Source organism: Amycolatopsis orientalis DSM 43388 (assembly GCF_000411975.1).
GTDB classification, from domain to species: domain Bacteria; phylum Actinomycetota; class Actinomycetes; order Mycobacteriales; family Pseudonocardiaceae; genus Amycolatopsis; species Amycolatopsis orientalis_D.
The window spans coordinates 1-87,578 of sequence record NZ_ASXG01000145.1; the positions used below are offsets into that span (position 1 = coordinate 1).

An 87,578-nucleotide genomic window follows, 5' to 3' on the forward strand; every position below is an offset into this window, starting at 1 on the left:
GCCAGCTCGGCGGGCGTCGGGTCGTCGAACGCGCCCGCCGCTACGGACCCCAGATTCACATGCACGCCGGCGACCCGCTCTGGCGCTACTTCGCCGAGCGCGCCGGCCACTGCCGAACCCCAGTCACCGCCCTGCGCGCCGTAGCGTTCGTAGCCGAGCGAGACCATCAACGCATCCCAGGCGCGCGCGGTGCGAGTGACGCCCCACCCGGTCGTCTGCGGCTTGTCGCTCCAGCCGTAGCCGGGCAACGACGGCGCGACGACGTGGAACGCGTCCGCCGGGTCGCCGCCGTGCGCGCGCGGATCGGTCAGCGGGCTGATGATCTCCAGGAATTCGAGCACCGAACCCGGCCACCCGTGCGTGAGCACGAGCGGGAACGCGTCCGGCTCCGGCGAGCGGATGTGCAGGAAATGGATGCCCAGTCCGTCGATCGTGTCGCGGTACTGCGGGAACGCGTTCAGCCGCTCGGCGAACCCGAAGTCGTAGTCCTCCGCCCAGGCACGACACAGCTCTCGCGCATACGCCAGCGGCACCCCCTGGGACCAGTCGGCCACCGGCTCGCGCTCGGGCCACCGGGTCCGTCGCAGCCGTTCCCGCAGGTCCGCGATCTCCGCTTCGGTGACGCTGACCTCGAACGGCTCGGCGGCCACGACAAGGCTCCTTACGGGTTCTTCTCGGCGAGTACCGTGTAACACGTGAAAGTGGCTATGAGTGTCACGGTAGAGTCGCTTCAGGAGACACGTCAAATGATTCATGCGGGTCACACCGCCTCGGCGGTCCAGACGGCGGTCGACCTGGCCAATACCCTGCGGCCGATCAAGGGCGAGGACGCACTCGAGACCGTGGAACAGCTCCGGGACTTCCTCGTCGGCCGTCCCGCGGGCACGGACTTCTGCCAGCTCACCCGGGCTGACCTGGCAGAAGTCCGTGCGTTGCGCGAGACCGTGCGTGCAGTGCTGGAACGGGCGGCTGCGGACCCGACCGAAGCCGCGGCCCTGCTCAACGACGGTCTGCGGCGTAGCCGCGCCACCCCGGTGCTGCGCCACGAGGACGACCGCTGGTGGACCGAGGTGACGTCCGACACCGACCGCTGCGCGGCGCGCCTCGCCGCGACCACGCTCAGCGCACTGGCTTCCGTGATCGCCACGCTCGGTCCCGCTCGTCTAGGCGTGTGCGCCGGATCGACCTGCCGAGCTACTTTCGTGGACCTCTCGCGCAACGGCTCGAAGCAGTACTGCACCCGAACCTGCGCGCACCGGGCCAGCGTCGCGGCCTACCGGAGCAGGCGCGGCTCGCGTTGATCGCCGGCCGGGCTTCGAGGCGAGGCGACCCCGCCTCGATGCGCCACAGCGCAGGCACATAGCGTGAACCCGTGGCCGAAGACGGTGGGGGAAAGCGAATTCTGGGCGCCCATTGGGCGTTCGCCGCGTTCTTTTTCGGAGTAGCCGGCTACTACCTCGTCACCCTGCTCACCGCGGCCGCGTTCAACCGGCACGTCGGCGACAACGACCCGGTCGAGGCGTACGCGGGACCGCTCCTGCTGCTGGCCTTCCTGCCGAACCTGGTCCTCGGCCTCGGCCCGGCGATCTCGTCGCTGCGGTACGGCTCCGGCCTGGAACGCGACTTCGGCCTCCGCGTGCGAGGGCGCGACCTGCGCATCGGCCTCGCCTGCGGTCTGCTCGCGCTCGTCGCGGGCTTCGTGCTGAACGTCGCCGAAATAGCGGTCTTCGGCGGGGACGAGGTGTCCGACAGCCCGCTCACCGACCTGCCGGACGTGTCCGGCGGCCGTCCGGTCTGGCTGGTCGCGACCGCGCTGGTGCTGGTGGTCGCCGTCCCGCTCACCGAGGAACTGCTGCTGCGCGGGGCGCTGTGGAACGCCCTGCTGCACTACAAGATCCCGCCGTGGGTGGTGCTCGTGCTCACCTCGATGCTGTTCGCGCTGCTGCACGGCGAGACCACGCGCACGATCGCGCTGTTCGGCCAGGGTCTCGTCCTCGGGCTGGCGCGGCATTATTCGGGCCGGACCTCGGCGAGCGTGCTCGCGCACGCGGCCAACAACCTGCCGCCCGCCGTCCTGCTGTTCACCGGGCACTGAGCGCGGCGGAAAAGCCGGAAACCGGTGACCAGCCGAGTACTGTGCGAAACCATTCCGGCCGCTAGGCTCGACCGGTGAGCAGAGCGAGCACGGGGAGGCGGGCGTGACCGCATCACAGCCCGGCGAACCCATCTCCCGTGCGCTCACCCCGGAGGACTTCGTGGCCGAACCGAGGCCGTTCCCGGCGCATCGCTGGGGATTCGGGGCGTTCCTGCTGGTCGAGGCTGTGCTGCTGGCGTCGGCCGCGTTCATCGGCGCGCTGTCCGGTCCGACGGCTGCGGGCCGGCCGCTGCCGATCAGCACGGTACTGCTCGGCACGATGCTGCCCACCATGATCGCCGCCGGAGCCGCGGTGCTGATCACCCTCGTGCGCGGCAACGGTCCCAAGCTCGACCTGCGGCTCGCGTGGCGCTGGGCGGACGTCTGGACCGGGCTCAAATTCGGCCTGCTCGGCCTGGTGCTCACGTCGCTGAGCGCCTACGTGTGGACCCAGCTGGTCGGCAGCGCGAACGCGACGTCGGCGATCAGCGCGCTGGTCGACGACCGCAAAATGTCCGTGCCCGCCGCCGCGGTGATGTTCGGCTACCTGTGGCTGCTCGGGCCGATCTGCGAGGAGATCATCTACCGCGGCCTGCTCTGGGGAGCGGTGGAACGGCTGCAGTGGCGCAGCGAACGCTTCGGCCGGGTCGCCGCGTTCCTGCTGTCCACCGCGGTCTTCGCGGCCAGCCACCTGGAACCGCTGCGCACCACGCTGCTGCTGGTGATCTCCATCCCGATCGGGCTGGCGAGGCTGTCCACCGGCAGGCTGGCCGGCAGCATCGTCGCGCACGCGGTCAACAACTTCCTGCCGGCGGTCGCGATCCTGCTCGGTTCGCTCGGCCTCGCGTCCTTCTGACGCTGGTCACGCACGTCTAACCGGGGCCTTGTGCGGGCGCGGCGACGGGCATCTGGCAGAATGTTTGCTTGCCCGCTTCCGCCGGACCCTCTCGCCGTGTGGAAGCTCCTGACCTCCGGGCGTCGCAAGCCTGTCCCCACGGGCTCGGCGCACGCCCCGCACCACACAGCACTGAGGAGTACCCACACCCGTGGCCGTCAAGATCAAGCTGCAGCGCCTCGGCAAGATCCGTGCGCCGTACTACCGCATCATCATCGCCGACGCGCGCACCCGCCGGGACGGCAAGGCCATCGAGACGATCGGCAAGTACCACCCGAAGGAAGAGCCGAGCCTCATCGAGGTCGACACCGAGCGGGCGCAGTACTGGCTGGGCGTCGGCGCGCAGCCGACCGAGCCGGTCCAGCGCATCCTCGAGATCACCGGCGACTGGCAGAAGTTCAAGGGCCTGCCGGGCGCCGAGGGCACCCTGAAGGTGGCCGAGCCGAAGCCGTCCAAGCAGGACCTGTTCAACGCGGCGCTGGCCGCGGCCGGCGAGGAGCCCTCCACCGAGGCCGTCACGCCGAAGAAGAAGTCGGCCCCGAAGAAGGCCGAGGCCGAGAAGGCTGAAGCGGCTGAGGGCGAGAAGTCCGAGTGAGCTTCCTCGCCGACTCCCTCGAGCACCTGGTGCGCGGGATCGTCGACAACCCGGACGAGGTCCGGGTCGAGCTGCTGACCACGCGTCGTGGCCGCACGCTCGAGGTGCACGTCCACCCCGACGACCTCGGCAAGGTGATCGGCCGGGGCGGGCGCACCGCGACCGCTCTGCGCACCGTGATGGGCGGCATCGGCGGCCGCGGCGTCCGCGTGGACGTCGTCGACACCGACCGCTGACCCGGAATCTCGGAAACGGTCAGGTATGGACGTCGTAGTCGGCCGTATCGCGAAGGCGCACGGCATCCGCGGCGAGCTCGCGGTCGACGTGCGCACGGATTCGCCGCAGGAGCGGTTCGCGATCGGTGCGGTCGTCACGACGAAGCTGCGCGACGGCAGCACGAGAGAACTCACCATCGCAGCCGCCCGCGAACACAGCGGGCGGCTGCTGGTGCGTTTCGAGGAAGTGCTCACGCGCGACGTCGCGGAAACCCTGCGCGGCGCGCTGCTGCTGGCGGACACCGGCGCGCTGCCGCCCACGGACGACCCGGACGAGTTCTACGACCACGAGCTGGCCGGCCTGCGCGCCGAACTGGCCGACGGGACCGTTGTGGGCAAGGTCGTCGAGGTCGTCCACTCGCCGGCCGGGGAATTGCTCGAACTCGATCACGACGGACGCTCGGTGCTGGTGCCTTTCGTCCGCGCCATCGTCCCGGTGGTGGACGTCGCCGGGGGCCGGGTCGTGCTCGATCCGCCCGAAGGCCTCCTCGACGCTGATTGAGGGGGAGTTCGTGAAGTTCTGGACGAAGGCCGTTTTCGCAGCCGTTCTGGCCACCGCTTTCGCCGCGCCGCCCGCGCGGGCCGCTTCGCCGGTGTACGGCGACTTCTCGCTGATGTTCCAGCGCAGCGCCGGCCAGTACGCGCCGCCGGGGGAGAAGGCGTTCCAGTGGGCCTGGTCGCCGCAGTCGGCCACCGAATCGCAGATCACCTGGGGCGACCCGGTCACGTGGCCGCCGGCGACCGCCGAGCACTTCGTCCGCTCGGGCGACTGGGTGCTGATCGACGGCTGGGACGGCAACGGCACGTACTACTCGGAGCGCGTCACCGAAGAATTCGCCTGCGACGGCGCGAAGTGCACGCCGATCCCGTCCGACGGCGGCCGCCAGCACTATGTGCGCTGGACCGTGCCGTCCACCGACTACCGGCTCATCGCGCGCGGCACGATCACCGAGAAGAGCTCGGGCAAGGTCGTCCGCTTCGAGCACCTGCAGACGTGGGGCGCGCCGGCTCCGTGCTCAAACGCCCGCTTCGGGGCGCGCACGTGCATCACGCAGACCGAGACGTGGTCGGACGACAACGGGCTGCCCGCCGGGTCGCCGATCCGCCAGACCCTGCACCGCAGCATGAAAATCGCGAAGGGACTCGGCATGGCCTTCGCGATCGACCAGGACGTCCCGAACCCGTGGCACGCCGAGGCCACCGAGTACTGGAACTGGTAACCGCTTGCGCATCGACGTCGTCACCATTTTCCCCGAGTACCTCGACCCGCTGCGTGCCGCGCTGCTGGGCCGGGCGATCGACCGCGGCCTGATCGAGGTCGGCGTGCACGACCTGCGCGACTGGACCCACGACGTGCACCGCGCGGTCGACGACGCGCCGTACGGTGGCGGCCCCGGCATGGTGATGAAGCCGCAGATCTGGGGCCCCGCCCTGGACGACGTGTGCGGCGACGGGACCCGGCTCGTGGTCCCGACCCCGGCGGGCAAGCCGTTCACCCAGGAGCTGGCGCACGCCTACGCCGAGGAAAAGCACCTGGTGTTCGCGTGCGGCCGCTACGAGGGCATCGACCAGCGGGTCGTCGACGACGCGGCCCGCCGGATGCCGGTCGACGAGGTCTCCATCGGCGACTACGTGCTGGTCGGCGGCGAGGCCGCGGTGCTGGTGATCGTCGAGGCCGTGGTCCGGCTGCTGCCGGGCGTGCTCGGCAACGCGCGGTCGGCGGCCGAGGACTCGTTCTCCGACGGCCTGCTCGAAGGCCCCAGCTACACCCGCCCGGAAGTATGGCGCGACCTGGCGGTGCCGGAGGTGCTGCGCTCGGGCAACCACGCGCTGATCGACCGCTGGCGGCGCGACCAGGCGCTGGAACGCACCGCACGGCGGCGGCCCGATCTGCTGGCCCGGCTGCCCGAGGGGAGCCTGGACAAGCGGGACCGCGAGGTGCTCGAAAGGCTGGACGACCAGCCCGGATAGGCCCCGTGCGAGGTCTCCGGGGGCCTCTGCCATAATGAATCAGTTGGCGTGACGCGTAGTGGTTGACAACTGCTCGTGGCGGCTGTCGAAGCCGCGAGGCCAACCGTGAATGCCATCAGCCCTGGGTTAGTCACAGTGACTCTGACTGTGCGCTCAAGCTGTACGTAAGCCACACGAATACGAGGACGGACCACCGATGAACACCCTGGACGCGCTGGACGCGCAGTCACTGCGTTCCGACATCCCGGACTTCCGCCCCGGCGACACGCTCAAGGTGCACGTCCGCGTCATCGAGGGCAACCGCGAGCGCAACCAGGTCTTCCAGGGCGTCGTGATCCGCCGGCAGGGCGGCGGCATCCGGGAGACCTTCACCGTGCGCAAGGTTTCGTTCGGCGTCGGCGTCGAGCGCACCTTCCCGGTGCACTCGCCGAACCTGTCGCAGGTCGAGGTCTTCAAGCGCGGCGACGTGCGCCGGGCGAAGCTGTACTACCTGCGCGAGCTGCGCGGCAAGAAGGCGAAGATCAAGGAGCGCCGCGAGAACCGCGAGACCACCTCCGCCTCCTGAGTGACGAGTCGGCTACCGGTAGCCTGGCGACGTGGTCGAACCTGTGTCGCGGAACGCCGATGAGGACGGCCCCGAACGCCCGGAGGAGGACCAGGAACGGTCCGGCGGGCGTCGGGGGTCGCACCGGCGAGGCAAGTCCTCGAAAAAGCGGTCGTTCTGGAAGGAACTGCCGATCCTGATCGTGATCGCCCTGGTGCTCACGATCCTGATCCAGGCGTTCCTCGCCAAGGTCTACATGATCCCCTCGGGATCCATGGAGGCCACGCTGCACGGCTGCCCCGGCTGCACCGGCGACCGGATCCTGGTCGACCGCGTCACCTACGACTTCACCGACCCCTCCCCGGGGGACGTGATCGTGTTCAAGGGCCCGCCCGCGTGGACCGAGAACGAGATCGCACCGCAGGAGTCGAGCAACATCGTCGTCCGCGCGCTGCGCGGCCTCGGCTCGCTGGTCGGCTTCGCGCCGCCGGACGAGCGCGACTTCGTCAAGCGCGTCATCGCCACCGGCGGCCAGACCGTCCAGTGCTGCGACGACCGCAACCGGGTGATCGTCGACGGCAAGGCCCTCGACGAGCCCTACATCCACTGGGAAGACAAGAACCACCCCGTCCAGGAGTCGTTCGCCCCGGTGAAGGTCCCGCAGGGCGCGCTCTGGGTGATGGGCGACAACCGCAACAACTCCGCCGACTCGCGCTATCAGGGCGGCGGCGGTCCCAACGGTGCGGTGCCCGTCGACGACGTCATCGGCAAGGCCCGCATCATCGTGCTGCCGCCGAGCCGCTGGGGCGGGATTTCGGACCACAACCCGCAGCAGAACGCCCAGCCGGTCGCGCTCGGCGCGCCCGCGTGGCAGCAAGGGCTGCCGCTGGGCATCGGTTTCGCCACCGCGGTGCCGACGCTTTTCGTCGGACGCCGGTTGAAGGCAGGCCTCCGCAAGGCGGCCGGCCGGAGACGGTAAGCGGTGCGTCCCGTCGTCCGCGACTCCCGGGTGGTGTTTCGGTGACTCTCCCTCCTCCCCGCACTCCGGCAGAACGGCTGCGCCCGCCGCGTGCCGTGGTCCGCGGCGAGCTGTTCTGGGGTCTGCAAGGCGCACTCGAACGACGCGGCCTCGGCCCCGTAGCCGGTGTCGACGAGGCCGGTGCCGGTGCCTGCGCTGGCCCGCTGGTGGTGGCGTCTTGCGTGCTCCGTCCCGGCGACGGCGCGCGCCTGCCCGAACTGACCGATTCGAAAATGCTCACCGCGAAGGCCCGGGAGCGCGTTTACGATCGCGTCCTGCAACGCGCGCTCGACTACTCGGTGATCGTCATTCCTTCCGAGCAGGTGGACTTGCTCGGCATCCGGGTGATGAACCTCGAGGGCATGCGCCGCGCGGTCGCCGGTCTGCGCACCCATCCCGGCTACGTCCTCACCGACGGCTTCCCGGTCCCGGGAATTCCCGCGCCGAATGTCGCGGTGATCAAGGGAGACCGCAGCGTCGCGAGCATCGCGGCGGCGTCGGTGCTGGCGAAGGTGACGAGGGACCGGATCATGGCCGGCCTGCACGAAGAGTTGCCGGCGTACGGCTTCGACGTGCACAAGGGCTACAGCACGTCGGACCATCTGGCTGCGCTGAGTGAGCACGGCCCGAGCCCGGCGCACCGCTGGTCCTACACGAATGTCGCCACGGTCGCCCTCGCCCATGGACTCACTGCCCCGCATCCGGTCGTGCTCACCTACGCTGCACTGGAGAATGCCCTCGAAAAAGCGGGCGGGCCGGTCCGTGCCCCGGGCCGCTCGGTGGGTAAGAATGAACGCTCCGCCGCCGGAGCAGGACGAACGCGAGGAGGGGCGCGGATTTCATGAGCGCAGAGGATCTCGAGAAGTACGAGACCGAGATGGAGCTCTCGCTGTACCGCGAGTACCGCGACATAGTGGGCCAGTTCTCGTACGTGGTGGAGACCGAGCGGCGGTTCTACCTGGCCAACGCGGTGGACGTCCAGGTCCGCGACGGCGGGGGCGAGGTGTACTTCGAGGTGCGCATGTCGGACGCCTGGGTGTGGGACATGTACCGTCCCGCCCGGTTCGTGAAGCACGTCCGGGTCATCACCTTCAAGGACGTCAACGTCGAAGAACTGGACAAACCCGACCTGCGGCTCCCCGAGGACGGCCCGTTCTCCGGCTGATCCCGCTTTTCGCCACGAGGCCACCCGGCATCTGCCCGGGTGGCCTTCGTCGTTCCCGGCCCCCGCACACCGCACCGACAATCCGCCGGGGTTTCTACCGCTCGACCCTGCGCTGATCCACAACCCCCGGGTTATCCACAGTTGTGCGGAATTCCCCTGGCGCGGCTGTTGATCACGCTGCGATCGTGGCAGCACACGCACCGTGATCGGCGGTGCTCACGCTTGTCCGAGGGGGACACCATGAACGACGGCCCGCACCCCGGCGCGCAGTGGCGCCGGACGTTCGGCCGCTGGGGCGAGGACCTCGCCGCCCGGCATCTGCAGGCCGCCGGCATGGTCCTGCTCAGCCGGAACTGGCACTGCCGCGAAGGCGAACTGGACCTGGTCCTGTCCGAAGGCGACCGGGTGATCTTCTGCGAGGTCAAAACCCGCTCCAGCACCGAATACGGCACCCCGGCGGAGTCGGTCACGCCGGAGAAGATCGACCGGGTGCACCGAGCCGCCATGCGCTGGCTCAAGGAACATCGAGTCGGCTGGTGCCGGGTCCGGTACGACGTCGTGACCGTTTACGCTCCCGCCGGCGAAGAGCCCGTCGTGCGGCACCTGGTCGGAGCTTTCTGATGCCGCACGCCAAAACCTGGTCCGTCGCGCTGCTCGGCATCGAAGGCCGGGTAGTCGAAATCGAAGCCGACCTCGGCGGCGGCCTGAGCCGCGTCACCCTGGTCGGCCTTCCCGACGCCGGCCTCCGCGAGGCGAAAGACCGAGTCCGCTCCGCCGTCCGCAACTCCGGCCAGTCCTGGCCCGACGGCAAAATCACGCTGGCCCTGTCACCTGCCAACCTGCCGAAAATGGGCTCGGGCTACGACCTGGGCATCGCCGCCGCGGTGCTGGCCGCCATCGGTGCCGTCCCAGCCCGGAAACTGCTGCACACCATCCTCTTGGGAGAACTGGCCCTGGACGGCCGAATCCGCCCCGTGCGCGGCGTGCTCCCCGGCCTGCTCGCAGCCAAAGCCGCGGGTCACGAACGCGCCGTAGTCCCGACTGAGTCGTTAGTGGAAGCCGCCCTGGTCGACGGTCTGGAAGTCTCCGGCGTAACCCGCCTAGCCGAACTGATCGCCTGGCTCAAAGACGAAGGCGAACTAGCCGCTCCCGCCGCCCCCACATCGGCCGCTCCCACGGCAGTCCCCGACTTGGCCGACGTCGTAGGCCAGCCAGAAGCCCGATGGGCCCTGGAAGTCGCCGCGGCGGGCGGCCACCACCTCCTGCTCACCGGCCCGCCCGGCGTCGGCAAAAGCATGCTCGCCAGACGCCTCCCCGGCCTGCTCCCGGATCTTTCCCCCGAGGAGTCCTTGGAAGTAACCGCGATCCACTCCGTGGACGGCTCCCTGTCCAAGTCGTCGCCCTTGGTGACGGTCCCGCCGTTCGTCGCCCCACACCACTCGATCAGCCCACCGGCTCTCATCGGCGGCGGCACCGGCTTGGCGGCCCCCGGTGCGATCAGCCGAGCCCATCGAGGGGTCCTGTTTTTAGACGAGGCCTGCGAATTCGGAAACCAACGTCTCGACTCGCTCCGCACTGTCCTGGAAGAAGGGGAAGTCCGCATCGCCCGCGCGAAAGGCGTCGTTCGCTATCCCGCGCAGTTCCAACTAGTCCTGGCCACGAACCCATGCCCCTGCGCACCGCCCCGAGAAACCGACTGCACCTGCTCCGTAACCACCCGCCGCCGCTACCTGTCACGACTATCCGGCCCGCTCCTGGACCGCGTCGACCTGCGCGTCCGGTTGCGCCCCCTCACCGCGATCTCCGCCCACCAATCGACCACCCCGGAACCGTCGTCAGCCGTCCGAGCCCGAGTACTGGCCGCCCGCGACCGCGCCAAACACCGCTGGCACAAACACGGCTGGCAGTCCAACACCGAAGTCCCGGGCCCAGTCCTACGCCGAGATTTCGCGTTGCCGCCGCCCGCCACCGCAGTCCTGGACCGAGCCCTGGACCGAGGCTTGCTGACCGCCCGCGGCGCCGACCGGTGCCTGCGCATCGCCTGGACCTTGGCCGACCTGGCCGCTCTGCCCCAACCCGACACCGACCACGTCACCGCGGCCCTGGACTTCCGAGAGCGCAAAACCGGCTGACCCGCCTCGCAGGCGGTACCGCCCGCCACTCGGCGAGACTGGTTCGCGCCCCGGTTGGCATTAGCTCGCTGGGACCGGGTGCCGGGTCCGCCGTCCGCCACCGCGTGGCACCGAACCCCTCAGCTGCGACGGATCCGCGGATCTGGCGGGCGTCAGCTTGCTGGGCTGGGGCGCTGGGTTTGCCCCCGGGGGCGACTGTCCGCCGCAGCGTGGTGTCGAATCCTCTCGGCGGGGACGGGTCCGCGGACCTGGCGGGCGTCAGCTTGCTGGGCTGGGGCACCGGGTTCGCCCTCCCCCAGACGGCCGTTCGCCACCGCGTGGTGCCGACTCCCCTCCGCGGGGACGGGTCAGCGGCTCGCTGGGCTGAGGCGTTGGGTTTGCCCTCTGCGGGCGGGCGTCCGCCGCAGCGCGGTGCCGAATCCCGTCGGCGAGGAGGGGGCCGTGCATTCGGCGGGCACCAGCTCGCTGGGTCGGGGCACAGGGTTCACCCTCCGCGGGCGACTGTCCGCCGCAGCGTGGCGTCGAATCCTCTCGGCGGTGAGGGGGCGGCGTATCTGGCGGGCGTCAGCTTGCTGGGCTGGGGCGTTGGGTTTGCGCTCCGCGGGCGACTGTCCTCCGCAGCGTGGTGCCGAATCCCCTCGGCAGTGAGGGGTCCGCGCATTTGGCGGGCATCAGCTCGCTGGGCCGGTGCACCGGGTTCGCCCGCCCGGACGTTGTTCGCCGTGGCCCGGAGCCAAGCTTCGGCCCGGCGGCTTGTCGCTCGAGGCCAGCGGCTCTGCCGCTTGTCCGCTCAGCCGTGGCGGATGGCCTCGGCGCGCGACCGAGTGCTGCCCCGGCGCAGCACGCGGTTCTGGTGCCGTGCTGAGCCGCGCCGCGGTGGATGTTCGCGGCGAACGCTCCGAAACCACCCCGATCCCCCGACGAGATGTCCCATCCGGACCGGCAAACCCGCCGTCCGGAATCCGCACTGAAAGGAAAGCACGATGTCGAACCGAGCCATCCCATCCTCGTCCCCGCGCACCCGGCACCGCAGGCCGAAGACGCCGCAGCACAAGATCGTCCGGCATCTGCAGCCGGTCCGGCACCGGGAGATCCGGCCCGAACACGACCCGGTCCGGGTCCGAGAACGGTTGGCGCTGCACCGGCACCTCGCCGTCGTCCGCTCCGAGAATCCCGGCGGCCGAAGAGGTGCGGCGTGAGCGTCGCAGTTGAGGACCAGACCGCGGCGACCGATTCCGAACGGCTCGCCCGCGCATACCTGCTCGGCGTCGCGGAACCACCGGCACCGCATCTGCTGGAGTTCGTCGGCCAACACGGCCCGGTCGTGGCAGCCGAGCGGGTGCGGGCCGGGGACTGTCCGGAAAAAGTTCTCCGCGAAACAGCCGCCCGCCGGGAATCCACGGTCGCGGAACAAGATCTGGAGGCAGCCGCCAAGGTCGGTGCCCGGCTCGTGGTTCCCGAAGACCACGAATGGCCGGCGTGGCCATTGCTGTCTCTAGCGGTAGCAACCGGAAACGGCGTGAAGCACGTGGCCGCTCCGCTCGGACTCTGGGTGCGCGGCGACGCGAGCCTGGCCGAAGCCGCCGACCGTGCGGTGGCGATCGTCGGCGCGCGGATGGCTACGGACTACGGCGTGCACAACGCCCTCGAGTTCGGCCATGCGTTGGCAAGCCGACAAGTACCGGTGTTCTCCGGTGCTGCCTTGGGCATCGACGCCGCCGCTCATCGCGGTGCGCTCAGCGGCGGCGGAGTCACGGTCGCGCTGCTCGGCTGCGCGGTCGACCATGCCTATCCGTCTGGAAACAGCGACTTGTTGAACCGCATCGTCGCCGCGGGCGGGGCGATCGTCAGCGAGTACGCACCGAAGACCCCGCCCGCACGCCATCGATTTCTGGTGCGCAACCGCCTTATCGCAGGTCTTACCGACGGCACAGTCGTTGTGGAGGCCGGAATCCGTAGTGGCGCACGCAATACCGCCACCATCGCGGGCGCGCTCGGCAAGGTCGTGATGGCAGTGCCGGGATCAGTGCATTCGGGCAGTTCAGCCGGTTGCCACGCGCTGATCCGGGACTGCAAGGCCACGTTGGTGACCTCGGTCGACGAGGTGCTCGAAACGGTGGGCCGGTTCGGCACCGCAGCTCCTGCCGCCGAACCGAGCCGGCGTCCGACGGACAGACTCGGTCCGGAGGCGTCGCGGGTCTACGACGCACTGCTCCCACGGGCCGGACGGGCTCCGGAGGAGGTCGCGGAAAGCGCTGGCGTGCCCGTTTCCCGAGTTCGCGCCTTGTTGCCCGCACTGGAAATCGACGGCTTCGCGGTGCGCGGAGAGACGGGCTGGCGACAGATAGTCCGAACGGCGAACCGATGATGGGCGTGGCGATGCTTGACCAACGGCGATGGTTCGCGCAGCGTAATCGCCATGCCGTCAGCGAGTGCGCGCAAGGACGCGGTTCCGCGTCCGGGTGGACACCGGAAACGCCCGCCACGACCCGATCTTCGGGCTCTTCGCGCCGAATTGCCGGAGTCAGCCGAGTCGGTGGTGGCCGATTACGAACGGCATCTGTCGCTGGAGCGTGGGCTGTCGCCGCACACTGTGCGCGCGTACGTCGGCGATGTGGTTTCGCTGTTGGCGTTCCTGACCGTGGGGGAGGGCGACCGTCCCGCGCGGCCCTTTGAGGACTTGGATGTCACGCAGCTGCGCGCGTGGCTCGCGGGGCAGCGCTCGGACGGCGCCGGGCGCACCACCCTCGCGCGCCGCGCCGCGGCCGCGCGCACCTTCACGGCTTGGGCGCACCGCACCGGTGTGCTGAAGTCGGATCCCGGCGGCCGGCTCGCCGCGCCGCGCACGCACCGGACCTTGCCCGGTGTGCTCCGCGCCGAGCAGGCCGACGCGCTCATGGACGCCTCCGCGAAAGGGGCAGCCGAACGGGATCCGATTGCTCTGCGTGACCGCGCGTTGGTCGAATTGCTGTATGCAACCGGCATTCGGGTGTCGGAGTTGTGCGGTCTGGACGTCGGCAGCGTGGACTTTTCCCGCCGGGTGGTTTCGGTGGTAGGCAAGGGCGACAAGGAGCGGACAGTCCCGTTCGGCGTCCCGGCGGCCGAGGCGCTGACCGCGTGGCTGGAGGACGGACGGCCCGCCCTTGCTGGGGAAACGCCGCCGAAGGCGCTTTTCCTGGGCGTCCGCGGCAAGCGCCTCGACCCGCGCGCGGCGCGCCGCGTGGTGCACGAAGCGGTGGCCGCGGTGCCGGGCGCAACGGACATGGGGCCGCACGGGCTAAGGCATTCCGCCGCGACGCATCTGCTCGAAGGAGGTGCCGATCTCAGGAGCGTTCAGGAACTGCTTGGTCACGCTACGCTGGTCACGACCCAGCTCTACACTCATGTGACCGTCGATCGGCTGAAGGCGATCCATGACCGAGCACACCCGCGGGCCTGAAGAGGCCGGCGGCGGCTCGGCCGGGGACGGCAGGGCCGAACCGTCGGCGCACGCGCATCCGCACGAGCACGGAGACCACACTGAGCAGCACGCCGAGAACGACCGTGCAATGACTTCCACGTCGCAGGTCACGGAAGCCGGGGCGGAGCGCCCCGGCGTGCAGGACGCCGTCAGCGGGGACGGTCGTCCTGGTCAGGATGTCGACGCGGGGATTCAGGCGCTGTGGCAGCAGTTCGCCGACAAACCGGACCAGACGTCGCGCGACCGGCTGGTGCTGCACTACGCCCCGCTGGTGAAGTACGTCGCGGGCCGGGTCGGCACCGGTCTGCCGACGCACGTAGACGTCGGCGACCTTGTGCAGTCAGGCATTTTCGGCTTGGTCGACGCGATCGAGAAATTCGACCCGGATCGCGGCCTGCGCTTCGAGACGTACGCGATGCAACGCATCCGGGGCGCGATCCTCGACGACCTGCGCTCCCAGGACTGGGTCCCGCGCGCGGTGCGCAGCAAGGCGAAGGAAACCGCTCGCGCACTGGAACGCCTCGGCGCCCGCCTGCACCGCACCCCGACCGACGCCGAACTCGCCGGCGAAATGGGCATCAGCCTCGACGACCTGCGCGACTTCTACGGGCAGCTCCGCCTGACCAGCGTGGTGGCACTGGAAGACCTGGTCGCCGCGGGCAAAGACGCCGGCTCGCTGGTCGACACCCTCCCCGACGACGGCGCCGTCGACCCGGTGGCCGTCCTGGTGGACCAGGACAACCGCCGCCAGCTCGCCGAAGCCATCGCGCAGCTGACCGACCGCGACAAGATCGTCGTCAGCCTCTACTACTTCGAAAGCCTGACCCTGGCGGAGATCGGCAAAGTCCTGGGCGTCACGGAATCCCGCGTGAGCCAGCTGCACACCCGCGCGGTGATGCGGCTGCGCGCCAAGCTGATGGAACAGCCCAGCGGCTGACTCCCCGACCGGAATCGCCCGCACGGCGATGGTCTGGCTGCGGGGTCTCGCGAGGTGTTTGGCTGCTAGTCGGATGGCCGCACGGCTGTGGTCGATGCGCCCGGCTAGCTCCACTCGCGACGGTCTGGCTGCCTGATCGCCCGAGAAGGCTTAGCCGCTAGCCGGATGGTCCGGCGGCTGTGGTCGATGTGCCTGCGAGCTGGGGCGATGGTCCGGCTGCCGGAGGCTTAGTCGTTGGGCGGGTGGTTGGGCAGCTGCGGTCGATGTGGCTGCCAGCTGGGGCGACGGTCTGGTTGCCGGACTTCCCGCGGAGCCTCCGCTGCTCTGAGCGGATGGCCGGAGGGGCGTGGTCGATGTGACCGACCAGTTCCGCACGCGACGGGCTCACTGCGGGCCAGAGGTGGGCGCGGTGGGTGGCGAAGTGATTTGGGCTATCGGCCTCCTAAGGGTTGTCGTCTGCGGACCGCGGTTGTCGCCACACTCCTTCCTCAGGTCGGGTCTTGCGGCGGCGCGGTGTTGGTGCCAAGCCCGGCTGCCTCGGCGTTTCCTCTGATCACCCCGTTTCGGGGACTGGATTTCGGCGAGCGACTCCTGGACATCACGGGCCTTCGGCCCAGGGCTTGAGGCGCACTCGGCTGGGAGCGCCGACCAGGGCCAGCGGGTCGATGTATTCCGTGCCGCGGCGGGCTCCCCAGTGCAGGCAGGTGGCGGTCGGGCAGCCGGGGTGGCCTGGGACGGCGGTACCCAGCGGCTGGCCGCGATAGATCTGGTCTCCGGCGGCGACGTTCGGGGTGATGGGGAGGTAGGTGGTGTGGAGGCCGCCGTCGTGGTCTACGGCGACTACTCCCTGGCCTGCCACTTGACCGGCGAAGACCACTACTCCCATGTCCGCGGCCAGAACCTGTTGTCCGGCGGCGGCTTCCAGGTCCACGCCTCGATGGCCTGGACCGAACGGTGTCGCGGGCGGTTCGAAGTTGCGGGTGACGTGGGGGCGGGGCGTCAGCGGCCAGGCGAGGCGGCCCGGTTCGTCCGAGGTGGACTGCGCGGCGTCGGCTCGAGAGCCGACCAGGGCTGCCGAGGTGGCGGACAAGGTCAAGACCGTCGCCAGGATTAGCCACGTTCGGGTGGTGTTCTTGCGGCTGCGCGGGCTGGACAGCGGGAGTTCACTGCCGGTCCCGGCCAAACGCAGCGGTGGGTGGCCCCAGCTGAAATCGCACGGTAGTGAGATCCGGAGCCGCGGCAAGAGGGTTGTGGCCGGTCGAGCGTGCGGTGGGCGGAGGAGCCTGCGGGAGACAAAGAGGGTGGACGAGGTCGCGCGGGCCCAGGCACGGCAGAGTGCGGTGCGAATTCTGGGTGGTCTGGCGGGCGTTCTGCGGTGACGGCCGCCCCGGGGGAGCGGGTGCGCCGAGATGGGCGGGGTGGTGTCGCCTGTGCTCAGGAGGGTGGCGGCCGCAGTCGGGTGCTGGGCGAGCAGCGCGGCCGTCGCCTGGAACACCGGATGCGGTTCCGGCACCAGTGGGAGCGCCGATGCCGCCAGTCGCGATGGATTCGGCGAGGGAGTGGACTGGCTGCTCGCCTCTCTGTCCGGGCGCGGGACAGGCGAGGGTGCTGAGCGAACCGCGCTCGGCGTCGAGGGCGAACGTGGCGACGAGGTCGCGCCGGAGTCGGCAGGGCGGCCCGCAGGGGGCGAGTGTGGCGAGGAGGTAGTGCTGGAGTCGGCAGAGAGGGCAGCGGCAGCGTCGGTGACAGCGCGAACGTCGGCGACAGCGGCAGCAGTGGCGACGTCGGTGGAAGCAGGGGCAGCGGAAAAAGCTCGCTTAGCGGTCATGTCCCCATCCTCAGCCACCGGCCGACGGAAACCGGCTGTTCAGCGGGGGTTGTCCACAGGCGGGCACAGTTGTGGACAACTCCGGGCGGGGCGAAGGCTGCCCGCAGGGGCGGGCCTGGTGGCAGGGGGTAGAATCAATTCCGCAGCCCACTCGCTGGGCTGACTTCGCGTGCACGTGCGCGCGTCCCCGGACGGGCCGCTTCTGGCGGGAACCCGGACGGAGGGGCGCACGGTGTCCGGCGGTCCCTGGGGTTGCGCACTACCGAACCCGCGGGTCCGGGCATCGGCTACGGCACCAGGGCCCACGACCTCCCGGTCGGGGGCGACTAACCGGAACAGCGCCTCCGCCGGCGGATCGAAGACCGACAGCGGGAGCGCGCGATTACAGAGAAGGTGTGATTCCGGCAATGGCCGTCGTCACCATGAAGCAGCTGCTCGACAGCGGCGTGCACTTCGGGCACCAGACCCGTCGGTGGAACCCGAAGATGAAGCGCTACATCTTCACCGAGCGCAACGGCATCTACATCATCGACCTGCAGCAGACGCTGACCTACATCGACCGTGCGTACGAGTTCATCAAGGAAACCGTCGCGCACGGCGGCACCATCATGTTCGTCGGCACCAAGAAGCAGGCTCAGGAAGCCATCGCCAACGAGGCCGCGCGCGTGGGCATGCCCTACGTGAACCAGCGCTGGCTCGGCGGCATGCTGACCAACTTCCAGACCGTCCACAAGCGCCTTCTCCGCCTGAAGGAGCTCGAGGCCCAGGAGCAGACCGGCGGTTTCTCCGGCCTGACCAAGCGCGAGATCCTCACGCTGACCCGCGAGAAGGACAAGCTCGAGAAGACCCTGGGCGGCATCCGGGACATGGCCAAGGTGCCGTCCGCGGTGTGGATCGTCGACACCAAAAAGGAGCACATCGCCGTCGGCGAGGCTCGCAAGCTCAACATCCCGGTCGTCGCGATCCTCGACACCAACTGCGACCCGGACGAGGTCGACTACCCGATCCCGGGCAACGACGACGCGATCCGTTCCGCCGCGCTGCTGACGAAGGTCGTCGCCGAGGCCGCCGCGGCCGGGCTGATGGCCCGTTCCGGCCGCAACGGCGCCTCGGCCGACGCGAAGCCGGAGACCGGTGCTTCGGACGAGCCGCTGGCCGAGTGGGAGAAGGAGCTCCTCGCGGGCTCGGAGACCGCCGCCGCCGACGCGACCGAGGCCGCCGCCGCGACCGAGACCGCGGAAGCCACCGGCGAGCAGGCTCCGGCCAACTCCTGATCCACCCCGTCCGGGCGGTCCGCGCAGGGCCGCCCGGACGGCGCTCACCGCACACGTACCTGAAACGGACGGATTCAACACGATGGCGAACTACACCGCCGCTGACGTGAAGCGCCTGCGCGAGATGACCGGCGCGGGCATGATGGACTGCAAGAAGGCCCTCGAGGAGAACGACGGCGACTTCGAGAAGGCCGTCGAGTTCCTGCGCATCAAGGGCGCCAAGGACGTCGGCAAGCGCGCCGAGCGCGCCACCGCCGAGGGCCTGGTCGCCGGCGACGGCGGCGTCATGATCGAGCTCGACTCCGAGACCGACTTCGTCGCCAAGAACGACGAGTTCCAGCAGCTCGCGGCGAAGATCGTCGAGACCGCGAAGACCCTGAAGACCAGCGACGTCGAGGCGCTGAAGGCCGCCGACCTGGACGGCAAGCCGGTCAACGAGGTCGTGCAGGAGCTCTCGGCCCGCATCGGCGAGAAGCTCGAGCTGCGCCGCGTGGTGTCGTTCGAGGGCCAGACCGCGATCTACCTGCACCGCCGCGGCTCCGACCTCCCGCCGGCCGTCGGCGTGCTGGTCGAGTTCACCGGCGACGACACCGAGGCCGCCCGCGGCGCCGCCATGCAGGTCGCCGCGCTGCGCGCGAAGTACCTGACCCGCGACGAGGTGCCGGCCGAGATCGTCGAGAACGAGCGCCGCATCGCCGAGCAGACCGCCCGCGAGGAAGGCAAGCCCGAGCAGGCGCTGCCGAAGATCATCGAGGGCAAGGTCAACGCGTACTACAAGGACAACGTGCTGCTCGAGCAGCCGTCGGTCAAGGACAACAAGAAGACCGTCAAGGCCCTGCTCGACGAGGCCGGCGTGACCCTGACCCGGTTCGCCCGGTTCGAGGTCGGCCAGGCCTGAGCGAGGCACTGGGACTAGGTTCTGGCACTGTGCCCCGTCTCCGCGCGTCGGGGACGGGGCACAGTCGGGTCTACCGAGGGGCAGGAGGCGACAGACATGGGTGAGGACCGGGTCGAGGGCGGATACCGCCGGGTGCTGCTGAAACTGGGCGGCGAGATGTTCGGCGGCGGCGCCGTCGGAGTCGATCCCGACGTCGTGCACTCCGTCGCCCAGCAGATCGCCGACGTCGCGCGCACCGGGGTGCAGATCGCGGTGGTGATCGGCGGCGGCAACTATTTCCGCGGCGCGGAACTGTCCCAGCGCGGCATGGACCGTGACCGCGCCGACTACATGGCGATGCTCGGCACCGTGATGAACTGCCTCGCGCTGCAGGACTTCCTCGAAAAGGAAGGCCTCCCGACGCGCGTGCAGACCGCCATCACGATGGGCCAGGTCGCCGAGCCCTACATCCCGCGCCGCGCGGAACGGCACCTCGAGAAGGGCCGCGTCGTCATCTTCGGCGCCGGCGTCGGCATGCCGTACTTCTCGACCGACACCGCCGCCGCGCAGCGCGCGCTCGAACTCGGCTGCGAAGCCGTCCTGATGGCCAAGGCTGTGGACGGCGTCTACACCGCGGACCCGAAGACCGACCCGGACGCGAAGATGTTCACCGAGATCAGCCACCGCGAGGTGCTCGAGCGCGGCCTCAAGGTCGCCGACGCCACCGCGTTCAGCCTCTGCATGGACAACAAGATGCCGATCATCGTGTTCAACCTGCTCACCGAGGGCAACATCGCCCGCGCGGTGGGCGGTGAGAGGATCGGCACGCTGGTCTCGACCCCCGCCGACGAGGCGTCCGCCTAGACCTGCTGGGATCAAGCTCAGGTCCGACAACACAACACCGGGAGTAGCCGTGATCGACGAGACCCTCCTCGACGCCGAGGAGAAGATGGAAAAAGCGGTGTCCGTCGCGAAGGAAGACCTCACGTCGGTGCGCACCGGGCGGGCCCACCCGTCGATGTTCTCCCGCATCGTCGTCGAGTACTACGGTGCGCCGACGCCGCTGAACCAGCTGGCCAGTGTCAACGTGCCGGAGGCCCGGATGGCGTTGATCAAGCCTTACGACCAGTCGCAGCTGAACGCCATCGAGAAGGCGATCCGCGAGTCCGACCTCGGGGTCAACCCGAGCAACGACGGCAACGTCATCCGCATCGTCATCCCGCAGCTCACCGAGGAGCGGCGCAAGGAGATGGTGAAGGTCGCGAAGGGCAAGGGCGAGGACGCCCGCGTCTCGATCCGCAGCGTCCGCCGCAAGGCGAAGGAAGAACTCGACCGCATCGCCAAGGACGGCGAAGCCGGCGAGGACGAGGTCGCGCGCGCCGAGAAGGAGCTGCAGAACCTCACCGACACCTACGTGCACCAGGTCGACGAGCTGGTGAAACACAAGGAAGCCGAGCTGCTCGAGGTCTGATGAGCCAGGTGAGCGAGGAACGCGACGAGCGGGTGAGCGACACCCCGCCACCGGGCCCGGCCGCCGAGCCGGACCCGGTTTCGCGGCTGGAACCGGCTCCGGAACCCCCTGCCGTGCAGCGGAAAGCGGAAACCGTGGCGGACGCGCGTGCGGAATCCGGCGCTGCGTCGGGGAAGCAGGCGGAAACCGGGAGCGGATCGGCGAAGGGCGTTCCCGCGGGCGGACCGAACGAGGGCGCGAACGGCGTTCCCGCGGGCAGGCCGGACCAGGGCGGGAAAGCCTCGCGCGAGCCGGGCAAGGGCGCGAAGGGCGTTCCCGCGGCCGGACCGGGCAAGGGCGCGAAGAGTGTTCCCGGCGTCGGATCGGGCAAGGGTGCGAAGGGCGAAGGCGACCCCGCGAACGGTGGCACGGCCGAATCGGAGAAGGGGGCGTCCCGGGCCGGGCGCAACCTTCCCGCGGCGATCGGCGTCGGGCTGCTGCTCGGGGCCGCGATCATCGTTTCGCTGCTCACCGTCCGGTTCCTCTTCATCGGGGTCATCGCCGCCGCGATCGCGGTCGGCACGTTCGAGTTCTCCGGCGTGCTGCGCCGGGTCGCGGACACCAAGGTCGCGCTGATCCCGGTGCTGGTCGGCGGGCAGGCGATGATCTGGCTGGCCTGGCCGTTCGGCCGGGAAGGCGCGCTCACCGCGTTCGTGCTCACCGTCCTCGCCTGCCTGCTGTGGCGATTGCCCGGCGGCGCGAAGGGCTACGTGCGCGACGTCAGCGCCTCCGTTTTCGCCGCCGCGTACCTGCCGTTGTTCGGTGCGTTCGCGGCCATGCTCGTGCCGCCGCACGACGGTGTCGGGCGGGTGCTCACCTTCCTGATCGCCGTGGTCGCCTCCGACACCGGCGGCTACATCGCCGGGGTGCTCGGCGGCAAACACCCGATGGCGCCCACGATCAGCCCGAAGAAGTCCTGGGAGGGCTTCGCCGGTTCGATGATCGCGGGCATCGCCGCCGGCGTGCTCACCATCAGCCTCATGCTGGACGGCCACGCCTGGCAGGGCGCGATTTTCGGCGCGGCCATCGTGCTCACCGCGACGCTCGGCGACCTCGTCGAATCGCTCATCAAACGCGACCTCGGCATCAAGGACATGGGCACGTTGCTGCCCGGCCACGGCGGCATCATGGACCGCCTCGACTCGCTGCTGCCCTCGGCCGTCGTGTCCTGGCTGCTGCTGTCGGCCTTCGTCCCGGCCTGAGTTCTCAGTCGTCGTACGGGTCGTCGACCTCGGCGCGGCCCACGTCTTCCAGCACCCGCGAGTGGTCGATCACCGCGAACACCGCGCCGTCCGGATCGGCGAGGATCGCGGTGCGGCCGAACGGGGTGTCGTACGGCTCGATCACCACCGAACCGCCCAGCATCAGCGCCTCGCCCGCCGCCGCGTCCGCGCCGCGCGCGGGGTCGATCTCGAAGTAGACGAGCCAGTGCGGGGGAGTGTCCCGGCGGTATTCGGGGCCCATCACGTAGCGGTACAGCACCGCCGTGTGCTCGATCGAATATTCCGCGTAGTCGACGCTTTCGCCGTCCCCGACCTGACGGCTCGAGTAGTTGAACAGCTTGGTGTAGAAGTGGTCCGCGGCCACGCCGTCGTGCGTGTTGAGGTCCGCGCCGCTGAACGTGTTGGGCACTCCGCTCGCGAACTGCCAGTCCGGCGGGGCTTCCCAGAACACCACCGGGGCGCCGCACGCGTCGATCGCGTGCAGGATGCTGCCGCGCTCGGGAATCGCGACCGGCCCGAGCGTCACCTGGCCGCCCAGGTGCTCCACCCACTCGGCCGCGCTCGCCGTGTGCGGCACCGCGAGCTGCAGCGTCCAGCCGGGGGCGCTGCGGGCCCCGGCTTGGTACAGACCACCGGCGGCCACCCCGTCGGCCGAGGCGATGGAGTACCGCCCGGTCGGCGACGCGGGATCGCGCCGGGTCTCGTAGTCCCAGCCGAAAAGGCGGGAGTAGAAGTCTTGCGTGCGAGCTTCGTCGTGGCACGCCACCTCGACCCAGCAGGGCAAACCTGCGGGGATCGTGCGGGAGCCTGGCCAGCCGGTCGACATTGCGTTTCTCCTCCCCGACGAGGGAGAAGTCTATTCGGCGGAGCGGGGTTCTACGCTCTGAGCGGGAAAGCTGCCGTGCCCGTCGGCGCCCCGGACCGGAGAGGAGTGCCGTGCGCTGGTTGTTCCGCGGTCCGGCGGCGTCCGAAGAAGTCGTCCCCAGCCCGAACATCTGGTACTACCAGCCGGTCTACGCCGTGGAGAACCAGGCGCAGGACGTCGACGGCGAGATCTGGCGCGTGCTGCGCGAAGAGCGCGACTGGACCGGCCTGGATGTCCTCGATCTCGGCTGCGGCGACGGATACCACCTGCCGCTCTTCGCCGAGGACGCGCACTCGGTGCTCGGAATCGAACCGCACCCGCCGCTCGCGCGGGACGCGGAGCGGCGGGTGCGGGATCTGGAGAACGTGCGGGTTCGCGTGGGGCGAGCACAGCGGCTGCCGGTGGACGACGCCAGTGTGGACATCGTGCACGCGCGCACCGCGTACTTCTTCGGGCCTGGCTGCGAACCTGGGTTGCGCGAAGCGGAACGGGTGCTGCGGCCCGGAGGATCGATCATGATCGTCGACCTCGACGTGACCAGCGAGCCGTACGGCGGGTGGATGCGGGCAGATCTGCCGCGCTACGACCCGCCTGCGGTGGAACGCTTCTTCGCCGCGCAAGGCTTCAGCTGCCGGCGCGTACGCACGCGTTGGCGCTTCGCGGACTTCGCCGCGGCGGAATCAGTGTTGAAGATCGAGTTCAGTGCGAAGGTCGCGCAGCGGGCGATCGCTGACACGCGCCGCCTGAACCCGGGATCGGGCGAGGTGACGCTGCCGGTGGGCTATCGCGTGCATTGCCGCGTCAAGCCCACCGGCCTCGTCCTGCCCGGTCACTCGGCCGCCTCGCCCGGCTCGTCGGACTCCTCGACCTCGCCGAGGATCGAGTAGATCGACCGGCGTGCCTCGTTGAGCACGTCCACCGCGCGCGCCTGCTGGTTCTCGCTGCCGGCGCGCATCACCTGCACGACCGCCGCGGCGAGCGTCGCGCCTGCCTTGCGCAGGTCGTGCTCGACCGGTTCGACGTCGTCGGTGAAGTGCTCCCACGGCGGGGTGCCGGTCTGCTGTTCGGCAGTCGTGCGCCCCTCGTCGGTGAGCTCGAAGAGCTTCTTTCCGCTCTCGTCGCGGCTCACCACCAGGCCCTCGTCGGCCAGCATCTGCAGGGTCGGGTAGATCGAGCCGGGGCTGGGCCTCCAGAGCCCGCCGCTGCGCTCGCTGATCTCCCGGATGATCTCGTACCCGTGCCGCGGCTGTTCCGCGAGCAGGACGAGGATCGCCGCCCGCACGTCGCCGCGCCGGCCGCGCCGGGAGCCCCGGCGTCCGCCCGGACCGTGGCCGCGTCGTCCGCGTCCGCCGGGCCCGAAGGCGAATTCGCCGAATTCCCGGCCCCACGGGCCCAAGGAGGACCGTCCGCGCTGGTCGTGTTCTCCGTGTTCGTGATGTCCGCCGGGGAACGAGCGTCCGCCGGGGAAGGGGTGTCGTCGTCGGTTCATGGTCTTGGGTTCCTTTCTCGAACTGTTGCGACACGTTCACGATATATCGGAAACGGTCGGTTGGCAACCGTGCCGACAGTCCCCCCGGCATCCCGGGACCTGGACGACCGGGGAGGACGGCGGTCGGCGATACTCGAAGCACTAGCGAAAACACCCGAACGACCTGGGAGACCCGACCTCCGATGCTGGACCGTGCGGTCATCGACGCCCTGTTCCCCGCGGATCTGCCCGAGCCTGAGCACTGGGAACAGCGCTATCCGGCCCGTCAGCTGCCCGACGGCGCGAAGGTGACCCGGTTCGGCCCGTCGCCGACCGGCTTCGTGCACATCGGCGGCATCTACGTCGCGACGATCGACCAGGACGTCGCGCGCCGCTCCGGGGGCCGCTACCTGGTGCGCGTCGAGGACACCGACCAGTCGCGCGAGGTCGAAGGGGCGCTGGAGCAGTTCGAGCGCGGCTTCGCGTACTTCGGGCTGCAGGCCGATGAGGACGCGGTGCGCGGCGGCGACTACGGCCCGTACCGGCAGTCCGAGCGCGAGCAGATCTACCTCACCTACGTACGCCACCTTCTGCGCGAAGGCCGCGCGTACATCGACTTCGCGACGAAGGACGAGCTGGCGTCCATCACCGCGCGGCAGCAGGCCACGAAGCTCCCGACGGGCTACTACGGTTCGTGGGCGATCTGGCGCGACGCCGACCCGGCCGACGTGCAGGCGAAGCTCGACGCGGGCGAGCCGTGGGTGGTCCGCTTCCGCGCGCCCGACGACACCGGGCAGCGCGTGCGTTTCACCGACGCGATCCGCGGCACCATCGAGGCCGAGGCCAACCGCAACGACGTGGTGATCCTCAAGAGCTCCGACCAGAGCCCGCGGCTGCCGACCTACCACTTCGCGCACGCGGTCGACGACCACCTGATGCGGGTGAACCTGGTGATCCGCGGCGACGAGTGGATCTCGTCGGTGCCGACGCACCAGCAGCTGTTCGAGGCGCTCGGGTTCGAGCCGATCCAGTACGCGCACATCGCGCCGCTGATGAAGCAGGAGGGCGGCAGCAAGCGGAAGCTGTCCAAGCGCAAGGACCCGGAAGCCTCCGTCGACTTCTACCTCGAAGCCGGCTACCCGGTCCCGGCGGTGTTGTACTACCTGCGCGGCCTGGCGAACGGACGGCTCGCCGAGATGCCGCTGCCCGAAGCGCTCGACGCGCCGATCAACCTCGACGAGTGCGGTGTCGCCGGTCCGCTCGTGGACCTCGTGAAGCTGGACGACCTCGCCGCCGACTACGTCGCGACGCTGTCCGGCGAGGAGATCCTCGCGGCGGTGCTGGAGTGGGCGCAGCGGTTCGACCCGGAGCTCAAGGCGGTCTTGGAGTCTTCGCGGGAGCTGGCGTTGCGCGCGCTGGCCGTGGAGCGCGAGGGCGTCGAGAACCCGCGCAAGGACCTGAAGAAGTGGAGCGAGTTCCGCGCTGTCTACGGGTTCTTCTTCCCGCAGCTGCACCAGGCGGCGACTGGTCCCGACGACGAGCGGATCGCGGCGCTCGGCGTTCCGGCGGACGTCGTGCGCGCGGTGGCGTCGGACTTCGTGTCGGCCTACCAGCAGCTCGACGACGGCCAGGAGTGGTTCCAGCAGATCCGCGACGTCGCGGCGAAGCACGGGTTCGCCAAGAACGCCAAGGAATACAAGAAGGACCCGGACGCGTACCCCGGTTCGATCCGCGAGGCGTCGCAGATCATCCGGATCGCGATCACCGGGTCGACCCGCAGCCCGGACCTGCACTCGATCACGCAGGCGCTGGGGGCGGAGGAAACGTTGCGGCGCTTCGGCAATCTGGTCGGCTGAGCCGGCGACGGCCCGCACCGGATCCGGTGCGGGCCGTTTTCACGGCCGGTTCAGATAGGTCAGCACCGCCAGCACGCGCCGGTTGCCGGTCTCGTCGTCGGTGATGCCCAGCTTGCCGAACAGCGATGTCGTGTACTTGCTGATCGCGCTTTCGCTCAGGAACAGCCGTCCGGCGATCGCCGCGTTGGACAGGCCTTCCGCCATCAGCTCCAGCACCGAACGCTCGCGCTCGGTCAGCGAGCCGAGCCGCTGGTCCGGCGACCCGCTCGTGAGCAGCTTCGAGATCACCGCCGGGTCCATCGCCGTGCCGCCCGCCGCGACGCGTTCGAGCGCGTCGATGAACTGCTCGGCCTCGAAAACGCTGTCCTTCAACAGATATCCGACGCCGCTGGCTCCCTCGGCCAGCAGCTCGCGGGCGTAGAGCTGTTCGACGTGCTGCGACAGGATCAGCACCGGCAGTCCGGGCGTCTCGCGGCGCGCGGCGAGGACGGCACGCAGGCCCTCGTCCGTTTGCGTCGGCGGCATCCGGACATCGACCACGGCGACGTCCGGCCGGTGTTCCCGCAGCACGGCGACGGTCTCCGGGCCGGTCGTCGCGGTCGCCACCACCTCGTGGCCGTATGCCTGCAGGAGCCGGACCAATCCGTCCCGCAGCAGGTAGAGGTCTTCGGCTACGACGATGCGCATGGCACCATCATCCACGCCCGGGTCGGCCCGCCTTCCGGGCTGGTGAGTTCCAGGGTGCCGTCGAAGACCGCGAGGCGGCGGCGCAGTCCGGCGAGCCCGCCGTCCGGACGGATCCCGGCCCCGCCGCTGCCGTCGTCCTCGACCTCGGCGCACAGCCGATCTCCTTGCCACCGCAGGGAAATCCGCACGTGTGCCGCGCGAGCGTGCTTCACCGCGTTGGCGAGCAACTCGGCGATCCCGAAGTACAGCGCGGATTCGATCGGCGGATCGAGCGGATGCGGAAGATCGGCTTCGACGGTCACGTCCACCGGCATGTCCATCGCCATCGCGCGGACCGCGTCGACGAGCCCGCGTTCGTTCAGCACGGGCGGGCTGATGCCGCGGACCAGTTCGCGCAATTCGGTGAGCGAGGTGGCCGCGCCGGCCCGGGCGTCGCGCAGCAATTCCTTGGCCTGCTCGGGATTCGTCTCCATCAGCTTCTCCGCGGTCGCCAGCGCGAGGCCGAGCGCGACCAGCCGGGCTTGCGCGCCGTCGTGCAGATCCCGTTCGATGCGGCGGATTTCCGCGGCCTGCGCGATGGTCGTGTCCGCGCGCAGGGCGGTCAGCGTGTCGACGCGGTCCGCCAGTTCCATCGCCGTGGACGCGCCCAGGAACCGCGTGGCCACCGGGCGGACGCTCCGCCACGCGTACGGCGAGGTCGCGATCGTCACCAGCAGACCGGCCAGGTACCCGCTGGGGAGGCTCGTCAGAGCCAGGAAGGCCACACCGAAGCCGAGCAGCGGCACGCTCGCGACCAGGCCGAACGAGAACGGCGCGAGGACGACGAACCGCAGGTCGCGCCAGGTCGCCGGGTCGTGGCGCCAGTTCTTGAGCCGCTGTTCGCGCCGGGCCTCTTCCTGGGTGCGCGAGTAGGAGTGGCCGTTCCACCAGTAGCCGGTCGAGAGCTGGGTGACCGGCGGCAGCTCGCGGTACCCGGGCGGGAGCACGGTTCCGGTCCATCGGGCGACCAGCGCGCGGGTCATCCGGCACACCGGCCGCGCCAGCAGCAGCGTCCCGATCGCCGCCCAGGCGAACGGCGCGATCCACGACCACGGGCTGCCGCCCCAGAACTGCCACAGGGCCACCGCGGCCGCCCATACGGCCGGGATCAGCAGGGCCACGCCCGCCGCCTGCGCGGAGCGGCCGAATCCCCTCCAGCAACCGCGCACCCAGGACCATAGCTGTCGCATCGTTTCTTCCCCCTGTCCATCCGGCTTCGCGGTCCACTGTGCACCACGAATCGCCGGATTCCCGCCTCCGCGGGACAGGAGTGGGTCTGGCCCCACCCCCTCGTGCGGCCAGGCCCATACCGGGTCCGGCCGCGGCTTCCTAGCGTTGCTGGCACAACGGGAAACCACAAGGGAGAACACTGATGCAGACCATCGAACGCGGCGCCGCCCGGGACCGGCTCGGCTTGGCCAAGGGATTCGTCGCGGCTTACGGAGTGGTGAGCGCGGTCGTCTTCGGAGCGATCGCGGCTCGGGCCCTCACCGGCGGAGAGGTGTCCAGCTTCATGTGGATCCGGTCGGGGGTCGTGGTCGCCAGCGCCGTGGTCTCGTGGTGGCTGCTTTCGGCCGCGGCGAGGGGATCGCGTGCGGCTTACCTGCGGATGCGGCTGATCGCGATCGTCGCGCCGGTCGCGATCGTCGGCGTCGACCTGATCCCCGGCGTGTGCCCGCTCTGGTTCCTGCTGGCGCAGACCGGCTGCGCGATCGTGCTGGCGGGCGCGGCGGTTCCGCTCGCGCGGCTGCGGGCTACGTTCCCGAAGTGAACCTCGGGACCAGCCGGATCCGGGTGTCGAGGTTCCGTTCGACCGCCGAACGGCTCGACAGCAGGGGGAACGAGCCGCCGGACGCCCACAGGTCGTGCAGGTCGCGGTAGTGCGGGCTGCGCGGGTCGCCGGACTGGCCGGGCGCGTTGATCGCCCGCGAGGCGTCCCACTCGCCGACGTCGAGCGCCATCTTGAAGGTCGCGCCGATGATCTGCTGGTAGGTGAGCGGATGGAAGAACGACGGGTGGACGGTCTGGTAGTCGCCGCCGACCGGAGTCGGGCCGACGTCCGGCCCGCCTGCCGGGTGCCCGAACTCCTGGTACTGCAGCGAACCCCAGCGCCATTTCGCCGGGTCGCTGCCGAGTTTTCCGGCGACGTCCCGGAAAGCGAGCGGGAGGGTGCCGAGGATCAGCTTGTCGCGCTTGGCCGCGCCGCCGGGGCCGAACCACGCGTCCGGGTCGGCGAAGGACGCGAGCACGAGGCTGAAGTCCGGGTTGATGGTGCGGGAAAGAACGTCCGCGGCGGCTCGCGGGAGCATCGTGTGCGCCCAGCCGCCGTGGAGGTACTTCAGCAGCCACGGTTCGTACAGCGCGGCGGGGGCGGAATCGACCGACGCGACGCCGTCGAAGCCCCGCAGCAGGTCGAGCGCTTTCGCGGTGTCCGGGTCAGCCGAGGAAAGGTTCCGCAGGAACGGGACGAGACGCGTGGCGAGCAAGGACTTTTCGTCGCGCTGGATGGCGAGCGAATCGGCGTCGACTTGATCAGCTCGTCGATCCGCTCCTTGCGGTAGGGCAGCTGCCATTCGTAGTTGGACACCACCGGGAAGCCGGGCGGCAGGTTGTAGTCGTTGGCGGAGGCGAAGAATCCGGACGGCGGGTTGTGCTGCCACGGGAGTTCGGAGTTGGCGTGGAAGCCGTTCCATTCGTAGCGGCCGTCGCCGGGTACGGGCAGCAGGCCGTCGTATCCGGCCCCGGTGCGGCGCGGGGTCAGCGCGCCGGGGACGTAGCCGAGGTCGCCGTGGACGTCGGCGTAGACGAGGTTCGACCCGGGCGCGCCCCACGTGCGCATTCCGGCGGTGAACTCGGCGAAATCGCGGGCCCGCTGGTAGTTGAGGCTGCCGAGATAGGCCGCGCTGCCGGGTTCGGTCCACACGGTCCGCACGGCGAACGCCCGGTGCGCTGCTTCGTCGACCTTCACGATCGGGCCGTGCCGGGTGAAGGACAGCTCGCGGGTGACCGGCGGCTGGCCGAGGACCGGGATGGTCTCGGCGACCTTGGCGATCGGTTCCCAGCCGCCGCGGTAGCGGTACCGGCTGCGGTCGGCGGGGTCGAGGTCGTAGACGTAGAGGTCGGTCTGGTCGACCGGCAGGTTCGTGAGGCCGAAGGCGACGGAATCGTTGTGGCCGATGGCGATGCCCGGGTTCCACGGCTCGCCGGCGCCGGTGAGGTCCAGGCCGGGCGCGGAAAGCTGGGCGACATAGCGGCCGGACGGCAACGCGTCGGCGCCGCGGTGCGGGTCGTTGGCGAGGATCGGCCGTCCGGTGGCGGTGCGGTCCGGGCCGATCGCCCACGAGTTGCTGCCGCTGGTGGCGTCGGCGAGGTCCTTCGGCCCGGCGACGCCCTTCGGGAACGTGACGGCCGCGGTCGCCTTGTCATACACGGAAAGCACGTCGCCGGGGACTGAGCAAGGGTCGAGGCCTTCGGGCACCGCGGCCTCGTGGTCGGGATGCAGGCCGCGGAGGTACTTGCTCGCGTTCGGCCCGGCCTGGCACACCATCTGGGCGCGGGCGACCTCCCACATGAGGTTCTCGCCGATCGCGTGCGTGCGGATGCGGACGACGTCCTCGGGCCGCCACCTCGACGGCTGGTAGGCCAGCCGGCCGAACTCCGGCGGGACTGCCTCGGGGTGCCGGGCGAGCCAGTCGACGTAGGAGTTGATCCCCTCGGCGAACCGGGTGGCGGCGAGTTTCGCTTCGGGACCGTAAGCGGCCCATTCCTTGCGCAGGTCGCCGCGGTAGAGGAACAGCCGGGCGGCGCGGTCCTGGTCCACATAGGACTCACCGAGGACCTCGCTGAGCAAACCGAGCCCGCGGCGGCGCCAGGTGTCGAGCTGGAAGAGCCGGTGGCGCGCGACGGTGAATCCCTGTGCGTAGAACAGATCCGCGGTGTTGGCGGCGTAGATGTGCGGGACGCCCCATTTGTCGACGAGCACGTCGACCGGACGGGAGAGGCCGTCGAGCGCGATGGCGGGGCTCGCGGACGCGGCCGGGGCGGTGCCGAGCAGCGTCAGAACGAGTATCAGGACGGCAGCTTTGGACCGCATTTCCCACCCCCGGCAGCAGCGTTGACCCCGCGCACGCTAATCGCGGCGGGCGCGGGGACCCACCCCTGAACAGGACGGATAGGGGGAACCGGACGGCCGGTGGGCGTCAGTCCCGCGAGACGCTGCCGATTGCTTCGTCCAGAATGGACAGTCCGAGGTCGATTTCGCTCTCCGCGGCGGTCAGCGGCGGAGCGATCCGGAACACCCCGCCCATCCCGGGCAGTTGCACGATGTTCATGTGCAGCCCGAGTTCGAGGCATCGTTGCGTCACGCGGGCGCCGAGCTTGTCCGCGTCCGGGCCGTCGCCGCTCAGTTCCAGCCCGGCGAGCAGTCCCCGGCCGCGGATGTCGCCGACTGCTTCGTGTCGCGCCGCGATTTCCTCCAGGCCGGTGCGCAGCCGGGTGCCGAGTCGGCGGGCGCGTTCGTCGAGGCGGTCGCGGAGCAGCACGTCGAGCACGGTGTTTCCGACGGCTGCCGGGAGCGGGTCCGACACGTGCGTGGTGAAGAAAAGATACCCGCGTTCATGGGCTTCCTGCTCGATTTCCGCACTGGTCAGCACCGCGGCGAGCGGCAGTCCGGCGCCGAGCGTCTTGGACACCGTGAGGAGGTCCGGGACGACGCCCTCGTGCTCGAAGGCGTACCAGGTTCCGGTGCGGCACAAGCCCGTCTGCGCTTCGTCGAGGATCAGCAGCATGCCGCGTTCCCGGCATTTCCGTTGCAGCGCCGGGAAATACCCTGGCGGCGGCACGAGGATTCCGCCGGAGCTGAGGATCGGCTCCACCAGGCACGCGGCGAGGCTGCCGACCGACTGCGCGTCGATCAGGTCGAAGGCCAGGTCCAGCTGCCGCGGCCAGTCCGGCCCGCTGGGCACGGGGATCGCGAAGTTGCCCGGCGCGCCCGGGCCGTAGCCGGTGCGGCCCGCGCTGTAGGTGGCGCTCGCCGCGGCCTGGGTCATCCCGTGCCAGGACCGGGCGAACGAGACGACCTCGTGCTTGCCGGTCACCAGCTTGGCCATCCGCAGCGCGGCCTCGTTGGACTCGGCGCCGGTGGTGAGCAGCAGCGCCTTCTCCAGCGGATCCGGCAGCGTTTCGGCCAGCCGCCGGGCGAGGTCGACCACCGGACGGCTCAGCATCCCGCTGAACAGGTGGTCGAGCTTCGCGGCCTGCGTCCGGACGGTCTCGACGATCTCCGGATGCGCGTGCCCGAGGATCGCGCTCATCTGCCCGGACGTGAAGTCGAGGATCCGCCGCCCGTCCTCGGTGAAGACGAAGCTGCCCTCGGCGCGGTCGATGATCTCGCCGGTGAACGAGCCGGGGCCGGCATAGCGGACGAGATGCTGGTCGACGTCGGACCAGAAGGTGTCGGTGGCCATGGCTTCGACGGTAAGGCCGTTCCGAGCGCCGCGTCCATCTCACAGTTTCCGCTTGCCTGTGCGATCGAGTCGAACAACGATGAGGTCATGCTGAATCCGTGGCGGCTACGGCTGCTGAGCCGGCTGGCCGTGCTCGGCACGGTGCGTGCGGTGGCGCAGGACGTGAATCTCAGCGCGTCGACGGTGTCGCATCAGCTCGCGCTGCTGGAGACCGAGACCCGCACCCGGCTGCTGGAACGCACCGGCCGCCGCGTCCGGCTGACGCCCGCCGGGGAGAAACTGGCCCGGCAGGCGCGCGCGATCCTCGACCATCTCGACGCGGTGGAGGCCGAACTGCGCGGCGACGAACCGGCCGGGCTGGTGCGGATCGGCGCGTTCCAGAGCGCGATCCACACCTTCGCGGTGCCCGCCGCGACCCGGCTCGCCCGGGCTTATCCGCGGCTGGAAACCGAGCTGGCGGAACGGGAACCGCACGAAAGCGTCCCGGCGCTCCGGGCGGGCGACAGCGACGTCATCATCACCACCACCGACTTCGCCGACCTGCCGCTCGGTCCTGACCTCGAGATCATCCGGCTGGCGACCGACCCGATCGTGCTGGTCACCGCGCTCGAGCGGCCGGAGCGGCCGGGGCCCGCGGTGCTGGCGGACTACGCGAGCGAACCGTGGGCGCTCGACATTCCCCAGTCGTACATGGCGAATCTGACGCTGCGGCTGTGCCGGGAGTCGGGGTTCGAGCCGCGGGTGGTGTGCCGGTTCAGCAACTACCTGATGACGCTGCAGCACGTCGAGGCCGGGCTGTCGATCGCGTTGCTGCCGGGGCTGGCGGTGGACCCGCGATACCGGGTCGCGACTAAGGCGTTGGCGACGCCGGTGACGCGCACGATCGTCGCGGTCACCCGGCGAGGTTCGCCGCGGCGGGCGGCGGTGAATGCGGTGCTCGATGCATTGCGGCAGCCGGTCAGACTTCCCGCGATGGTGGAACAGGCTGGTCGCTGACGGCGGCTGAGCCCGGCAGGGGCGCGGTCGGGGACACCCCTGCCGGGACGAATCACTCGCTGTGCCGGGAGCGGCGGCGCAAGAGGAACGCGCCGCCCGCGGCTGCCACGGCCGCGCCGCCGATGGAGAGCGCGATGGCCGGGTTCCCGTCCGCGCCGGTGTTCGGGGCGGGGACGGCATAGCCGCCGCCCGCGCCAGTCTTGTCGTAAGCCGAGCCGGGGAGCTTGTCGCCGTAGCGCTTCTGGAGCTCGGCGCGGTAGGCCGCCAAGGTGACCCGGGTGCCCGCCGGAACGCCGGAGACCGCGCCGTCGAGGACGGTCACCGTGTCGCCGTTGACCGAGTACCAGGCGTTGACCTGGGGTTCGTGCAGCAGGTAACCGCCGTGGGCGGCCGCCGCGTGGACCTGCTCGTCGTTGCCGGAAGCGACGTTGATGACCTGCCATCCGGCCTTGCTCGGCTGCGCCCACACCGTTGCGGCCCGGCCGTCGGCGAGGTGGGCCGGAGACGCGACGTAGGCCAGGGTGGCCGGGACGTCGGATTCGCCGTTGATGAAGGCCGCGGTCGGTTCGTAGACCGGGATCTGGGTGGTGGCGTCAGCCGCGGCCCGGGTGGCGTGCGCGGCCGCCGGCACCGCGCCGGGGAACTTCGTATGCGCGAGACGGGCGGCGGTGTCTGGGCTGGCGAGCAGGCCGGAGATCGCGGCGGTGTCCGACGGGGACGGCCCGGTCGGCGACTCGGCGGCGGACGCCGGGTTCGCGGCGAACACGGCGGCGGCGATGGCTCCGGAGGCGACAGTCGCGCGGAGGACGGTTCGCAGCATGAGTCAGCCCACCATTCCGTAGACAGTGTGGGTCCAGGCGAATTGGTTGTTCGAGACGTAAGCGCTGTAGTTCATGGAGTTGTAGCGGTTGTTCGAGGGCCACGGGTCGCCGTATTCGACGATGCTGCTGCCGTTCGAGTCGTCGTAGCCGTAGAGGACGTGCATGTGGCCGCCGCCGGAGGTCCAGCCGATCCGGGTGCCGATGGGCTGCCCGGCGTCGATCTGGTTCTTGATGCCGGAGAAGGAGAGCCGGTAGCCGTTGGAATTGTAGGTGCCGACGCTGCGGAACCCGAGGTAGCGGAAAACCGTTTGCTGGTCGCTGAGGTAGCCCTGGTTGTTGGCGCAGTCGCTGCCGGATTCGTTGTGCGCGATCTGGCAGAACCGGGTCTGGGTCAGCGAATAGCCCCAGTACGCGGCGATGGTGTTGCCGCTGGCGTCCCAGCACCAGTTGTCTTTCTGCTGGGCCTGCATCGAAATGTCGGTTTCGCCGGCGTCCGCGGCGGCGGGAACGGCGAGCGCGGCCGACGCGGCGACCGCGACCGCCGCTATTCCGCGCAGAAGCGAAGAAGGCACTTTCACGGGACCCTCCAATGGGGAAGCCCGGCCGGGCCGGGGAATTCCCGGACCGGTGGGGAAGGGGAGCGATGCGCCGGGAACGCTACGCGCGCGAAGTTTGCGGCGACTACCGACTAACGGCGGTATTCCGTCGCCGAAGCGCCGCGGCGGATATTTCTACGCCGGTCGATTATTTCCGCGTCCGATGTCGACGATAAGGGAATTCATCCCGGAAAGCATCCGGCAATCCGACTTTCGTAGGGTGTTTTTCCGTTGAATCGCGCCCGTCGTTCGGTGGCGGCCGTTCCGGCGACCCGGCGGCCGGATCGCGCCAGCGCCGGCCGCTGACCCGGTTCGCCCGCCGCGTCCGAGGGGGAGGAGCGTCCGGGTCCGGGGGTATGAGACACTTGATCGGTCATGACTGCCCTCCCTCTTGTTTTCGACGCGCCCAAGCGCGGCCTGCCGCCGCGCCATCTCGCCGACCTCACGATGGCCGAGCGAGCCGAGGCGGTCGTCGCGCTGGGGGAGAAGGCGTTCCGCGCCAAGCAGTTGTCGAACCACTACTTCTCGCGGCTCACCGTCGACCCGGCGGAGATGACCGACATCCCGGCCGCCTCGCGCGAAAAGCTCGTGTCCGACCTGATGCCGCCGCTGCTCACCGAGGTGCGCGCGCTGGCCGCGGACGGCGGCGCGACCCGCAAGACCCTGTGGCGCGCGCACGACGGGACGCTGCTGGAAAGCGTGCTCATGCGCTACCCGGACCGCGCGACGCTGTGCATCTCCAGCCAGGCCGGCTGCGGCATGGCGTGCCCGTTCTGCGCGACCGGCCAGGGCGGCCTCGACCGCAACCTCTCGACCGCGGAAATCGTGGACCAGGTCCGCGACGCCGCCGCGGTCATGCGAGACGGCTCAATGCCCGGCGGCCCGGGACGGCTGTCGAACATCGTTTTTATGGGCATGGGCGAACCGCTGGCGAACTACAAGCGTGTGGTGGCGGCGGTGCGGCGGATCACTGATCCGGCTCCGGGTGGTCTGGGTATCGGTCAGCGTTCGGTGACGGTGTCGACGGTGGGGTTGGCTCCGGCGATCCGGAAGCTGGCGGATGAGCGGATGCAGGTGCGGTTGGCGGTGTCGCTGCACACGCCGGACGACGAGCTGCGGGACACGCTGGTGCCGGTGAACAACCGGTGGTCGGTGGACGAGGTTCTTTCCGCTGCCCGGTATTACGCGGATACGTCGGGTCGTCGGGTGTCGATCGAGTACGCGTTGATCCGGGATATCAATGATCAGCCGTGGCGGGCGGAGTTGCTGGCGAAGCGGCTGCGGAAGCATCTGGGGCAGTTGGTGCACGTGAACGTGATTCCGTTGAACCCGACGCCGGGCAGCAAGTGGGATGCGTCGCCGAAGCCGGTGGAGCGGGAATTCGTCCGGCTGGTCAACGCGGGCGGGGTCGCCTGCACGGTCCGCGACACGCGCGGTCAGGACATCGCGGCGGCCTGCGGGCAGCTCGCCGCCGAAGGTTGAGCGAACAGTTCAGAGTGGAGTAGTTGTCTTGTTGTGTGCGCCGAGCCTGCTCGATCCGGCGGCTGAGGAACTGAAGCTGGCTGACGTCAACGGCCGCCAGACCGCGGTGGACGTGGCCCGGACCGCCCGCACCCTGCTGGGCGACCGGTTCGACTCGGGAAGCTTCATGTACGTCCTGATGCGCGCCTTCGAGGTCGACTACCACGCGGCCCGCGAGGCCTCCCGGTGGCACGAATTCCACGGAGGCGCGGCGGCGCTGTCGGACGACGCGCTGGAGAAGCTTCTCGCGCCTTGGCTCACCGCGCGCTGAATTGACGGCCTTCGGCAGGTCTGCGGAAATTGCCTGGATGATACTTCTGGCAAGTAGTTGATCGTCGAAGAGAGCATCGACGGCCTGGTCAGAACGTCAGTGTCGCGGCGCGTGCTGAGCCGCTACCTCGGCGATATGCTTGGATCGAACGCCCAAAGCGGTGCTAGAAGGTGTCGGACGCTTGCCTGGAGGGGGATTGCGTCGTGACCGAGGAAGAATGTGCCCGTCTGCTATTCGCGCTGGAACAGCGTTTGCAACGTCTCGGGCTCGGATTCGCCGTAGCTCAAGAGCGTGTCATCGCGGCCGAGGGGCGATCTCTGGCTCCTGAGGAACTTGCGCAAGGACCGGATTTTGACACCCGTTCGAGGTCAAGCGGTTCTGTGTCTGGTCGGTCTACCGGTGCCGCAGCGTCGCTGTGGGACTTGGCCGAGCCTGTTCCCGCCGCCGGCAAGGAACGGTTGAAGAGCGGAGATGTCGTTGTAGCTCCGCTTGATGTCCGCTCTCGGCTCGCGTTGCTGCTCGATCTTGTCGAGGTTGCCACTGCTGGCACGGTCGCAATGGAAGAAGCTGTAGTTGAGGAGTTCTCTGTGGTTTCGGCGGATGGACGGTTGACGTTCGAAGATCCGCCGGAAGCGGAACTGCGCGGCCAAGCAGTCGAGCCTTGGGCGCTCACTGTGGATGCTGTCGGCGTGCAGGCCCGACAGCGTGCCGCAGACGTCGTCGCATTAGTGGATGAATTGCGGCAGTTGGCCGGGGTGCCGCGACGGGAGTGGCTTAGTCCTTATGGTCGCGATGATTCCTCATACGCCTGGTCGACGGGTGAGAAATGACGAGCCAAGGGGAAGCGCCGGACGACGACACCGCGCGGCAGTTGCTCGACCGGCTCGAAGCGGAGCTCCCGTCAGCGCTTCCGTCCGCGCTGCAATTTGGCGGTACCGATCCGACGCCCGGAAACGACTTGTACGAAGCATTTCTTTTCTCCCTCGTGCTACGTGCCGCCCGGGGAGAGGGCTGCGAGGTCACGTACCGTCAACGATCCGGGCGTCCACCGACGACATTCAGATTGCGTCGCAGCCCCGGACGTCTGCCAAGTGGTGACTTCACTTATGCGGTGCTGAGTCTGCCTGGTGGTTCCAAGAGCCCGCTCGAGGTCCACACAGGCGTCGCGGTGATCGGCAAGAGCAAGGTGGCTCACGAAGCAGATGTACTGGTGCTTCCCGAAGGCATCGCGTCGAGGTGTCGCATGTTGGGCATCGATCCCCGCAGTCACCAAGCGGTCCTGGTGGTGGAGGGAAAGTACTACAGTTCACCGCTGTCTCTCGGAATGGGTCGGCAGTTTCTCGGGCTGGACGTCGATCTATCGGCTGACTACACGATCATGGCGGCGACTGTCGTCAGTCAGTCGGTTTCGCATCTTTTGCAGGGCCGGAAACGGCACTATGAGTTCGGAGTACTTCCGGGCCGGAAGGCGGAACACGATCTTAAGGAGCGTTTCGCCATCGCGCTTCGCGGCTATCGCAATCGTCGGTGAGACCACGAAGGCCGAACGGTGCACTGGGTGACTTGGCTTGCCGGTCTCGCTTCTACCGAAGGCTAAAGAACGCCTGCTGGACCGGAAGCCGAGCGCTGGCAGGATGCAGGCTCTGGAGCTTTCCGCGATCTGTCCGTGCGGGTGTACCCGACTGCGGCGAGTCGACCAGGAACTGCGGAGCCCGTATCGGTGTGTAGATGTGTGTAGATGTGTTACGCTCTACTATGACTATCGGGCTGTGGTGGGAGGAAGCTGGTGGTGAGCACATCCGCACCCGATCAGCTCGATATCCCGGTGCCAGCGACATCGAGCCGTCTTGGACCCTGGAGGCAGCAGCCGATCCGCATCGCATTACCCGTGATCCGGATCCGAAGAGTCATTGGGGAGACATCCGCGTGATCGGCTATTCGCCCGCCGCAGGGTTCGTGATCACGGTGATCGTGGATCGCGTGGATCATTCGGGCATCAATGCCTGGAAGACCAGCGGTGCTGACCTGCGCGCGTATCGGGCAGCGCTGGGAGGAAAGGACGATGCCTCATGACTGAGCCCATGAGCCGCGACCAGGTGCTGGCCGGAATCCGGGAAGAGATCGCCGAGCAGGAAGCGGCGGCGGGGCAGGAAACCGATCCGGTCAAGCGCGAGCGCATGCTGCGCCACGCACGGTCCCGACAGGACCACGCCGAGGAAGAAGCAGAAGCTGTCGCTGCTGACATCGCCGAGAACGAGCAATCCGCGCTGTCTCTGCGAGTACCCGCATCGCTCGCGGCTGCGCTGAAGGCTCGCGCCGCGGCCGAGCACATTCCCACCTCTGCTTTGGTGCGGCGGATCCTCACCCAAGCGGTGCAGCGACCGGATGCGCCGGTGCTCACCGTCGAACAAGTCGAGCAGATCGCCCGACGGGTCTATCGCGAATCTGTCTGAGATTGGCGGATCATCGCGCCGGGCCCGTTCGATCGGTGGCTCCAGCCGGGGTTCCGGCCCATCAGCCGCAGCAACCGGTCCTGCCGAGACCCCGACTCGCGGCCCTGTCCCGGTGCGGCGAAGAACCGATGTGTCGTCTCGGCGGCGATCGGGGACTCCGCCAACCCGGCGTAGATCGTTTCGAGGTCGTCGCTGATCCACGCGACCAGGTCTGGGTCGAGACGGTCGTCGACGCCCGAAGCCCGGGCGAGGTCCCAGGCGTGCATGGCGGAATCCGTAGCCCGCACGGCCAGCGCTTGGCGTCCGGTGACCTTGCCGAGCGGGTAGTCGAGCACCTCGTCCAGTGCGCCGGGGCGGCCGAAGGCGGCGGCGACCAGCTGCACTGACGCGAGGTACGCGGTGAGCGGGTCGTCGCCCAAAGCGTCGGCGTCGCGCATGCGCAGGAATTCCTCACGGGTGCCGCCGGCCAGGAGGTCGACGTAGTTGAGGTTGCCTCGCACCATGTGGTTCACGAGCTGGCGCACGTTCCATTCCGCGCACGGGGTCGGGGCGGTCCACTGGTCGGCGCGGACGGACCTCAGGCGCTGGTCGAATTCGGTGCTGGCGGCAAGGAATCGGCCGAGAATCATGTCCGCCAGTCTGGAACCGCCACGACGCTCGCGCTGGCGCAAATCCGACGTGGCGTTACCTCGCGGCTGCGATGAATTCGGTCAAGGCGGCCACGACCGCGTCCGGTTGCTCGTCCGGGATGAAGTGTCCGGCATCAGGGATGACGACGCCGGTCGCGCGGCCGGCCCAGGCGCCAAGGGAAGCCGCCATGTCGGGGATCGAGCCGTGGGAGCTGGAGATTCCCAGTACGGGGACGGTCAGGTGCTGGCGTTCTAGCGCCGCTCGGTTCCGGCGCGCTGATTCCGCGGCGTCCCGGTAGTAGGCCAGAGACGCCCGGAGCCCGCCCTCGGCGGCGAGCGCGGCGGCGTAATGGTCGGTATCGGCGCGGTCGAACGGGGTCAGGGATTTGGCGTTCAGGAACCAGTCGACGTAGTCGCGTTCGCGGCCGGTGAGCAGGGTTTCGGGAAGGTCGGCCACGAGGTGGAACGCGAAGTGCCACGTCTTCCACGCTCGCTCGGGGTCCGTGGGGACCGACTCGGGGAGGGTGATCCCGGGGATGCCCGCGTCCAGCAGGGCGACGCCGTGCAGGCGGTCTTCGTGTTGCAGAGCCAGCGAGAACGCCACCCAGGCTCCGATGTCGTGTGCGGCGAGCCAGTACTTCGGCACGCCGAGCGCGGTCACCGCGGCCTGGACGCGCGAGGCGACGGTGTGCGTGTCGTAGCTGTCGTGCGGGCGCTCGGAGTGGCCTTGCCCGGGCAGGTCGATCGCGAGCACGCGGAAGCGCTCGGCGAGGCCCGGCATCGCTTTGCGCCAGGCCCACCAGGTCTGCGGGAATCCGGCGAGCAGCACGAGGGCGGGACCGGCCGGCTGACCGCCTTCCACGGCATGGATCCCGTCGACCCAGCGGTGGGCGAATCCGGGCAGGTCGGGCAGCGGCAGGTCGGGGAGCGGGTTCATGGCTCGAGCCTAACTCATCTTGAACCGAACAGTTCAAGATGAGTTAGGCTCGGCACGACGAAGGAGGCGCGAGATGGCCGGGAAGAAGCAGTTCGACATGGACGTCGTGCTCGACGCGGCGATGGTCCAGTTCTGGCGAGCGGGGTACGCCGACACCTCTCTCGACGACCTCTCCAAGGCGACCGGATTGAACCGCAGTTCCATCTACGCCTCGCTCGGCGACAAGGACGCGCTGTACCTGTGCTGCCTGGACCGTTACGCCGCACGCTATGGGGGCAAGTACGACGAGGCGTTGGCGAAGGCGGCCGAGGACCCGCTGCGGGCGGTACGGGAGTTCTTCGAAGTCACCCTCAACCGCATAGCCGACCCCGACGTGCCGGACGGATGCCTCGTCGCCCAGACCGCGATGGCCATTCCGGTGCTGAGCCCGGAGATCGCGCGGCGCGCTACCGAAGCGCTGGGTCGTCAGCACGCCCGGCTGCGGACTGCCTTGCGAGCCGCGAAGCTGCCGGACGCCGACGATTTCGCGGTGCACCTCGCGGCGGTCAATCAATCGTTGGCGGTGATGAGCCGGGCTGGGACGAGTCCGGAGCAGCTCCACGCGATTGTCGACGTCAGTCTGGCTGCGCTTTCGCGATCTCACAGAGCGACGCCCGCAACGGAGAGCTCCCGCTGATCGGGTCGCTCGGGCCTTGCGACAGCACGAGATTGAGGTTCGCGCTGTCTTCGCCGAACGGCGGATAACCCGGCTGGCCGAGTTCGTCCGCGGGCTGCCACCAGCCGTGCTGGCCGCACACGACATCCGGCCGCAGGTTGACGTTGAACTTCGCCTTCGCGCGGACGCTTCCCAACGGCGTCTCCAGCCGTACCCACTCCCCGGCGCCGACCCCGCGGGCCGCGGCGGTTTCGGGATGGAGTTCGACGGTCGGCTCGGGCGCGGATTTGCGCAGGCTGGTGATTTCCCGATGCTGGGTTTCGCAGAAGAACAGCGATTTCGCGCAGGTGAGGATCAACGGGTACCGCGTCGCCAGATCCGGCCGGGAAAGCGGGCTGATCGACGGCTCGGTGAAGGTCGGCAGCGGCGGGTATCCGTGTTCCCGCAACGATTCCGAGTACAACTCGACGAGACCCGACGCGGTGCGGAAACCGCGTTGTTCGTACTTGCGGTACTCCGTTTCCAGTGGCAGCCGGATTCCCTCCGGTGCGGCGCGCAGCTGGTCGAGAGTGAGGCCGCTGGGTTCGAGCTGGTATTGCCAGGCCGACTCGACGTCTCCGTGGAAGAACTGATGGCCGAGACCGAGTGCGACGGCGAAGTCGAAGATGATCCGCAGGTCCGATCGCGCCTCGCCGCGGGCGGCGACCAGTGGCTGTCGCAATTGGACAGTCGACTGCGCGGCCTGGCTGGTCTCGAAGCCGACCCGAAGTGCCTCGGCTTCCCATGCGCTGGTCGCGGGCAGCACGAGGTCTGCCTGTTCCGCTGTCGGGTTGAGGAACAAATCAGTATGGACAAAGAAGTCCAGCGCGCGGAGAGCGGCTCGGCCTCGCGCGCTGTCGCCGTGTGCCATGGCCAGGTTGCCGCCGAAGTTGACCAGCGCTCGGGCACGGTAGGGCACGCCGTCCAGTGCCGCGCGGTAGAAATCCTCGCCGGTGACGAACTCGAATCTCGCCGGGCCGAGCGGACGCTCCTGTACGCCGATGGCCTTCGCGCGCTGCTCGGGCGCCAGCAGCTCCCGGCCGTCGATCGGGTTGGTCGGCACGGGCGTGAACAGCACATTCCCGCCCGGCGTGTCGATGCATCCGGTGAGCGCGTACAGCTGGCCGATGGCGCGCACAGTCTGGGTCGCGTTGCTTTGCTGCTCCAATCCGCTCCAGGTGTAGAACGCGACCGGACGTTGCTCCCAGAGCAGCCGGGCCGTGGCGACGATCTGTTCCGCGGGCACGCCGGTGATCTCTTGCGCGACCTCGGGACGGTACTTCGCGCACTCCTCGAGGATGAGGTCCCACACTCGCCGAGACGCGCCGACCGGCTTCCGCGCGTTCGTCCACCGTTCGACGAATTCCTTGTCGTACCAACCGTTGTCGATCATCACGTGGGTGAGCGACAACGCCAGCGCCGCGTCCGTGCCCGGGCGCACGCGAAGCCACTGGTCGGCCTTGCTGGCCAGCCCGGCGCGCCGCGGATCGACTACGACGAGCTTGGCCCCGCGGCGCAGTGCGGCGGTCGTCGCGGTGGCGTGCGCGAGCCGCGAGACCGACGGGTTGTAGCCCCAGTAGAGGACGCATTGCGCGTTATCCAGGTCGGGCAGGTAAGCGCCCGGGACCGGCTCACCCCAGGTGTAGAGCGTGGCCAGGCGACGGCCCCAGCCGCACAGCTCCATGTAGCTGAGGAAGTTGGGGCTGCCGAAGGCGCGCCGCAGCCGGGTCAGCCATTCGACGGTGTCCGACATCGCCGACGTCGAAGGCGAAGAGCTGCTGAACACCACCGCTTCCGGGCCGGACTCCTCGGCGATCGCGGTCAGCCGGGACGCGATGGTCGCCAGCGCTTCGTCCCAGCCGATGCGCTCCCAGCCCGGGTCGGCCGCGTCTTTCGGGGCGGTGCGGCGGAGAGGATGCAGCAGCCGGTCCGGATGCGCGACGATCTCCGGCGCGGCCTTGCCTTTCACGCAGATCGCGTCGCCGGTCGGATGGCCGGGCAGCGGACGGAGCGCGAGCAGCCGCCCGTCCTCGACCGTCGCGGTGGCTCCGCACCTCGACACGCACAGCGGGCAGAACGTCGGCACCTCGGTCGCCATCGCGCACCTCCGGTCTCTGCCTGAGGAATCGGGAACGGCTCGTCCGGCGTAACAACCGGAGTTTCCCCGGCGACCCTTCAGGCGTGAACAATGCCGCGCCGGTGCGGTTGTCCGAGTTGGTCGCCACCCTGTCGCTGGTGGCCGATCTCGGCATGGGCCGCCCGATGGAACGCGTGCTGCGGCAGACCGTGATCGCCCTGAGGCTGGCCGACGCGGCGGGCGCCGACGACAGCGTGCGCGCGGCGGCTTACTACACGTCGTTGCTGACCTGGGTGGGCTGCGCCGCCGACACCAGCGAGCTGGCCGCGTTGTTCGGTGACGAGACCGAGCTGTACGCCGACAGCCACGACGGCGACCTCGCCGGGGTCGCGATGGCGATGTTCGTCCTGCGCCACCTCGGCCGCGGCAGCCCGCGACTCCGCCGCGCCACGCTCGCCGGCCGGTTCCTCGCGACAGCGGGCCGGTCGGTGCAACAGGTCATGCAGGCGCACTGCCAAAGCGCGAGCGAACTGGCCGGACGGCTCGACCTCGGTGCGGACGTCTGCCGTCCGCTGCTGCAATCCTTCGAGCGGTGGGACGGCCGCGGCGTCCCCGGCGAGGCCGGCGGTGCGGACCTCGACCCGGCGATCCGGCTGGTGCAACTCGCCGACAACGTCGAGGCTTTCCTCGACACGGCGGGTGTCGACGGCGCGGTCGCCGTCGCCCGGGAACGCCGCGGCACCCAGTTCGATCCGGCGCTGGTCGACTGCTTCCTGGAGCACCGCGGCGACATCCTGGCCGGCCTGGACCGGATCCAGGCGTGGGACGAGGTCATCGCCCTCGACCCGCGGCTCGGCGCGCGGCTGGCCGAGGACGAACTTGATCGCGCATTGCAGGCGTTCGCCGACTTCGCCGATCTCAAATCCCCGCCGCGGCTGGGGCATTCCCGCGGGGTCGCCGCACTCGCCGCGGAGGGCGCGACCCGGCTCGGCCTCCCGGCTCCGGACGTCCGGCTGGTCCGGCGCGCCGGCTGGGCGCACGACATCGGGATGATCGGCGTTCCGAGCGCGATCTGGAACGCGACCCGGCCGTGGTCGCTCGCGCAGGCCGAACGCGCCCGGACGCATCCGTACCTGACCGAACGGATGCTCGCCGGAATGCCCGGCCTCGCCGCGGTCGCCCGCTGCGCGGCCCACCACCACGAACGCCTCGACGGTTCCGGTTACCCGCACGGCCTTTCCGGCGACGCCCTGCCGATGACGTCCCGGGTTCTCGCTGCCGCCGACGTCTACCACGCACTTGGCGAACCACGTCCGCACCGCGCGCCGCTCGCTCCCGCCGCGGCCGCGCGGGTGCTCACCGCCGAAGCGCGCTCCGGACGCCTCGATCCCGACGCGGTGAGCGCGGTTCTGGCAGCAGCGGGTCGAGGGGTTCGCCGTACGTCGGGCGGGTTGACCGCTCGGGAGGTCGAGGTTCTGCTGCAGCTGGCCCGAGGGTTGTCGAATCCGGAGATCGCCGCCGCGCTCACGGTGTCGCGCAAGACGGTTTCGACGCATCTGGAGCACATCTACGCGAAACTCGGGGTGACGACCCGGACACAGGCCGCGCTGGTCGCGATGCGCCGAGGGCTGACCGGGTGAAAGGATCGGGCAGTTGCCCGATCCCCGGCGGGGCTCAGCGCCGTAAACCTGAAGCATGACAACACCACTCAAGGCCTCCCGGATCTCCCGCGCGGGTGCCTTCATCGAAGCATTGAGCAGGCAGGACTTCGCCCGGATGTCGTCCGCAATGGACAGTGAGGTGCGGCTGACCGCCTTGCTGCCGCCGGGATTGCGCGAATTCCACGGGCCGGGCGAGGTCATCGCCGCGTTCACCCACTGGTTCGGCGAGGTCGACGACTTCGAACTCGCCGAGGGGGAGGTGGACCGGGTCGGTCCGCGGCTGCACTTGCGCTGGCGAGCGCGAGTGCGCGCGGAACGGCTCGGCGAGGGGTGGTTCACGGTGGAGCAGCAGGCGTACGCGGACGACGACGCGGACGGGCGGCTCTCGCGGATGGTGCTGCTGTGTTCGGGTTATTGCCCGGAGGAGGGGGTGCGCTGAGGATCAATTCTCGTGAGTGTTCATCGCGGTGCTGAATCAGGATGAACACTCACGAGACCACCTGGCCGGTCAGCCAGCGAGGATCGAGGTCTCCCAAGCGAATCCGTCCGGGTCCGTGATCCGCCCGGCGTCTCCGCCGAGGGCCAGCAGGTGCGAGCCCGAACCCTCCTGGGGCACTCCGGCGTCCTTGGCCAGCGCCTTCCGGCCGTACAGCGCCAGCTTGATCGGGCTCGTCTCGAATTCCACGTACTTGCGCCCGTAGCTCTTGCCGACGGCGAGCCCGTGCGAGACGTAAAACTGCTTGGTCGCCGCCACATCCGACGCGCCCAGCAGCAGCACCATCTGGTCGTACTCGCGGACTCCCGCGCCGGAGTCCTTCTTCGTGGAAGTCGCGACCTTCCAGATCGCACCGTCCGGGGCCCGCACCACCCCGCCGAAACCCCAGAACGACTTAGCCGCCGGTTTCAGCGAAGCAGCGCCCGCGGCGAGGGCGGCGTCCAGGTAAGCAACGGCGTTGGCGGGCTGGGAAACGGTGAGCGACAAGGTGAATCCGCGGAAACCGGTGCTCGGCGCGGTGGCCTGCCGGAAGCGGAGCCGGTCGCCCAGGTCGAACGCGGCACGGTAGAAGCGCTCGGCGGCGGCGACATCGGGAACGTCCAGGGTGACGAAGTCGAAGGAAGTCATGCCGTAAACGCTAAGTCCGGCAGCGCCCCCGAGGCTTCTTGATTCCTGATCGCTTACCGGGCCTGGCGCCCGGACAGCCACGCCTCGCGCCGGCGCGGTGACGCGCGGGAAAGCCAGGCGTCCTCGACGACCTCGGCCAGCTCCTGCCGGGTCAGCCGGCCGAGATGGGCGGCGCGGACCAGCACCGACGGGTGGCCGTCGAAGTGCGGCGTGGTGAAAAACGGGCTGTCCGGGTCCTGGACCAGCGCCTGCTTGTCCGATTCGGACGGCACCCAGAACACGATCACGTCCGGGTACCGCTGCCCGGTCTCCGGGTCGAACGCGTCCGGCCGCGGCGTCCGGAAGAACACGAACGATTTGCCGCCGACCTGGTAGACGGGGTTCTCGCGCGAGCCGCGCACCACCGTGACGTGGGGCATCCCCAGCGCCAGTTCGTGCACGTCCTCGACCCGAGCCCGCATGACCTGAACGATACGACTCGAATCGCGCCGCGTCAGGTATGAACAGGGCATGGTCACGCTGGATCGGCTCGTCAACGTCCTCGGCGGATACGGCGCGCGGTTGTGCTGCTGTCCCGTCGCGCGCGAGGCGGCGTTGCGGGACGTGGTGGTGGACGACCCCGCCGATCCGCGCGGGTTGCGGGGCGACGTCTATCTCGCGGTCGGCGTCGACTCGGTGCTGGAAGCCATCGAACGGGCCGCCGCGGCGCGCGCCTCGGTCGTGTTGGTGCGCGGTGCGAACCCGCCGGGGCCGGAGGCGGTGGCCAAGGCGGAGGACGGCCAGGTCGCGGTGCTGCTCGTGGACCCGGAAGTGTCGTGGGGGCAGCTCGCGGGCGTGGTCTACGGCTTGGTGCTCGAAGGACGCGAGACGGAATCCGGACGCGGACCGACCGACTTGTTCGCACTCGCCGACAGCCTGGCCGACGCGCTCGGCAGCGCGGTCATCATCGAGGACCAGCTGTCGCGAGTGCTCGCGTACTCCAGCCGTCAGCAGGGCGCGGACCGCGTGCGACTGGAGACGATCCTCGGGCGGCGAGTGCCGGACGAGGTGCGCGAGCTGTTCGAGCGCCGCGGCGTCTTCGCGCATCTCGCCGGTTCGGACGAGCCGTTGTTCGTCGAGCCCGCTCCCGAGCACGGGCTCACCGGGCGCATGGTCGTCGCGGTCCGGGCCGGGCGCGAGACGCTCGGGTCGATCTGGGTGGAGTGCGAGGAGCCGCTGTCGGACGTCCGGCGCACTGTCCTGCACGACAGCTCCCGCACGGTCGGGCTGCATTTGCTGCGGTCGCGCGCGAGCGCCGACCTGGAACGGCAGGTCGAGTCCGACCTGGTGATCCGCCTGCTGGAAGGAACTCCGGACGCGGCGGCCGTGCTGAGCAGGCTCGGCTTGCCGCCCGGCCGGTTCCGCGTGGTCGCGCTCCAGGCGCACATCGCCGACGAACGGCACGCCGCGCTGCTGCTCGCGTTCGAGCGCGCGACCACGGGGTTCGGCTGGTCGCGGCCGGGCCGGAGCACGCTGTTCAGCAACACCGTCTACACCGTCCTGCCCGGCGAGGACGTCGATACCGCCCGTGCGTGGGTCGACGGGATCCGCGACGCGTTGCCCGCGCAGGTCACAGTCGCGGCCGGGATCGGAGCACCCGCTTCCACCGCGGAATTGCCCGCCAGCAGGCGGGAATCCGACGAATGCCTGGCGCTGCACGACGTCCGCCCGAAGCCGGGCGCACCCGTCGCGTACGACGAATCCTGGGACGACATCCTGATCCTCCGCCTGCGTGCCGCGGCGGCCGCGGGACGAGCCCCGGCGCGCGGTCCCATCGCCGACCTGGCCAGGCACGACGCGGCCAACTCGACCAGTTATGTCGCGACCCTGCGCGCGTGGCTCGAAACCCAAGGCGATCTCACCGAAGCCGCCGAGCGGCTCGGCGTGCACCCCAACACCATCCGCTACCGGCTGCGGAAGATGGCCGACGTGACGCCGTTGCGGCTCGACCTGCCCGCGAAACGGCTGGCGATGATCATCGAGCTGGCCGTCGCCGATCCGCAGGCTTGACCGTTCCGGACAAACCGGCCCGCGCTGATTGGCCGAACTCGACAAAGACCATCCGCCGGATCCGGGTCATCCTGGCCGCATCAGCACAACCAGCGGCACGGAAGCGGCGGAGGAACACATGGGCGATCTCGACCGGAAAGGCGCCGCGCCGCGTTCGGCGATCGTGGTCGGCGCGGGCATCGTCGGCCTGTCCACCGCCTGGTTCCTGCAGGAACGCGGCGTGCGGGTGACCGTCGTCGACCGCGAGGGCATCGCGGCGGGCTCGTCCTGGGGCAACGCCGGCTGGCTGTCGCCCGGGCTGTCGATCCCGCTCAACGAACCGGCCGTTCTCCGCTACGGCCTGCGCACCCTGCTCGACCGGCAGGCCCCGCTGCACGTTCCGGCTGCTCCGGACCCGCGGCTGTGGCGGTTCCTCGCCCGCTTCGCGGCCAACTGCACCCATCGGTCCTGGAACCGGGCCGTGCGAGCGAACCTGCCGTTCAACGAGCAATGCCTCGAAGCGTTCGACATCCTGACCGCGAACGGTGTGGACGCGCCGACCATCGACGCGCCCATCACCGCCCTGTTCGAGACCTCGGCGAAGGCGCAAACGCTGGTCAAGGAGCTGGACCGGCTCGGCGACGCCGGGCAGAAGGTGTCCTGGACCCAGCTCGCCGGACCGGAACTGCGCGAGCACTTCCCGCAGGTCACCGACCGGATCGGGGCCGGAATCCGGATCGACGGCCAGCGGTACGTCGACCCGGGCAGGTTCGTCGAATCGCTCGCCCGCGCGGTGGTCGGCCGCGGCGGCACGATCCGGCACCGGTTCGAGGTCGCCGCGATCCGCGGGCACGAGTACGCCTACACCGTGCTGTCGGCGAACGGCCAGACCGTCAACGCCAACGTCGTCGTGCTCGCCACCGGCGCCTGGCTCGGACAGCTGGCGCACCAGTGGGGCGTCCGCGTTCCGGTGCGCGCCGGCCGCGGCTACTCCTTCACCGTGCCGACCGACGAGCCGGTGCCGAGCCCGATGTACCTGCCGGACATCCGGGTCGCGTGCACGCCGTACCAAGGCGGGCTGCGGGTGGCCGGGACGATGGAGTTCCGCAAGCCGGACGACCCGCTGTACCCGGCGCGCGTCGACGCGATCATCGCCTCGGCCCGGCCGCTGCTCAGGGGCCTGCGCTGGGAGCAGCGCACCGACGACTGGGTCGGCTCGCGCCCGGTCAGCGCCGACGGGCGGCCGGTGATCGGCCAGACCGGCGCGCCCGGGATGTACGTCGCGGGCGGGCACGGCATGTGGGGCCTGTCCCACGGCGCGATCACCGGGAAGCTGCTCGCCGAGCAGATCGCCACCGGCAGGCAGCCGGAAGCGCTGCGGCCGTTCGACCCGCTGCGGTGACCCGCGGATGTCCGCCGAGCCCGTGGAGCAGCCGCTGACCGGGGACGAGCACGCCGAACTGCTCTTCCTCCGCGCGGAGAACGCCTTGCTGCGCACCGAAAGGGACATCCTGGTGAAAGCAGCGGGCTGGTTCGCCGCCGACGCCGGCGTGCTCGGCCGCCGCACCGAGCCCGAGCCCCGCTGACCGCCGCGGGACTCCTCGAAAGTCCGTGGGGGCTGGACGCCTCCTGCTTGCCCGGCCCCCACGGACGTCCTCCGAAAGGCACCTCTCATGTCGACGACCTCTTCGCGTCCCTGGCTGACCCCCGACGCGCACGCCCGCCTCGCCGCGGAACTCGCCGCCCTGCAACGCGAACCCGACCTGGACGGGGACGACCAGTTCGAGCGCAGGCAGCACCGGCAGGCGCGGATCCGGCAGCTGCGGGACCTGCTGCGGAACGCGGTGGTCGGCGAGGACCCGCCGGACGACGGGATCGCCGAGCCCGGGATGGTCCTGACCGTCCGCTACGACGACGGCGGGGTCGAGACCTTCCTGCTCGCCGCGCGCGACGAGGAAGGCGGCGGGCTCGAGGTCTATTCGCCGGACTCTCCGCTCGGACGGGCGCTGCACGGCGCGAAGCCGGGGGAGCAGCGGGAATACGAGGTGCCCAGCGGTGCACTCGTGCGCGTCACCCTGGTCGAGGCGCATCCCTACGGGCGTTATCGAGGCGACGGCTGAGGCCCGGTTTTCGCTTACCCTGGCAAGGTGACCGACGAAGAGCTCATCATCGAGTTCGCCCTCACCCGGCTGGACAACCCGAGCCTCGACCTCGAGGAGGTCGCGGCGCTCCTCGTCCGCCGCGTCGGACCGGACCGCATGCTCGACTTCGCCGCGCGCAACCTCGAGACACGCGGCGAACTGCGCGGAGCGATGTTCGAATCGGCGGTCGAACACGTCTTGCGCGTCGTCCTGACGCTGCGCGGCCCGGCTGACTGAGCTGTGGCCTGCGCGGGCAAGCCCGGCGATTGGCTGGAGTTGAGGACAAAACCGGAGGCGGAAGGTCGGCAAAGACGCTGATGGCCGCCTCCGCGCTGGGTATCGCCGGGATCGCCGCGCGCATCCGGAAGGGCGGCAAGCTCTGAGGCATCGAACTGGTGCCGAGGTCGCAAGCACGTAGTGCCCAACGCGCGCGTTCGCCCGCTCGCTGCTGGACCTGAAGCGGGACGCGGATGACCGCATCCGGACGGAACTCGGCGCGGCGGCATCGAAATCCGCGGCGCAGCCGCTGCCGGAAGACCGCGATCGGCGTGTCCGTGCGGACAGCTGGTCGAGGCGAGCGTTCCGGTGCCGCCGATGTTCCGCGGAAGATGGTCGACGAACGCTCGTGTTTCCGGACCGGGATTTCTCTCCGGTCACCGTCGCGGTGAAGCAACGGGAGAACCCCCGAGTCCTTTTCGGACTGTCCGCGCTCGCGCGTCGCCGCTGGTCACCGCCCCGGGGAAAGAAAATCGTACCCTTTTCCCCGTTCGCTCGTTCCGCTCCGGTCGATTCCATTGTGGACAATTTCCGCCCGCGCGGGCGCGGTTCCTGGGACGAATTGGCGAACTGGGAAATGGTTGCCCGGGTGCGGTAGCCGTCACATTACGGCGGGTGCCCGGCGAAAACCCTCCGAAGGATCACTCCTCCGGGTGGAGCACGGCGCAATCCGCCATCGGGGCCTCGGTTCCGGTAGCTCAGCGTGAGAAACCCTCGGTGAAGCGGCCGTGTTACATCACTCTTTAGTGGTGAAATTGCGATAATTGTGGTCACGGGAACCGGCTGGCGGGCGCGCTCCGCGACGGATCTTGCTTTGCGTTTCCCGGGCGTCTTGATAATGTCGCGGCCTGCCCGGGACCGGCAGTTGTGCTCGGTCACGCGTGGATTCGGGGATCCGTGCGCCGGCTTCATTCTTGATGTTCGGAAGGACAATTCATGCGTTCTGCCCTGCTGCGCGGACGGACCGTAGCGGTCGCCGTTCCCGCGCTGGCTCTGCTCGCCACCGCCGTCGCCCCGTCGGCGCTCGCCGCCGAGGCCCCCGCCGGGTCGGCCTACGGCGCGTCCGCCTCGGTCTCGCTGCTGCCCGGCGTGCTCGGCGACAAGGGGATCACGGTCGACACCGGCAAGATCGCGCCCTCCTCGACCGAGGGCCCGGAGTCCGCTGAGGTGGTGAACGTTCCGCTGAAGGGCCTGGTCACGGCGAAGGCGATCAGCAGCTCGGCGAAGCAGGACGGCAGCAACGGCCCGGTCGACGCCAAGGCCCTGATCGTCGACGCCGCGCTCCCGGTGCTCGCCCCGCTCGCCGGCGCCACCCCCAAGGCCCGCGTGATCAGCTCCGAGTGCAAGTCCACGCCGGACGGCATCACCGCCTCGTCCGAGCTGGTCGGCCTCGACCTCGGCAAGATCGGCAAGCTCCCGGTCTCGACCAAGCCGAACCAGAAGCTCGGCATCGACGGCGTGCTGCAGGTGATCGTCAACGAGCAGATCAAGCACTCCGACGGCAGCCTCACCGTGAACGCGCTGCACATCAAGCTCCTCGGCGGCGACGCCACCGGCGCGCTCGGCAAGGGCGACATCGTGCTCGCCTCGGCCACCTGCGCCAAGGTCGCGGGCAACCCGACCACTCCGCCGACCACCCAGCCGAGCGAGCCGGGCAAGCCGAGCGCGACCCCGCCCGCCCAGGGTCCCGGCCAGGTCAAGGTCGTGCCGGTCGGCGCTCCGGAGACCGGCGACGGCACGCTGGCCGCGGTGACCGCCAAGTGACGCGTTCCCGGTTCGGGCTTTTCGCGCTCCTGCTGGCTTTCGTCGCGAACTTCGCCCTGCTGGGCTGCGGTTCGGCGGACACCCCGCCCGCCGCGGCCCCGGCGAGTTCCGCGGCGGCGGCCCAGGAGGTCGCGGACCCGGTCTCGCTCGACGTTCCCAGCATCGACGCGCATTCGTCGCTGGTGCCGCTCGGCCTCAACGACGACAAGACCGTGCAGGTGCCGCCGGTGGACCAGCCGCTGCAGGCGGGCTGGTATCACTTCGGCCCCAAACCGGGCCAGATCGGGCCGGCGGTCGTCCTCGGCCACATCGACGGCAACCACCAGAAGGGTATTTTCTGGCGGCTGCACGAGATGAAGAAGGGCGACAAGGTCGTCATCGGGCGCAAGGACGGGTCGAAGGCCACGTTCACGGTGACCAAGGTCGACCAGATCGCGAAGAAGACGTTCCCCACCGAAGCCGTGTACGGCAACACGTCCGATTCGCAGATCCGGCTGATCACCTGCGGCGGCGCGTTCGACCCGGAGAAGAAGAGCTATCTCGACAATATCATCGTGTACGGCACGCTCGACAGCTGAGCGGTGCCGGCCGGTACCGGGGCCTCGTCGTTTCGCGCTCGGGCGAAGCGGCGGGGCCCCTCCGTCATTCCCCGGCGAGTTCGTCGGTCGCGGCGCGGCCCGCTTCGGCGGTGCGGCGCAGGAAACCGGCGATCAGCATGAGTTCCTCTTCGGTGTACCCGGCGCACAGATCGTCCATCGCCGAGTTCATCCCGCTGTACACGCGAAACACTTCCTGCGTGCGGCCCGGCACCGCGCGCACGGTGACCGCGCGCCGGTCGGCAGCGTCGGGATCCCGTTCGCGCACAATCCATCCGCCGCGCTGCAGCCGGTCGAGGATGCCGGTCACGGTCGCCGGATGCAGGCCCGCCCGGCGGGCGAGCGCGCTCGGGCTGAGCGGTCCGGCGGAGGAAATCAGTTCGAGGCAGTCGAGATCGACGTCCTTGAGTTTCAGCCGTCCGCCGACCTGGTGGTTCAGCAGCGACAGCTGATTGCGCAGTTCCCGCAGAGACTCCTTGAGGGCCACTGTGGTGCGCCGCCTGCGCCGCGCCGTCTCCGTTCCGGATGCTCCGGACGCCATCTGCTCCGCCCTCCCGTTTCTCGCGGGTCAGCGTAGCCGGGTCAGGCAGCGGCGAGCAGCGCTTCCCCGGCCGGGGTCAGCACGGCGGGCACCGGGCGCCCGACCGGTCCCGGTTCCTTCGCGCGCAGCAGGCCGGCGTGCGCCAGCGCGTGCGCGGTGAACTGGTCGCTGCACGGCAGGCCGTCGACGAACAGATCCGGCTCGCAGCTGCAGGTCAGCCGTCCGCGGCCGGCGGCGACGGCACGCAGCATCGAGATCCCGCGGCGGGTGACGGTGGTGTCCATGGCTGCCTCCTCGAAACTCGCTCTCACCGATACGTCGAACGAGCCACGCGGATTTCGACCTAACCTGGCGGGGAAACAGACCGGAAAAACGCGGGAGCCCCCATGCTGATCGACGACCTGCACACCGTCCTGCCGGACGACCGGATCGTGCGGGATCCCGACGTGCTGCGCAGCTATGCGCACGACGAAGCGGAGTGGGCTCCGTACGGCGAACCGGTGGCCCTGGTCCGCCCGCGCACTGCCGACGAGGTGCAGGCGACCGTGCGGCAATGCATCAAACACGGCACGCCGATCGTGCCGCGCGGCGCGGGGACCGGGCTGTCCGGCGGGGCGAACGCGCTGTCCGGCTGCGTTGTGCTGGCGACCGACCGGATGACCGCGATCAAGGAGATCGACCCGGTGGAACGGCTCGCCGTGGTCGAACCCGGCGTGGTCAACGACGATCTGCGCGCGGCCTGCGCGGAACACGGGCTGTGGTACCCGCCGGACCCGGCCAGCTCGCCATGGTCGACGATCGGCGGCAACGTCGCGACCAACGCGGGCGGCGTGTGCTGCGTGAAGTACGGCGTGACCCGCGATTACGTGCTCGGGCTGCAGATCGTGACCGGGACCGGTGAACTCGTCCGGCTCGGCCGCCGCACCGCGAAGGGCGTGGCCGGATACGACCTCGCCGGGCTGATGGTCGGGTCGGAGGGAACGCTCGGCGTCATCACCGAAATCACCGTGCGGCTGCGGGCGAAGCGAGCTCCGGAGGCGACCGTCGCCGGGTACTTCGACTCGACGGTCGCGGCGGGGGAGGCGGCAGCGGCGATCCGCGCGGCCGGGATCGTGCCCTCGGCGCTCGAACTCGTGGACCGGCATTGCCTGGCCGCGGTGGACGCGTGGAAGAACATGGGCTTGTCCGCCGACGCGAACGTGGTGCTGCTCGGCCGCAGCGACGTGCCGGGCGGGCACGAGGCCGCGGTCATGGTGGAGTGCTTCGAGAAGGCGGGCGCGACCTGGGCCGCGCAGTCGACCGACGAGGCGGAGGCGGACGCGTTGTTCGCCGCCCGGCGGCTGGCGTACCCGGCGCTCGAACGGCTCGGCCCGGTGCTCACCGAGGACGTCTGCGTGCCGACGCATTTGGTGCCGGACATGCTCGCCCGGATCGATGCGGCGGCGCAGCGGCACAATACGCAAATCGCCAATATCGCGCATATCGGCGACGGGAATCTGCATCCGCTGCTGATTACGCCGTCCGGGGACGACGACGCGCAGCGCCGCGCGCAGGCCGCGTTCGACGACATCGTCGCCGACGCGCTCGCGCTCGGCGGGACGGTCACCGGCGAGCACGGCGTCGGCCTGCTGAAGCGGCCCGGCCTCGAAAAAGAGCTCGGACCAGCGGTTCTCGACCTGCACCAGGCGGTGAAGAACGCCCTCGATCCGCACGGGATCCTCAATCCGGGGAAGGTCGTCGGGGGCCCGCTCAGCGGTAACTCGACCGAGTGAAAGTAAACAGTCCACAAAGGATAGTCACGCGTTTGTGACCCTTGTCTCCCAGTCGTTTTCTTTTGTTGGTTGCCTGCCGCAACCAACTTGCTTAGCCTAGCTAAGGGAACGGCTGGGAGAGGGGTTTTCGACAGTGGCGGAGCGCAGGACTTATTCGATCGCGGAACTCGGTCCGCGGTACAAGTGGATCGCGCTGTCCAACACGACGCTCGGGATGCTGATCGCGACGATCAACTCGTCCATCGTGCTGATCGCGCTGCCCGACATCTTCAAGGGCATCGGCATCAATCCGCTGGAGCCGTCGAACACGAGCTACCTGCTGTGGATGATCATGGGCTTCCTCGTGGTCACCGCGGTGCTGGTGGTGGCGTTCGGCAGGCTCGGCGACATGTACGGCCGGGCCAGGATGTACAACCTCGGCTTCGCCGTGTTCACCGTTTCCTCGATCATGCTGGCGATCACCTGGTTCGACGGCGACGCGGCCGCGCTGTGGCTGATCGGCTGGCGGATTGTGCAGGGCGTCGGCGGCGCGTTCCTGATGGCGAACTCGTCGGCCATCCTCACCGACGCGTTCCCGGCCAACCAGCGCGGGCTCGCGCTCGGCATGAACGGCGTCGCGGCCATCGCGGGCTCGTTCCTCGGCCTCGTGGTCGGCGGTGTGCTGGCGCCGGTGGACTGGAACCTGATCTTCCTGGTGTCGGTGCCGTTCGGCGTGATCGGCACGGTGTGGGCGTACGTCAAACTCCACGACACCGGCGTCCGCCAGCACGCGAAAATGGACTGGTGGGGCAACATCACCTTCGCGGTCGGCCTCATCTCCGTGCTGGTGGGGATCACCTACGGAATCCAGCCGTACGGCACTTCGCAGACCGGCTGGGGCAGCCCGATGGTGCTGTCCTGCCTGATCGGCGGAGCCGCGGTGCTGGTCGCGTTCGTGGTGATCGAGACGAAGGTGCCGAACCCGCTGTTCCGGCTGTCGCTGTTCCGGATCCGCTCGTTCAGCTGGGGCAATCTGGCGAACCTGACGGCGTCGCTCGGCCGCGGCGGGCTGCAGTTCGTGCTGATCATCTGGCTGCAGGGAATCTGGTTGCCGCAGCACGGTTTCACCTTCGAGCAGACGCCGCTGTGGGCAGGGATCTACATGCTGCCGCTGACCATCGGCTTCCTGGTGGCCGCGCCGACGTCCGGCATCCTGTCCGACCGGATCGGCAGCCGCGCGCTCGCCTCCGGCGGCCTGGTCCTCACCGCGCTCACGTTCCTGCTGCTGACGCTGCTGCCGGTGAACTTCGACTACTGGGCGTTCGCCGGGATCCTGCTGCTCAACGGCATCGGCATGGGCATGTTCTCCTCGCCGAACCGGGCCGAGGTGATGAACAGCCTTCCCGCCGACGCACGCGGGTCCGGCGCGGGCATGATGACCACCTTCCAGAACGCCGCGATGGTGCTGTCGATCGGCTTCTTCTTCAGCCTGATCATCGCCGGCCTGTCCGACCACCTGCCGGTCGCGATGTCGCAGGGCCTGACCCAGCACGGCGTTCCCGAGGCGGCCGCGCAACAGGTCGCCCACCTGCCGGCGGTCGCGGTGCTGTTCGCGGCGTTCCTCGGCTACAACCCGATCCAGCAGCTGCTGGGCGGCCAGCTCGCGCACCTGCCCGCCGACCAGGCGAGCTTCCTGACCGGCCGCAGCTTCTTCCCGAACCTGATCTCGGGCCCGTTCCAGGACGGCCTCGCGGTGGCGTTCGGCTTCGCGATCGCGGTGTGCCTGATCGGCGCGGTGGCGTCGCTGCTGACGAAGGACACGAAGAAGGCGCCGGAATCGGTGGGGGAGGAACTGGCCGCGGTGGCTGGGGAATCCGGTGGCGGACCTAGCGAGCTGGTGTCTCCCCGGAGCGACCGGTAGCGGCGTCCGGCCAGAGCACGGCTTGGGCGACGATCACGTTCTCGCCGTTGAAGGTCACCGCGGGGCCCTCGTGCAGGCGATAGCCGAGCGCGAGGGCTTCGCTGACTCGTCGGCAGAAGGCGGCGTCGTCGGGACCGGTGAGGACTCGGTAGACGGGGAGACCGTCCGGGGGCGTGCTCATGCCGGTCATGATTTCAGGGGTGCCGCCGTCGCGGCTACGAAGATCGCCACGGACTTCCGTTGCCCCGGCGAGCCGTCCGGACACATCGGGATGTCGGTGAGGTCCCTCAGCACCGACAGGGCGACCGCGAACTCGTCCGGGGAGTTGTCGGCGAATTCCTTGCTGTCGAGCCAGACCAGAAGCAGTTTGTGCTCGGGGAGGCAGCGCATACCTTCCCAGAGCGAATCGGCGAGGGCGTCCCAGACGTTGACTTTCCCGAGCGGAGGGTCCGTCGGCAGCTGCGTCTCCACCTGGTCGAAGAACGACTTCTTGCCGGGACCGACGCCTGACAAGACCAGCACCCGGAATCCCTCGCGACTTGCGTGGCGGGTCAACTCGCCAAGGTCGAGTTCGGCGACCACCGAAAGTCCCGGCTTGATCTCGTCCATGGTCGCGTCAGCGTAGCGGCTGCGCGCCTGTGCGCCGGAAGTCACCAGCCGAAGCTGACCGAGCGGATCTTCACCGGGTGCCTGGGCGCGCCGTCGAGCGGGCCGTTCGGGTCGGCCGGGATGATGCCGTCCGCGACCATCCGGTCGAGGACCTCCATGCCGCGCACCACCTTGCCGAGCACCGAGTAGTTCGCCGGGATGTGCGCGAACGAGTGCACGATGAAGAACTCGCTGCCGTTCGTGCCCGGGCCCTGGTTGCCCATCGCGACGGTGCCGCGCTCGTAGGTTTCCTTGCCGGTCACCTCGTCCGGGAATTTGTAGCCCGGGCCGCCCTTTTCGACCTCGTAGATGTCGCCGCACTGCAGGACGCCGAGGCGTGCGGAGTTCGTCAGCCGCCAGCACTGCGAGCGGTCGTAGAAGTGCTGCAGCACCAGGCTGGTCATGTTCGCCACAGCGCACGGGGCCGCCCCGGCGCGGTTGAGCCGCACGGTGACCGGGCCGTAGTTGTAGTGGAAGGTGACGTCGACCGTTCCGCGGGTGAGCGCGAACGGCAGCGGACGCAGTACCGGGCGCGCCGCCGGGTTGTCCGGCGTCGGCGTGAAGGTGCAGCTCACCACTGGCGGCTTCGCCGAAGGGGCAGCGCTGGCCGGGGCCGCGGTGCACAGGGAAAGACCGGCGAGTACGGCGGCCGCGAGCGCGGCCCAGCGTGGCTTCATGGGCCCGGAAACTAGCGAAAGCGCGCTCCCGGCACCAGTGCTTACTTGCGCCAGGCGGTGCGGCTCTTGCGCAGGTCGAGCAGCAGAAGCAGGACGATGAACGCGGCCAGGCCGACGAGCCACACGTTCTCGGTGTTGTTCTCGTGGTTGCCCTTGAGCATCAGCAGCAGGATGACCGCGGACACCCAGCCGGCGATGCGGGTGGCCTTCGGGAACGAGCCGTGCCAGCCCCACTCCGCCGACGGCTCGTCGCGCGGGTCGACCTCGGGGCGCTTCTCGACCGCCTTGCCTGCCACGACCACTCCTTCAAACCGCCTGACGTTGTGCCCTCGCATGATCCCACACCGCTGGCCGCCGCACGGACACGACCCGGGCCATAATGCTTGCCGATGACTACTTCGCGAAGCGTCCTCGTGCTGGGTTCCACCGGGTCCATCGGGACTCAGGCGCTCGACGTCGCCGCACGTAACCCGCATTTGTTCACGATCGCCGGCCTCGCCGCCGGCGGTTCCGATCCGGCGGCAATCGCCGAGCAAGCGATCGCCCACGAAGTAGCGGCCATCGCCGTGACGAAGCCCACGGCGGTCGAAGACGTGCAGCTCGCGCTGTACGCCGAGGCCCAGCGCCGGGGGTACGCGAAGGGCGAGTTCCGTCTCCCGCGCATCCTCGCCGGTGCGGACGCGGTGGCCGAGCTGATCGACTCGGTTCGGGTCGACGTCGTGCTCAACGGGCTGCCCGGCTCGCTTGGCCTCGAGCCGACGCTGCGCGCGCTCGCCACCGGCGCGACGCTCGCGCTGGCCAACAAGGAATCCCTGATCGCCGGCGGTCCGCTGGTGCTCGCCGCGGCGAAGCCGGGACAGCTGGTGCCGGTCGACTCCGAACATTCGGCGATGGCGCAAGCACTGCGTTCCGGGGAGGACAACGAGGTCGCGCGGCTGGTGCTGACCGCGTCCGGCGGCCCGTTCCGCGGCAAGAAGCGCGCGGACCTCGGCGAGGTCACCGTCGAACAGGCGATGGCGCACCCGACGTGGTCGATGGGCCGGTTGGTCACCATCAACTCGGCCACGCTGGTGAACAAGGGCCTGGAGCTGATCGAGGCGTCGCTGCTGTTCGGCGTCGAACCCGCGCGGATCGACGTGACGGTGCATCCGCAGTCCATCGTGCACTCCATGGTCACCTTCGCCGACGGCTCCACGATCGCCCAGGCGAGCCCGCCGGACATGCGGCTGCCGATCGCCCTGGCGCTCAACTGGCCGCACCGCGTGCCCGGCGCGGCCGCGGCGTGCTCCTGGGACACGGCGGCGAGCTGGACCTTCGAGCCGGTCGACAACGAGGCGTTCCCGGCGGTCGAGCTGGCTCGCGAAGCCGGGACCGCGGGCGGGTGCCTTCCCGCGGTTTTCAACGCGGCGAACGAGGAATCGGTGGCTGCGTTCCTGGCCGGCAAGGCCACGTTCCTGTCGATTGTGGACACTGTGTCGCGGGTGGTGTCCGACGCGGACGAATGGCGGCGCGAACCCCGTGACGTCGCGGACGTGCTGGCCGCCGAGCAGTGGGCCCGCACCCGGGCCGCCGAGCTGCTGGGATGAGCGCGACCGGTGCGCGCGGCCGCGCCGGTCGATGCAACACTGGTTTCACGCTGGCGGCGGATACTTGAACCCGAAACTTCCCGGGTGGTCTCGCCGCCTGAAGCCGTGGAAGACGACGAAACCTGCCGCCACCGCCTCGCGGGTCGCGGCTGAGGGGTGAGGTGGCTGGCCCGTGCTTGCCTATGTGATCGGCGTGGTGCTTTTCGCGCTCGCGATCTGTTTGTCGGTCGCGTTGCACGAAGCGGGCCACATGGTCACCGCCCGGATGTTCGGGATGCGGGTCCGCCGGTACTTCGTCGGCTTCGGCCCGACGGTGTTCTCCTTCCGGCGCGGCGAGACCGAATACGGCCTCAAGGCGATCCCGCTCGGCGGCTTCTGCGACATCGCGGGCATGACCGCGCTCGACGAGGTCACCGCGGAAGAGGCGCCGCGGGCGATGTGGCGGTTCAAGGCCTGGAAGCGGACCGTCGTGATGTCGGCCGGTTCCATCACGCACTTCCTGCTCGGCTTCATCGTGCTGTTCGTCATGGCCGCGACCATGGGCCTGCCGAACGTGGATCTGAAGCCCATCGCCGCGCAGATCTCCGATTGCGTGCAGAACGCCACCACGGTCGAGCAGGCCAACAACCCGGTCTGCAAACCGGGCGACCCGGCGCCCGCCAAACAGGCCGGGATCCTGCCGGGCGACCAGGTGCTGTCCGTGGCGGGCAAACCCACTCCGACCTGGGACGACATGGTGAACCAGGTGCAGTCGCTCTCCGGTCCGGTCCCGGTGGTCGTGAAACGCGACGGGGTCGAGCGGACGTTCACCGTCGACATTCCGAAGGTGACCCGTCCCACCGGGAACGGCGGCACCCATTCGGTGGGCGCGGTGGGCATCGCCCGCGCCACCTCGATCCACTACAGCGTGCTCGGCGCGTTCGGCGGCGCGACCTCGTTCACCGGCGACATGTTCGCCCGCACGTGGGACGGGCTGATGGCCTTCCCGAAGCGCATCCCGGCGGTCTTCAACTCGATCTTCGGCGCCCAGCGCGACCCGGACACCCCGGTCAGCGTGGTCGGCGCGAGCCGGCTCGGCGGCGAGGCGGTCGAGGCCGGGCTGTGGCAGGTCTTCCTGCTGCTGCTGGCCAGCCTGAACTTCTTCATCGGCGTGTTCAACCTGCTGCCGCTGCTGCCGATGGACGGCGGGCACATCGCCATCGTCTGGTACGAGCGGGTGCGCGACTGGCTGCGCGGCCTGCGCGGCAAACCCGCGGGCGGCCCGGTCGACTACACGAAGCTGTCCGCGATCACGATGGTGCTGGTGGTGATCGGCGGCGGGGTCACGCTGCTCACGGTGACCGCGGACATCGTCAACCCGATCCGCCTGCAGTAACCGCGCGCACCGGCCGGGTCACGTACGCGAGCCCGGTCGCCCGACCGGGGGTAACGCTGCTCACCGCGTCGGCTGACTTCGTTGAACCGCACCCGGGCGAGGTGGGTACGCTGGAAGCGTGACCGTCGCGTTAGGTATGCCCGCTCTGCCCCCGCCCGTTCTCGCCGAGCGCCGCAAGACCCGCCAGCTGATGGTGGGGTCGGTGGGAGTCGGCAGCGACCACCCGATCTCGGTGCAGTCGATGACCACGACGCTGACCGCCGACGTCAACGCCACCCTGCAGCAGATCGCCGAGCTGACCGCGGCCGGCTGCGACATCGTGCGCGTCGCGTGCCCGTCGGCCGACGACGCCGAGGCGCTGCCCGCGATCGCGAAGAAGTCGCAGATCCCGGTGATCGCCGACATCCACTTCCAGCCCAAGTACGTGTTCGCCGCGATCGAGGCGGGCTGCGCCGCGGTCCGGGTGAACCCGGGCAACATCCGCAAGTTCGACGACCAGGTCAAGGAAATCGCGCAGGCCGCGAAGGACCACGGCACGCCGATCCGGATCGGCGTCAACGCCGGGTCGCTCGACAAGCGGCTGCTCGAGAAGCACGGCAAGGCCACCCCGGAAGCGCTCGCCGAATCGGCGATGTGGGAGGCCTCGCTGTTCGCCGAGCACGATTTCCACGACATCAAGATCTCGGTCAAGCACAACGACCCGGTCGTGATGGTGCGCGCCTACGAGCTGCTCGCCGAGCAGTGCGATTACCCGCTGCACCTAGGCGTCACCGAGGCCGGGCCAGCGTTCCAGGGCACCATCAAGTCCGCCGTCGCGTTCGGCGCGCTGCTGCGCCAGGGCATCGGCGACACCATCCGGGTGTCGCTGTCCGCGCCGCCGGTGGAGGAGGTCAAGGTCGGCACGCAGATCCTGCAGTCGCTGAACCTGCGGCCGCGGAAGCTGGAGATCGTGTCGTGCCCGTCCTGCGGACGCGCGCAGGTCGACGTCTACACCCTCGCCGACCAGGTCACCGCCGGGCTGGAGGGGATGGAAATCCCGCTGCGCGTCGCGGTGATGGGCTGCGTCGTGAACGGCCCCGGCGAGGCCCGCGAGGCCGACCTCGGCGTCGCGTCCGGCAACGGCAAGGGCCAGATCTTCGTCAAGGGCGAGGTCATCAAGACCGTGCCCGAGCACGCGATCGTGGAAACCCTGATCGAGGAAGCCATGCGGATCGCCGAGGAATCCGGCGAATCGATCGGCGAGGGCACGCCGAGCGTCACCGTCGGCTGAGTTTCTTTCCGCGGAACGGGCTCCCCGGCTTCGGCCAGGGAGCCTTTTCCTGTTTCAGCGGCGTTCCAGCAGGACGACCGGGACCTGCCTCCCGGAAGCTGCCTCGAATTCGGCGAATTTCGGGACCAGCGCGATCTGTTTCGCCCAGATCCGGGCACGCTCCTCCCCAGCGGTCAGCCGTGCTTCGACCGGGATTTCTTCCGCGCCCGCCTCGACGACGGTCCGCGGATTCGCCATGAGGTTGCGGTGCCACGCGGGGTCGCGCGGGCTGCCGCCGTGCGTGCCGAAGATCGCCCAGCTGTCGCCGACCGGCTGGTAGAACAGCGGACTGATCCGCGCTTTCCCGGTTTTCGCCCCGATGTGGTGCACGAGAATCAGCGGCATTCCTCTTTCCGGAAATCCCGGCATTCGCGGTGGTATCGGACGACCCGCCGCCATTTCCTCCGGACTGCTCCAGGCGGCGTATCCGCCGTTCTCCCGAAGTTCGGCGATGATCCGGACATTCCAGTCGGCGAGGGTGGGCACGGCATCTCCTTCGCTAGGCGGAGCACTTGCTCCGAAAAGTAGCACACTAGGAGGAGCAAGTGCTCCGGTTAAGCGGGTATGCTCGGCGCATGGCCGTGGCTGAACCGCACACCACCCCGCGTCGACGTGCCGTGCGCGCGGACGCGATCCGCAACCGCGAGGCGATCGTCGAAGCCGCCGCGGAGGTGCTGGCGGAGCAGGGAGCCGCAGTCGACGTCCGCGAAATCGCCCGGCGCAGCGGGGTCGGCATGGGGACGCTGTACCGGCATTTCCCGAAGAAGGAAGACCTGGTCCGGACAGTCCTGGACCAGGACTTCTCCCGGTGGGCCGAGGCCGCGCGCCAAGCCGCGATCGACGCGGAAGACCCGTGGGCGGCGCTGACGGACTTCTATCGCCAGGCGTTGTCCGGCTGTGCCCGGCACCGCGCGCTGATGGAGAGCTTCGCGCTGACCTGGACGGACCCCGACGCCGCCGGGATCCCGCGGCTCCGCGCGGTTCTGGAGGAGCTGCGGGTCCGGGCTGCGGAGTTGCTGCGGCCTGGGATTACTGCGGATGATCTGGTGTTGCTGCTGATTTCGCTGGGGTACGCGGCGCAGTGCACGGATGCGGGCGGGCCGCAGATGTGGCAGCGGTTGCTGCGGGTTTCCCTGGACGGGTTGCGGGCGGAGCATCGGGAGCCGTTGCCGGAGGGCTAGTCGTCTCCACTGGAAGCGATCTCGAAGACGCCGCCGCCTTCGCGCGGCTGCCAGGACCATCGCACGCGTCTGACTAGATGCGGTGCCAGTCGCTTGCCGGGGTTTCTCGGTCGACTGCTTCGATAACGTCAGCCGCGCAGGTGATGCTGCGCCGCTTCCCGGATCTGCAGCCGCACGTTTTCCAGCGAAGCCGCCACCTCGTCGATCTGCCGGATCGCGATCTGCACCGAACCCTGGATCGCGGTGGCGGTGCCGGTTTCGCCGAGCAGGCCGAGGACCTGCGCCTGCAGATCTTCCAGTTCGCCCTTGGTGGCGAGGGCGATGCCGGTCGGCACCTGGTCGGCCAGCAGTTCGAGCTGCTGGGCCTGTTCCTGGATCGTCATCGGGCTTCTCCTCGTCGTGGGGACCGCCCTCCCGTGGTAGCAGAATCCGGGCGGGTCCGGGCTAGCCTGGTCGCGTGAGTCACAGCTGGGCCGCCCGTCCGCCGCATCCGGTGCTGCGGGGCCTGGTCACGCGCTACGTCGGGTACGCGCAGGAGAACGTCACCCTCGCGGTGCACCGCGGGTTGCCGTCGCGGCACGTCACGCTCGTGATCAGCCTCGAGGAGCCGATCCGGTACGCCGGGCTGGGCGGGGCCGGAGCGTTGCAGAGCGTGGTCGGCGGCCTGCACACCGAGCCCGCGCTGATCACGCAGGATCGGGTGCAGCGCGGGGTGCAGCTGGAGCTGGATCCGCTGGGCGCGCGGACGCTGCTGGGCGTCACCGCCGCCGAGCTGACCGGCCGGGTGGCCGACCTCGCGGACTTCGGCGGCGACCTCGCCCGGCTTCCGGACCGGCTCGCCGAGGCCGGCGACTGGCGGACCCGGTTCGCGATCCTCGACGAGGTGCTGGCCGCGCGGGCGGTCGAACCCGCTGCGCCGCCGCCCGAGCTGGACCGGGCCTGGCGCGAGTTGCGCCGCAGCGGCGGACTGGTGCGGGTCGGCGAGCTGGCGGACGAGGTCGGCTGGAGCCGGCGGCATCTGGGGGAGCGGTTCCGCGCCGAGCTGGGGCTGGCCCCGAAACAGGCGGCGCGCGTGCTGCGGTTCGAGCGAGCGGTCCGGCTGCTGCGGACCGGACACCGCGATCTGGCCGGGATCGCCCACGCCGCGGGGTATTACGACCAGGCGCACTTCTCCAACGAGTGGCGCGCGCTCGCGGGCTGCTCGCCGCGGACGTGGATGGCCGAGGAGCTCCCGTTTCTCCAAGACGAGACGAAGGACGCCGCCGCAGAATCGGTGGCATGACACCACAACCGACAGTCTGGCCGGCTTTCCGCTACCACGACGCCCACGGCGCGATCCGGTTTCTCGCTGACGTTCTCGGCTTCGAGGAAACCCTTGTGGTCCCTGGGGAAAACGGCGTCGCGCACGCCGAACTCCGGTGGCCGGAGGGCGGTGCCGTGATGCTGGGCAGCAGCGGGGGTCCCGCCGACGGCGTGCACGACGAGATGAAGCCCGGCACCAGCGCGGCGTATGTGGTTTCGGACCGGGTGGACGAGATTTACGCCCGCGTGCGCGAAGCCGGTGCCGAGGTCAGCGTGGAGCTGCACGACACCGACTACGGCTCGCACACGTTCACCGTCCGCGACCCCGAGGGGAACGCTTGGACGGTCGGGAGTTACCGGGGCGCTTAACCCTCGGGGTAGAAGACGAACAGCGTGCAGCCGGTCTCCGTGGCCGGGACGTGCCACGAACCGGCCGGGGCGTGCAGGAACGTGCCGGCCGGGTAGTCGCGGGCGCCGTCGTTGAAGGTGCCGGACACGACGAAGACCTCCTCGGGACCCGGCTCGTGGACGTCGCGTTCCGGCCACGTGCTGCCGGGATCGAACTCGACAACGTTGGCGTGCGCGCCGTTTTCGCCCTTCCACAGCGGGCGGAGGCGGATGCCGGGGAACAGGTCCTTCACCGGGGCTTCGTCGACCGGGACCGAGGTGTAGCCCGGCTGAGCAAGGATTTCGGAGTGCATGGGCCCCAGCCTGGCTCCCCGTGCGCGCGCGGGACAGTGTCAGGAAAGACGTCATAGGGTACTTTCTTGCCATGCATCGCGTGGTCGCTCTCGTCCGGCCGGTGCAGTCGACGTTCGAACTCGGCTGCGGCGCCGAAGTGTTCGGCACGCCCCGCGACGGCGTGCCGCAGTACTACGAATTCGAGGTGTGCACCGAGAAACCCGGCCCGGTGCCTACGACGGCCGGGTACGCGATGCACGTGTCCCACGGGCTTTCCCGGCTCGCCGCAGCCGACACGGTGCTGATTCCCGGCTGGCTGCCGGTCGAGACGCCGCTGTCCCCGAAGGTGCGCCGGGCGTTGCTGAACGCGCACGAGCGAGGCGCGCGGCTGGTCACGATCTGCTCAGGCGTCTTCGCGCTCGCTCAGACCGGGCTGCTGGACGGAAGATCGGCCACGACGCACTGGGCGCGAGTCGAGCAGCTGCGGCGGGATTTCCCGGCAGTGCGTGTGGAACCGGACGTGCTGTACGTGGACCACGGCGACGTCGCCACGAGCGCGGGTGCGGGAGCGGGCATCGACCTGTGCCTGCACCTGGTCCGCCGGGATCACGGCGCGGCGCACGCGGCGCTCGTCTCACGGCACATGGTGATGCCGACGCATCGCGAGGGCGGGCAGGCGCAGTACGCGCCGCCGCAAGCTTCCCCGGACGCGTTGGGCGGTCTGCTCGACTGGGCGGGGGAGCGGCTGGGCACGCCGCTGTCGATCGAGGATTTGGCTGCCTACTTGAGGATTTCCCCGCGGACGCTGGCGCGCCGGTTCGCTGACCAGCTGGGAACGAGCCCGGGTGCGTGGCTGCTGTCGCGGCGGGTGGCGGAAGCGCGGCGGTTGCTGGAGGAGACGGATCTGCCGGTGGACGCGATCGCCGTGCGGGTCGGCCTGGCGTCGGCGGTGAATTTGCGCCGCCGGTTCCGGGAGCGGGTGGGGACGACTCCGGGGGCGTACCGGAGGGCCTTCCGAACAGGGTGATCGGCGCGTACCGGCGGGGAGGTCCGGTACGCGCCGATCACCGGGTCACGCGGTGGTGGTTTGCACCGTCACCGCGGGGCCGACGCCGTTTCCGGTGACGGCGGCGATGGTGAACGTGTACGCGGTGCCGGACTTCAGCCCGTCCACGACGCGCGTCAGGCCCTTCTGTGTGGGCTGGCTGACGATCGTGTCGCGGCCGGTGACCTCGATGGTGCGGCCGTCGGACACGGTGATCCGGTAGCCGATCACCGGCGTGGACCCGCTTTCCTTCGGCGGCGTCCAGTGGATGCTCGCCGCGTCCGTGCTCGGCAGCGCCTTCGCCCCGGTCGGAACCGCGGCGAGCTGGGTGCCCGGCTGCCCGACCGTGACCGGTGCCGACGGCAGCGACGGCAGGCCGACCCCGTACCGGTTCCGCGCGGCGACCGTGACCGTGTACGTCTGGCCATCAGTCAGTTTCGGAATCACCGTGTACCCAGTGCGGGCGAAGTCCTTGGCAGACACCGAACTCGTCACGCTGTGCTTGCCGTCCGAAGCGGTCAGCACGTACTGCTGCACCGGCGCACTGTTTTCCGCGACCGTCGGGTTCCAGGTCGCGTACAGCTGCCCGGACACCGCGAACGTGCCGATCCGCGTCGGAGCCTGCGGAGCGGACGCGCCGTCGATCCGGCGGTTCAGCACCGAACGGTGACCCGGTTCGATTCCCGCGTTGTCCACAATGGACTTGGGTGCGGCGGCCGGGTTGTTCAGCAGGTGGTTGCCGGACGTGCTGACGCCCTTCTTGTCGCCGTCCGGATCCCCCTGCTCCCAGTAGTTGTCGGAGATGACGGTCGGGTCGTTGTTGCCGAGCGAGTCGCGGTAGTCGACGTGCGTGGAGGCGACGTTGGCGTACGCCGCGTGGTAAAGCACGTTGCCGGAAACGGTTTCGTAGGTGCAGCCGTTGTCGGTGTAGACGGATTTGCCGAGGCCCCACTGGTCGTAGATGACGTTCCCGGTGACCTTCTCGCCCTCGGCCTGCGACGGACCGGTGATGCCCTGGGTGTAAACGCCTCCGCCGTCGTCCAGCGAAAGCATGTAGTCGTGGATCAGGTTGTCCGACACCACGTTGTTGCGCGAGACGTTCGGCGTCGCGGGCTGCTTGATCTTGTCCGGCCAGCCGCCCCATCCCATCGAGATGCCGGAGTACGCGACGTGGTCGATCTGGTTGTGCGACACGACATTGTCCTGCGAGTACCCGTTGACGATCGGGACTCCGCCGGTGAATTCGCGCGGCATGCCGTACAGGTGGTTGTTGGTCACCTTGACCCGCGCGGTCAGGTCCGCGCCGGCCGCGGCGGGCTTGCTGACCCCGCCGATTTCCACGCCGTTGCCGGAGATGTCGGTGAACACGCTGTCGGACACGGTGCTGTCCTGCGCGCCTTCGCCGAGGTCCAGCCCGGCCGCGCCGAGGTGGGCGAAGACGGTGTCGCTGAACTCGATCCGGTGCCCGTGCGACATCGAGACGTTGCCGGGTTCCTTCGTCCAGTCCGCGTACGGGCAGGTGCCGCCGGGAGTGAACTGGCACAGGCCCTGCGTGGCCCAGCCGCGTTCGCCGGTGATCCGGTAGCCGGCCTGGATTTCGGAAAAGCCTTCCGGCGACGACGGTTCGAGCCAGGTCGCGTAGGAGAACTGGATGCCGCGGAACGAGATGTCGTGGATCGGTGCTTCGGCGGTGCCGCGGCCGTCCACCAGCTTCTCCAGCGCGGGCAGCTCGACGTCGGCGCGCTGCAGGTTCTCGCCCTGGCGCGGCAGGTAGTAGACGGTGTGCGCGGAGCGGTCGAGGTACCACTCGCCGGGGGTGTCCAGCAGCTCGAACGCGTTCTCCACATAGGACGGTTGGCGTCCGTTGGTGAGGTCGCCGGGGCCGACCATGTTGACCGAGCGGCCGGGGATGTCGGCGAACATCACGCGCCGGGTCGAGTTGTCCCAGCACGGCTGCGCCATGGTGATCGTCGTGCCCCGCGCCGAGGCGATCGGGCAGCGCGGTTCGGTCCACTGGCCGAGCCCGTTGCGCTCGACGTTCCACAGTCCCTCGCCGCTGGTGTACACCAGTTCGAGGTCGCTCGGGTTGCGCCAGTGCGCCATCGTGTCCGCGGAGGCGGTGTATCCGGTGTCGGTCGCCGTCACCGTCACCGGAAGCCGCCCGGAGGCCCGCTGCGCGCGGACGCCGTCGACGTACAGCTGGCGAGTGTTGTCCAGCCCGGCGGGCGCGGGCGCGGAGTAGAGCCCTGGCCGTCCGGCGACCGGACGCCAGCCGGTGACTTGCTTGCCGCCGCTGACCACGGTGCCCGGCGAGCCCTGCCAGACGACCCGGTGTCCGTTCGTGCCGGAATCCGCCGCGTCGAGTTCGAGCGGTTTGTCGAGCCGGTAGGTGCCGGAGGCGACGTGCACGGTCAGATCGGAATTGAGGTGCGCGGCGCGTTGCCGCACCAGCTGCTGCGCCCGGGGGAGCGTGCGCACCGGCGACCAGGCGGCGCCGGAACCGGAATCGTTGCCCCACGGCGAGACGTACACGTCCTGGCTGCCCGGCCACGCCGCGGCCGCGCCGGCGGGAAGCAGCGCGGTCGCGGCCGCCACCGCCGCGGCTAACCCGAGGGAGCGCGCTGGTCTGAGCTTCATCCGGGACCTCCGTGTTCGCCAGTGAACGACGCGAGCCTGCGCCGCAAGAAAGATAGGATCTATCGCCGGTCATGTCGAGGGGTCGCCAGCGAATAATCCGTGCGTTCACGGTGGTGAACAGGGGTGACTCGGTCCGCGGGGCTCGTCCCGGTTAGCGGGCATTGATCCGATGAATCGTTGCTGAACCTGGTCTGGCGCGCGTACAACGAAGCGATCCCCGGGAGAGGTGGTCGCGATGAAGCGAAGTCGGATCGGTGTGCTGGCCGCGGCGGTAGCGGTGCTGTTCGGGTCGCTGGCCGGAACAGCCGCGGCGGACAGTCAGTCGATCGAGTCCTGGACGCCGGTGGCGAGAACGCCGCCGATGGGCTGGAGCAGCTGGAGCTCGCTGCGCCGGAAATTCACCGAGGAGACGCTCAAGGCCCAGGCCGACGTCATGCACGACCGGCTCGCCGCCTACGGCTACCGGTACCTCAACATCGACGCGGGCTGGACCGACCACGTCGACGAGTTCGGCCGGGTCACGCCGGATCCGGCGAAATTCCCCAGCGGCATCGCCTCGCTCGCCCGCTACCTGCATCAGCGCGGGCTGAAATTCGGCATCTATCTGGTGCCCGGCGTCCCGGCGCAAGCGGTCGCGGCGGACTCGCCGATCGAAGGCACGCCGTACCGGGTGCACGACATCGTCATGCCCGGCGCGGGCAACACCGCGGACGACAAATCCGCGAAGCTCGACTTCAGCAAGCCCGGCGCGGCCGCGTACGTCCGCTCGCAGGCGCGGCAGCTGGCGTCGTGGGGCGTCGACTACATCAAAATGGACTTCGTCGGCCCGGGCGGCGGAAAGATCCCCGCGGACAACCGCGAGGACATCCGGCAGTGGCACGCGGCGATCCAGGCCACCGGCCGTCCGATCCACTTGGAACTGTCGAACTCGCTCAGCATCGCCGAAGCCGAGACGTGGCAGCGCTACAGCAACGGTTGGCGGATCGAGGGCGACATCGAGTGCTACTCGCACTGCGTCGGCCTGACGAACTGGGACGTGCGGGTCAAGCTGCGCTTCGCCGACGTTCCCCAGTGGACGCGCTACGCGGGGCCGGGCCACTGGAACGACCTGGACTCCATCGAGGTCGGCAACGGCGACGCGAACGGCATCACCCCGGACGAGCGCCAAAGCGTGCTGACGCTGTGGGCGATCGAAGCGTCGCCGTTGCTGCTCGGCACCGACCTGACGAAACTCGACCCGGACGACCTGAAACTGCTCACCAACCGCGAGGTGCTGGCCGTCGACCAGGCGGGACGGCCCGCGCGTCCGGTTTCGCAGGCGACTCAGCAGCAGGTGTGGTTCAGCCCGGACGGCCACGGCGGGGTGACGGTCGCGCTGTTCAACCTGGGCTCGACGGCGGCCTCGGTCACGGCGTCCTGGCCGGACCTGGGGCTCAGCGGCCCCGCGACGGTGCGGGACCTGTGGACGCATCGGAATCTGGGCGTGCGCCAGGACAGCTTCACCGCGACGCTGGCTCCGCACGCTTCGCGGCTGCTGCACCTGGTTCCGCGGCAGCACTGAGCCGGAAACCGAAACCCGACCTCCGTGAAGGACTCCTTGAGGGAATCAGATTCCCTCAAGGAGTCCTTCACGGAACGCCGCGGAGCCGGCTCCGGAGCGCTGTGGCACGCGCGCACCCGGTCCGGGCACGGTCGGTGGCGAGGCCCGCCGGGGCGCCGCCGTTCGGGTGCGAGGACCGTTCATCTCAGCGTGTCGGCCGGCTCGCGTTCCGTTCACCCGGTTCATCTGGCACTCTGGACCCTGTGTTGCGGCTTGCAGGTGCACGGCTGCTCGACGATCGGGACTATCCGGCGGTGCGCGCTGCACTCGCCGCCGACCCGGTGGGCAGCTGCATGGTCAGCGCCCGGGTCGAGGCGGCCGGTCTCGACCCGTGGCGGCTCGGTGGCGAGCTGTGGGCGGCCGATTCCCGTCCGGTGCGCGCCGGACGGCTCACCGGGCTGTGCTTCGCCGGGCCCAACCTGATCCCGTTGCGCGGCAACGCTTCGGCGCTGCGGTCCTTCGCCGACCGGGCGCTGCGCCGCCAGCGCACCTGCTCCTCGCTCGTCGGTCCCGCGCCGCAGGTGCTCGGGCTCTGGGACGAACTGTCGCCGGAATGGGGACCGGCCCGCGAGGTGCGCGGCGACCAGCCGCTGATGGCGCTCGAAGGCGACCCGCTGGTGCCGGCCGATCCGCAGGTCCGCACCGTCCGCCCGCACGAACTGGACCGCTACCTGCCCGCGGCGGTGGCGATGTTCATCGAGGAGGTCGGCGTCGACCCGCGAGCGGGCGACGGTGGGGCCAGCTACCGCGCCCGAGTGAGCGAGCTGATCTCCACCGGCCGCGCGTTCGCCCGTTTCGAGGACGGCGAGGTCGTGTTCAAGGCCGAGATCGGCGCGATGTCCGCGCGCGTCGGCCAGATCCAGGGCGTGTGGGTGCACCCGGACCGGCGCGGCAGCGGGCTCGGCACCGCGGGCACCGCGGCGGTGGTCAACCGCCTGGTCCACGGCCTCGGCCGGACCGCGAGCCTGTACGTGAACGGGTTCAACGCGCCCGCGCTGGCGGCGTACCGGCGGATCGGATTCCAGCAGGTCGGGCAGTACGCGACGGTGCTGTTCTGAGCTGGCTGCGCCGCGGCCGGGCGAGGTCGTAGGCTGGGCACATGTCCGTTCGCGCCCCGTTGAAGCCCGGTGTCCAGACCCCGCGCCGTGCCGTCCCCGCCGACATCGCCCGCCCCGAGTACGTGGACCGGCCGGCGCCGAAACGGGACACCGGCAACGGAGTGCGCACGCCCGAGGTCATCGAGGCGATGCGGGTCGCGTCGAAGATCGCCGCGCAGGCGCTCGAAGAGGGCGGCAAGGCGGTCAAGCCGGGCGCGACCACCGACGACATCGACAAGGTCGTGCACGAGTTCCTGCTCGACCACCACGCGTACCCGTCGACGCTCGGCTACCGCGGCTACCCGAAGTCGTGCTGCACCTCGCTGAACGAGGTGATCTGCCACGGCATCCCGGACTCGACCGTGATCGAGGACGGCGACATCTGCAACATCGACGTGACGGCCTACATCGGCGGCGTGCACGGCGACACCAACGCGACCTTCCTCGCCGGCGACGTCTCCGAGGAGGTGCGGCTCCTGGTCGAGCGCACCCGCGAGGCGACCGCGCGCGCGATCAAGGCGGTCCGCCCGGGCCGTCAGCTCAACGTGATCGGCCGCGTGATCGAGGCGTACGCGAAACGGTTCGGCTACGGCGTGGTCCGCGACTTCACCGGCCACGGCGTCGGCCCGGCCTTCCACACGGCGCCGACGGTGCTGCACTACGAGGAGCCCTCGGTGCAGACGCTGATCGAAGAGGGCATGACCTTCACCATCGAGCCGATGATCACGCTGGGAACCATCGAGTACGACCTGTGGGACGACGACTGGACGGTTACCACGAAGGACAAGAAGTGGACCGCCCAGTTCGAACACACCCTGGTGGTGACCGCTGACGGCGCGGAGATCCTGACCCTTCCGTAAGGCTTCGTCGTGAGTGCGTAGGCCGGTTAGAACCGGCCTACGCACTCACAAGGACTGACCGGCCACCGCAGCAGCCTTTGCCCGCCTTCCGCCGCTTCGCTGTGCCGCTACGCGTCGCAGTGGCGCCCGTGCCGCACCAAGGCAGCGCGCCTGTTGTTGTGAGTGTTTATGCCGGTTAGAACCGGCGTACGCACTCACAACTCCTCGGCCCGCGCGATCAGCTCGTCGAGGAACCCGGCCGCTTCGGCGGCGGAACGGTCGGCGTCGCGGGCTTCGATCGCGTCGACCAGTTCCCGGTGCCGGATCATCTCCGCGTGCTCCGGATTGTCCGAAGTGGACGCCACGCTCGCGGTGATGGCCTCCATCAGCCCGCGGTACAGCTCCAGCAGCAGGCCGTTGTGCCCGCACCGGACCACGACCAGGTGGAATTCCGCGTCGCTGCGGGCGAAATCGTCGAGGCGGCCCTCGTCCCAGTCGGTGTCGCGCCGGTTGAGCAGCACGCGCAGCTCGGCCAGGTCCTCCTCGGTGCGCGCGGTGGCGGCCAGCCGGGCGCCTTCGACCTCCAGCAGCCGCCGTACGTGCAGCACCTCGCGCAGTTCCGTCCCGCACAGGCGGCGGATCGCGCCGGATACCTCGCTGGTCGCGCGCACGTACGTGCCGTCGCCCTGGCGGACTTCCAGGATCCCGGTGTGCGCCAGCGCCCGCACTGCCTCGCGGACCGTGTTGCGCCCGACGCCCAGCTGCGCGGACAGCTCCGGCTCGGTCGGGATCCGGTGCCCGATCGGCCATTCTCCGGCGGTGACCGCCTCGCGCAGCTGGTCGATGACCTGGTCGACGAGTCCGGCGCGGCGGGTGGTGGCCAACGGCACAGCCCGATCCCTTCATCCAATCATCCTACGTATGCGATAGTAGCGCACATGTCCGCCGATTCCCGAGACTCCGCTGCCGTGTCCACCGCCACCTATTCCGACCGGCTCGAGCTCGAGCTGGAAGGCAGCATCGAGGAAGAGGCGCCCGGCCGCCGTCCGGGCGTGGTGGCCGGCGGCGTGCTGCTGGCGATCGCGGTGGTGCTGACGGCGATGAACCTGCGGCCGGCGATCACCAGCGTCGGCCCGCTGCTCGCGGAAATGCGCGGCACCCTCGGCGCGTCCGCGGTGTGGGCGAGCATCCTCACGACCCTGCCCGGGCTCTGCTTCGCCGGGGCCGGCTTGGCCGCGCCGGTGCTGTCGCGCCGCCTCGGCATCGGCCCGGCGATCGGCCTCGCGCTCACGGTGCTGACCGCGGGCCTGGTGGTGCGGGTGCTCGACGGACCGTACGTCGTGCTCGGCGGCACACTCGTGGCCACCGCCGGGATCGCGCTGGTCAACGTGCTGATCCCGGTGGTCATCAAGGATTCCTTCCCGGCTCGCGTCGGGCTCATGACCGGCGTCTACACCGCGGCACTGCAGGGCGGTGGCGCGGCGGGTTCCGCGCTGAGCCCGCCCCTGGAGTCGGCCCTCGGCGGCTGGCGGGCCGCGCTCGGTTCGTGGGGCGTGCTGTCGGCGATCGCGCTAGTCGCGTGGCTGCTCGCCTCGCGCGGCACCGGCCGCCCGCCGCGTCCGGCCGCGGGTTCCGCTCCCGCCCGGTCGCTCATGCGCAGCCCGCTGGCATGGATCGTCACGATCTTCTTCGGCCTGCAGTCGTTCATCGCCTACGTCGTGATGGGCTGGCTGCCGCAGGTGTTCATCGACGCGGGCGTCAGCAAGGCCGACGCGGGCCTGCTGCTCGGCCTGATCTCGGTGATCGCGGTGCCGATCAGCCTGGTGATCCCGCCGATCGCGGCGCGGCAGAAGAGCCAGAGCCCGTGGATCGTCGGCATGGGCGTCTTCGGTGCGGCCGGCATGCTCGGCCTGGTCATCGCGCCCGGGTTCTCGCCGCTGCTGTGGAGCATCCTGCTCGGCATCGGGATGAGCGTCTTCTCGCTGGCCTTGACGGTGATCGCGCTGCGCGCCCGCACCGGGGCCGAAACCGCGCGGTTGTCGGGGATGGCGCAGGGCTTCGGGTACCTGCTGGCGGCGGTGGGGCCGTTCGTGTTCGGCTTGCTGCACGACGCGACGGGCAGCTGGACGGTGTCGTTGATCGTGCTGCTGGCGGTGATGGTGACGCAGATGGTCTTCGGCGCGCTGTCCGGGCGGCGGCGCTTCGTCTGACCTGGGGAGAGCGGGCGGCCGGTGTTCCACGCCGGTCGCCCGTTTTGCGTTTCCGGGTGTGGTCTGCGGCACCTAAGGTTTTACACTTTTGCGTCTAAGTGTTAAAAATGTAGCCATGCCGAAGGTCTCCTCCGCTCAGCTCGTTCTCGACGCCGCCTACCGTTGCTTCTGCCGCAACAGCTATCGCCGCACCACGATTTCCGACATCGTCGAAGAGGCGCAGATGTCGCGTCCGACGGTCTACAAGTACGTCGGGAGCAAGGAAGACGCGATAGTCAAGATCGTCGAGGCCCTTCTGGAGCGGGCCGCGACGTCGGCACGGGCGGCGGCGGACGCCGCGAGCACCCCGGGGGAGAAGGTCCTCGCCGTGCTCACGGTGAAGCTCGAAGTCGCGATCCGGCTTTGGCAGGACAGTCCGGCGCACGCACAGGAGCTGCTGTCGGCCGCCACCGCTCAAGCGCCCGGCCTGATCGGCTCCTACACCGACGGCCTGGCCGAACTCCTGGTCTCGGCCCTGGCGGAGGTGGTGCCGGACACCGCGCGGCAGGTCGCCGCCGTCCTGCTCACCTTCACCCGCGGTCTGGAGGACGACCTGCGCGACGTCGACGCTGTTCGCGCCGAACTCGCGGCCGGCGTCCAGTTGATCACCCGCGGAGCGCTCACCGGCTCCGCGTCTTCTCCGGTCTGACCCCAGCGGGGCGGACCCTGCCGAAAGGAACTCCCGTGCACACTGCCCCCGTTTACTACCGCGACCAGCAAGCATGGCGCGATCTCCAGCAGTTCCTTCCCGAACGGCTGCGGCTGACCGACACGACCGCACCCGAGGAGGACTTCTGGGACTGGCGCGGCCACCGCGTCCACCTCGACCGCTACCGCAACCCCGACGCGAAGGCCAAGGTCGTCCTCCATCACGGAGTCGGCACCAACGGCCGCCAGATGTCGCTCATCCTCGGCGCCCCGCTCGCCAAGCGCGGCTTCGAGACCGTCGCCCTCGACAACCTCGGCTACGGCCTCACCCAGGTGAAACCCGGCACCACGCCGTCCTATGAGGATTGGGTCGATCTCGTCGTCGACTTCCTCGCCTACGAGCAGTCCCGCGACGACCGTCCGATCGTCCTTTATGGACTGAGCGCGGGCGGCATGCTCACCTACCACGTCGCGGCCAAGGCTCCTCGCGGCACCCTGCGCGGCATCGTCGGCATGACCTTCCTCGACCAGCGCGACCAGCGGGTCCGCGACGAAACCTCCCACGACAAGCTCACCGCACGCGCGGGCGTCCCGCTGATGGGCTTGCTGGCGAAGACGCCGGCCGCCTCCGCGAAGTACCCGATGAGCCTTGCGTCCAAGATGTCCGCGCTCGCCAACGATCCGGCCGCGATGAAGGTCTTGATGAAGGACCGCACCTCGGCCGCCAACTGGGTCAGCGTCCGCTTCCTCGACAGCTACGCCAATTACGCGCCCGCGGTCGAACCGCCGGACTTCGACGCCTGCCCGGTGCTGCTCACCCAGCCCGCCGAGGACCGCTGGACGCCTCATCACCTGAGCGTGCCCGTGCTCTCCCGCATCACCAAGGTCCCGGTGGACACCGTCCTGCTCGAGAACGCCGGGCATTACCCGCTCGAAGATCCCGGTCTCCAGCAGATGGAAGACGCCATCGCCGATTTCGTCGCCCGGACCACCGCCTGACCCGGCCCGCACCGTCTCCGGCGGGTCTGCCCATTGTGGACACTCTCGCCGGATCTCGTCAGCTGCCCGCCAGCGCCGTTTCTTCCCGCAGCGGTCCGGGAAGCTGCCCGGTCCGCCGCACGTCGTCGAGCGCGGCCACCGCTGCGGCAAGGCATTCCGCGGTCCACTCGGCCGGCTTCGCCCGAAGCTCTTCCAGCAGCGCTTGCGTCGCGGCCGTGGTCCCGAGTTCGGCCCGGCGCACGGCGAACACCAGCTCGAGCTCGGTGACGTCGCTCCAGCGAGCGGCCAAATCTTCCGCCGGCACAACGGTTTCCCCGGCGATCATGTCGGTCATGTCAGTCCCCGCACCTCCGCGGGGAACAGTAACAACGCGACGTCCATGTTACCCGATTCGGGAGTCGCCACCGGGCGCGAGCAACTCTCGGTATCCCCGGAGTCAGTCGAGCGGGAGATTCAGCAGCGCGTTCTCCACCAGTTCCGGCATCGCCGGGTGGATCCAGTACTGTCCGCGCGCCATCGACCGCGCGTCGAGGCCGAAGCTCATCGCCTGGATCAGCGGCTGGATCACCGTCGACGCCTGCGGCCCGATGATGTGCGCGCCCAGCAGCTGCCCGGTCGCCGGGTCGGCGAGCAGCTTCGCGAAACCGGTGGTGTCCTCCATCGCCCAGCCGTAGGCGATGCCCGCGTAGTCCTGCTTCGAGACCACAAAGGACAGTCCGCGCTCGGTCGCCTGCGCCTCGGTCAGCCCGACCGAGGCCACCTGCGGCGAGGTGAACACCGCGTGCGGCACGAACCGGTGGTCGGCCTTGATCCGGTCGTCCGGGTGCAGCAGATTGTGCTGCACCACCCGGGCTTCGTGGTTCGCGACGTGCTTCAGCTCCAGCGGCGACGAGATGTCCCCGAGCGCGTAGATGCCTTCGACGGACGTCTCCTGGTAGTCGTCCACCACGACGTGCCCCCGCTCGGTCGTGGCGACGCCGGTGGCGCCCACGTCGAGCAGGTCCGAGTTCGGCTTGCGGCCGGTGGCGACCAGGATCAGGTCGGCCTCGACCGTCTCCGCGCCCTGCGGGCCTTCGAGGTCCAGCGCGACCCCGCCGTCCGTGCGGCGCGCGCGAACCGTCTTGCGGTCCAGCCGGACGTCGAACCGCTGCGAAGCCAGTTCGGTGAACCGGGCGCTGACGTCCGCGTCCTCTTGCCGCAGCAGCGCGCCGGAGCGGTTCACCATCGTGACGCCGACCCCGAAGGATGCGAAGACGTGCGCGAACTCCGCCGCGATGTACCCGCCGCCGAGGATGACGATCCGCTCCGGCAGGTCGTCGAGCCGCATGATCGTGTCGGAGGTGTAGTAGCCGGTCTCGGCCAGGCCCGGTACGTCCGGGATCACCGGGCGCCCGCCCGCGGCGAGCACGAACTTCTCGGCGGTGACGACCTCGTCCGGACGGCCGTCGGCGAAGCTGACCCGCAGCTCCTTCATGCCGGTGAACCGGCCTTCGCCGCAGTAGACGTCGACGTTGCGGTTGTCCTCGTGGTGCTCGCGGTACTCCGCGCCGCCCTCGGCGATCGGGTCGATCCGGCCGAAGATCCGGTCGCGGATGTCCGGCCAGCGCACCGCGGTGAGCTGCTCGTCCACGCCGAGGCGGGAGCTGCCCGCGGGCGTCGCGGCGACGTCGGCGGCGTAGACGAACATCTTCGTCGGGATGCAGCCGACGTTCAGGCAGGTGCCGCCGAACACGCCCTTCTCGACGATGGCCGTCCGGAGGTCGGCGAACTCCGGTCCGAGGATCGAGTTGCCCGATCCGGTCCCGATGATCACCAGGTCGTAGTGCGGCACGGCGGTCCTTCCCGAAGCGGTTTGCTGCCAGCCTAGTCAACCCGGCGCCCCGTCCGGGTGTTCCCGGATCACTCGCCGGTGGCGGTGAAATGCATCCGGTCGACCGGCGACTTCCACGTCCCGCCCCACTGCCAGCCCACTTCGGCGAACGCGCGCACCACCGGGCCGCCGGCGGTGACCATCCCGGGCCGCACGTTCGCGCGGTCGACGTAGGCGGACGCCAGCTCCGGGACCACGAGATCGTCCTTGGTGTAGGGGTTGCAGAACGGATTGACGTCCACCGCGAGCCCGTACGCATGCGCGGACCAGCTCTTCTGCCCACGCGTCGGACGGCAGACGAACGCGCTGGTGTTGTTGCCGTCGCCGGTCGGCGGGGCGTCGAGTTCGGCGGCGGAGGTGATGCGCATTTCCTCGATCGGGAACCGCTGGGCGAACAGCTCGCCGAACGCCTTGACGACCGCTGGGGCGGCGTCCTCGCGGACCAGCAGCTCGCCGGTGTGCGCGCGATGATCGAAGCCCCAGAAGGAAAGCGTGACGTAACGAAGGTCTGCCGAGGACACCGGACAGGCGGGCTGCCAGGTGCTGCGCTTGAGCACGGCGTCGGGGACGTCGGCGATCTTCGCGGTGTAGGCCGGGCTGGCCGGCGGTGGAAGGAAGTCCGGCGTCGGCAGCGAGCGGTTCACCAGTTCGGGTGGGGTCGGCTGGATCTGGCCGAAGCCGTCCGGACGCAGCGGCAGCGGATGAGCACCCACCTGCCAGGTGACGGCGGGCGCGCTCGTCGCTGTCCGAGTTGCCGGAAGTGTCGGACTGGCCGGCACCGAAGGCGCGTGCAACAGGCTCGGCGGCGGTGCCGCCGGGGCGCTGGGGGCACATCCGGCCAGCGCAAAGGCGATCATCGCGCTGGTCGTCGCGGCTGCTTTCCGTCGCATGACTCCAGCTAAGCGGATGCGCCCGGGGCGGCGAGAGTCCACCCGTTCCAGTGACACCGTTTTGGGCTTGGCCCGTTTAGGGTAATCGCGGCCGTGTGTGCACGCGCCGGAGTCGGCTGATTCCCGAGCGCGTCCAGGCCGTGCCGTCGTAGTGCCGATGAAGGGAAAGCCCATGCCCGCGAAGTTCCGTCGTCCGGTCCTGCTCGCGGCGGGTTCGCTGCTCGCCGCCGCGATCGCGGTCCCGGTCGGTTCGGCCTGGGCGTCGACGCCGTCCGAGCCCGGTTCGCACGCGCAGCCGCGGATCGTCGGCGGCAGCGAGGCTTCGCTGGCCGACCACCCGTACGCCGTGTACCTCACCGACCAGAGCGGCTCGCAGTTCTGCGGCGCGGTGATCGTGAGCCCGTCCGCGGTGGCGACCGCCGCGCACTGCGCGAAAGCCGTGCCGAAGTCGTCGGTCCGCGTGGTCGCCGGCCGGCAGGACAAGCGGGACAGCGACGGCGTGGAACTCGGCGTCTCGCGGGTCTGGGTGAACCCGGACTACAGCGACCCCACGAAGGGCGACGACATCGCGGTCCTCACCGTGCGCGGGCGGCTGCCCTACCGCGCGGCGAAGCTCGCGGACAAGAACGACCAGTCGCTGTACGCGGAAGGCACGCAGGCGACCGTGCTCGGCTGGGGACGGCTCTCCGAAGGCGGCGAGCGGTCGGACGTGCTGCGCAGCGCCCAGGTGCCGCTGGTCAGCGACTCCACCTGCAAATCGGCGTACGACACCTACGACCCGGCGAGCATGGTGTGCGCCGGCTACCCGCAGGGCGGCCAGGACGCCTGCCAGGGAGACTCCGGCGGCCCGCTCGTCGAGGGCGACACGCTCGTCGGCATCGTCTCCTTCGGCGACGGCTGCGGGAAACCGGGCAAGCCCGGGGTGTACACGCGGGTTTCGCAGTTCTCCGACGACATCGCCGCGCAATCCCAGGCGCGGCTGCTCGGCTGAGCTGTGTTAAGCAAGGCGGCGTGACGACTCTGCACCGCGCCGCCGGGCCCGAACTCGCCGCCGCCGACCTGTACGAGATCCTCCGGCTGCGGTCGGACGTGTTCGTGGTGGAACAAGACTGCGTGTACGCCGACATCGACGGGCTCGACCTGCTTCCGGAGACGGAGCATTTCTGGCTCACTTCCGGCGCCGACGTCGTCGCGTGCTTGCGTGTCCTCGCCGAGCCGGGCGGCGGCAGGCGGATCGGCCGGGTCGTGACGGCGAAATCGGCGCGCGGGCAGGGGTTGGCGGCGCAGCTGATGGCCGCGGCGCTCGACGGAGCGTCGGGGGAGTTCGTGCTGGACGCGCAGACTTATGCGCAGCAGCTTTACGCGCGGTTCGGGTTCGTCGCCGAGGGCGAGGAGTTCCTGGAGGACGGAATCCCGCACATCACCATGCGCCGCCCGGCTTAGCCGCGGGGCGCGGTCGCCGCGATCACCTTCACCGCGCGGTCGACGTCCGCCTCGGACAGATCCGCGCGGGCGGTGAGGCGCAGCCGGGAAACCCCGTCCGGCACGGCGGGCGGCCGGAAGCAGCCGACCTGGATTCCTTGCTCCGCACAGGCTTCCGCCCACGCGGTGGCCGCCTGTGGCGACGGCGTCCGCACCGCGACCACGGCGGCTTCGGGGAGATCGACCGGCAGACCGGCGTTCTTCAGTCCCATTGCCAGGTTTCCGGCGTTCTCGATGACCTTCGCCGGCAGTTCCGGTTCCGACTTGAGCACCTGCAACGCAGTCAGCGCGGCAGCGGCGCTGGCCGGGGCGAGGGCGGTGTCGAAGAGGAAGCTGCGCGCGGTGTCGACGAGATGCCGGATCACGCGACGCGGGCCGACTACCGCGCCGCCTTGCGCGCCAAGGGCATGGGAGAGCGTGAGCGTGGTGACGACGTCCGGCGCGGACGACAGACCAGCGGCGTGCACCGCGCCTCGACCGCCTTCGCCGAGCACACCGAAGCCATGCGCGTCGTTGACGACCAGCGCGGCACTGTGCGTACGGCAGATCTCGGCGAGTTCGCCGAGCGGCGCGAGTTCGCCGTCGGACGAGAACACCGAATCGGTAACCACGATCGCCCGCGGTTTGCGACGGGTGGCCAGCGCGTGCTTGATCGCCGACGGAGTCGAATGCTCGACTGCGGCGATGTCCGCCCGGGAGAGCCGGCAGGCTTCGACCAGGGACGGGTGGACGTACTTGTCGGTGACGATCGCCGATTCGGCTCCGGACAGGGCCGTCACCGCGCCGAGGTTGGCGGTGAATTCGGAGGAGAACACCAGCGCTGCTTGGGTTCCGCAGAACCGGGCGAGCTCGTGTTCGAGTTCCGCGTGGAGTTCGGTGGACCCGGTGAGCAGCCGCGATCCGGTGGCCCCGGCCCCCCACCGCAACGCGGCCGCGGCGGCTGCCCCGGCGACGCGCTTGTCGCGGGCGAGGCCGAGGTAGTCGTTGCCCGCGAGGTCGAGCAGGGAGTGCTGCGCGGGACGCGGATTCATCCGGCGCGAGAGACCCGCTTCCGCCCGCCGCTGGCCTTCGGTTTCCAGCCAGTCGAAGACGTTCTCAGGCGGCAGCGGCGGAGTGTCAGTCACCCAGGCAGTGTCGCATCCGGCCGGGTGGCGCGTTTGCCGCCCCCGCCTCGGGAAGCGCGGGAAGCGGGACGGGGCAACGGAAACCAGCTGGGTTCGGCCTGGCTGGTGGGCTTTTGCCGGGTGAGGGATTGCCGGGTTGGCAGCGGGCGGGGTCTGTTGCTGGGCGATGGTCGCTGCGGGTGCCTCGCGGTGAGACAAGTCGTTGACGGCGGTTGCTACGTCGGGAGGCTTGTGGGGCGCGGGTCGGTGGCACGCGGGATCTCCGCCGGGCGGGTCATGCCCGGGCGGTGTTGGCAACGGCCGGGACTTCTGGTCGGCGCGGGTCGCTGTGGCGGGCCGTGGCTGTGGCGTGGGTGGCGGTGGGCAGGACCTCTGCTCAGCGACGACCGCTGCTGCACGGTGGGCGACACGTGACTGCGGGTTGGCGGCAAGCCGGGGACTCGCCGCCGGTGGGCGAGGTGTGGGTTGCTGGCGAGGTCGGGTCTCGCGGCTGCGGTGGACGGGTTGGCGGCTGGTGCGGGCTCGCGCCAATCCGGGGACTCGCCGCTGCGGTGGGCGGGACGGCTCAGCAGGCGAAACGTCCCGCAAACGGAGAACGGCCCCGCCGAAGCGGGGCCGTTCTTCAGAAAATCACTCAGGCGTCGTGTCCGCGGCGCGGGCCACGGCTCGGGCGCTGCGGTCGACCGGAGCTGCCACCGCCGAAGCGCGACTGCTGACGGCTGCGGCTGTAACCGCCACCGCCGCGGTTGTCGCGGGCGTACCCGCCTTCGCGACCGCCGTCACGCGAGTAGCCGCCTTCGCGGGCGTACCCGCCTTCGCGACCGCCGTCACGCGAGTAGCCGCCTTCGCGGGCGTACCCGCCTTCGCGCGAGCCACGGCCCTCGTAGGAGCCCCGGTTGTAGCCGCCGTCGCGGGGACCGCGGTCCTCACGCGAGCCGTAGCCGCCACGGTCCTCGCGGGAGCCGTAGCCGCCGCGACCGCCTTCGCGCGAACCGCGGTAGCCGCCGCCTTCGCGGGGGCCGCGGAAGCCGCCGCGGTCGCCGCCGAAGCCTCGGCCGCCGGAGCGGCGCGGGGATTCCCGGCGGCGCTCCACGACCGGCTCGCCGCTCGGTTCGCGGGCGCCGGTGATGCGGGACAGTTCCTCGTCCTCGGTCCGGATCATCGTGGTCTCGGCGCGCACGCCGGCCCGGTCGGTCATCCGGCGGACGGTGCGCCGCTGGTCGTGCGTCACCAGGGTGACGACGATGCCGGACGCGCCCGCCCGGGCGGTGCGGCCCGCGCGGTGCAGGTAGTCCTTGTGGTCCGCGGCCGGGTCGACGTGCAGCACCAGGGAGATGTCGTCGACGTGGATGCCGCGCGCGGCGACGTCGGTGGCCACCAGGACCGCCGCGTGGCCTTCCTTGAAGTCGGCGAGGACGCGGTTGCGCTGGCCCTGGGTCTTGCCGCCGTGCAGCGCCACCGCGTGCACGCCGCGCTCGCGCAGCCGCTCGGTGAGCCGGTCCACGTGGTGCTTGGTGCGCACGAACATGATCGTGCGGCCCTCGCGGGCACCGATCCGGGTGACGATCTCCTGCTTGTCGGAGTGCGACACCTGGAACAGGTGGTGGTCCATGGTGGTGACGCTCGCGGTCGACGGCGCGACCGAGTGCGTGACCGGGTCGGCCAGGTACTGCCGGACCAGCTTGTCGACGTCGCCGTCGAGCGTCGCGGAGAACAGCAGCCGCTGCCCGCCGGGCGGGGTGAGGTCCATGATCTCGCGGACCTGCGGCATGAAGCCCATGTCGGCCATCTGGTCGGCCTCGTCGAGCGCGATGAAGTTGCAGTCGCCGAGCGAGGCGGTGCCCTGGCGGACGTGGTCCGACAGCCGGCCCGGGGTGGCGATCAGCAGGTCGACGCCGCGGGCGAGCGATTCCGCCTGGCGGCCGAACGACATGCCGCCGACCGCGGTGCGGCACCACAGGCCGAGGGACTTGGCGAGCGGGGTCAGCGAGTCGGCCACCTGCATGGCCAGCTCGCGGGTCGGCACCAGCACGAGCGCGCGGGGGCGCTTCGGGCGGGCCTTGCCGCCGTCGAGCCGGGCCAGGATGGCCAGGCCGAAGGCCAGCGTCTTGCCGGAGCCGGTCTGGGCGCGGCCCAGCACGTCGCGGCCGGCCAGCGCGTCCGGGATGGTCGCGGACTGGATCGGGAACGGCGCGTCGATGCCCGCCTCGGAGAGCGCCCGCAGCAGCGGCTCGGGCAGGCCCAGCTGGGCGAAGGTCTTCACGGCGGGGGTTTCCACCGTGTCGTCGTGGAGAATGTCTCCACCGGCCGGCCGGTGCCGCGGCTTGCGCTCGGGGCGGCCCGCGCGGGAGCGGGCGGACTGGCCGGAGTCGTACGTGATGGTCACAAATGCCTCTCGGACGTGGCACGTCGCAAGGAGGCCCGGGCTGCCCGCGCGCAGGCAGGGCAAGATGGTGTGGCGATGGGCGTTCACAGGGACGGACCCGGTGCGCCGAGCCATGGCGTGGCACACCGACGGAAATTGCTTCGGATGGCCGCGAGTCCTTCTGCGGACTGTGGAGGCGACGGACACCAACTCATCCACGCCGCCGTTGCGGTCTTGACACACTCTACCTGAGAGAGCGCGGTTGCCCCGCACCCAGGTGCGCGGTTGTGGGCGGGGTCGCAGGTGTGTCCTGGCGCACACCCGCGGCCCCGCCCGCGCGCTCAGCCGAGTCCGGCCGCGTTTTCCAGTTCCCGCACCAGGTCATCGGTGTCGGCGACCTGTTCGGACAGTCCGCGGCCGCGGAACCAGCCGGCGAGGTTCGCGACGTCGCGGGCCAGGAATTCCCGGCCGCGCGGGTTCGCGATCACGTCGACCGCCTGGGGCAGGTCGATCACCATCAGGTGGCCTTCGTGCACCAGGAGGTTGTATGCGGACAGGTCGCCGTGCGCGAGCCCTTGCCCGGCCAGGAGGTGCAGCGCCGACACGGCCTGTTCCCACAGGTCGGCCAGCTCGTCCGGTTCGGGCCGCAGCTGGGCCAGCCGCGGCGCGGCGGTGCCGTCGGGCTCGCCGAGGAACTCCAGCAGGATCTCGGTGCCGTGCCGCTGCACCGGATACGGCACCGGCGCGCCGATCGTCCACAAGCGACTGAGGACGGCGAACTCCGCCACCGCCCACTGTTCGGCGATCAGGTTGCGGCCGAACGAGGTGCGCCCGGCCATCGCGCGCATCTCGCGGGACCGGCGCATCCGCCTGCCCTCGAGGTAGCCCGCGTCGCGGTGGAACAGTTTGTGCTCGTCTGAGCGGTATCGCTTGGCCGCCAGCAGAACTCCGTCCTCTCCGGGAAGGTTGCGGCGCAGCAGGTGCACGTCCGCTTCCTTGCCGGTCTTGAGCACGCCTAGGTCGGTGTCGACCGCGGCGAGTTCGGTGACCACCCAGTCCGGCCGCGGATGCGGACCCTGGTCGGCGTCGTCCCAGGTGGTCCAGCGGTCGGCGCCGTCGGGCAGTTCGGTTTCGGTGTAGGCGTCTTCGCGAAGCTGGGCGAGCCGGACGCGCTCGGCCTCGGTGAGCCGACCCCGGCGTGCCGGGGCGGGCTGGTCGTCGTAACGGGGGCGACGGCGCATCCGGCGAACGGAGTAGTCGGAGGCGTCGGAAAATTCGTCGAAATCGTGCTCGCGCACTGGTGGGTTCTCCTAGATCAGGGTGCCCACCGGGCGAGCGCGTGCTCTAGCCGAGGCGGGCGGGCGGAAGAGGGCAGGACAGCGCCCGGACAAACTCCACGACGCACCTCCTTTGCTTCCGGCAGCCGGCGGCCTCTCGCCGGACGTTGACGACCTTGCCGTCCGTCTCGGACTCGCGCAACTGATTTATTTCGCCCCTGCCCGGCGCGGTGGCGGGGAGCTGGGTTGTGGCCAGGCGGTTCGGGCTGGACGGTCTCGAGGGCCTGGCTGCACACGGTGGCGTCCGCCCTGGCCTTCACGCGCAGCCGCGGAGATGGGGGCGGTATGTGGGCAGGGGCGGGGAGTTGGCTCGCGCTTGCCCCAGGGCGTGCGCGTTCGGGTATGCGATGGAAGCGGTTTCCGGGGACGCGCCGCTGGTCGCCGCGTTGCTGGCGGCGGCTTACCGGACCGTGGCGGTGGAGACGATCCGGCCGCGGCTGGAGGGGGAGGACATGGCTGAGCTGGCGGTTTCGCACCGGGAACGGCTGGCTCGGGCGTTCGACGCGGTGGACCGCCTGGTCGGCGGGTGAGGCGGCGCCGGAGTTCCAGCGCCGCCTCGGGGCGAGTCAGCGGTTCACGAACGCGAGGTGCGCCGCGTCGTAACGCTCGCCCGCGAAGTTCTCCGGAGCGGCGACGTCCTCGATCGCGGCGAGATCGTCGGTGGTGAGGGTTATGGTCAAGGCCGCGAGGTTTTCCTCCAGATACCGCTTTCGGCGCGTGCCGGGGATCGGCACCACGTCCTCGCCGCGCGCCTGCACCCACGCCAGCGCCAGCTGTCCGGTCGTGACCTCCTTGGCGGCGGCCAGTTCCTCGAGTTTCGCCACGATCGCGAGGTTCCGGTCGAGGTTGCCGTCGGCGAACCGGGGCTGGTAGCGCCGCACGTCGTTGTCCGCCATCGTTTCGGTGGAGCGGTAGCGGCCGGTCAGGAAGCCGCGGCCGAGCGGGGAGAACGGGACGATGCCGATGCCGAGTTCGCGGCAGGTCGGCGCGATCTCCGCTTCGAGGTCGCGGGTCCACAGCGACCGTTCGCTCTGCAGCGCCGCGATCGGATGCACCGCGTGCGCGCGCCGGATGGTCCGCGCACTCGCCTCGGAAAGCCCGAGGTGCCGGACTTTTCCGGCCCGCACCAGCTCCGCCATCGCGCCGACGGTTTCCTCGATCGGAACGTCCGGGTCGACCCGGTGAAGGTAGTACAGGTCGATGTGGTCGATGCCGAGCCGCCGCAGCGAGGCGTCGCAGGCTTCGCGCACGTAGGCGGCGTCGCCCCGGACCCGGGTCGGTTCGCCGAGCCGGTTCGCGATGCCGAATTTCGTCGCCAGCACGACCTCGTCGCGGCGGCCGGCGATCGCGCGGCCGATCAGTTCCTCGTTGTGCCCGGAGCCGTAGAAGTCGGACGTGTCCAGGAGGCTCGCCCCGAGGTCGAGGGCGTGGTGCAGGGTTTCGATCGACTGCGCGTCGTCGGTCGCGCCGTAGCCGTGGCTCATTCCCATGCAGCCCAAGCCCTGTGCGGAAACCGTCAGCTCGCCGAGGTTCCGGGTCGGGACGTCGGTCATGGTCGCTCCCTAAGGTTGAGGTTGTTCGGGGCAAAAGCCCTGGATGCCCAGGACGATGGGGTGTGGCTG

Annotated in this window: 92 protein-coding genes and 2 pseudogenes; 61 read left to right on the forward strand and 33 right to left on the reverse strand. The window is 69.9% G+C overall.

The window, feature by feature from the left end; genetic code table 11:
* The coding region (locus L942_RS28910; RefSeq protein ID WP_037366610.1) for an epoxide hydrolase family protein at positions 1-650 on the reverse strand (650 nt) is incomplete at its 3' end.
* 96 nt (positions 651-746) lie between these two features.
* On the opposite strand from L942_RS28910, the gene L942_RS28915 reads away from it, so the two are divergent.
* The 18 genes from L942_RS28915 to L942_RS29000 all read left to right on the forward strand — a co-directional run bounded on the left by L942_RS28915 (position 747) and on the right by L942_RS29000 (position 15,126).
* Positions 747-1,301 (forward strand): CGNR zinc finger domain-containing protein, encoded by a 555-nt coding sequence (locus L942_RS28915; RefSeq protein WP_037366613.1) that lies wholly within the window; start codon positions 747-749, stop codon positions 1,299-1,301.
* Between the two features lie 71 nt (positions 1,302-1,372).
* Positions 1,373-2,095, forward strand: a complete 723-nt coding sequence (locus L942_RS28920; protein ID WP_037366615.1) for a CPBP family intramembrane glutamic endopeptidase — start codon at positions 1,373-1,375, stop codon at positions 2,093-2,095.
* Positions 2,096-2,198: 103 nt separating this feature from the next.
* Entirely contained in the window at positions 2,199-2,990 is a 792-nt protein-coding gene (locus tag L942_RS28925; protein WP_037366616.1) for a type II CAAX endopeptidase family protein, read from the forward strand.
* Between the two features lie 190 nt (positions 2,991-3,180).
* On the forward strand, positions 3,181-3,624 hold the full coding sequence (gene rpsP, locus L942_RS28930) for a 30S ribosomal protein S16 (protein ID WP_037366619.1): 444 nt from the start codon (positions 3,181-3,183) through the stop codon (positions 3,622-3,624).
* Positions 3,621-3,860, forward strand: coding sequence for an RNA-binding protein (locus L942_RS28935; RefSeq protein WP_003103110.1), 240 nt, complete (start codon positions 3,621-3,623; stop codon positions 3,858-3,860). Before rpsP ends, L942_RS28935 begins: the two co-directional genes overlap by 4 nt.
* 25 nt (positions 3,861-3,885) lie before the next feature.
* Positions 3,886-4,401, forward strand: coding sequence for a ribosome maturation factor RimM (gene rimM / locus L942_RS28940; RefSeq protein ID WP_037366624.1), 516 nt, complete (start codon positions 3,886-3,888; stop codon positions 4,399-4,401).
* A 10-nt stretch (positions 4,402-4,411) separates the two neighbouring features.
* Positions 4,412-5,119 carry a hypothetical protein gene (locus L942_RS28945; RefSeq protein WP_037366626.1) on the forward strand — a complete coding sequence of 236 codons (708 nt, stop codon included), beginning with the start codon at positions 4,412-4,414 and terminating at the stop codon, positions 5,117-5,119.
* A gap of 4 nt (positions 5,120-5,123) precedes the next feature.
* The gene (gene trmD, locus L942_RS28950; protein WP_037366628.1) at positions 5,124-5,870 is read left to right on the forward strand and encodes a tRNA (guanosine(37)-N1)-methyltransferase TrmD; all 747 of its coding nucleotides are present in this window, start codon (positions 5,124-5,126) and stop codon (positions 5,868-5,870) included.
* 196 nt (positions 5,871-6,066) lie between these two features.
* Complete coding sequence (gene rplS / locus L942_RS28955) at positions 6,067-6,435, forward strand: 50S ribosomal protein L19 (protein WP_037366629.1); 369 nt, start codon at positions 6,067-6,069, stop codon at positions 6,433-6,435.
* Between the two features lie 31 nt (positions 6,436-6,466).
* Positions 6,467-7,393 (forward strand): signal peptidase I, encoded by a 927-nt coding sequence (lepB, locus tag L942_RS28960; protein WP_037366631.1) that lies wholly within the window; start codon positions 6,467-6,469, stop codon positions 7,391-7,393.
* A gap of 95 nt (positions 7,394-7,488) precedes the next feature.
* Positions 7,489-8,277: a ribonuclease HII gene (locus L942_RS28965; RefSeq protein WP_051166325.1), complete on the forward strand. Its 789-nt coding sequence runs from the start codon at positions 7,489-7,491 to the stop codon at positions 8,275-8,277.
* Entirely contained in the window at positions 8,274-8,597 is a 324-nt protein-coding gene (locus tag L942_RS28970; RefSeq protein ID WP_003096226.1) for a DUF2469 domain-containing protein, read from the forward strand. The genes L942_RS28965 and L942_RS28970 overlap by 4 nt, the downstream gene beginning before the upstream one ends.
* A gap of 240 nt (positions 8,598-8,837) precedes the next feature.
* Positions 8,838-9,218, forward strand: a complete 381-nt coding sequence (locus L942_RS28975; RefSeq protein WP_037366635.1) for a YraN family protein — start codon at positions 8,838-8,840, stop codon at positions 9,216-9,218.
* Entirely contained in the window at positions 9,218-10,729 is a 1,512-nt protein-coding gene (locus L942_RS28980; RefSeq protein ID WP_037366637.1) for a YifB family Mg chelatase-like AAA ATPase, read from the forward strand. Before L942_RS28975 ends, L942_RS28980 begins: the two co-directional genes overlap by 1 nt.
* Before the next feature lie 983 nt (positions 10,730-11,712).
* Positions 11,713-11,928: a hypothetical protein gene (locus L942_RS44500; RefSeq protein WP_037366638.1), complete on the forward strand. Its 216-nt coding sequence runs from the start codon at positions 11,713-11,715 to the stop codon at positions 11,926-11,928.
* Positions 11,925-13,097: a DNA-processing protein DprA gene (dprA, locus tag L942_RS28990; RefSeq protein ID WP_037366640.1), complete on the forward strand. Its 1,173-nt coding sequence runs from the start codon at positions 11,925-11,927 to the stop codon at positions 13,095-13,097. The genes L942_RS44500 and dprA overlap by 4 nt, the downstream gene beginning before the upstream one ends.
* Positions 13,098-13,148: 51 nt before the next feature.
* Positions 13,149-14,168 carry a tyrosine recombinase XerC gene (locus tag L942_RS28995; protein WP_037366643.1) on the forward strand — a complete coding sequence of 340 codons (1,020 nt, stop codon included), beginning with the start codon at positions 13,149-13,151 and terminating at the stop codon, positions 14,166-14,168.
* Positions 14,143-15,126, forward strand: a complete 984-nt coding sequence (locus tag L942_RS29000; protein ID WP_106965075.1) for a FliA/WhiG family RNA polymerase sigma factor — start codon at positions 14,143-14,145, stop codon at positions 15,124-15,126. The genes L942_RS28995 and L942_RS29000 overlap by 26 nt, the downstream gene beginning before the upstream one ends.
* A gap of 598 nt (positions 15,127-15,724) precedes the next feature.
* Here L942_RS29000 and L942_RS45590 read toward each other — a convergent pair.
* Positions 15,725-16,216: a M23 family metallopeptidase gene (locus tag L942_RS45590; protein WP_037366814.1), complete on the reverse strand. Its 492-nt coding sequence runs from the start codon at positions 16,214-16,216 to the stop codon at positions 15,725-15,727.
* Between the two features lie 1,145 nt (positions 16,217-17,361).
* Here L942_RS45590 and rpsB point away from each other — a divergent pair.
* The 5 genes and pseudogenes from rpsB to L942_RS29030 form a co-directional block, all read left to right on the forward strand.
* Complete coding sequence (gene rpsB, locus L942_RS29010; RefSeq protein WP_037366645.1) at positions 17,362-18,228, forward strand: 30S ribosomal protein S2; 867 nt, start codon at positions 17,362-17,364, stop codon at positions 18,226-18,228.
* Positions 18,229-18,310: 82 nt separating this feature from the next.
* On the forward strand, positions 18,311-19,126 hold the full coding sequence (gene tsf, locus L942_RS29015; protein WP_037366646.1) for a translation elongation factor Ts: 816 nt from the start codon (positions 18,311-18,313) through the stop codon (positions 19,124-19,126).
* A gap of 96 nt (positions 19,127-19,222) precedes the next feature.
* Positions 19,223-19,969, forward strand: coding sequence for a UMP kinase (gene pyrH, locus L942_RS29020; RefSeq protein WP_037366649.1), 747 nt, complete (start codon positions 19,223-19,225; stop codon positions 19,967-19,969).
* 49 nt (positions 19,970-20,018) lie between these two features.
* Complete coding sequence (gene frr / locus L942_RS29025) at positions 20,019-20,576, forward strand: ribosome recycling factor (protein ID WP_037366654.1); 558 nt, start codon at positions 20,019-20,021, stop codon at positions 20,574-20,576.
* 422 nt (positions 20,577-20,998) lie between these two features.
* Positions 20,999-21,817, forward strand: a pseudogene (locus L942_RS29030) (phosphatidate cytidylyltransferase); the annotation flags it as partial.
* A 4-nt stretch (positions 21,818-21,821) separates the two neighbouring features.
* Here the strand turns inward: L942_RS29030 and L942_RS29035 are convergent.
* Positions 21,822-22,664: a VOC family protein gene (locus L942_RS29035; protein WP_037366666.1), complete on the reverse strand. Its 843-nt coding sequence runs from the start codon at positions 22,662-22,664 to the stop codon at positions 21,822-21,824.
* A 110-nt stretch (positions 22,665-22,774) separates the two neighbouring features.
* Here L942_RS29035 and L942_RS29040 point away from each other — a divergent pair, with 110 nt between their 5' ends.
* Entirely contained in the window at positions 22,775-23,590 is an 816-nt protein-coding gene (locus L942_RS29040; protein WP_051166326.1) for a class I SAM-dependent methyltransferase, read from the forward strand.
* Here the strand turns inward: L942_RS29040 and L942_RS29045 are convergent.
* Positions 23,533-24,192 (reverse strand): PadR family transcriptional regulator, encoded by a 660-nt coding sequence (locus tag L942_RS29045; protein ID WP_200862959.1) that lies wholly within the window; start codon positions 24,190-24,192, stop codon positions 23,533-23,535. The genes L942_RS29040 and L942_RS29045 overlap by 58 nt on opposite strands.
* Before the next feature lie 182 nt (positions 24,193-24,374).
* Here L942_RS29045 and L942_RS29050 point away from each other — a divergent pair, with 182 nt between their 5' ends.
* Complete coding sequence (locus tag L942_RS29050; RefSeq protein WP_037366669.1) at positions 24,375-26,027, forward strand: glutamate--tRNA ligase; 1,653 nt, start codon at positions 24,375-24,377, stop codon at positions 26,025-26,027.
* 39 nt (positions 26,028-26,066) lie between these two features.
* Here the strand turns inward: L942_RS29050 and L942_RS29055 are convergent, their stop codons facing one another.
* Both L942_RS29055 and L942_RS29060 read right to left on the reverse strand, forming a co-directional pair.
* A complete protein-coding gene (locus tag L942_RS29055; RefSeq protein ID WP_037366672.1) occupies positions 26,067-26,714 on the reverse strand; it encodes a response regulator transcription factor in 648 nt (215 codons plus the stop codon).
* Complete coding sequence (locus tag L942_RS29060) at positions 26,699-27,943, reverse strand: sensor histidine kinase (protein ID WP_037366675.1); 1,245 nt, start codon at positions 27,941-27,943, stop codon at positions 26,699-26,701. Before L942_RS29060 ends, L942_RS29055 begins: the two co-directional genes overlap by 16 nt.
* A gap of 182 nt (positions 27,944-28,125) precedes the next feature.
* On the opposite strand from L942_RS29060, the gene L942_RS29065 reads away from it, so the two are divergent.
* Complete coding sequence (locus tag L942_RS29065; protein ID WP_037366677.1) at positions 28,126-28,524, forward strand: hypothetical protein; 399 nt, start codon at positions 28,126-28,128, stop codon at positions 28,522-28,524.
* Here L942_RS29065 and L942_RS29070 read toward each other — a convergent pair.
* Positions 28,508-30,846: pseudogene (locus L942_RS29070) on the reverse strand (penicillin acylase family protein). The gene L942_RS29065 and the pseudogene L942_RS29070 sit on opposite strands and share 17 nt — an antisense overlap.
* 106 nt (positions 30,847-30,952) lie before the next feature.
* Entirely contained in the window at positions 30,953-32,218 is a 1,266-nt protein-coding gene (locus L942_RS29075) for an aspartate aminotransferase family protein (RefSeq protein WP_037366679.1), read from the reverse strand.
* A gap of 87 nt (positions 32,219-32,305) precedes the next feature.
* Here L942_RS29075 and L942_RS29080 point away from each other — a divergent pair, with 87 nt between their 5' ends.
* Complete coding sequence (locus tag L942_RS29080; RefSeq protein ID WP_037366682.1) at positions 32,306-33,214, forward strand: LysR family transcriptional regulator; 909 nt, start codon at positions 32,306-32,308, stop codon at positions 33,212-33,214.
* A gap of 52 nt (positions 33,215-33,266) precedes the next feature.
* On the opposite strand, the gene L942_RS29085 is transcribed toward L942_RS29080, so the two are convergent.
* Positions 33,267-34,034: an LPXTG cell wall anchor domain-containing protein gene (locus L942_RS29085; RefSeq protein WP_037366684.1), complete on the reverse strand. Its 768-nt coding sequence runs from the start codon at positions 34,032-34,034 to the stop codon at positions 33,267-33,269.
* 3 nt (positions 34,035-34,037) lie between these two features.
* Positions 34,038-34,613 (reverse strand): papain-like cysteine protease family protein, encoded by a 576-nt coding sequence (locus L942_RS29090; protein ID WP_051166327.1) that lies wholly within the window; start codon positions 34,611-34,613, stop codon positions 34,038-34,040.
* Positions 34,614-35,006: 393 nt separating this feature from the next.
* On the opposite strand from L942_RS29090, the gene rlmN reads away from it, so the two are divergent.
* The 6 genes from rlmN (at position 35,007) to L942_RS29115 (ending at position 38,876) form a co-directional block, all read left to right on the forward strand.
* Positions 35,007-36,113: a 23S rRNA (adenine(2503)-C(2))-methyltransferase RlmN gene (gene rlmN, locus L942_RS29095; RefSeq protein WP_037366690.1), complete on the forward strand. Its 1,107-nt coding sequence runs from the start codon at positions 35,007-35,009 to the stop codon at positions 36,111-36,113.
* Between the two features lie 28 nt (positions 36,114-36,141).
* On the forward strand, positions 36,142-36,423 hold the full coding sequence (locus L942_RS29100; protein WP_037366691.1) for a hypothetical protein: 282 nt from the start codon (positions 36,142-36,144) through the stop codon (positions 36,421-36,423).
* Between the two features lie 203 nt (positions 36,424-36,626).
* Positions 36,627-37,253, forward strand: a complete 627-nt coding sequence (locus L942_RS44505; RefSeq protein ID WP_158684551.1) for a hypothetical protein — start codon at positions 36,627-36,629, stop codon at positions 37,251-37,253.
* Entirely contained in the window at positions 37,250-37,954 is a 705-nt protein-coding gene (locus tag L942_RS44510) for a hypothetical protein (RefSeq protein WP_158684552.1), read from the forward strand. Before L942_RS44505 ends, L942_RS44510 begins: the two co-directional genes overlap by 4 nt.
* A 224-nt stretch (positions 37,955-38,178) precedes the next feature.
* Positions 38,179-38,496, forward strand: a complete 318-nt coding sequence (locus L942_RS29110; protein WP_037366696.1) for a hypothetical protein — start codon at positions 38,179-38,181, stop codon at positions 38,494-38,496.
* Positions 38,493-38,876 (forward strand): ribbon-helix-helix protein, CopG family, encoded by a 384-nt coding sequence (locus L942_RS29115; protein WP_200862960.1) that lies wholly within the window; start codon positions 38,493-38,495, stop codon positions 38,874-38,876. The genes L942_RS29110 and L942_RS29115 overlap by 4 nt, the downstream gene beginning before the upstream one ends.
* Here the strand turns inward: L942_RS29115 and L942_RS29120 are convergent.
* Both L942_RS29120 and L942_RS29125 read right to left on the reverse strand, forming a co-directional pair.
* A complete protein-coding gene (locus tag L942_RS29120) occupies positions 38,858-39,505 on the reverse strand; it encodes a TIGR03086 family metal-binding protein (RefSeq protein ID WP_051166328.1) in 648 nt (215 codons plus the stop codon). The genes L942_RS29115 and L942_RS29120 overlap by 19 nt on opposite strands.
* Before the next feature lie 55 nt (positions 39,506-39,560).
* Positions 39,561-40,442, reverse strand: coding sequence for an alpha/beta fold hydrolase (locus L942_RS29125; protein WP_037366697.1), 882 nt, complete (start codon positions 40,440-40,442; stop codon positions 39,561-39,563).
* 73 nt (positions 40,443-40,515) lie between these two features.
* Here L942_RS29125 and L942_RS29130 point away from each other — a divergent pair, with 73 nt between their 5' ends.
* Positions 40,516-41,118 carry a TetR/AcrR family transcriptional regulator gene (locus tag L942_RS29130; RefSeq protein WP_037366703.1) on the forward strand — a complete coding sequence of 201 codons (603 nt, stop codon included), beginning with the start codon at positions 40,516-40,518 and terminating at the stop codon, positions 41,116-41,118.
* Here the strand turns inward: L942_RS29130 and L942_RS29135 are convergent.
* Positions 41,057-43,234: a molybdopterin-containing oxidoreductase family protein gene (locus L942_RS29135; protein WP_037366705.1), complete on the reverse strand. Its 2,178-nt coding sequence runs from the start codon at positions 43,232-43,234 to the stop codon at positions 41,057-41,059. The genes L942_RS29130 and L942_RS29135 overlap by 62 nt on opposite strands.
* Positions 43,235-43,317: 83 nt before the next feature.
* Here L942_RS29135 and L942_RS29140 point away from each other — a divergent pair, with 83 nt between their 5' ends.
* Together L942_RS29140 and L942_RS29145 are read left to right on the forward strand one after the other, a co-directional pair.
* Positions 43,318-44,853: an HD domain-containing phosphohydrolase gene (locus L942_RS29140; RefSeq protein WP_037366706.1), complete on the forward strand. Its 1,536-nt coding sequence runs from the start codon at positions 43,318-43,320 to the stop codon at positions 44,851-44,853.
* Positions 44,854-44,908: 55 nt separating this feature from the next.
* Complete coding sequence (locus L942_RS29145) at positions 44,909-45,313, forward strand: nuclear transport factor 2 family protein (RefSeq protein WP_037366707.1); 405 nt, start codon at positions 44,909-44,911, stop codon at positions 45,311-45,313.
* Between the two features lie 69 nt (positions 45,314-45,382).
* Here the strand turns inward: L942_RS29145 and L942_RS29150 are convergent, their stop codons facing one another.
* Positions 45,383-45,997 carry a glyoxalase gene (locus L942_RS29150; protein WP_037366710.1) on the reverse strand — a complete coding sequence of 205 codons (615 nt, stop codon included), beginning with the start codon at positions 45,995-45,997 and terminating at the stop codon, positions 45,383-45,385.
* 53 nt (positions 45,998-46,050) lie between these two features.
* Positions 46,051-46,458 carry an MmcQ/YjbR family DNA-binding protein gene (locus L942_RS29155; RefSeq protein WP_037366713.1) on the reverse strand — a complete coding sequence of 136 codons (408 nt, stop codon included), beginning with the start codon at positions 46,456-46,458 and terminating at the stop codon, positions 46,051-46,053.
* 49 nt (positions 46,459-46,507) lie between these two features.
* On the opposite strand from L942_RS29155, the gene L942_RS29160 reads away from it, so the two are divergent.
* The 7 genes from L942_RS29160 to L942_RS29195 all read left to right on the forward strand — a co-directional run bounded on the left by L942_RS29160 (position 46,508) and on the right by L942_RS29195 (position 52,784).
* On the forward strand, positions 46,508-48,046 hold the full coding sequence (locus L942_RS29160; RefSeq protein ID WP_037366714.1) for a PucR family transcriptional regulator: 1,539 nt from the start codon (positions 46,508-46,510) through the stop codon (positions 48,044-48,046).
* A gap of 118 nt (positions 48,047-48,164) precedes the next feature.
* Positions 48,165-49,427, forward strand: a complete 1,263-nt coding sequence (locus L942_RS29165; protein WP_037366715.1) for an NAD(P)/FAD-dependent oxidoreductase — start codon at positions 48,165-48,167, stop codon at positions 49,425-49,427.
* Positions 49,428-49,434: 7 nt separating this feature from the next.
* A complete protein-coding gene (locus L942_RS45050) occupies positions 49,435-49,611 on the forward strand; it encodes a hypothetical protein (RefSeq protein ID WP_037366717.1) in 177 nt (58 codons plus the stop codon).
* 87 nt (positions 49,612-49,698) lie between these two features.
* A complete protein-coding gene (locus L942_RS29175) occupies positions 49,699-50,145 on the forward strand; it encodes a GreA/GreB family elongation factor (protein ID WP_037366720.1) in 447 nt (148 codons plus the stop codon).
* A gap of 27 nt (positions 50,146-50,172) precedes the next feature.
* Complete coding sequence (locus L942_RS29180) at positions 50,173-50,403, forward strand: hypothetical protein (RefSeq protein WP_037366722.1); 231 nt, start codon at positions 50,173-50,175, stop codon at positions 50,401-50,403.
* A gap of 975 nt (positions 50,404-51,378) precedes the next feature.
* A complete protein-coding gene (locus L942_RS29190; RefSeq protein WP_037366726.1) occupies positions 51,379-52,206 on the forward strand; it encodes a choice-of-anchor P family protein in 828 nt (275 codons plus the stop codon).
* The gene (locus L942_RS29195; RefSeq protein ID WP_037366728.1) at positions 52,203-52,784 is read left to right on the forward strand and encodes a class F sortase; all 582 of its coding nucleotides are present in this window, start codon (positions 52,203-52,205) and stop codon (positions 52,782-52,784) included. The genes L942_RS29190 and L942_RS29195 overlap by 4 nt, the downstream gene beginning before the upstream one ends.
* Before the next feature lie 64 nt (positions 52,785-52,848).
* Here L942_RS29195 and L942_RS29200 read toward each other — a convergent pair whose 3' ends face one another.
* Both L942_RS29200 and L942_RS29205 read right to left on the reverse strand, forming a co-directional pair.
* Entirely contained in the window at positions 52,849-53,343 is a 495-nt protein-coding gene (locus L942_RS29200) for a MarR family transcriptional regulator (protein WP_037366730.1), read from the reverse strand.
* A 41-nt stretch (positions 53,344-53,384) separates the two neighbouring features.
* The gene (locus L942_RS29205; RefSeq protein ID WP_037366733.1) at positions 53,385-53,627 is read right to left on the reverse strand and encodes a hypothetical protein; all 243 of its coding nucleotides are present in this window, start codon (positions 53,625-53,627) and stop codon (positions 53,385-53,387) included.
* Between the two features lie 102 nt (positions 53,628-53,729).
* On the opposite strand from L942_RS29205, the gene L942_RS29210 reads away from it, so the two are divergent.
* Complete coding sequence (locus tag L942_RS29210) at positions 53,730-55,115, forward strand: FAD-binding oxidoreductase (RefSeq protein WP_037366736.1); 1,386 nt, start codon at positions 53,730-53,732, stop codon at positions 55,113-55,115.
* Positions 55,116-55,248: 133 nt separating this feature from the next.
* Positions 55,249-57,015: an MFS transporter gene (locus L942_RS29215; protein WP_037366737.1), complete on the forward strand. Its 1,767-nt coding sequence runs from the start codon at positions 55,249-55,251 to the stop codon at positions 57,013-57,015.
* Here L942_RS29215 and L942_RS43235 read toward each other — a convergent pair.
* From L942_RS43235 to L942_RS29230, 4 genes are read right to left on the reverse strand one after another with little or no spacing between them, the layout of a single operon-like run.
* The gene (locus L942_RS43235; RefSeq protein WP_081655281.1) at positions 56,981-57,196 is read right to left on the reverse strand and encodes a DUF1737 domain-containing protein; all 216 of its coding nucleotides are present in this window, start codon (positions 57,194-57,196) and stop codon (positions 56,981-56,983) included. The genes L942_RS29215 and L942_RS43235 overlap by 35 nt on opposite strands.
* Positions 57,197-57,201: 5 nt before the next feature.
* Positions 57,202-57,669: a barstar family protein gene (locus L942_RS29220; RefSeq protein WP_037366739.1), complete on the reverse strand. Its 468-nt coding sequence runs from the start codon at positions 57,667-57,669 to the stop codon at positions 57,202-57,204.
* Entirely contained in the window at positions 57,666-58,340 is a 675-nt protein-coding gene (locus L942_RS29225) for a peptidylprolyl isomerase (RefSeq protein WP_037366740.1), read from the reverse strand. The genes L942_RS29220 and L942_RS29225 overlap by 4 nt, the downstream gene beginning before the upstream one ends.
* A 41-nt stretch (positions 58,341-58,381) precedes the next feature.
* Positions 58,382-58,636 carry a DUF2631 domain-containing protein gene (locus L942_RS29230; protein WP_037366742.1) on the reverse strand — a complete coding sequence of 85 codons (255 nt, stop codon included), beginning with the start codon at positions 58,634-58,636 and terminating at the stop codon, positions 58,382-58,384.
* Between the two features lie 93 nt (positions 58,637-58,729).
* On the opposite strand from L942_RS29230, the gene dxr reads away from it, so the two are divergent.
* From dxr to ispG, 3 genes are all read left to right on the forward strand, one after another.
* Positions 58,730-59,926: a 1-deoxy-D-xylulose-5-phosphate reductoisomerase gene (dxr, locus tag L942_RS29235; RefSeq protein ID WP_037366744.1), complete on the forward strand. Its 1,197-nt coding sequence runs from the start codon at positions 58,730-58,732 to the stop codon at positions 59,924-59,926.
* A 172-nt stretch (positions 59,927-60,098) separates the two neighbouring features.
* Positions 60,099-61,301: a M50 family metallopeptidase gene (locus tag L942_RS29240; protein ID WP_037366746.1), complete on the forward strand. Its 1,203-nt coding sequence runs from the start codon at positions 60,099-60,101 to the stop codon at positions 61,299-61,301.
* A gap of 118 nt (positions 61,302-61,419) precedes the next feature.
* Positions 61,420-62,571 (forward strand): flavodoxin-dependent (E)-4-hydroxy-3-methylbut-2-enyl-diphosphate synthase, encoded by a 1,152-nt coding sequence (gene ispG, locus L942_RS29245; RefSeq protein WP_037366755.1) that lies wholly within the window; start codon positions 61,420-61,422, stop codon positions 62,569-62,571.
* A 54-nt stretch (positions 62,572-62,625) separates the two neighbouring features.
* Here the strand turns inward: ispG and L942_RS29250 are convergent, their stop codons facing one another.
* Positions 62,626-63,096, reverse strand: a complete 471-nt coding sequence (locus L942_RS29250) for a nitroreductase/quinone reductase family protein (RefSeq protein WP_037366756.1) — start codon at positions 63,094-63,096, stop codon at positions 62,626-62,628.
* A gap of 89 nt (positions 63,097-63,185) precedes the next feature.
* Between L942_RS29250 and L942_RS29255 the strand changes: the two genes are divergently transcribed.
* On the forward strand, positions 63,186-63,791 hold the full coding sequence (locus tag L942_RS29255) for a TetR/AcrR family transcriptional regulator (protein ID WP_037366757.1): 606 nt from the start codon (positions 63,186-63,188) through the stop codon (positions 63,789-63,791).
* A gap of 128 nt (positions 63,792-63,919) precedes the next feature.
* Here the strand turns inward: L942_RS29255 and L942_RS29260 are convergent, their stop codons facing one another.
* On the reverse strand, positions 63,920-64,174 hold the full coding sequence (locus tag L942_RS29260) for a hypothetical protein (protein ID WP_037366758.1): 255 nt from the start codon (positions 64,172-64,174) through the stop codon (positions 63,920-63,922).
* A gap of 74 nt (positions 64,175-64,248) precedes the next feature.
* On the opposite strand from L942_RS29260, the gene L942_RS29265 reads away from it, so the two are divergent.
* Positions 64,249-65,073 (forward strand): helix-turn-helix domain-containing protein, encoded by an 825-nt coding sequence (locus L942_RS29265; protein WP_037366761.1) that lies wholly within the window; start codon positions 64,249-64,251, stop codon positions 65,071-65,073.
* Positions 65,070-65,462: a VOC family protein gene (locus tag L942_RS29270; protein ID WP_037366764.1), complete on the forward strand. Its 393-nt coding sequence runs from the start codon at positions 65,070-65,072 to the stop codon at positions 65,460-65,462. Before L942_RS29265 ends, L942_RS29270 begins: the two co-directional genes overlap by 4 nt.
* Here L942_RS29270 and L942_RS29275 read toward each other — a convergent pair.
* The gene (locus L942_RS29275; RefSeq protein WP_037366766.1) at positions 65,459-65,794 is read right to left on the reverse strand and encodes a cupin domain-containing protein; all 336 of its coding nucleotides are present in this window, start codon (positions 65,792-65,794) and stop codon (positions 65,459-65,461) included. The genes L942_RS29270 and L942_RS29275 overlap by 4 nt on opposite strands.
* A gap of 71 nt (positions 65,795-65,865) precedes the next feature.
* Here L942_RS29275 and L942_RS29280 point away from each other — a divergent pair, with 71 nt between their 5' ends.
* Positions 65,866-66,801, forward strand: a complete 936-nt coding sequence (locus L942_RS29280; RefSeq protein ID WP_037366768.1) for a GlxA family transcriptional regulator — start codon at positions 65,866-65,868, stop codon at positions 66,799-66,801.
* Between the two features lie 45 nt (positions 66,802-66,846).
* Here L942_RS29280 and L942_RS29285 read toward each other — a convergent pair whose 3' ends face one another.
* On the reverse strand, positions 66,847-69,456 hold the full coding sequence (locus tag L942_RS29285; protein ID WP_037366770.1) for a fibronectin type III domain-containing protein: 2,610 nt from the start codon (positions 69,454-69,456) through the stop codon (positions 66,847-66,849).
* Positions 69,457-69,691: 235 nt separating this feature from the next.
* Between L942_RS29285 and L942_RS29290 the strand changes: the two genes are divergently transcribed.
* The 3 genes from L942_RS29290 (at position 69,692) to map (ending at position 73,013) form a co-directional block, all read left to right on the forward strand.
* Positions 69,692-71,017, forward strand: coding sequence for a glycoside hydrolase family 27 protein (locus L942_RS29290; protein ID WP_235079465.1), 1,326 nt, complete (start codon positions 69,692-69,694; stop codon positions 71,015-71,017).
* Positions 71,018-71,259: 242 nt separating this feature from the next.
* On the forward strand, positions 71,260-72,114 hold the full coding sequence (locus tag L942_RS29295; protein ID WP_037366776.1) for a GNAT family N-acetyltransferase: 855 nt from the start codon (positions 71,260-71,262) through the stop codon (positions 72,112-72,114).
* A 41-nt stretch (positions 72,115-72,155) separates the two neighbouring features.
* A complete protein-coding gene (map, locus tag L942_RS29300) occupies positions 72,156-73,013 on the forward strand; it encodes a type I methionyl aminopeptidase (protein ID WP_037366779.1) in 858 nt (285 codons plus the stop codon).
* Between the two features lie 194 nt (positions 73,014-73,207).
* On the opposite strand, the gene L942_RS29305 is transcribed toward map, so the two are convergent.
* Complete coding sequence (locus tag L942_RS29305; RefSeq protein ID WP_037366782.1) at positions 73,208-73,882, reverse strand: FadR/GntR family transcriptional regulator; 675 nt, start codon at positions 73,880-73,882, stop codon at positions 73,208-73,210.
* A gap of 48 nt (positions 73,883-73,930) precedes the next feature.
* Between L942_RS29305 and L942_RS29310 the strand changes: the two genes are divergently transcribed.
* The 3 genes from L942_RS29310 to L942_RS29320 all read left to right on the forward strand — a co-directional run bounded on the left by L942_RS29310 (position 73,931) and on the right by L942_RS29320 (position 76,888).
* A complete protein-coding gene (locus L942_RS29310) occupies positions 73,931-75,202 on the forward strand; it encodes a CynX/NimT family MFS transporter (RefSeq protein ID WP_051166330.1) in 1,272 nt (423 codons plus the stop codon).
* A 115-nt stretch (positions 75,203-75,317) separates the two neighbouring features.
* Positions 75,318-75,890 carry a TetR/AcrR family transcriptional regulator gene (locus tag L942_RS42235; protein ID WP_051166331.1) on the forward strand — a complete coding sequence of 191 codons (573 nt, stop codon included), beginning with the start codon at positions 75,318-75,320 and terminating at the stop codon, positions 75,888-75,890.
* 35 nt (positions 75,891-75,925) lie between these two features.
* The gene (locus tag L942_RS29320) at positions 75,926-76,888 is read left to right on the forward strand and encodes an alpha/beta hydrolase (RefSeq protein WP_037366787.1); all 963 of its coding nucleotides are present in this window, start codon (positions 75,926-75,928) and stop codon (positions 76,886-76,888) included.
* Between the two features lie 58 nt (positions 76,889-76,946).
* Here L942_RS29320 and L942_RS29325 read toward each other — a convergent pair whose 3' ends face one another.
* From L942_RS29325 to L942_RS29335, 3 genes are all read right to left on the reverse strand, one after another.
* Complete coding sequence (locus L942_RS29325) at positions 76,947-77,222, reverse strand: hypothetical protein (protein WP_037366789.1); 276 nt, start codon at positions 77,220-77,222, stop codon at positions 76,947-76,949.
* A 102-nt stretch (positions 77,223-77,324) separates the two neighbouring features.
* Positions 77,325-78,719 carry a mycothione reductase gene (locus tag L942_RS29330; RefSeq protein WP_037366791.1) on the reverse strand — a complete coding sequence of 465 codons (1,395 nt, stop codon included), beginning with the start codon at positions 78,717-78,719 and terminating at the stop codon, positions 77,325-77,327.
* A gap of 68 nt (positions 78,720-78,787) precedes the next feature.
* The gene (locus L942_RS29335; RefSeq protein WP_106965077.1) at positions 78,788-79,648 is read right to left on the reverse strand and encodes a M15 family metallopeptidase; all 861 of its coding nucleotides are present in this window, start codon (positions 79,646-79,648) and stop codon (positions 78,788-78,790) included.
* A 172-nt stretch (positions 79,649-79,820) separates the two neighbouring features.
* Between L942_RS29335 and L942_RS29340 the strand changes: the two genes are divergently transcribed.
* On the forward strand, positions 79,821-80,639 hold the full coding sequence (locus L942_RS29340) for a S1 family peptidase (RefSeq protein ID WP_037366796.1): 819 nt from the start codon (positions 79,821-79,823) through the stop codon (positions 80,637-80,639).
* A 20-nt stretch (positions 80,640-80,659) separates the two neighbouring features.
* Positions 80,660-81,091 carry a GNAT family N-acetyltransferase gene (locus L942_RS29345; protein WP_037366798.1) on the forward strand — a complete coding sequence of 144 codons (432 nt, stop codon included), beginning with the start codon at positions 80,660-80,662 and terminating at the stop codon, positions 81,089-81,091.
* Here the strand turns inward: L942_RS29345 and L942_RS29350 are convergent.
* The 3 genes from L942_RS29350 to L942_RS29360 all read right to left on the reverse strand — a co-directional run bounded on the left by L942_RS29350 (position 81,088) and on the right by L942_RS29360 (position 85,917).
* Complete coding sequence (locus L942_RS29350; protein ID WP_037366800.1) at positions 81,088-82,254, reverse strand: 8-amino-7-oxononanoate synthase; 1,167 nt, start codon at positions 82,252-82,254, stop codon at positions 81,088-81,090. The two genes, L942_RS29345 and L942_RS29350, sit on opposite strands and share 4 nt — an antisense overlap.
* 634 nt (positions 82,255-82,888) lie before the next feature.
* A complete protein-coding gene (locus L942_RS29355; RefSeq protein WP_037366802.1) occupies positions 82,889-84,640 on the reverse strand; it encodes a DEAD/DEAH box helicase in 1,752 nt (583 codons plus the stop codon).
* A gap of 320 nt (positions 84,641-84,960) precedes the next feature.
* Positions 84,961-85,917, reverse strand: coding sequence for a serine protein kinase RIO (locus L942_RS29360; RefSeq protein ID WP_037366803.1), 957 nt, complete (start codon positions 85,915-85,917; stop codon positions 84,961-84,963).
* Between the two features lie 386 nt (positions 85,918-86,303).
* Between L942_RS29360 and L942_RS29365 the strand changes: the two genes are divergently transcribed.
* The gene (locus L942_RS29365) at positions 86,304-86,486 is read left to right on the forward strand and encodes a hypothetical protein (protein ID WP_037366805.1); all 183 of its coding nucleotides are present in this window, start codon (positions 86,304-86,306) and stop codon (positions 86,484-86,486) included.
* Between the two features lie 36 nt (positions 86,487-86,522).
* Here the strand turns inward: L942_RS29365 and L942_RS29370 are convergent, their stop codons facing one another.
* Positions 86,523-87,509 carry an aldo/keto reductase gene (locus tag L942_RS29370; RefSeq protein ID WP_037366807.1) on the reverse strand — a complete coding sequence of 329 codons (987 nt, stop codon included), beginning with the start codon at positions 87,507-87,509 and terminating at the stop codon, positions 86,523-86,525.
* Between the last annotated feature and the right edge of the window lie 69 nt (positions 87,510-87,578).

Excerpts from the sequence above, each read along its gene's own strand:
- L942_RS28915 (WP_037366613.1), top strand. The coding sequence starts at position 747 with ATGATTCATGCGGGTCACACCGCCTCGGCGGTCCAGACGGCGGTCGAC.
- rimM (WP_037366624.1), top strand. The coding sequence starts at position 3,886 with ATGGACGTCGTAGTCGGCCGTATCGCGAAGGCGCACGGCATCCGCGGC.
- rplS (WP_037366629.1), top strand. The coding sequence starts at position 6,067 with ATGAACACCCTGGACGCGCTGGACGCGCAGTCACTGCGTTCCGACATC.
- L942_RS28970 (WP_003096226.1), top strand. The coding sequence starts at position 8,274 with ATGAGCGCAGAGGATCTCGAGAAGTACGAGACCGAGATGGAGCTCTCG.
- L942_RS28975 (WP_037366635.1), top strand. The coding sequence starts at position 8,838 with ATGAACGACGGCCCGCACCCCGGCGCGCAGTGGCGCCGGACGTTCGGC.
- L942_RS28980 (WP_037366637.1), top strand. The coding sequence starts at position 9,218 with ATGCCGCACGCCAAAACCTGGTCCGTCGCGCTGCTCGGCATCGAAGGC.
- L942_RS44500 (WP_037366638.1), top strand. The coding sequence starts at position 11,713 with ATGTCGAACCGAGCCATCCCATCCTCGTCCCCGCGCACCCGGCACCGC.
- L942_RS28995 (WP_037366643.1), top strand. The coding sequence starts at position 13,149 with ATGCCGTCAGCGAGTGCGCGCAAGGACGCGGTTCCGCGTCCGGGTGGA.
- L942_RS29000 (WP_106965075.1), top strand. The coding sequence starts at position 14,143 with ATGACCGAGCACACCCGCGGGCCTGAAGAGGCCGGCGGCGGCTCGGCC.
- rpsB (WP_037366645.1), top strand. The coding sequence starts at position 17,362 with ATGGCCGTCGTCACCATGAAGCAGCTGCTCGACAGCGGCGTGCACTTC.
- tsf (WP_037366646.1), top strand. The coding sequence starts at position 18,311 with ATGGCGAACTACACCGCCGCTGACGTGAAGCGCCTGCGCGAGATGACC.
- pyrH (WP_037366649.1), top strand. The coding sequence starts at position 19,223 with ATGGGTGAGGACCGGGTCGAGGGCGGATACCGCCGGGTGCTGCTGAAA.
- L942_RS29035 (WP_037366666.1), bottom strand. The coding sequence starts at position 22,664 with ATGTCGACCGGCTGGCCAGGCTCCCGCACGATCCCCGCAGGTTTGCCC.
- L942_RS29045 (WP_200862959.1), bottom strand. The coding sequence starts at position 24,192 with ATGAACCGACGACGACACCCCTTCCCCGGCGGACGCTCGTTCCCCGGC.
- L942_RS29050 (WP_037366669.1), top strand. The coding sequence starts at position 24,375 with ATGCTGGACCGTGCGGTCATCGACGCCCTGTTCCCCGCGGATCTGCCC.
- L942_RS29055 (WP_037366672.1), bottom strand. The coding sequence starts at position 26,714 with ATGCGCATCGTCGTAGCCGAAGACCTCTACCTGCTGCGGGACGGATTG.
- L942_RS29060 (WP_037366675.1), bottom strand. The coding sequence starts at position 27,943 with ATGCGACAGCTATGGTCCTGGGTGCGCGGTTGCTGGAGGGGATTCGGC.
- L942_RS29065 (WP_037366677.1), top strand. The coding sequence starts at position 28,126 with ATGCAGACCATCGAACGCGGCGCCGCCCGGGACCGGCTCGGCTTGGCC.
- L942_RS29075 (WP_037366679.1), bottom strand. The coding sequence starts at position 32,218 with ATGGCCACCGACACCTTCTGGTCCGACGTCGACCAGCATCTCGTCCGC.
- L942_RS29080 (WP_037366682.1), top strand. The coding sequence starts at position 32,306 with ATGCTGAATCCGTGGCGGCTACGGCTGCTGAGCCGGCTGGCCGTGCTC.
- L942_RS29085 (WP_037366684.1), bottom strand. The coding sequence starts at position 34,034 with ATGCTGCGAACCGTCCTCCGCGCGACTGTCGCCTCCGGAGCCATCGCC.
- rlmN (WP_037366690.1), top strand. The coding sequence starts at position 35,007 with ATGACTGCCCTCCCTCTTGTTTTCGACGCGCCCAAGCGCGGCCTGCCG.
- L942_RS44510 (WP_158684552.1), top strand. The coding sequence starts at position 37,250 with ATGACGAGCCAAGGGGAAGCGCCGGACGACGACACCGCGCGGCAGTTG.
- L942_RS29110 (WP_037366696.1), top strand. The coding sequence starts at position 38,179 with ATGACTATCGGGCTGTGGTGGGAGGAAGCTGGTGGTGAGCACATCCGC.
- L942_RS29115 (WP_200862960.1), top strand. The coding sequence starts at position 38,493 with ATGACTGAGCCCATGAGCCGCGACCAGGTGCTGGCCGGAATCCGGGAA.
- L942_RS29120 (WP_051166328.1), bottom strand. The coding sequence starts at position 39,505 with ATGATTCTCGGCCGATTCCTTGCCGCCAGCACCGAATTCGACCAGCGC.
- L942_RS29125 (WP_037366697.1), bottom strand. The coding sequence starts at position 40,442 with ATGAACCCGCTCCCCGACCTGCCGCTGCCCGACCTGCCCGGATTCGCC.
- L942_RS29130 (WP_037366703.1), top strand. The coding sequence starts at position 40,516 with ATGGCCGGGAAGAAGCAGTTCGACATGGACGTCGTGCTCGACGCGGCG.
- L942_RS29135 (WP_037366705.1), bottom strand. The coding sequence starts at position 43,234 with ATGGCGACCGAGGTGCCGACGTTCTGCCCGCTGTGCGTGTCGAGGTGC.
- L942_RS29145 (WP_037366707.1), top strand. The coding sequence starts at position 44,909 with ATGACAACACCACTCAAGGCCTCCCGGATCTCCCGCGCGGGTGCCTTC.
- L942_RS29150 (WP_037366710.1), bottom strand. The coding sequence starts at position 45,997 with ATGACTTCCTTCGACTTCGTCACCCTGGACGTTCCCGATGTCGCCGCC.
- L942_RS29155 (WP_037366713.1), bottom strand. The coding sequence starts at position 46,458 with ATGCGGGCTCGGGTCGAGGACGTGCACGAACTGGCGCTGGGGATGCCC.
- L942_RS29160 (WP_037366714.1), top strand. The coding sequence starts at position 46,508 with ATGGTCACGCTGGATCGGCTCGTCAACGTCCTCGGCGGATACGGCGCG.
- L942_RS29165 (WP_037366715.1), top strand. The coding sequence starts at position 48,165 with ATGGGCGATCTCGACCGGAAAGGCGCCGCGCCGCGTTCGGCGATCGTG.
- L942_RS45050 (WP_037366717.1), top strand. The coding sequence starts at position 49,435 with ATGTCCGCCGAGCCCGTGGAGCAGCCGCTGACCGGGGACGAGCACGCC.
- L942_RS29175 (WP_037366720.1), top strand. The coding sequence starts at position 49,699 with ATGTCGACGACCTCTTCGCGTCCCTGGCTGACCCCCGACGCGCACGCC.
- L942_RS29190 (WP_037366726.1), top strand. The coding sequence starts at position 51,379 with ATGCGTTCTGCCCTGCTGCGCGGACGGACCGTAGCGGTCGCCGTTCCC.
- L942_RS29200 (WP_037366730.1), bottom strand. The coding sequence starts at position 53,343 with ATGGCGTCCGGAGCATCCGGAACGGAGACGGCGCGGCGCAGGCGGCGC.
- L942_RS29205 (WP_037366733.1), bottom strand. The coding sequence starts at position 53,627 with ATGGACACCACCGTCACCCGCCGCGGGATCTCGATGCTGCGTGCCGTC.
- L942_RS29210 (WP_037366736.1), top strand. The coding sequence starts at position 53,730 with ATGCTGATCGACGACCTGCACACCGTCCTGCCGGACGACCGGATCGTG.
- L942_RS43235 (WP_081655281.1), bottom strand. The coding sequence starts at position 57,196 with ATGAGCACGCCCCCGGACGGTCTCCCCGTCTACCGAGTCCTCACCGGT.
- L942_RS29225 (WP_037366740.1), bottom strand. The coding sequence starts at position 58,340 with ATGAAGCCACGCTGGGCCGCGCTCGCGGCCGCCGTACTCGCCGGTCTT.
- dxr (WP_037366744.1), top strand. The coding sequence starts at position 58,730 with ATGACTACTTCGCGAAGCGTCCTCGTGCTGGGTTCCACCGGGTCCATC.
- L942_RS29255 (WP_037366757.1), top strand. The coding sequence starts at position 63,186 with ATGGCCGTGGCTGAACCGCACACCACCCCGCGTCGACGTGCCGTGCGC.
- L942_RS29260 (WP_037366758.1), bottom strand. The coding sequence starts at position 64,174 with ATGACGATCCAGGAACAGGCCCAGCAGCTCGAACTGCTGGCCGACCAG.
- L942_RS29270 (WP_037366764.1), top strand. The coding sequence starts at position 65,070 with ATGACACCACAACCGACAGTCTGGCCGGCTTTCCGCTACCACGACGCC.
- L942_RS29275 (WP_037366766.1), bottom strand. The coding sequence starts at position 65,794 with ATGCACTCCGAAATCCTTGCTCAGCCGGGCTACACCTCGGTCCCGGTC.
- L942_RS29280 (WP_037366768.1), top strand. The coding sequence starts at position 65,866 with ATGCATCGCGTGGTCGCTCTCGTCCGGCCGGTGCAGTCGACGTTCGAA.
- L942_RS29285 (WP_037366770.1), bottom strand. The coding sequence starts at position 69,456 with ATGAAGCTCAGACCAGCGCGCTCCCTCGGGTTAGCCGCGGCGGTGGCG.
- L942_RS29290 (WP_235079465.1), top strand. The coding sequence starts at position 69,692 with ATGAAGCGAAGTCGGATCGGTGTGCTGGCCGCGGCGGTAGCGGTGCTG.
- map (WP_037366779.1), top strand. The coding sequence starts at position 72,156 with ATGTCCGTTCGCGCCCCGTTGAAGCCCGGTGTCCAGACCCCGCGCCGT.
- L942_RS29310 (WP_051166330.1), top strand. The coding sequence starts at position 73,931 with ATGTCCGCCGATTCCCGAGACTCCGCTGCCGTGTCCACCGCCACCTAT.
- L942_RS42235 (WP_051166331.1), top strand. The coding sequence starts at position 75,318 with ATGCCGAAGGTCTCCTCCGCTCAGCTCGTTCTCGACGCCGCCTACCGT.
- L942_RS29325 (WP_037366789.1), bottom strand. The coding sequence starts at position 77,222 with ATGACCGACATGATCGCCGGGGAAACCGTTGTGCCGGCGGAAGATTTG.
- L942_RS29335 (WP_106965077.1), bottom strand. The coding sequence starts at position 79,648 with ATGCGACGGAAAGCAGCCGCGACGACCAGCGCGATGATCGCCTTTGCG.
- L942_RS29340 (WP_037366796.1), top strand. The coding sequence starts at position 79,821 with ATGCCCGCGAAGTTCCGTCGTCCGGTCCTGCTCGCGGCGGGTTCGCTG.
- L942_RS29365 (WP_037366805.1), top strand. The coding sequence starts at position 86,304 with ATGGAAGCGGTTTCCGGGGACGCGCCGCTGGTCGCCGCGTTGCTGGCG.
- L942_RS29370 (WP_037366807.1), bottom strand. The coding sequence starts at position 87,509 with ATGACCGACGTCCCGACCCGGAACCTCGGCGAGCTGACGGTTTCCGCA.